The following is a 115343-nucleotide window of genomic DNA, read 5'->3' on the forward strand; positions in this document are numbered from 1 at the left end:
AAATGCTTTCCAATCAAAAGTGTACATGATGGCACGCCTCAGCTATAAAAATCTCGCTGGACTGTCCATCTATGATGAAAAATACAATCAGCGCCTAGAACAACACCAAAAGCAATTAGAAACTCGCTTAAAGCAACAAGGGAAATCCCGTTTATCCGAGCTTCGGGAAAAATCTCAGATCGAGCTGGATGAGGCAAGGCAAGAGCTTGCGCAACAAGAAACCATTCTTACTCATCAGGAAAACCAACTTACTGAACAAAAATTACAACTTGAGCAAGCACAAGCGAGGGGAGTGGTGATGAGTGCTACTCAAACGGCACAGCTCCAAGCGGCACAAAAACAATTGCAAGAGGGGAAAGATACCCTCAAAAAAGGACAAGAAAAGCTCAAAAGTCAACAAGAAAAAATAGATGCTTTGAGTGTGCCAAAGTATACGGTGAACAGCAGAAAAGAGGGTAACCCTGGTTATCAAAGTTTTATAGATGACTCTACGCGGATTGATACCCTCTCAAATATTTTCCCCGTAGTATTGTTTGCTATCGCGCTTTTAGTTAGTTTAACGACAATGACACGTTTTGTAGAAGAAGAGCGGAGTAATTTAGGGTTACTAAAAGCGTTAGGGTATAAAAATGCTGAGATACGTAAAAAATTCTTGATTTATGGTCTGGTATCAAGTGGTGCGGGGGCATTGGTGGGAACGATTTTAGGACACACCTTTTTACCTTTAGCAGTTTTTAACGCCTATACGTCTTCTTCAACTTTTTCCAATCTTCGGTTGAGTTTTTCACTTTTTTGGACGATTGTGGCTTTTCTTATTGCAATAGCTTGTAGTGTGTTACCTGCCTATTGGGTGGTGGCTCAAGAATTAAAAGAGGTTCCTGCTCGTCTATTTTTAGCAAAGGTTCCTAAAGCAGGCTCTCGGATCTTTTTGGAGCATATTACTTTTATTTGGGAACGGATGAGTTTTACTTATAAAGTAACGGCTCGTAATCTTTTTCGCTATAAAAAGCGCATGTTGATGACCATTTTTGGTGTTGCTGGATGCACTGCCTTGTTGGTTATGGGATTTGGTATTAGAGATTCAATCTCTGGCTTATCAACTCGTCAGTTTGATCAAATCTTACACTATGATATGATTGCAATTAAGCAGGATTCAACTAAAAAAGCAGCTCAAAAATCCTTAGATAAGCAATTAAATTCAACAGATATTCAGGAAAAGTTACCCATAGCTTTTGAAAATTTAACTAAAAAAACGGGTGCCGCAAATGAAGTCCAAACGTTGAATGTTATTGCTACATCTGATGAGACAGCTTTTTCTCGATTTGTAACCTTACGAGAGCGAAAAAGTCAGGATAAACTTCAACTTCAAAAGCAGGGGAGTGTGATTTCTGAGAAACTCGCAGAAGTCTTGAAAGTTAAAGTAGGAGATACTTTTACGGCTGAAGATGAAGACAAAAAACTGCATAAGATTCGTGTAGCAGGAATTACTGAGATGTATATGGGACATTACATTTTTATGAATCAAACCCAGTATCAGCAAACTTTTGGGCGTACTTTTCAAAGCAATGCTTACCTTATTACACTTAAAAATCCAAGCGCAAAACGAATTAAGGATCAGTCAGCGGCTTTCATGAAACTTCCAGCAGTCAAGGCAGTCTCACAAAATAGTGATTTGAAAACAACCATTAATTCCTTTATGCATGGGATTAATAGTGTGATGTTTGTCTTAATCACATGTGCCATCTTGCTTGCAATTGTTGTGATCTATAATCTTACAAATATTAACGTGTCAGAGCGGATTAGAGAGCTTTCAACAATAAAAGTCCTTGGTTTTTATGATTCTGAAGTGACTTTGTATATTTACCGAGAAACGATTCTACTGAGTTTCTTAGGAATTGGCGCCGGCTTTGGGCTGGGTGCTTTCTTCCACCACTTTATCATTAGCCAATTAGCACCAAATCAAATCATGTTTGCCCCTGGGTTATACTGGACAAATTTGGTAATATCGGCAGCCATTACTTTTGCAACGACGCTCGCACTCGCTTTAGTTGTGCACTTTAAACTAAGAAAAGTTGACATGCTCGGAGCGTTAAAATCAGTAGACTAAAAAAACTTACTGACCAACTGGTCAGTAAGTTTTTGTTTTATTTTTCAACTTTTCGTTTGATATCACCGACCTGTTGTCCTTTTTCTTCATCTGCTAGAATTGCTTCAAAAGGGGGAAGTTGTAGATCCTCACCATATTTTTGGTAAAGGGCTGTAGTGACTAAACGGTATGCAAGGCGAGCATTCCGAGAAAGAATTGGTCCATGAAAATAAGTTCCGAAAGTATTTTTGTAAATCAAACCTTCCGTATCGTCATCAGGGTTATTTCCTCCGCCGTAAACAACACGACCGAGTGGTTTTTCGTTTTCAGAGAGGTAAGTAATTCCTGAATGATTTTCAAACCCATAGTAAGTTTCCCCAAACTCATCGTTATGTGTTTCGATATCTCCGATGAACCGATCCGTCCGTAAGTTTTCAGTGTAGTGTCCTAGGATCCCTGTTCCTTTGATCTTCGTACCTGCTGAGTTGACATAGTACTGACCGAGCATTTGATAGCCTCCGCAGATGGCTAGCATGGGTTTTTGCGCTTCAATATAAGCTTTGAGAGGTGCTGATAGCGCCGTCAGTGATTGATCCGCGATGATTTCTTGCTCATAGTCTTGACCGCCTCCCCAAAAGACGAGGTCGTAATAGTCTTTATCAAACTTATCACCCAGCGAGACAATTTCAAAAGTCATTTCGGTGCCTAATTTTTCACCAACGTACTTAAGCATGAGAATATTGCCATTATCTCCGTAGGTATTCATTAAATCACCATAAAGATGAGCAATATTTAAAGAATATTGAGGAGCTTCTAAGTTAGATTTTAAAGAAATATAAGTCATAAATTTCCTTTCAATTTTTCGACGAGTGCTTCGAAATACAGCTGAACTTGTCGCTTGTTATAGCCATAGAATTGTGTTTTGAACTCGGCTGATGCAATTGTCTCAAGACTTGGCTGATGCTCTAAAAAAGTATCCACTTGCTCAATACAGTAGCCACGCAGACTTTTTGAAAAATTAGTCTGGGACAAGTCAATTTCTGCAAGAATTGCACGTCGAGCATCTTGAAATTCAGCCTGGTGATTCAAGCGATAACGATAAGAAGCAAATTGTTTCAGGTAAAAGCGAACGTCTTGCTTGTCATAACCAAATGCACTCGTGGAAAAGTTTTGCTCCGCAAGCGCTTTTGGACTTATATGATCGGGAGCATCTGCGAGTTTTCGCATGAATTGGTCCACTTCGACACGATTATAACCTAGGCTTGAGGTGATAAAGTGCTTTTTTTCAGGATGCTCATAAGCGGTATTTTTTTGAAATTGATCGCCCGTCTTTACCATATCAGTGCATTTCCTTTTTAAGGTAATGATTTTCTGCTAAAAGTTCCCGCATTTGAAGCATGGCTGTATAGGTAGCAAGGATATAAACGTGTTCTTGTGGACTTTCTTTGATTACGCTTAAGATTTCAGATAAGTTAGCGCGCTCAGAAATCTTTTGTGCGTCAAATCCTGTAACACGCATGCGGCGCGCCATTTCAGAAGAACGTGCTCCACCAGTTATAATCTGATCAATAGCCATTTCATTTAACAGCTCAAAATTGGCATCCCAAATCCAGCTCGTATCAATCCCATCTGCGTAGTTCGCATTAAGGAGACTGACTAAAGTGAAGGGATAGGGTGCTAATTTCATCATTTCCAAGGCTTGGTTGGCACCAACTGGATTTTTAATGAGAACAATCGTCACTTTTTTCCCATCAATTTCTAGTGTCTCTTGTCGACCGAAAACGGCCTTGGAAAGTTCGAATCCCGCAGCAATCGTTGCTTTTGGTACGTTAAAATATTCAGCAACAGAAACAGCAGCCAGGGCATTATAAATATTATAGAGCCCTCCCACATTAATCTTATAGTCCGTCCCATCAATGACAAACTTAGAAGAAGTATTCGTAATCTCTGACAGCTCTGTCAGTTGATAATCAAGCTCTGGACGCGTAAAGCCACAATTTTCACAGATATAATTTCCTAAGTTAGCATAGGTATTCATCTGATAAGCTAAGATATGATGACAAACGGGACAAACCACGCCTTCTGTGTTGTAATGCGCATGGGTTGGTTGATGATTTTCATGATTAAAACCATAATATTTGACGGGATTGACCAACGTTTTAGAATGAAAGAGGGGACTATCTCCATTGAGCAAGACAGTAGCTTCTGGTGCATTTGCAGCGCCTTTTACAATGAAATCATAGGTCGTGTAGATTTCGCCGTAGCGATCCATTTGATCTCGGAAAATATTCGTGAAAACAAATAAAGAAGGCTTGATGTATTCCGTAATTTTAGGTAAGCTGGCCTCATCAATCTCAAGGACCGCAAATTTTTTCTCACCAGCTTTTGCTTTTGGAGCCTTTAAAAACGTGGAGACAATCCCTGTAATCATGTTGGCACCAGTTGGATTAGTCACGACGGGTCCAAAGGCTTTCTCAAGAATACCCACAGTTAAGGCCGTGGTCAATGTCTTTCCGTTTGTTCCGGTGATGACAATAATTTCATAATTTTGTGTTAAATTTTTTAAAATATCAGGGTCCACTTTCAATGCCACTTTGCCGGGCAGAGTCGAACCACGATGCAGAAAAGTTCGTAAGAACCATCCACTTGAATTTCCTGCAAATTTTGCGAGAGATGTTTTCATAGTCATGAAACTATTTTACCACAACAGGACTTTTTTAGATACTTTGAATTTTGAAAAAAATACACTTGAAAAAGGCCCACTTTTCCTGCAAATTTTTCAAGCATTAGAGCGGCTATTTTCGACAGCCTGTGATACAATTTTATCTATCAAACAAAAAAGGTACAAGAAACGAAAAGATGGAAACTAGTAAAATATTTCAACATAACACATTTACAACGCTTTCAGGTGGTTTTTATAAGGGTACTATTCGCCTGAAAGAGGCTTTGCAACATGGTTCAGCAGGTATTGGGACACTAGATACCGCGGATGGCGAAGTGACAATTATTGATGGAATTGCTTATCATGGGGATGCTCATAATCAGGTTCGTTTGGTTAATGATGAAGAAACCATGCCCTACGTAGCGATGGTTGACCATCATCCACTTCAAACATTTACTGACCAGTCCGTCAGTAACTCTAAGGATTTTTTAGCTCATTTAATTGAAAAATTTCCTACAAAAAATACAGCTTACAGTCTCGTCATCCATGGAAAATTTAAGAAGGTAACGCTCTCTAGTAAGCCTGCCAATAATACCCGTTCTTATCCAGAAATCATGGCGGACCAACCCTATTTTACAAAAGAGGAAGTAGAAGGGACAATGCTAGGGATCTGGTCACCTGAACACCTCAAAGATCTCTTCGGTTCAGGTTTTCACTTGCATTTTGTAAGTGATGATCGTACCTTTAGTGCTCATGTACAACATTTTATTACTAAGGAAGTAACTGTCGAAATAGGACAAATTAGTCAAATCGAGCAAGAATTCCCAACTGATGATGAAACATTTACACATCACCCTTTTTAAATGCTCTGATCAGCCTGTCAGCCGTCATTAACTTGGGGGGAAGTCCTCTCTTTTTATCCTGCCGTCTCTTACAAAAGAGACGGTTTTTTAAGGTGAAATATGATATAATTAACTCAACTGACTTTTTAGTTAACTAAATTTCTAGCGCCTGCAGGCGAAAAAAGGAACACTATGAATCTACAAGAAATGAACGCGCGTAAGGAAAAAATTCGTAATTTTTCAATTATCGCCCATATTGACCACGGGAAATCAACACTTGCTGACCGTATCCTCGAGCAAACTGAAACAGTTTCAAAACGAGAAATGCAAGCACAGCTTCTTGACTCAATGGACCTTGAACGTGAACGCGGCATTACCATTAAATTAAATGCTATCGAGTTAAATTATAAAGCCAAAGATGGTGAAACTTATATTTTCCACCTCATTGACACGCCAGGTCACGTCGATTTCACTTATGAAGTTTCACGAAGCCTTGCTGCCTGTGAAGGAGCAATATTAGTTGTTGATGCCGCACAAGGAATCGAAGCCCAAACCCTTGCAAATGTTTATCTTGCTTTGGATAATGACCTTGAAATTTTACCCGTCATTAATAAGATTGATCTACCAGCTGCTGACCCAGAAATGGTCCGTCAAGAAATTGAAGATGTGATTGGTTTAGACGCCTCTGAAGCCGTTCTTGCTTCGGCCAAAGCTGGGATTGGGATTGAAGAAATTCTTGAACAAATTGTTGAGAAAGTTCCCGCTCCTCAAGGGGAAGTCGACGCTCCGCTCAAAGCTTTGATTTTTGACTCAGTTTATGATGCCTATCGAGGCGTTATCCTTCAAATTCGGGTCATTGACGGCTCGCTTAAAGTTGGGGACCGTATTCAATTGATGAGTAACGGTAAAGAATTTGATGTCACAGAAGTTGGGATTTTTACACCAAAAGCAGTCGCTCGTGATTTCTTAATGGCTGGAGATGTAGGTTATGTCGCAGCCTCTATTAAAACCGTTGCGGACACACGTGTCGGAGACACCGTGACCCTTTCATCAAATCCAGCAACCGAGGCTTTAGAGGGTTATAAAGAAATGAACCCCATGGTATTTGCGGGGATTTATCCAATTGAATCAAATAAATTCAATGACTTGCGTGAAGCCCTAGAAAAACTTCAATTAAACGATGCTAGTCTTCGTTTTGAACCTGAAACATCGCAAGCGCTTGGTTTCGGATTCCGGTGTGGTTTCCTCGGTCTCTTGCATATGGATGTCATTCAAGAGCGTTTAGAACGTGAATTTGGCATTGATTTGATTATGACCGCGCCATCCGTTGTTTATCATATCAATACAACGGACGGTGAAACCCTTGAAGTAGCCAACCCATCAGAATTCCCAGATCCTACGCGCATTGAAAACATCGAAGAACCCTTTGTTAAAGCTCAAATCATGGTACCAAATGATTTCGTTGGTCCGGTTATGGAATTAGCTCAACGAAAACGTGGAATTTTCCTAACAATGGATTATTTAGACGCAAATCGTGTCAATATCATTTATCATATTCCGTTGAGTGAAATTGTCTTTGATTTCTTTGATAAACTTAAATCATCAACTAAAGGTTATGCCAGCTTTGATTATGAAATTTCTGATTACCGTCCATCAAATCTTGTGAAAATGGACATTCTCTTAAATGCCGAAAAAGTGGATGCCTTAAGTTTCATTGTCCATAAAGATTTTGCTTATGAACGTGGTAAAATTATTGTTGAAAAACTTAAAAAACTCATTCCACGTCAACAATTTGAAGTACCAATCCAGGCAACGATAGGAAATAAAATCGTTGCCCGTTCAGACATTAAAGCACTCCGTAAAAACGTCTTGGCCAAATGTTATGGTGGCGATATTTCCCGTAAGCGAAAACTCCTTGAAAAACAAAAAGCCGGCAAAAAACGGATGAAAGCCATTGGTTCAGTAGAAGTCCCTCAAGAAGCCTTCTTATCTGTCCTCTCAATGGATGAAGAGTAAAGAAAAATTCTCAAAACCGCCAATAGGGTGGTTTTTTGTTACAATGAAAGAAGTAGAAAAGAGGTAGAAAATGAAAATATTTATCGTTGGAAGTACCGGACGTGTAGGTAAAAGTTTGCTCAAATCTCTCTCAACAACAGACCATCAAATCTATGCTGGAGCAAGAAAAGTTGAGCAAGTTCCTCAATATAATAATGTAAAAGCTGTTCATTTCGATCTTGATTGGACTCCGGAGGAAATGGCCAAGCAATTACATGGAATGGATGTTATTATTAATGTTTCAGGATCAGGCGGAAAAAGCTTGTTGAAAGTTGACTTATATGGGGCTGTCAAACTCATGCAGGCAGCTGAGAAAGCAGAAGTGAAACGATTTATCTTACTAAGCACGATTTTTGCTTTGCAACCTGAAAAATGGGTTGGTCCCGGTTTTGATAGTTTAAAAGATTACTACATTGCTAAATATTTTGCTGATTTGTACTTGACTAAAGAAACGCGTCTCGCTTATACCATTTTACAACCCGGTACCCTTACTGAAGAGAAAGGGACTGGTCTTATCGCAATCAATGATAATCAATCAGGAAAAAATACAATTGAAGATGTCGCACAAACACTCAAAGCACTGATTCATACAGATCAAGCCATTGGTAAAGTAATTACCATGCATAACGGCTCTCTACCAATCACCCAAGCTCTGGAAGAACTTTAAAATTAAAGGCTATAAAAAATGTACCCTGCACGTTACTGGAGCGGTGCATTTTTATATGCGGTAAAAAATTGACATCACCAACGCTTTCATTTATAATTTGTTGTAATCTTTTTCTAACGAGAGGGGATTAGAAAGACTTGTCACTGTCCGCAAGTTTTTCAAAAAATTATTTTAAGGAGTAGTATGGACACTAAAAAAATTAGATGGTTTACCGTCGCATTCATTGCCTTTAACATGGTTTGGGGAATGGGGAATGTTGTCAATAACTTTGCTCAACAAGGAATTACTGTTGTTACCTCATGGCTGTTAATTTTGGCTTTGTACTTTATTCCCTATGCATTGATTGTTGGTCAACTGGGTTCAACTTTTAAAGAGAGTAAAGGTGGGGTCAGTTCATGGGTCGAAAATACCAGTACGAAACGTTTGGCTTATTATGCAGCATGGACTTATTGGGTAGTGCACATCCCTTATCTGGCTCAAAAACCACAAGCGATTTTGATTGCTTTTGGTTGGGTGGGTCAAGGAAACGGAAATCTGGTTAATCAGATGTCAATGACCGCTGTTGCTTTGGCTTCCTTAGCAATTTTTCTAGCTTTCTTATGGTTGTCAACTAAAGGGTTAAATACGCTGAAAGTGATTGGTGGACTTGCGGGAACAGCAATGTTTGTTATGAGTTTACTTTTCATTGTCATGGCGATTGGAGCACCTTTTATCGCAAAAGATTTCCACATTGCAACGCCGGACATGGGAAATATTAAAACGTATCTCCCTAAATTTGACTTTAGTTATTTCACAACGATCTCAATGCTAGTTTTCGCTGTCGGTGGTGCTGAAAAAATTTCTCCTTATGTTAACCAAACAAAAAATCCAGCAAAAGAATTTCCAAGAGGGATGTTTTTACTAGCTGGAATGGTTGGGATCTGTGCCGTCTTAGGTTCGATTGCCATGGGAATGATTTTCTCAAGCGGTAATTTACCGAATGACTTGATGGCTAATGGTGCTTATGCAGCATTCCAAATTTTAGGTCAACACTTTGGTGTCGGAAACTTTTTGATGATTGTCTATGCTTTAACGAACGGTGTAGGACAAATTGCTGCCTTAGCTTTCTCTATTGACGCGCCATTACGCATTTTACTTGCTGATGCCGACCCAGAATTCGTTCCAGCATGGTTACGTAAAAAGACAAATAAAGGAACACTAAAAAACGGTTATACGCTTACCGGAATTTTGGTAAGTATTATCATTCTTTTACCAATTCTTGGAATTGGTGATATGAATGAATTAGTCAAATGGTTGACTAATTTAAATTCAGTTGTGATGCCAATGCGTTATCTTTGGGTCTTCTTTGCCTTTATGATGTTAAATCGGGCAGTGAAACATTTTCAATCTGAATATAAATTTATCAAACAAAAACGTCTTGCCATGATTGCTGGTGCTTGGTGTTTCCTCTTTACACTCATTGCCTGTGTGTTAGGAATGGTTCCAAAATTAGACTATGCCGCTAATCCATCTGCATGGTGGTTCCAACTGGCATCAAATATTTTGACACCAGTTGTGTTGCTCTTATTGGGAATGCTTTTACCCTATATCGCTCGACGTGAGCAACGGCAAACCAAGGATTTGGTTATAGATTCAAATTTAAAAGCGGAGTAAAGAAGACGTCCTAATTAAGTTAGGGCGTTTTTTATAAAAATATCTAGATAATTCACAAGCTAGGTGAAAGAAGCGGCTACAATTAGCTAGGATGTGTTCAATATAAAAATTAATAATTAAGTTACTGGAACGATAGTTTCAGTAACTTTTTCTTATTGAAATATCATTTAATGTTTTCATAAAGTTAAAATATTTTCGATGACAGTTCGATTTATTGAACGATTTCTTGTAAAGGATATTACGAGATACAAATAGAAGAGTCTTTTTTGTGTGATTTAAATTAAAAAAAAGGTATTTGTGTAGACAATTATAATAAAAAATATATTGATTTAATTTATTTTTCATTATAATATGAGTATCTAAGGAATAATAAAAAGGAAGCCCAATTCTAGATGGGGCAAAGTCCTTTCATCGTCTTTGCCTATAAATGGAACAAGGAGAAAAAATGAAAAAATATCAAATCTTACACAAAGCGCTATCTTTGAGAAGAATCATTATGGTTTCTTTCATAATAGCATTCTGTACGCTCTTAAATATATTACCTGTACGCGTATTTGCAGCAAATGGTGGAGCAATCACAACTGCGGATAAAACTTATACTTTCGATTATAAAACACATATTCCATGGGTAGGAGCGACCAATAGCTTGTTTAAAGCTTCCTTTAATATCCCCTCACCAGGTACCAATACAACAGATGGGGACCGTTATCAAGGAACGCTTACATTTACGAAATTGCCTAACAGTGATTATCGACTGATAAAGGTTATTCCTTACATGGAGGCCCCTACTTTTACTATTACCAATTCTGGTAATTCTACAGCTGCAGCTGGTTCTTATAACTGGGATGAAAGTCTACAAGCTTGGGTCCTTCCCAATCCCCTCATAGACAACACTTCTACTAGTGTTGATACAAGTCAAGCGGTTAATGGCAGTGCTGGGATTAAAATCTATATGACAGGAAAGTCAACAGGGTTCATGCCACTAAGTACGCTTAAAAATGATTCTACATTAACCGAGACTAGACCTGTGTTTTTATTGGGCGATGTCGCTGAACTTGAACCAAATCTCACGCAAAATGTTCCCTTTACTCTCTATCAAGAAAAGCATATAATGGTGATCCAAATAAATGGCATGCTTTCAACTTTGATGTCCCAGCTTTAGTTCAGTATGAATACGATGGACAGGTAACTGGAACGAATCCCTATGATCAGATGTCCTTAGTCCCAGGAGATACTGCGCATTTCGAATCAGAGATAAGCTTGGCTTCTCCTCAGAAAATGGCAGTGGACATGATCTGGCAGGTAAGTAGAGATAGCGGGGTGACCTATAACGATATAGAAAGTTTGACAAATTCAGGAGGAAATCAAAGTATTTCTAAGCCACTCGACTTTGTTTCTGATATTTCAGATGAAGGAAGCTTCTACCGCTTGAAAATCATACCGGTTAATTCAATAAATAATGACCCAATATACACTGAGCCTGCTGTTTTAACATTCAGGGCAGAGAGCTTAGAATTTAATATCAATTACGTTCTCAACGGTGGAACAAACCATCCTAATAATCCTTCAACATACAGCTATGGTCACGGAATAAATTATTTCGAAGCTCCAGAACGTGAAGGTTATACTTTCATGGGGTGGACAGATGAAAATGATAATCCTGTAATCAATATTGGAACAGATGCACAAGGCGATAAAACACTCCATGCGAAGTGGCAGGCTAATTCTTATAACATAATTTATCTTCTAAATGATGGAGTGAATTCCGATAAAAATCCAAAAACTTACATCTATGGACAAGGCGTAACTAGCTTTGAAAAGGCAAGGCGTGAAGGTTACACTTTCATGGGATGGACAGATGAAAATGGGAAAAAAATAGAAGTCATCTCTACGCAGGACCAAGGTGATAAAACCCTTTATGCTAACTGGAAAAAAGTAGCAGTAGTGCCGGAGAATGTTCAAGAACTTAAAGAGGATAAAAAAACTGAAGAAAATGAAGGTACACAAGAAAATATAAAAATTCAAAAAAGCCATGAATCATACAATATCAAGAACGTTCAAAACATCTCTATGCCTACTGAGGATGGCAAAGAAAGTGAAAAGCTTCCCTTGACAGGAGAGAAAACAAAATCTTATTTTTCTATCCTAGGTGTGATTATTCTCCTGTCCCTTTCCTTACTAGGAGTAAAAAGATACTTAACTAATAATAAAGATTAACAAAAGCAAAAGGAGAGGAAAAGACTAGCTAAGGGCTAGTCTTTTTTGGTGTGTTACAGCTACTACGTGCTTATTCTGTGAAAGAATCCGCTTCTTCAATTCTATATTTTTAATACTTTTGAACCAGCTCGTAAGCTGCATCAGCTTGTTGTGTGACACCTTGATTATGGATGACCAAAGTTACAGTTTGTCTTGCTATTTTTTGAAGTGCCTGTGTAAGGTAAAGCTTTTCTAGATTTAGGTTCACTCACTTTATCGCTATATTTGTGAGTACCATATTTTCCAGAAGTAGAAAAAGTAATTATTGTTGTCGGCCTTTATAAAAGCTGACTTTTTTCGCATTTTTTGATATAATTAAGTTAATCTGTTTGCCCCTGAGGCAAACTTTTCCGAAAGCAAGAAAGGAACGTAAATTCTCTATCGAAAGCGGATTTACAACACAAACATGCAAGACAAAAATGTGATTAATGTCAATTTGGTTGAGGAGATGAAAACGTCATTTCGTGACTATGCCATGTCAGTTATCGTGGCACGGGCACTTCCTGATGTACGAGATGGTCTAAAACCAGTTCATCGTCGGATTCTCTACGGTATGAATGAGTTGGGGAATACCCCAGATAAACCACACAAAAAATCAGCGCGTATCGTCGGTGAAGTTATGGGTAAATATCACCCACACGGTGACAGCTCGATCTACGAAGCCATGGTACGGATGGCGCAGTGGTGGTCATACCGTCACATGCTTGCAGACGGTCATGGGAACTTTGGTTCAATGGATGGTGACGGAGCCGCAGCGATGCGTTATACCGAAGCCCGTTTAAGTAAAATTGCCTTAGAAATGTTGCGTGATATCAATAAAAATACAGTTGATTTCACCGATAACTTTGATGGAACAGAGCGTGAACCACTGGTTTTACCAGCGCGTTTTCCTAACCTTTTAGTCAATGGGACCACTGGTATTGCTGTCGGAATGACCACAAATATTCCACCACATAATCTGGCTGAAACAATTGATGCAGTAGACCTCTTAATGGAAAATCCAGAAGCAACCACAATGGATTTGATGTCAGTGATACCTGGTCCAGACTTTCCTACTGGTGCTTTGGTCATGGGCAAATCAGGAATTCGCCGTGCTTATGAAACGGGGAAAGGTTCAATTACTTTGCGTGCGAAGACGCATATTGAAGAAATGCCCGGTGGTAAAGAACGCATCGTCGTGACTGAACTGCCTTATATGGTCAATAAAGCGCGTTTGGTTGAACACATTGTTCGCTTGAACCATGAAAAGCGCATTGAAGGTTTGACAGCTGTTCGTGATGAATCCAACCGTGAAGGAATTCGAGTAGTCATTGAAGTGCGTCGAGACCTCTCAGCTCATGTTATTTTGAACAACCTTTTCAAATTGACGAGCCTGCAAACCTCTTTCGGGTTCAATATGTTAGCCATTGAAAAAGGAATTCCAAAAGTCCTTTCGCTTAAAGAAATCCTTTTAGACTACATCGAGCATCAAATCGAAGTCGTTGAACGTCGAACTGCTTTTGATAAGGCGCGCGCAGAAGCACGTGCACATATCTTAGAAGGTTTGCGGATTGCCTTAGATAACATTGACCGCATCATCAGTATTATTCGCGAGTCTCAAACGGATGCCATTGCCCAAAAAGCAATGATGGATGAATTCCAACTTTCTGAAAAACAATCACAAGCAATTTTAGATATGCGCTTGCGTCGTTTGACTGGATTGGAACGTGATAAAATTGAAAATGAATATCAAGACTTAGTTGCCTTAATTGCGGATTTGGCTGATATTCTCGCAAAACCTGAACGTGTAAAGAAAATTATTCGCGAGGAACTTGAAGAAGTTAAACGTAAATTCTCTGATAAACGTCGTACAGAGCTTCTGGTGGGTGAAGTCCTCAATCTTGAAGATGAAGATCTGATTGAAGAAGAAGATGTTTTGATTACTTTGTCAAATAAAGGATATATTAAACGTCTGGCAAATGATGAATTCCGGGCGCAAAACCGTGGAGGTCGTGGTGTGCAAGGGATGGGGATGTCGGATGATGACTTTGTGCAACATCTCGTTTCCACATCAACTCATGATCAACTTTTATTCTTCACTAACCTTGGTCGCGTCTATCGAATGAAGGGGTATGAGATTCCTGAGTACGGACGAACTGCCAAGGGTCTTCCGATTGTAAATCTTTTGAAATTAGATGATGGAGAAAAGATAGCAACGATCATCAATGTCGACCGTGATCAAGCAGCGAAATACCTGTTCTTTACAACACGTAATGGGGTTGTTAAACGTACAGCTACCGCACAATTTGCTAATATCCGGACGAATGGTCTGAAGGCACTCAATTTGCGCGAAGGTGACGAGTTAATTAACGTCTTACGAACTTCAGGAGATGACGAAGTCATTATCGGAACTCACTTGGGCTATTCTGTACGCTTTAAGGGTGCAGTTGTTCGTGATATGGGACGTAGTGCAACTGGTGTTAAAGGGGTAAATCTCAGAGAAGGTGACTACGTCGTTGGAACTTCAACCATCAATAACGATCAGGAAGTTCTTGTAATTTCAGAAAATGGTTTGGGTAAACGGACTCAAGCTTCTGAATATCCTACTAAAGGACGTGGTGGTAAAGGGATCAAAGTCATGAATGTGACTGAACGTACAGGTAAGCTTGCTGGCTTAACGGCAATTAATGGTGATGAAGACATCATGGTCATTACGGATACGGGTGTCATTATCCGGACGAATGTCTCTAACATCTCACAAACTGGTCGAGCAGCCCAAGGTGTAAAAGTGATGCGACTTGATGACGAAGCGCAGATCGTAACCTTTGCGTTGGTTGAAGCTGAGCCTGAAGAAGAAACAACGATTCAAACTGCTGACGAAGCTGTCAGCAGTGCTGATGCAGATCAAGAATGAACATAAAATAAAAATGGAAAAGCCTGTCAGCTACTGGCAGGCTTTCTGAATTAAAAACTGGTGCTGACAGAGCTGTCAGTAAAAATAGGATGATGAAAAAAATATTAGGACTAGTTGCAGTAGGGGTGAGCCTGATTTCACTTAGTGCTTGTGGGAACAAAAGTGCTAAAGTAAAAGATACAAGAGATTTACTCAAAACGCCGCTTGAAAAAGACGTTACAACAATGGGAACTTTTGTTAAAGTCACTGTCTATGATAAAAATAAAGAAGCTGCTGTTGATCAAGCCTTGAAAATCCCTGTAACCTACAATAAATTAACAACAGTTAACCAGTCGGGATCTCAAATCGATCAAATTAATCAAAATGCTGGAGTTAAACCGGTCAAAGTTGATGCGGGTGTTTACGAGCTGATTAAAGCTGGCTATCGTTATTCTGCTAAAGATTTAGGCTATGATATCACCATTGGTTCTTTGACAAGTCTTTGGAACATCGGTATGGATAACGCCCGAAAACCCTCACAAAAGGAAATTGATCAAGTGCTTCCACTTATCAATTACAAGTATATTGAGTTTAATGATGAAGCGCATACTGTTTATCTGACAAAGCCATCAGTACGTTTAGACCTGGGTTCTATCGTTAAAGGATTTGTAGCGATGAAGATGGTGAACTCGCTCAAAGAAAACGGTGTGACAACTGGGATTGTCAACTTGGGTTCGAGTTCAATCTATGTGATTGGGCATTCTCCTCGGGGTGCTAGTGACCCTTGGAGTATCGGGATTAAAGATCCTAATGATCCAACGGGACAGCAAATGGGAATTCTAAAAGCAAGCAATCAACATGTGAATACATCAGGGATTTATGAACGTTATCTCGAGGTAGATGGCCATAAATACAGTCATATATTAAATCCAAAGACAGGTTATCCTTTTGAAAATGATATTGCTAGCATTACCTTACTTATCTCAGGTAAAGATCAGACCAATGGAGATGGCCTTTCTACCATGATTTATGCCATGGGTACGAAAAAGGGATATGAATACATTGAAAAAATGAAAAACGTTGAAGCTGTATTTGTTGATAAAGACAATAAAGTATATCTAACCTCAGGTATAAAAGATCAATTTGAATTAACAGAAACAAAGACCTTCAAGATTGGAAATATCAACGACTTAAAATAAAACACTTGTTTTAGCAAGTGTTTTTTTATTGCAATCATTTTGACTAGTTTCTCAAAGAATGCTACAATTGAGAAAAGAAGTCAAGAGACGAGGAAGTGCTAAATGAAGAAGAGAACAAGCGGTAAAAAGAAAAAAGGGAACTGGCTCATTAATTTACTGATTTTAGTACTTTTTGTTGTAGGTTTGGTCTTGGTATTTAACAAACCCATAAGAAATATGATGATTGCTACCAAAAGTAATCAGTATCAGTTAAGTCAAGTCACACCTGAAAAAATTGAAAAAAATAAAGAAGCTAAAGCCAGTTTCGATTTCGATGCGGTGCGTTCTGTAGATTTTCAAGCTGTTGTTTCTAGTCAATTTGATAAGCAACCTCTACCAGTAATAGGAGGGGTTGCTATTCCTGATTTAGGCATCAATCTTCCAATTTTTAAGGGTGTAGGGAACACTTCCTTACTCTATGGGGCAGGAACGATGAAGGAAGATCAAGTAATGGGTCAAGGAAATTATACATTAGCCGGACATAATATGACAGGTTTTACGTCTGATCTTTCAATTTTGTTTACTCCACTTGAAAAAGCAAAAAATGGGATGATGATTTATGTAACGGATAAAAATAACGTGTATACTTATAAAATTGATAAAATTAATGTGGTAACGCCAGAGCATGTGGAAGTTCTTGACGACACACCTAATCAAAAAGAAATTACACTAGTGACCTGTGCAGATGCAGAAGCAACCCATCGGATTATTGTGCATGGTACTTACGTCAGCACAACAGCTTTTTCAAAAGCTTCCAGTTCAGTCACTCAGGCCTTTGAAAAAAAATACAATCAAATCAAAAACTTTTAGTGCTGAAAGCAATCTATGAAAGATTGCTTTTTCTATTTTCTCAGTTATTTTTTGTCGTCCAAAATATGCTATAATTAAAAGTGATTTTCAGCTAGGAGAATAAAATGAATCCATTATTACAAGGAATGAACGAAAAACAAGCAGAAGCGGTCCAAACTACAGAAGGGCCTTTATTAATTATGGCAGGAGCTGGTTCGGGTAAGACTCGTGTCTTAACCCATCGAATTGCTTACTTAATTGATGAAAAAATGGTAAATCCTTGGAATATACTAGCGATTACCTTTACAAATAAAGCGGCAAAAGAAATGCGGGAGCGTGCTTTATCACTTACTCCAAGAGCACAAGATACATTAATTGCGACCTTTCACTCCATGTGTGTACGAATTTTGAGACGTGATGCTGACCATATTGGCTATAATCGTAATTTTACAATTATAGATCCAGGGGACCAAAAATCGTTGATGAAACGAATTTTGAAGGAAGCGAATTTAGATCCTAAAAAATGGGAACCCAAAGGACTTTTAAATGCGATTTCAAATGCTAAAAATGATTTGTTAGATGAGTCAGCTTATGAAGCTCAGACAAACGCTAGACATCCCTATGAAATGGTTGTTGCACGTGTTTATAAGATTTACCAAAAAGAATTACGAAAAGCAGAATCAATGGATTTTGATGATTTAATCATGCAGACATTGCGTCTTTTTGATGAAAATCCAGATGTTCTTGCCTACTATCAGGGGAAATTTCAATATATTCATGTGGATGAGTATCAAGATACCAACCATGCACAATATCAGTTGGTTAAACTTTTAGCCAGTCGTTTTCAAAATATCTGTGTTGTTGGGGATGCGGATCAATCAATCTATGGTTGGCGTGGCGCAGATATGCAAAATATTTTAGACTTTGAAAAAGATTATCCCAAAGCTAAAGTCGTTTTGCTTGAAGAAAATTACCGCTCAACAAAAACTATCCTTGATGCGGCAAACAACGTCATAAAAAATAATTTAAAACGTCGACCAAAAGAACTTTGGACGCAAAATGATGCTGGAGATAAGATTGTTTATTTCCGCGCTGGAAATGAACAAGAAGAAGCAAATAAGGTTTCTGAAATTATCACATCAGGCGTTCGGTCAGGCCGTTCTTATGCTGACTATGCTGTGCTTTATCGGACAAATGCTCAGTCTCGGACAATTGAAGATTCTTTTGTTAAATCTAATATTCCTTATACAATGGTTGCGGGAACTAAATTCTACTCACGTAAGGAAATTCGTGATGTTATTGCTTACTTAAATGTAGTAGCAAATCCAGCGGATAATATGAGTTTTGAACGAATTGTTAATGAACCTAAACGAGGAGTCGGTCCAGGGGCATTAGAAAAATTACGTCGATTTGCTGACAGTCGTGGACTTTCTTTAGCAGATTCAAGTTTTGATATTATGTTATCTGATATTCGTGGGAAGGCTGCTGGTGAAATTTATAATTTGGCAATGGCCTTTGATTTGTTGAGAACCCATAGTGAAAGTTCAACAATCACAGGATTAGTTGAAGAAATGTTAGAGCGTACTGGCTATGTCAAAGCTTTGCAAATGATGCCAAGTATCGAAAATCAAGCACGAATTGAAAATATTGAAGAATTCTTGTCAGTAACTAAAGGGTTTGATGAAAAATCAGAAATTCCTCTAGATGAAGAAACGGGAGAGCCAATTGTTGAAACTGGCTTAGATAAGTTGAGCCGTTTCCTTAACGAAGTTAGTTTGCTTTCTGAAACAGATGCTTATGAGGAAGAATCTGACCAAGTAACCATGATGACCCTGCATGCGGCAAAAGGTTTGGAATTTCCAATTGTTTTCTTAATTGGAATGGAAGAAAACATTTTTCCTTTATCACGGGTAAATGAAGATATTGATGAGTTGGAAGAAGAACGTCGTTTGGCTTATGTTGGAATTACACGGGCAGAAGAAACGCTCTACTTAATGAATGCCAATCAACGTGTGCTTTATGGTAAAACGAATTATAATCGTCCCAGCCGTTTTATTTCGGAAATTGATGATGAATTACTAGAATATGCTGGGATTGCTCGTAAAGCAAATTCAAGCTTCAATGCTTCTTATAAATCGGGTGGTTTTGCTACAGGACGCTCGATGTCAGATGCTTTGCACCAGCGTAAAGCAGTGATTAACCCTACAGCAGCTCAAACAACAATAGATCAATCTTCAACAGAAGATTGGCAAATCGGTGATACAGCAGTTCACCGCAAATGGGGCGAAGGTCTGGTATTGGCTGTCTCAGGAACTGGAAAAAATATGGAACTTAAAATTAATTTTCCTGAGGTTGGGATGAAGCGTTTATTAGCGGCAATGGCACCTATAGAAAAGAAATAATTTAAATTTGGGGTAGAGGAATAATGACTTATCACGAGCTCGAAAGAGTCGAGTTAACAAACATGTGCGCCATCATTGACGAAAAAAATAAAAAAGTTTTGGTACAGGAACGCAAAAAAACGTGGCCGGGTGTTGCTTTTCCAGGAGGACATGTCGAAAAGGGTGAGGCGATCGTTCCATCAACAATTCGTGAAATAAAAGAAGAAACTGGATTAGATATCAAAAATTTAAAACTCTGTGGGATTAAAGATTGGTTCGAGCCTGAAAAAGACAGAAGATATATGGTTTTTCTTTATGCAACTACAGAGTTTTCAGGGGAATTAATTGATGAAACATCTGAAGGAAAAGTATTTTGGCATGAAATCAATGGCTTGGAGCAACTTAACTTAGCGAGTAGTTTTTCAGAAATGGCCGAAATGATGCTCCGTTGTACCTATAATGAATTTATCTATGAAATTAAAGGAGCAGTGTGGGAGAAAAAATTCTTTTGAATTTGCATAATTTTAATTATGTTAAATGATGGAAAGGAGTTTGTATGACAACAAAAATAAGGTGCCAATGGTGTCTTTCATCTGATAGAATGGTTGATTATCACGATACTTATTGGGGAGTTCCTTTGCACGATGATCGGGAACTTTTTGCCAAACTGATTTTAGATATCAATCAAGCAGGTCTTTCTTGGTCAACAATCTTAAACAAGCAAGAAAATTTCTATAAAGCTTTTGATGACTTTGAGATAAGAAAAGTAGCTGCCTATGATGAGTTGAAAGAACAAGAACTTTTACAAAATTCCGGGATTATCCGTAATAAACTGAAAGTAAAAGCAGCTATTAATAATGCACAACGTGTACTGGAAGTGCAAAAGGAATTTGGATCATTTGATGCTTACATCTGGTCATTCACAAAAGGCATAGTCCAACAACATCATATTGAGGACGGAGAAGTGACGCCAGCCACAAATGAACTTTCTGATCGTATGAGCAAAGATATGAAAAAACGTGGATTTAAATTCACTGGTTCCACGGTAATTTATGCGTTTTTACAAGCAGTCGGGGTGATCAATGATCACGTAAAAACCTGTTTTAGATATGCCGAATTATCAGGCAAATAAAAAATTACTGACGAGTTGGTCAGTAATTTTTTTAAGCTTAATGAAAGCTAGATACTTTGAAAAAATGCTGAAATTTCAGTATAATGACACTATAAAGGATATATTTTTTGAAAAAGGGAGGCCCATATGGCTAAACATGTGAAGACAAAAGATCGCAAGAAAACAATAGGTATAGTCAGTTTGGCGGTCCTATTGGTCGTTGCACTTGGGATTATAGCTTATCAGGTATTTTATCCTCAACAAGTGGGACCGGATAAAACGAATTCCTTTGCCCAATCCAGTAAAAGTAGTGGCACTCAGTCAACAAGTAAGAGCACAAAGGCCTCAACTACGTCTAGCAAAGCTTCGTCTAGCAGTACTTCGGAGTCGACCGTTGCATCTTCCTCATCTTCCTCATCGTCCACTGCAACTGCTAAGACTTGGAGTGCGTTGAGCGATAAGGAACATGATGCAGTCTATGCCCAGTGGGTTAATAATGCGCAAGGTAAATATGAACTTTATACAGGGGAAGCCAATCTCATTTATTTAGTAAACGTAGGGGACAACGGCGTTTCAAGTTATAATGATCCTGTGAATGTGATTCAAAATACAGCACGGATCCAAATTAATGCTGATGGAACCTATTATTTGCAAGTCCCTAATCCTTCACAAACTGGATTACGTATGGCACAAAATCCTTGGCCAATGGTAGAGTGGCAAGTAAAAGAAACCCTAACTGGCGACCAGTTGTTTGCGAAATATGGTGCAGCGGATGCACTTAAAGGTGGAGCTGCGCAAATCAAATCAATCAATAATACAGGTGTTCCTCAAGGAGCAGCTTAATAAGCGGTAGTAAAGCTGATTAAATCAGCTTTTTATTTTGTAAAAATGGCTAATGGTGTGGTCAGGAGCTGACCAGTTTGTCAGCTGACCAAAATGTGCTTTTTCAAGCAAAAAATGCTATAATTTTCAAGATGAACGAAAATGTTAATGGAATTTTAAATGTTTACAAAGAGTCAGGCTGGACATCGTTTGACGTGGTGGCCAAACTTAGAGGTATTTTAAAAACAAAAAAAATCGGACATGGGGGAACGCTTGATCCTTCGGTAACAGGGGTTCTACCAGTAGCCGTAGGCAAAGCAACGCGCCTTTTGGAATATATGGAGAACGCTGGTAAAGTCTATGAAGGGGAAGTGACGATTGGCTTTTCTACCGAGACAGAAGATGCTGACGGCCACATTGTTAAAAAAACACCCGTGATCAAAGAAGGACATGCTTTACTAACACCTTCTGAGATTGATGAAACTATGAAGGAGTTTACAGGTAAAATCCAACAGATTCCACCGATGTACTCTGCTGTAAAAATTAATGGGAAAAGACTCTATGAATATGCTCGCGCTGGTCAGACCATAGAACGACCTGCGCGTGAGGTAACCATTTATTCTTTTGAACGGACGAGCCCGCTTACGCTTGATAAAGAGAACGATAGTTTACGTTTTTCCTTTAAAGTAGCTTGTAGTAAAGGAACCTATGTCCGGACGTTGGCTGTTAATCTTGCGGAACGTCTAGGGTATGCTGGTCACATGTCAAAATTACAACGCACAGCGAGCAATGGTTTAGAGATCCAGCAAGCTGTGACTTTAGCAGAGATTAAAGAAGCTCAAGAACAGGGCCAACTGATGGAGTTGCTTTATCCGATAGAATATGCAGTTACTGACTTACCTCGGATTGATTTGTCAAGGGAGCAGTTTGATAAAGTTAAAGTAGGGAAAAAACTTGATACGAATCAACTGACGGCTGATTTGTCTCTTCATCCACTTGATGAAAAGTTACTGACGACGTTGTCAGCAATTACTACAAGTAAGTGTGCTGCTTTCTATGAGGATCAGCTGGTCGCTGTTTACATGAAACACCCTGAAAAACAAGGAGTATGGAAGCCAAATAAAGTCTTGGTCTAAGGCCGTATTCAAGTCCAATTCCTCGAAAGTTAAAAGTGAGAACAATGGAAATATTAGAATTTAATGAAGAAATAAAGTTTGATGAAGAACTTATCCTAGTCCTTGGCTATTTTGATGGCCTTCATCTTGGACATCAAGCGCTTTTTGCTGAGGCAAGAAAAGTCGCTGCGGTCCTCAATCTCAAGATCGCTGTCCTGACTTTTCCGGAAAAGCCGACGTTAACCTTCGAAAAATTTAGCCCTGATATGCTTTTGAAGTTAACCTCTGACCAAAAAAGAGCCGATTTATTTGCGGAAAATGGCGTTGATTATCTCGTATTTAAAGATTTTACTTCCGATTTTGCCCACCAAACTTCTGAAGAATTTTCAAAAAACGTTGTCCTTAAATTTAATCCAAAAGTCGTCATTACAGGATTTGATTATACCACAGGTTCAGACATGCAAAATCTTAAATCGACCGAAGATTACCGCGTCATTATTATTCCAGAACAAGCCGATGATCAAGGAAAGATTTCGTCAACAAGGATTCGCAAGGCAGTAGAAGAGGGAGAAATCGCCCAAGCTAATGCGCTTTTAGGCTATGCTTACGAAACAACAGGTCTCGTTGTTCACGGCTTTGCACGTGGGCGACAACTTGGCTATCCGACGGCTAATCTGGTTATCAAGGATTTTATCCATCTGCCCGCTGTGGGTGTCTACACGTGTGATGTCCTATTTCATGGGGAGCGACATCGCGGTTTTGCCTCTATCGGTTATAACGATACTTTTAATGGTACGGAAAAGACAGTTGAGGTCCACATTTTTGACTTCAGCGGAGAAATTTATGGTGAAAAATTAACCGTTTTATGGCTCGATAAGATTCGCGATATGATTAAATTTGAAAACATGGAGCAATTGATTGCTCAAATGAAAGAAGATGAAAGAATTGCCCGACGTTACCGCCTGTAAAATTGGACATTTTAGATAAAAATTAGTTTGGAATGAGAAAGGAAGCAGGAGGCCTTAATGTCTCCTGAAAAATGAGAAACGGATGAAAGTTAACAATAAGAAAGTTGTCATTGTCGGAGCTGGTGCTGTAGGAAGTACCTACGCACATAACTTAGTAGTAGATGATTTAGCTGATGAGATTGCCATTATCAACACCAATAAGAGTAAAGCTTCAGCTAATAGCTTAGACCTTCTTCATGCGCTGCCTTATCTTAATTCTGCACCTAAAAATATTTATGCTGCTGATTACTGTGATGTGGCTGATGCCGACATTGTTGTACTTTCTGCGAATGCACCTTCTGCGACTTTCGGTGCGCAACCTGATCGTCTCCAACTTCTTGAGAACAATGTTGAGATGATTAGAGATATTACCAAACAGACAATGGCTGCAGGTTTCGATGGTATATTTCTCGTTGCATCAAATCCAGTAGATGTACTAGCTCAAGTTGTGGCCGAAGTTTCGGGTTTACCTAAAAATCGAGTGATTGGTACAGGAACGTTGTTAGAAACAAGCCGGATGCGACAAATTGTGGCTGAGAAGCTACAGATTAATCCCAAAAGTATTCATGGATATGTACTTGCTGAACATGGCAAATCTAGTTTTACCGCATGGTCAAATGTGACAGTAGGAGCTATTCCTCTTACAAGATGGTTAGAAAAGTATCCCAGCCCAGATTTTCCTTCTTTTGATGAAATTGACCAGGAAATACGAGAAGTGGGATTGGATATCTTCATGCAAAAAGGGAACACTTCTTACGGGATAGCCGCTTCTTTAGCGCGTCTTACTCGAGCTATTTTCCGAAATGAGAGTGTTATTTTACCGGTTTCAGCTTATCTGACAGGAGAGTATGGACAAGCCCATCTCTATACTGGAAGCCCAGCAATTATTGATCGTACAGGAGTGCGCGCAGTCCTTGAACTGGATTTGACTTCCGCAGAAGAAGACAAGTTTGCCCATTCAGCAGAACTTTTAAAGGAAAATTTTGATTCCGTAAAAGATAAGTGCATTGTGCAATAAGAGAAAACTTAAAAGTAGGTGACGCCTACTTTTTTTAGTAAAAATGACTGCTTTACTGGTAAAAAACTGATAAAATTAACTTAGGAAAATCTGCTGTATTAAAGATATCGAGTTGAACATTAAGGAGAAGTGAAATGTGTGGAAGATATACTTTGGAGCCTGAAGCTAATGAAACATTAAAACGTTTATTTGATAAGGCTAACTTACGCCTCGAAGAGTCTGCGGGAGTTTTTCCAATGCCTATGAAAAAAATAGCTACTGGTGAAATCTTTCCGTCCGATACCATTCTCACTCTACTTGGTGATAAAGCAACAGAAAATGTGGGTGCCTACGCTACGCGATGGGGAATTCGGAGTAAATCTCTAGTGATTAATGCACGTGCGGAAACTTTGCTAGAGAAAGTAACGTTTAGGCCTCTGTTTTCTCGTCAGCGCTGTGTTATTCCTACTAATGGCTTTTTTGAGTGGCAACATGGAAATAAAAAAAATGAAAAATCTACAAAATATTATTTTGGATTAGGAAGAAGTACGCCGCTTTATTTAGCAGGGCTTTATCGCGTTCATGAAGGAGAGCTAGAGAGTGTGATTATCACAACAGCTTCACACCCTTCAATAAGTGAAGTTCATGATCGCATGCCGCTTATCATTGCACAAGAAGACCTAAGAAGGTGGCTTTTTGATGATTCATTTGCGCAAAAACAATTACAGCGGGAGATGCCCTCACTCATGAAGGACTCTCTTTGTTGAGGGAAAACAGGATATGCTCAATATTTGAGATTAATAAGTACATACTAGATCTAAAAAAATGATGAGTTGATTTCTGCAATTTTTTTCACAATGTGATAAAATAGACCATGTAAAAGATGGACTGAAGTCCAAAATTTAAGAGGCATAAACGCCTTATAAGGAGAATTAGAATGTCACGTAAACCAATTATCGCTGGTAACTGGAAAATGAACAAAACTTTGTCAGAAGCACAAGCTTTTGTTGAAGCTGTAAAAAATAACTTGCCTTCATCTGATAAAGTTGAATCAGTTATCGGTGCACCTGCACTTTTCCTCGCTCCTATGGCTTACCTTCGTCAAGGTTCAGAATTGAAACTTGCTGCTGAAAATAGCTACTTTGAAAATGCTGGAGCATTCACTGGTGAAAATAGTCCAGCTGCTATCGTTGATTTAGGTGTTGAATACATCATCATCGGTCACAGCGAACGTCGTGAATATTTCCACGAAACTGACGAAGACATCAACAAAAAAGCAAAAGCAATCTTCGCTGCTGGAGCAACTCCAATCCTTTGTTGTGGTGAAACTTTGGAAACTTTTGAAGCTGGTAAAACAGCTGAATGGGTTTCAGGTCAAATCGAAGCTGGTCTTGCTGGTTTGAGCGCTGAACAAGTTTCTAAAATGGTTATTGCTTACGAACCAATCTGGGCAATCGGAACTGGTAAAACTGCAACAAACGAAATTGCTGACGAAACTTGTGGTGTTGTTCGTTCAACAGTTGAAAAACTTTATGGAAAAGAAGTTTCAGAAGCTGTACGTATCCAATACGGTGGTTCAGTTAAACCTGAAACAATCGAAGGATTGATGGCTAAAGAAAACATCGACGGTGCCCTCGTTGGTGGAGCATCACTCGAAGCTGATAGCTTCCTTGCATTGCTTGAAATGTACAAATAATTTTATAATTATGGGTTGAATAAAAGTACTGACAATTGTGTCAGTACTTTTTTCGAGCTTTTTTGAACTTTTGTCCTTTAATATTTTGTTAAAATAAAGAGATGATAGATTAGTTAGGGGAGAAAAATGTGTACTAGTTTTCAAATGCACTCACGTGATGGGGGATTAATGTTTGCTCGAACAATGGATTGGCGAGCCTTTGAGGCAAGTCCTATGAATCTACCAAGAGGTTATCAGTGGCAAAGCGTTTACAATGGTCAAACAATCGAGAATACCTATGCAGTATTAGGTGTTGGAGCACGCAAAGCACGTCCGCATGTGGATTTATCCGATGGGGTCAACGAGTTTGGTCTGGCAGCTCAAAAACTAACGTTTTCAAATCACTCAGAATATGCTGACGAAGCAGTCAGCGGAAAAATTCAGCTGGCTGGCTTTGAATTAGTGCTTTGGATTTTGGGAAATTGTCGTTCAGTGGCAGATTTACGGGAAAAGATTTCCAATGTTCAGCTCATGACAGATTTATTTTCCACCTATAAATTTGGCCGTAATGACTTACATTTCTCTGCAACCGATCCTACAGGTATGATGGTCAATGTTGAACCACGGGGAGGGCAACTGGTAATTATTGATAATCCAGTAGGTGTTGTGACCAATGCCCCAAGATTTGAGCGTGAAGTAGAAAAATTAGCGACTTATATGGATATAAAACCACTGACCAACCTGTCAGTAAATCCGTCAAACCCCAATCGTATTTCGAGTGGTAATTTTTCAGGAAAGCCTGTGTTTCCAGGAGGTTTTACTCCAACTTCACGTTTTATGCGGGCAGCGATTTTCAAAGAGCGAGCGATATTTCCAGCAGATGAGCAAGAAAATGTTATTGAAACATGGCACATATTAGATGGCGTAACTGTTCCTAAATCCGATGGTCGCTCGGATACCTATACCATTTATCGAAGCGCTGTTGCGGTGGACAGCCGTACCCTTTATTTCCAACGTTATGATGATTTAGGAGTGAGCACCTTTCAGTTTCCAGAAAAAATAGGTTAATGGAAAAACTTATTCTAAGGAAGTACATTAAATATATTTGAGTTTTTTTATAGATATGTTAAAATGAAATGATAACATTACTATAACATGTAAATAGGATAATAAAATTTAATGAACATTTTTAGAAAAAAGCCTTTTTCAATGGAAAATGAGAAATTGGAGAGGGTTCGTCGTTTAAAGAGCATGGACCTTGTCTTTTTAGGATTAGGCAGTATGGTAGGGACCGGAGTTTTCACGTTAACTGGGCGAGCTGCGGCAACAGTTGCAGGCCCCTCATTGATTGTCTCGATTATTGTTGCATCAGTTGCCATTGGGTTTTCTGCGCTAATCTTCTCGGAATTTGCCTCGCGCATCCCTGCACAAGGCGGACCATATGGCTATTTGTACACTCTTTTTGGTGAATTTCCTGCTTGGATTGCTGGAACACTCTTGATGATTGAATTTTTCACGGGGCTTTCTGTCACGGCTAGTGGATGGGGGTCCTACATCAAAGGGTTACTGGGGCTCCATTTGCCTGCTGTCATTAATGGTCCTCTAGGGACAGCGTCCCATTTTTCAATTGATCTTATCCCTGTGCTTATTATTATTGCGATTACGCTTTTGGGTTTTTTAGGAACGCATACTATGCTCCGTTTTAATCGTGTGTTAGTAGTACTAAAGCTCGTTGCTTTAGCAATTTTTATTATCGCAGGCTTATTTTTTCTTAATCCTGATAACTGGCAAAATTTTGCACCATTTGGCTGGACCTCGATTTTTAGTGGGAAAGGGATGCTCGCAGGCGCTTCTTTGATGTTCATGGCCTTTCTTGGGTTTGAAACCATTTCGGTATCTTCCGAAGAGACGAAAGATCCAGAACACGCCATCCCCTCAGGAATCATGGGCGCATTATTTATTACAGCAATCATTTATATTCTTGTGACATTAGTTTTAACAGGAATGGTCCACTATACTCAGCTCGATGTGTCTGATGTTCTGGCCTTTGCATTACGTTCTGTTGGATTAACGTGGCTTGGCAACATTATTTCAATAGTTGCGCTCTTCACCCTACTTACTGTCGGGATTACCATGTCTTATGCCCTCGTCCAAACCTTGTATGGCATCAGTCGGGATGGTCTACTCCCTAAAAAATTAAGTCGCTTATCCGGGAAATATCGTGTTCCCAAAAACGCCATTCTCTTGATGGGAATTCTTGCAATGCTAGTGACAGGGCTTTTCTCTATTGACCGTCTCTCAGGTTTTTTAAACCTGTGTACCCTTCTTTATCTGATGATGCTTGCAGTAGGAATTATAAAGTTACGGCATGATTATGGAGAACCAGAAGAAGGCGAATTCCGTACTCCATTTGTTCCTTTTTTACCAATCGTTTCATTGTTAATTAGCTTTGGGTTGTTACTGAATTATGATTGGATAACTTGGTTTGTCTTAATCATCTTGCTGCTGTTAGCCACTCTCTTTTATTTTGGCTATAGCTATCGCCATTCACATTTAAGAAATGAGGACTGAAAGGTCCTTTTTATCATCCTAAAACAGATACTCTTATAGCCTTTTTCTGATATAATGAAGCTATGCAATTTATGATTTTTGTAGGCGCAGCTGTTACGCTCGTCTTTAATATTCCCTATGCTTGGGCAACTGTGACGGGGCGTGTTCGTCCCAATAAAGTTTCTTGGTTACTCTGGTCGATTGCACCAGCAATCGGTTTTTTTGCTGCTCTTTCTAAAGGATGGACTTGGGGCCAGTTTCCTGTACTGATCTCCTTTTCTTCCACAGCACTCATTTTTCTATGTTCATTTATTAATCGCAAAGCCTATTGGGCTATAGGACGATTTGATTTCATTTGTGGCGTAGTTTCTCTATTAACACTAATTGTATGGGCCATGACAAAAAATCCAAATCTTGCAATAGCCCTAGCAATAGTCGCAGATATTTTAGCTTCGGTACCTACCCTTGTTAAATCTTGGCAGTATCCAGAAACAGAGTCGTGGGAGCCATTTGCTGCGGGTGTTTTTAATGCTGCAACAAGCTTTTTTGCAATGTCAATCTGGAATTTTACAAGTCTCGCCTTTCCAATTTATTTGATGGTGGTTAATGGTCTGCTTGCAATTATCGTATTACGAAAAAAATGGATGAAAGGGGCTAATCATGAGCTATCCCGTTGAATCAGCCTATGTGCACATACCTTTTTGTTCACATATTTGTTATTATTGTGATTTTGCTAAGGTGTTAATGCAAGGTCAACCCGTTGATGAGTACCTTGAGGCTTTGATTGAAGAATTTCGAGGCTACCAAATTAAAAGGTTAAAAACTCTTTATATCGGTGGCGGGACACCAACTGTTTTAAGTGCGCCTCAGCTTGAGCGCCTCCTAAGTGCCTTAGCAGCTGAAATAGATCTCGAAGAATTAGAGGAATTTACCGTCGAAGCTAACCCAGGAGATTTATCCGATGAAGTTGTAGAAGTTTTAGCGCGTTCTGCGGTCAATCGAATCTCTTTAGGTGTACAAACTTTTGACAATAAACTTTTAAAGAAAATTGGACGGACGCATACTGAAGCCCAAGTTTACGACTCTATTGAAAAGTTAAAAAAAGCAGGTTTTGAAAATATCACGATTGATCTGATTTATGCCTTGCCAGGCCAGACAATGGAGATGGTCCGAAGTGATGTTGAGAAATTCTTAAGTTTGAATTTACCCCATGTCGCGCTCTATAGTTTAATTTTAGAGGATCATACCGTGTTTATGAACCGGCAGCGACGAGGACTTTTACGTCTACCAAATGAAGACAAGAATGCGGATATGTATGAATATATCATGGCAGTTTTATCTGAGCATGGTTTTAACCATTATGAGGTTTCAAATTTTGGGAAACCGGGCTATGAAAGTAAACATAATTTAACTTACTGGAACAATGCAGAGTATTATGGTGTGGGAGCTGGGGCTTCTGGTTATTTAGAAGGGATCAGATATAAAAATCATGGTCCCGTCCATCATTATCTCAAGCAAGCTCCTACAAAAAAAAGAATCCATGAAGAAGTATTGAGTAAAAAATCGCAAATTGAAGAAGAAATGTTTTTGGGTCTACGTAAAAAATCTGGTGTCCTCGTCGAAAAATTCGAATCAAAATTTGGTCTTTCTTTTAACAAACTTTATGGACAAAAAGTTTCTGAGCTAATCAACCAAGGCTTGCTATTTGATGATAAATCTTGCATTCATATGACGGATAAAGGGTTTGAATTAGGAAACAATGTTTTTGAAGCATTTCTTTTAGATGAGGGACAAGTGGATTAATGCCAGCAAAGAAGATGCGCAAACTTAAAATTTTTGTTACAATATAGTTAATGAAACCTAAAATGAGACGTAAACTAAAGAAGTTAGGTGCGCTTGTATTTTTGGCAATCATGCTTTCTATGATTGCTTTGCTTGGGTTGGTCCGAATTCGACCTGTGGAGCTTGAAGAGTCGTCAGAACCAAAGATTGTGGTCAATCATGTCTTAGACCAAAAAGTGTTAGACTTGAATAAACCAGTAGTTGATTTGTCGGGTTGGCAGCCGCCGAAAGACATTGACTATAATACGCTTAGTCAACAAGTTATTGGCGCGGTCATTCGGGTAAATGGCTCATACGGTCATGCAGATAATTCGGCCAATAAAGATGGGGAAGACACAGCTTACAAAACCCATATTAAATCTTTCCAAGAACGGGGGATTCCAGTTGCCGTTTATGCTTTTGTAACTGGGGAAACAGAAGCAGAAATGCGTAAACAAGCAAGAGATTTTTACAAACGTGCCAGTCCTTTTCATCCTACTTATTATTGGTTGGATGTAGAAGTGACCAATATGAAAAATATGAACAGTGGGATTGAAGCTTTTCGTTCAGAATTAGAAAAGCAAGGGGCAGAAAATATTGGGATTTATGCTCAAGATTGGTTTATTAAAGAACATCAGATTAATGTCGATAAGTTTGAAGCCATTTGGATTGCGGCCTACGGTCGTAATACAGGGGTTTGGGACGCCTCGCCAGAGACTAGCTTAAGCTATGGGATGCAACAGTATACTGATCAGGGAAGCCTACCAGGTTTTGATGGAAATCTTGATTTGAATATGGTGCTTAATCAAGAAAACTACGACAAGCTGTTTAAAGATAAGTAAAAAAACACTTCTCTTTCGAAAGGAAAGGTGTTTTTTTCTTATAGGCTTGATGAAAAATTTTTGCTATAATAAAGCAAAAGTGTAAAGAAGGAGAAAGAATGTTAGATCAATATACCCGCCCAACGAAAGATGAATATTTTAAAGAAATTGTGCAAGTGGTTGCAAAGCGTTCAACTTGTACCCATGCTCAAGTAGGAGCCTTATTAGTAAGTCCTAATGGACAGCTCCTCTCAACGGGGTATAACGGTGCGGTTTCCGGCATGCCCCATTGTACAGATGTAGGCTGTACAGAAGATAAATATGGGCACTGTGTAGCGACGGTCCATGCAGAGCAAAATGCAATCGCACAAGCGGCAAAACATGGAGTTTCTCCTGAGGGCGCTATCCTTTATACGACACTTTTTCCTTGTCTTGCTTGCTTAAAATTAGTGGTTGCGGCTGGTGTTAAAGAAATTAAGTACATTGATGAATATCATGCAAAAGATCCATATGAGGAGTTGCTGATTAGCACATTGGGGATTGCCTGCCAACAAATATAAGAACTGGACTTTTATGAAATCTGTTCTTTCAAAAAGAGTGAGTTATGAAAATCACTCTTTTTTTTGCTAAAATAGAGGGCGAGGTTAATAAAATGGGTTTAAAATATCAACAAAAATACCGGGTACCTTTCTATGAAAGTGATGCCTTTCAAAAAATGAGACTTTCGAGCATTCTTGCAGTCGCGCTACAAATTTCGGGTGAGCAGTCTACGGAGCTTGGACGCTCAGATGTCTGGGTATCAGAACACTATGGCTTGTTTTGGGCAGTGATTGAGTATGATGTAAAAATCATTCGTTTTCCAATGTTTAACGAAGAAATTACAATTGAGACTGAAGCAACAAGTTATAATAAATTCTTTTGTTATCGTCGTTTTTCTTTTCTTGACTCCCAAGGTGAAGTAATGTTAGAGATTGCTTCCACCTGGGTTTTGATGGATAAAGAGACACGTAAGATTGATCGTGTCCTTGATGATATTGTCGATCCTTATGCATCGGAGAAAATATCAAAAATATTGCGCCCACACAAGTTTAAAAAAAGAGAAGCGTTTGAGAACCCTACCCTTATGACTTACCCTGTCCGTTTTTCAGCTTTGGACATGAATGGGCACGTCAACAATGCAAAATATTATGATTGGGCAGCGGATATGGTCGATTTTGAATTTAGAAAAAGTCACGTGCCGTCCCGTATTTTTATCAAATATAACCATGAAGTGCTGTATGGTGAAGAGATTCATGCTGCAATGAGTTGGGAGGGGGATGTGAGTCATCATAATTTCAATGAGGGGTCGACCCAAATTGAAATTCATTGGACAGAGCATACTGCTTCTCATCCGTTTTAATGACAGTTCTGTCAGTAAAAGTTTGAACTGTAAAGCTTACTGACAGACTGGTCAGTAAGCTCAATGAGTAGTTTAGAGAGAAAACAAAATGACAAATAAAAAATATAAAGGTTACTTGATTGATTTGGATGGTACGATTTACCTTGGAAATCAACGAATTCCTGCGGGTGAACGGTTCATTCATCGGCTGCAAGAACAAGAAATTCCCTATCTTCTATTAACAAATAACACGACAAAAACACCTGAAGTTGTTCAAAAAAGATTGCGTCGGCAATTCGATATTGAAACTCCTTTAGAAACAATTTACACGGCAAGTTTAGCGACTGTAGATTATATGAATGACTTGGGGCTTGAAAAAACTGTCTATATTATTGGGGAAGACGGCTTAAAAGAAGCGATTTATGAAGCAGGCTACAAAAAAGAGCGTGAAAATCCGGCTTATGTTGTTGTCGCTTTGGATACAGATCTGACTTACGAAATGCTTGTTTTAGCGACTTTAGCCATCCAAAAAGGGGCGAAGTTCATCGGAACAAATCCTGACTTGAATTTACCAAACGAGCGAGGATTAACGCCTGGGGCAGGCTCTTTAATCAAGATGCTCGAAGCTGCGACGCGGGTTGAAGCCACCATTATAGGAAAACCTGCGTCCATTATTGCTGATAAGGCAGTCGAAAAATTAGGGTTACCCAAATCGGACTTGGTGATGGTCGGGGATAATTATCTGACGGATATCCATACTGGGATTGATAATGGGATTGATAGTTTATTGGTTACTACTGGATTTACAAAAGCCGAAGAAGTACCTCATTTACCAATTGCACCAACTTATGTGGTTGCAAGCCTGGATGAATGGGACGTTTAAAATATCATAACAAATGAGTCTTCTTTAAGTTTACTGACAGCGTCGTCAGTAAATTCTGATGAATAAATAAGAACAAGGAGTCGATATTGCGCGATAGACTGATTTTTGGATTGACCATCTTGTGGGTGATCGCTCTCTCTGTGAGCCTTACAATTTTTATAGCGATACCCTTGTTTGGTGCGGAAATGTCATGGTATGCTTTAGCAGATGTCGCTAAAATGAGTGCCACTAAACTCTGGGAAAATTATTTAGCATTGATGAATTATCTCATTAATCCTTTTGTGGGACATCTCCATATGCCAGCCTTTTCCTCCTCTCCTTCTGGCTTGCAACATTTTGTAGAAGTCAAGCGCTTGTTCATGATTGCCTTTGGCTTGAGTCTTATTTTGATACCAGCCTTTGTGTATTTTTTAAAAGAGCATCTTTTATTGGTTTTTCATAATGGTTTACGCGTGGTAATGCTTTTTCCTTTGGCAATCGGGGGCGTTGCTTGGTTGATTGGTTTTGATCGTTTCTTTGTCGCTTTTCATGAATTGCTTTTTAGAAATGATGCTTGGCTTTTTGATCCTACGACAGATCCGATCATTAATGTTTTACCAGAACAATTTTTCATGCATACATTTTTAGTTTTTCTTCTGGTTTATGAACTTATCTTCTTCATGATGTATCATCGAGGAACATTATTTATGAAAAGAAAATACTGACCGTCTGGTCAGTATTTTTTTAGTGAAAGTTCTGCATTTACGAACAATGCGTGCGTATTTTTTTAAAAAAACCAGCTATTTCTCTGTAAAACCGTTTGTTTATTGTAAAATGATTAAGGAAGGTTGGGCAGACAGAGATTTTTTAAATCGCCTAACTAGTGAAACCTCAAGCGGTTTGGTCGGTCTTCTGTAAATCAAAAATGAATTGAGTGTGCGCGAAACCTGTCTAAATTAAGACTGACAGTGCGACACATCATAAGGAGAAATTTCATGAACAACCTCAACTCTGTATTTGACTACGAAGACATCCAACTGATTCCTAACAAATGTATCATCAACAGTCGCTCAGAAGCAGATACGCATGTGACATTAGGCAATTATACTTTCAAATTGCCCGTTGTTCCTGCTAATATGCAAACCATCATTGATGAAGATATCGCTGAAATGCTTGCAAAAGAAGGTTATTTCTATATCATGCACCGTTTTGAAGCAGAAAATAGAGCGGCATTTATTAAAAAAATGCACCAACAAGGTCTGATTGCCTCAATTTCTGTTGGTGTTAAAGCAGATGAACATGCCTTTATTCGTGAAATTTCAGCAGACGCACTCATTCCCGAATTTATTACCATTGATATTGCGCATGGACATGCAGATTCTGTTATTAAAACGATTCAATTGATTAAACGTTTGATGCCACAAACTTTTGTTATTGCTGGAAATGTTGGAACGCCAGAAGCTGTCCGTGAATTGGAAAACGCTGGAGCAGATGCGACTAAAGTCGGCATTGGCCCAGGGAAAGTATGTATCACAAAAGTTAAAACTGGATTTGGTACAGGTGGTTGGCAACTTGCAGCAGTAAAATGGTGTGCCAAAGCAGCAAGTAAACCCGTTATTGCTGACGGTGGTATTCGCACTCATGGCGATATTGCGAAATCAATCCGTATGGGAGCAACAATGGTCATGGTCGGTTCACTTTTTGCTGCACATGAAGAATCACCAGGACAAACTGTTGAACGTGACGGACAACTTTTCAAAGAATATTTTGGTTCGGCTTCAGAATATCAAAAAGGTGAACACAAAAATGTCGAAGGAAAGAAAATTCTCCTTCCTCACAAAGGCTCACTTAAAGATACATTGAAAGAAATGGAAGAAGATCTTCAAAGTTCAATTTCTTATGCTGGCGGTCGTGATTTGTCTGCGCTGACAAAAGTTGATTATGTTGTGGTTAAAAATTCAATTTGGAACGGTGATGCGATTTAAAAATAGGTCATTTTTTGAGTATGGCTTCTTTAACATTTTTATGATAGAATATAATTCTAGAAAAGTTCAGGAGAGATCCTAAACTTATTCTGGATCATCTTATTTATACCTAGAATATGGCTGGGCGTTTCTACCTCGTACCGTAAATGCGAGACAATAAGGAAATTCGATTTTTCACTAAATTTAATTTCTTTTTTTGCGTATTAGAAACGTCCTGTTAGTTTAATAACAGGGCGTTTTTCATCTGTGGGCAACAGCTGAACTAAAAACTGTTTCATCAATTTGTAATGAAAGTGAGCGAGATTCGCTCACCTTTTAATCCTTGTGATTAAAAGCAGTTGCCTCTCAGTAATTTTTCTGAGAGAAAAAATTATAACTAAGGAGAAACTATGAAATTATTAGAAGACCGCATTCATAAAGACGGTCAAGTATTAGGTCAAGACATTCTAAAAGTAGACCGTTTTTTAACTCACCAAGTTGACTATCAGTTGATGAAGGAAATCGGGAAACGCTTTGCTGAGGTTTATGCCAATGCAGGCGTTACAAAAGTCGTAACCATTGAGGCAAGTGGGATTGCACCCGCTTTGTATGCTGCCGAGTCACTCAATGTGCCCTTGATTTTTGCCAAAAAAGCAAAAAATGTAACCATGAATGATGATTTGTTGGTTACAGAAGTTTATTCTTTTACTAAAAAATTGACATCAACCGTTCAAATTTCAAGTAAGTTGCTTGAAGCTGGCGAAAAAGTACTCATTATTGATGATTTTTTAGCCAATGGACAAGCAGCACTTGGCTTGTTGGATTTAATGAAGCAAGCTAAAGCAGAAGTGGTTGGTCTAGGAATAGTAATTGAAAAATCTTTCCAAGACGGTCGTCAAAAACTCCTTGATGAAGGAATGAATCTCACAAGCCTTGCCCGCATTGAGAAATTTGAAAATGGTAAAGTTATTTTCGCCCCAGCTGATGATTCAGCATTTGATATAAATTAAGAAGTATCACTAAAAAGAAGAAATTAAGGAAAATCAGAACATGTTTCACAAAAATGAACAAAGCAACTCGAAGTCAGCCATTCTGGGGCTTCAACACCTTTTAGCAATGTACTCCGGTTCTATCTTAGTTCCCATTATGATCGCAGGAGCTTTAAATTATTCGGCAGCGCAACTGACCTATCTTATCTCAGCAGATATATTTATGTGTGGATTAGCGACGTTTTTACAACTTCAGCTACGCAAGCATTTTGGGATTGGTCTTCCAGTAGTATTAGGAGTAGCTTTTCAGTCTGTAGCTCCATTGATTATTATTGGACAAAGTCATGGTTCAGGTGCTATGTTTGGCTCCCTGATGGTCTCGGGTGTGTTCGTGATTTTAATTTCAGGAATTTTTTCAAAGATTAGAAAATTATTTCCACCTATTGTGACAGGTTCTGTGATTACAACTATTGGTCTAAGCTTGATTCCTGTTGCCATCGGGAATATGGGAGATAATGCGGCAAAACCAACACTTCAAAGTGTTATTTTAGCCCTCTCAACCATCTTAATTATTTTACTTATTAATATTTTTTCTAAAGGCTTTATTCGCTCTATTGCTATTTTGATTGGGCTTGTAGCAGGAACAGTCCTCGCTGCAAGTATGGGCTTAGTCGATTTCAACGTCGTTAGTCAAGCACCTTGGGCACATTTACCTCAACCTTTTTATTTTGCAGCTCCTAAATTCTATTTTATGGACTGTCTGATGATGATTATTATTGCTATTGTTTCCTTGGTTGAATCTACCGGAGTTTATCTGGCGCTGGCTGATATCACTGGTGAAGAGCTCGATGAAAAACGCTTGCGTAATGGGTATCGCGCAGAAGGCTTTGCAGTATTTCTCGGGGGTATCTTTAATACCTTTCCCTACACCGGTTTCTCACAAAATGTTGGTTTAGTCCAATTATCAGGGATTAAAACACGCAAACCTCTCTACTTTACTGCAGGTTTCTTGCTAATTCTTGGTTTGATTCCTAAATTTGCGGCTGTTGCTCAATTGATTCCTAACCCTGTCTTGGGTGGGGCAATGCTTGTCATGTTTGGAATGGTAGCAACCCAAGGGGTTCGCATGCTTGGTAGTGTTGAGTTTGAGGGGAACCAAAACTTACTTATTGCAGCCGTATCTGTAGCGATGGGAGTTGGTTTTAATTCCAGCAACTTATTTACAGCACTTCCTACTTTTATCCAACCTTTTGTTTCAAATGGGATTGTGATGAGTACCGTATCAGCGATTGCCTTAAATCTCATTTTCAATCATAAAAAGGCAAGCGTTGCGGAACATTCAGAAGCAACTCAGGCTGAACCAGTAAAATAAAAAAACTCTATCGTTTGATAGAGTTTTATTTTTACTGACAGAACGGTCAGTAAAAATTATTTCAATTTATCTTTTTCATAAGTATGGACACGCTCCAAACCAGCAAAATGTTGTTGTCTCAGAGCTTCATATACAATCATACAAGCGCAATTTGATAAGTTCAAAGAACGTACGTGCTCGTCATTCATTGGGATACGGATACATTCATCACGATGCTCATGCATGAATGTTTCGGGCAATCCCGTGTCTTCGCGGCCAAATAAGAAATAATGCTCTTGCTCATTATCTGAGTAATCTACGTCTGAATAGACATGCTCAGCAAATTTACTCACCAAATAGAGCTGGCCATCCGCTGGAATAGAGGTTACGAAGTCCTCCAAATTTTTATGATAAACAATATTAACTTTATCCCAGTAGTCTAAGCCAGCACGCTTGAGGTGCTTATCAGTAATTTCAAATCCAAAAGGTTCGATCAGATGCAAAACGGTGTTGGTTGCAGCACAAGTACGGGCAATATTTCCCGTATTAAAATGGATGCGAGGTTCAAAAAGGGCAATATGATTCATGTTTCACACTTTCTTCTCAAAATAATTAATGACAGCTCCATCAGCAGTTTGAACACAGCTTACAGAGCCATCATTAAGTTTTTAGGGTAAAAAACAAAAAAACTAGACCCCTCGGAGTCAATCTCAGCAAGAAGTCTAGTTGGGGGACTAATTTGCTTTAATCATAACAGGAAAGATTGAAACAAATTAATGTAATTATTATGATAACACTTATTTTTAAATTTGTAAAGAAAAATAATGATATTTTTAATAAAAAATCAACGTTTTTTTATTAATCCCTACAAAAGTTGAAAAATAACCGCTGTTCTGTACTAGACAGAGCGAAAATAGCAAATTTTTGCTATAATAGTAAAAGCAAAATTCAATAAGGGGGCATGATGATTATTGGAATATGGGCAGAAGATGAGCAAGGCCTGATTGGACAAAACGAAAAAATGCCTTGGCATTTACCCGCTGAACAACAACATTTTAAGAAAACCACTATGGGTCAAGCCATCCTTATGGGGCGTAAAACTTTTGACGGCATGCAAAAACGTGTGCTTCCTGGTCGGATCAGTATTGTTCTAACACGAGACCAAAATTACCGTTCTACAGATGAACATGTGCTTATCATGCACAGTCTAGAGGACGTCTTAAAGTGGTATCGCAATCAGGAAAAAGATTTATTCATTACGGGCGGTGCTGAAATTTTAGCACTTTTTGAAAAAGAACTTGAGATACTCTACCGTACTGTTGTACATGGTAAGTTTTCTGGAGATGCTTATTTCCCAGCCTCTTTTGATTTTAAGAATTTTGAGGAAGTTTCAGAAAACTTCCATCGTAAAGATGAAAAAAATCCTTACGACTTTACGATAAAAAAATATAAAAAAGTGAAATAACCATGACAAAATCAATTTTCGGGCTGTTTACAGCAATACTTTGCTGGATTTGCATTATTATTGCCATCCAGTGTTTTCGCAAAAAGCGTTGGGGACTAGGAATGCTTTTTCTCCTCAATGCCTTTACGAATATTGTCAATTCTATTCATGCTTTCCATGGGCTTCTTTTTTAAAAAGAACCTTACATAAAGCAATCAACCCTTTAAGGTTTTTTGTGGATTTCAATGAAGGAAATCCTAGAAATCTTAGAAGTATTTAGGAACAAATTATTATGTCAAATACACAAAATCAAAATATTCATTGCTCATTTTGCGGCAAAAGTCAAGATGATGTGAAAAAAATGATCGCTGGTTCAGATGTGTTTATCTGTAATGAGTGCATTGAGCTTTCAACACGAATTTTAGAAGAAGAACTCAGAGAAGAAAAAGCCTCAGAAATGCTTGAAGTTAAAACACCGCGCGAAATGCTTGAATTACTCAATGCTTATGTAATTGGGCAAGATAAAGCAAAACGTGCTCTAGCAGTCGCCGTCTATAACCATTATAAACGCATTAATTTTTCAGGTAGTGCAAATAAAGAAGAGATTGAACTTCAAAAGTCCAATATCTTACTCATTGGACCTACTGGTTCTGGGAAGACTTTTCTTGCTCAAACTTTGGCTAAATCACTTAACGTACCTTTTGCAATCGCAGATGCGACAAGTTTAACTGAGGCAGGATATGTGGGTGAAGACGTAGAAAATATCTTACTCAAACTTTTACAGGCAAGTGATTTTAATATTGAAAGAGCACAACGTGGGATCATTTATATCGATGAAATCGATAAAATAGCTAAAAAATCTGAAAATGTCTCAATTACACGTGATGTTTCAGGAGAGGGTGTCCAACAAGCTCTTTTGAAAATTATTGAAGGAACAGTAGCAAGTGTCCCTCCTCAAGGTGGTCGAAAACATCCTAATCAAGAAATGATTCAAATAGATACAAAAAATATCTTATTTATTGTTGGTGGTGCTTTTGATGGGATTGAGGAAATTGTCAAACAACGTTTGGGCGAAAAAGTAATTGGTTTTGGGGCGAATAATAAAGCAATCAGTGAGAATGATTCTTATATGCAAGAAATTATAGCAGAAGACATTCAACAATTTGGATTAATCCCAGAATTTATCGGTCGCCTCCCGATTGTTGCTGCGCTTGAACGTTTGACAGAAGAAGACTTGATTCGCATTTTGACAGAACCAAAGAATGCTCTAATCAAACAATACAAGCAATTACTCTCTTTTGATGACGTAGAACTTGACTTTGATAAAGGGGCTTTACATGCTATAGCCAGTAAAGCCATCGCCCGTAAAACAGGGGCTCGAGGCTTGCGCTCAATTATCGAAGAAGTTATGATGGATATCATGTTTGAGGTTCCTAGTGATAAAACAATTAAAAAAGTTGAGATTACTGAGGCGGTTGTCGAAGGAAAAGAAGAACCCAAATTGGTACGCGAGGTTGAGAAAAAATGACAATTAATACGAACAACCTGAAGCTAACCATTTCAGCTGCTTCAAAAAAACAGTATCCAGAAAATGACTGGCCTGAAATTGCACTTGCTGGACGTTCCAATGTCGGAAAATCAAGTTTTATCAATACATTGTTAAATAGAAAAAACTTTGCTCGGACATCTGGTCAACCAGGGAAAACCCAACTTTTAAATTTTTATAATATCGATGACCAAGTTCATTTCGTTGATGTCCCTGGTTATGGCTATGCTCGGGTTTCCAAAAAAGAACGTGAAAAGTGGGGGAAAATGATTGAAGAGTACCTCACTACTCGTGAAAATCTGCGGGCCGTGGTCAGTTTGGTTGACATTCGCCATGAACCCTCCGAAGATGATATCATGATGTATGAATTTTTGAAATATTATCATATTCCGGTAATTCTTGTCGCCACTAAAGCAGATAAAGTCTCTCGTGGTAAGTGGAATAAACACGAGTCAATCATCAAAAAGGCTGTGAAATTTGATAGTACAGATGATTTCATTATCTTTTCATCTGCAGACAAAACTGGTTTTGAAGAAGCTTGGCAAGCAATCATAAAATATCTCTGAAAATAGAGCTATGAAGAGATTCATAGCCTTTTCTACACCTAAAACGAGGCATTATGTATAAAATAAAGCTAAATAACATGAAGTTTAGAGCACATATTGGAGTACTTCCTGAAGAAAAGATACTTGGTCAAAATTTAGAAATTGATCTTATCGTTGAGACCAATTTTACTTATTCTGGTTTGGATGAACTCGAAGATACCCTTTCTTATGTTGATTTTTATGAGGCAACCCGAGGAGTAGTAGAAAACTCCAAGGCTGATTTAATTGAAAAGGTTGCCTATGATATTATTCAAAGGGTTAAAAAAACAACTCAGCGTATTGAAACTGTCGAGGTTCATCTTAGAAAACTTGCAGTCCCCATTGAGGGAATCTTTGATTCAGCAGAAATTGAAATGCGAGGCTAAGCAGTAACTCTAAAGTTACAAGTCATTTTTAGGAATAATGCATGTGGAGGAACTATGCAAACGATTTATTTAAGTTTGGGGAGTAATATTGGCGATCGTCAGTACTATATCCATGAAGCCATCCGTCTCTTAGGAGAACATCCGAAGATTATCGTTGAACAACAATCGCAATTTTATGAAACTTCTCCGGTAGGCGGTGTTAAACAAGACGATTTTATTAATATTGCTCTCAAAATTTCTAGCTTATTAGCTCCCCAAGCCTTATTGGATTTCATCCATGAAGTAGAGTTAAAGCTCAACCGCGAACGTAAAATTCACTGGGGCCCACGCACGATCGATATTGATATTTTATTCTATGGGGAAGAGGAAATCTTTGAGCAAAATCTAGTGATACCGCACCGAGAACTTCTTAATCGACTTTTTGTTATGCTTCCATTGTTGGAACTGATAGAACCCCCTTTCAAATATTATCAACTCATCCAAGAAGCGGTAACTAAACTGAATCAAAGTGAACAACACGTGCAAGTAGTTGCAGAGGAACCTACTCCCCGAGGCAGGATTGCTTCTGCGGTCAAGGAAATATTATTTGCTGTCGGGGAAGATCCACACCGTGAAGGACTTCTTGAAACGCCCCAACGTGTGGCTAAAATGTACGAAGAAATCTTGTCATCGCAGCGCTCTTTAAAATTTGAAGCGTATAAACTTTTTAAAATTGAACCCACAGAAGTTGATTCTCCCGTCCTTATCAAAGATATCCCCTTTTATTCGATGTGTGAACACCATATGCTCCCGTTTTTTGGAAAGGTGCATGTAGCCTATATCCCTGATCAGGGGAATATCATCGGCCTTTCGAAAATCCCAAGGCTCGTTGATTACGTTTCACATAAACTTTCTGTTCAGGAAAATATTACGAGTGAAATTGCAGAGACGCTTGATGAAATTTTGCAACCTAAAGGAGTGGCCGTTGTGGTGGAAGCGCGGCATATGTGCGTGGAGATGCGAGGAGTTAAAAAACTTAACTCAAAAACAAAAACCTCTTACTTCTCAGGAGCCTATGAGAAAGACTCCGTAAAACGAATGGAATTTTTAGAAAGTCTGCTATGAAAATTATAGAATTAAATCAGGAACAATTTTCTTTAAAAAACATCACAATTAAGTTTGAGCAGCTCAACCAAGATGAATATATTTTTCTTTCCCGAGTTTTAAAACGCGTGAGTAGTAAGGTTTTTCTTGATATCAAATCACTCTTAGTATTCCTTGATATTGATGAACTTAGAAATCTACTCCCCTTTTTTAAAATCGAAGAGCAACGAAGACAACTGGAGCTGATTATCCAACGGCATCAATTAATCTGGTCCTCAGAGCGTTTTCGCTTTGATTTAATCTCCTCTGCGATTGTCTATTCGATTGTCAATGTAACGCCAGACTCTTTCTATGATGGGTCGGTAGATCATCTTCAAGTGGATTATATTTTAAAACGTGTTGAATCAGACTTGGAAAATGGAGCAGCGGTGATTGAGTTGGGCGGCAAATCTTCTCGACCAGGTTATGCAGACATCAGTCCTGAAGAGGAATGGTTAAGGCTTGAAAAACCATTAAAAGCAATTAAACAACATTTCCCTCAGGCAATAGTGGCTATTGATACGGATGAGGCGCTAGTGATGGAGCGTACATTAGATTTAGGCGCCGATATTATCAACGATATTGACGGCTTTGATACTCATGAAAAACTTGAGGTTATTAAAAACTATCGTCCGGCTGTGGTTGCTATGAATAATGGACGAGCAGGTTTTAACTTTGCAGATAATGTTTTTGATGAATTGCCACTGTTTTTCGAAGAAAAAGCAAAAGAATTACGAGCTATAGGCTTGAAAAATGAGCAAATTTGTATTGATCCTGGGGTAGGTTTTTTTAAGGGAGATTCTGGATTAGATAGCGTTCAGCGCTTGAAAGCAACAGAACGCTTAACGCATCTAGGACTTCCTGTCATGGTTGCGATTTCGCGCAAGTCCTTTATGGAAAGTATCTTTAATGTTGTTTCTAAAGATCGCTTATTTTCAACATTGATGCTTGAAGCTCAGATGATTCTGGATGGTGGTCGGATCTTGCGTGTGCATGATGTGAAAGAGACCAAAGTATTAATTGATGCGGTAAAACGTTACAAGGAGATATGATGGCACATGATCAACTCATTAGGCAGATCCAATCACTAGCTGGAAAAGTGGAGCAGCAAAAAATTAATCAGCTTTGCATGCTTTTGAAGGCGACAGATGAAGAACTAAGGGGAAAGCAAAATCCGAAACTTCAGCTTTCTGCAAGTGCTCTTGTTTTTGAAAACAAACGTCTGTTTTTTATCTTGCATCCTTATCAAAAAGAACTGCTCCTACCAGCAGGACATGTAGAGTTAAATGAAACACCGCTACAAGCCGCTGTTCGAGAATTTCATGAAGAAACTGGCTTCTCTGCAAAAGAAACAGGGGATCTGATAGATGTCAATCTCATCAACATTCCTGAAAATCGGGTAAAAAATGAACCTGCTCATCAACATCTTGATTTTCGTTACCGCTTGTTTAAAACAGATAAGAAGCCTGCTCGTGCTGAATTGCCCGTGTCATTATTAAAAAAGGAAGATGCGCCTGTCGAATTTCAAGGATATTATGAATTAGAAAAGGGTTAACATGACAATTGAAGAAGCATTAGAATGGATACATTCTCGTTTAAAATTTAATATTCGTCCGGGTCTTAGTCGGGTAGAAGCGCTATTAGATCTTTTGGGTCATCCTGAGGAAAAATTATCAATGATTCATGTGGCGGGTACTAATGGTAAAGGTTCTACCGTCGCCTTTACGCGCTCAATATTTATGGAAGCTGGCTTGAAAGTAGCCTCTTTTACAAGTCCTTTTATTGAAACTTTTGGGGAGCGCATGAGTATTAATGCACAGCCCATTGCTGATGAAAAGTTGATTCAATATGTGCAATTACTTCAGCCGTTGGTTGAGAAACTTGATGCTCAAGAAGAATTATCTGGAATTACAGAGTTTGAAATCATCACAGCGATGGCTTTTAAATATTTTGCTGATGAAGCAGTAGACATCGCGGTTATTGAAGTCGGGCTTGGTGGACTTTTAGATAGTACAAACGTTATTACACCAGTTGTTTCTGGAATTACTACGATTGGATTGGATCATATTGATATTTTAGGTTCCACAATTGAGGAAATTGCCGCACAAAAGGCGGGAATTATTAAACCAGGTATACCTGTTGTCACAGGTAATATTGGCCTTGACGCTTTACGTGTTATCTGGGAAACAGCAAAACAAAAAACAGCACGTGTTTACCAGTACCTTTATGACTACCGTATTGAAATTGAAGCTGATGAAAAGTTTAGTTTCAAAACAGAAGCAGGGGAAATTGAGCATTTAGAGAAATCTTTAAAAGGACTTCATCAAATTGAAAATGCAGCCATGGCTATCGAGCTGGCTTTAGTTTACGCTCATAAGATTGGTTTACCACTCAGTGAACAAGCAATCCGTTTGGGGATTAAGAAAGCTTACTGGCCGGCTCGTATGGAAAAATTAAGTGATCACCCCCTCATTATTTTGGATGGGGCACATAATGTCCATGCGATGACCCGCTTACTGGAAAATTTAAAAGTTGAATTTCCTAAGAAAAGGTTTAAAATCTTATTCTCAGCAATCACGACTAAAGATATTCGTCAGATGATTGAAATGTTGCAAACAGTTGATCACGCAGAATTAATTTTGACAACTTTTGATTATCCTAAAGCTTTAGCTTTAAATAATTTTACAGACTTAGAGGAAAAAGGTGTTACATTGGCTCCCGATTGGGAAGTAGCCTTGGATGAATTACGCCAAGGTTTAAAAGCTGATGAGGTGTTGGTCATTACCGGTTCACTTTATTTTTCTGCTCAAGTGCGTGATTACGTATTGAATTTAGAGGATGAAAGTTAAAAAGATAGTCGAAAATTTGTAATTTTATATTTTTAGTCTATAATAAAAGAAGTTGAAAATTTCGGAACTCAAGATTTCTAGGGTGTCGATTGGGAGGAAAATAGAATTTTGATCGTATTAGCAGGTACCATTGGTGCGGGAAAGTCAAGTTTAGCAAAGGCATTAGGTGCACATCTGAATACAGAGGTGTTTTATGAAGCAGTGGATAATAATCCCGTGCTTGATCTTTACTATCAGGATCCGAAAAAATATGCTTTTTTATTGCAAATTTATTTTTTAAATAAACGATTTGAATCGATTAAATTAGCTTATCAGCAGGACAACAATGTTTTGGATCGGTCAATTTTTGAAGATGAGCTCTTTTTAACTTTAAATTATAAAAATGGGAATGTAACAAAGACAGAGCTGGATATCTATAAAGAATTGCTAGCAAATATGCTGGAAGAGCTAGAAGGGATGCCTAAAAAGCGACCAGATTTGCTCGTGTATATCGATGTTTCTTTTGAAACGATGCTGGCTCGTATTGAACAAAGAGGCCGTTCTTTCGAGCAGATTGATGCACAAGAGGGGCTAAAAGCTTATTACCATCAGGTTCATGGAGAATATCCTTCTTGGTACGACGCTTATGATATTTCGCCTAAACTACGTATAGATGGAGATAAGATTGACTTTGTTAATAACCCTGAAGATTTAGAAGTAGTCTTATCACAAATCGATCAAGAATTGAAGGCATTAGATTTATTAAAGTAAAAAGGGAATTGGTCAAAGCTGACTGGTTCTTTTTTAGCAAAAAAAGTTACTGACAGGTTGGTCAGTAAAGAATTTTACTAATCATGTTATAATGTTAAGCAATAATAAAAATTTTAGAGTTTGGGGAAAAGATGAAAATTGCACTTTTAGGCTTTGGAACCGTAGGTTCTGGACTGCCCGCCTTGATCGCAGATAATCAGGAAAAATTAGCAGCACTATTAGATGAAACGATAAGTATTTCAAAAGTTCTCGTTCGTAGTGAAGAAAAAGCAGCACAATTACGGCAAGCAGGTCATCCTTGGGATTTTGTAACTTCAATCGAGGCTATTTTAAATGATGATACTATTTCAATTGTTGTTGAGCTAATGGGGCGCATTGAGCCTGCAAAAACTTATATTTCACAAGCTCTTGCTGCTGGAAAGAGTGTTGTGACGGCGAATAAAGATTTACTCGCACTCCATGGCGCTGAACTACAAAAGTTAGCCCAAAAAAATAAAGTTGCCCTTTATTATGAGGCTGCTGTAGCTGGTGGGATACCTATTTTACGCACGTTAGCGAATTCGTTTGCTTCAGATAAAGTCACACGCCTCTTGGGAATCATTAATGGGACAAGCAATTTCATGCTGACCAAGATGATGGAAGAAGGTTGGACATATAAAAAAGCGCTTGAAACCGCACAATTACTTGGTTATGCAGAGTCTGATCCGACAAATGACGTAGAGGGAATTGATGCGGTTTATAAATTAGCTTTGCTTAGTGAATTTGCTTTTGGCATGACAATTTCGCCTTCTCAAATCAAGCATCAAGGCATCCCAACCATTCAGCAAGCAGACGTGGAAATCGCTAATCAGTTGGGCTATGTGATCAAACTTGTCGGAGAAATCGTTGAAGTTTCTTCTGGAATTTTTGCTGAAGTCAGTCCGACATTTCTACCAGCTTCTCATCCGTTAGCAAGCGTTAAGGGCGTGATGAATGCAGTCTATCTTGATTCGATTGGTATGGGTGCTTCAATGTTTTATGGGGCTGGTGCCGGACAAAATCCTACCGCTACAAGTGTTTTAGCAGACATCGTACGGATTGTTAAACGGTTTAAAGAGCAAACTCTTGGTAAATCTTTTAATGAATACAAGCGAGCTACCCGTTTGGCAGAAAGCTCAGAAGTTCTGAATAAATACTATTTTTCAGTTGAAACACCTGATTCCACTGGACAGTTTTTGCGTTTAGTGCAGCTTTTTACAGCCGTGAATGTTTCTTTTGAACAAGTCTTACAACAAAAAGGCGATGGGCAACGTGCTGTTGTAGGCATCATCTGCCATAAAATAAGTCAAACACAACTCGCATCTCTTGAGACGAAGTTAGCAAAAGAAGATGATTTTAACTTACTCAATTATTTCAAGGTCGTGGAGGAAAATTAAAATGAAAATTATTGTGCCCGCAACATCAGCCAACTTAGGAGCGGGGTTTGACTCGATTGGGCTTGCTGTTAACCTCTATTTAACAATAGAAGTGCTTGAAAAAGCAGAGGCATGGCGGATTGATCATGATTTAGGTGTCAATATTCCCACTGACGAAAAGAATTTATTACTGACGACGCTGTCAGCAGTCTTAGCTCAGAAAAAGCAGCACTTGTCAGCAAAATACCATTTGAAAATGAGCTCTGATATCCCCTTGGCACGAGGATTGGGTTCTTCAAGCTCGGTGATTGTTGCAGGCATTGAGTTAGCCAACCAACTTGCCCAATTAGGCTTAAGTGATGAAGAAAAATTAGCTTTGGCTTGTCAGATTGAGGGGCATCCTGATAATGTAGCGCCAGCACTCTATGGTAATTTAGTCATTGCAAGTAGTGCAACCAAAGAAGTACGGGCAATCAAAGCTAAACTGCCCCAATGCAAACTTTTAGCTTTTGTTCCAGACAAAGAGCTTAAGACCGTAGCAAGTCGCCAAGTCTTACCAGAAACCCTCTCCTATGCTCAAGCTGTTGCAGCAAGTGCCGTGGCAAATGTTCTGGTGGCAAGCTTGCTTTCAGGAGACTTGGTTACAGCAGGTCAGATGATGAAAGAAGATCTTTTTCATGAAAAATACCGCTCAGCTTTAGTACCCGAATTAGCTGCGTTTCGTGAAATTGGTCAAACCTATGGCGCTTATGGCACTTATCTTAGTGGAGCAGGTCCAACGCTCATGATGCTAGCTCCTGAAGAAAAAATTACTTTACTTTTGCAACATTTGTCGGAAAAAAATTGGCAAGGTTGCTTTTATGAACTCGAAATCGATAGTAAAGGGTTACAAGTCGAAAAAAGTCTGTTATAACATACAGATTTTTTTGATTATTTAACAAAAAATTGTTATAATCATCACAAGGAAAAAGTTGATCGATGAATAACCTTTTCCTAAAGGTTCTATTGCTTATTTTTTCGTCGAAAAAATGAACCAATGGAAACTTTGTCGCCCTTATTGTCCGCTTTTTAAAAGCAAGAGTTCTAAAAAGGAAACGCAAATGACTCAAACCAAAAATGCAAAAGTCAGAAACCTGATTATTGCTGCAATGCTCACTGCACTTGGGATCTTGATTCCGGCTATAATGCCGGCTAAAATCATCATTGGTCCTGCCTCATTTACGCTCGCCTCACATGTTCCTGTAATGGCAGCAATGTTTTTTAGCCCCGTAATGACAGCTTTTGTCGCTATTGGGACGACACTTGGCTTCATGATTAGTACCCCCGTTCCTACGATTTGGCTCCGGGCCTTGATGCATCTTTTTGTCATGACCGCAGGTGCTTATTTCTTGAAAAAACATCCTGAAATCGTGCACCAAAAAGTTAAAATCCAAATTTTTAACCTTGTTCTAGGGATATTCCATGCTGGCTTGGAAGCACTCATCGTCTATGTTTTTTATGCCTTTGGCTTTGCGACAATGGACCAAGCTGCCCTCCTTAATCTTCTCTTATTGATTGGTTTTGGTGGATTGGTTCACAGTATGATCGACTTCAACCTCTCACTAGGTCTTTGTAATGTTTTAAGTAAAGCATTTAATATTGAAATTTTTGAACGTGCAAAAACTTTTTTGAGTAAAGATAAAATCAAAGTAAAAACGAACTGAGCGTCTGGTCAGTTGGAAATGAGGATAACCTATATTTTTCAAACATATTTACTTGAAAAGAACCTCAATATGCTATACTAAAAATATTGTTGATCAAAACCTGATTTTGATACAACATGATGTCTATATAAAAGTACTGGAACTATTCCAGTACTTTTTAAAAAACCAGCATTCAGATCAGATTGAAACCAATTGATAGAGTGTGGTATAATTAACCTATGTTAAAACAAAATGAACTTGAAAAAATTTCTCATCTGATTGTTAAGTACAATGAGCCACTTTCTCATTATACTTATACTAAAGTTGGAGGCCCTGCAGATATTTTAGCTTTTCCTGAAACAACTGAAGCACTGACAGAGCTGTCAGTACTTGCACAAGCAACAAACACACCTGTCACGGTGCTCGGCAATGCCTCAAATCTTATTGTCCGAGACGGAGGCATCCGCGGTCTTGTGATTTTACTTGAAAAACTTGATCAGGTAAATGTTGCAGGCTATACCATTGAAGCTCAAGCGGGTGCAAAACTCAAAGCAGTAACCCAAATCGCACAAGAACATGCATTGACGGGGTTTGAGTTTGCCTGTGGTATTCCTGGCTCTATTGGAGGGGCTGTTTTCATGAATGCAGGCGCTTATGGTGGCGAGATTTCACAAGTTTTAGTGAGCTGTAAAGTGATGAATGAAAGTGGTGAGCTTTTTGTTCTCACAGCGGATGAAATGAGATTTGGCTATAGACATTCAGTGATTCGTGATGAAAATCTTGTTGTCATCTCCGCAAAATTTGAACTTACCCCTGGAGATCCTGAGCAAATTCAAAATGAAATGAATCGCCTCAATTTTCTCCGGGAGAGCAAACAACCACTTGAATATCCAAGTTGTGGTTCCGTTTTTAAACGACCTGAAGGACATTTTGCGGGACAACTTATCCAAGAAGCACAATTACAAGGTACTCGAATTGGTGGTGTGGAAGTCAGTAAAAAACACGCTGGTTTCATGGTCAATGTTGATCATGGGACAGCCACGGATTATGAAGCCCTCATCGCCCATGTAATCCAACGTGTCGAAGAAAATGCTGGACTCACTTTAGAGCCCGAAGTCCGTATTATTGGTGAAAAATAAAGACAGGCTTATCCTGTCTTTTTTAAATTTTCAGCTTGAAAATCCCAACAATTTAAGCTATAATTAATAAAGTTCTGTTGTACGCAGAAGATTTGACCGCTCGATAAGTTACTGACCAATCTGTCAGTAACGTTTAGCTATTTACTAACGGTATTATCGAGCCAAGGCCAGACGGACAGCCGGGTCAAAAGCCGAAATTGGCGACTTTCGTTGCCTTATTGATTAGCTCGTCAATGACGAGTTATGGGGATTCTTTTTTGAACCACCCCACCCAAGAAAAACACGCTTTGGCGCATCAATAAGAGTATTAAAAGTTCTTCTGCTGTATAGACTCTGCACTAGATTTTTCTGTTTGCTACTATTTGAAACAGAGGCTAAGATTGATGATGAGACCAAGCGTTTGCTTGGTTTTTTGTATCGTAAAAGAGAAATATCATGTTATGCGCATCATCTATAACATGCTAGAAAAGGATGGCAAAGAAATGGCAAAAACGATTATTGAATTCAAAAATGTCAGCAAAACATACGCAGATACTGATACCACTGTTCTTAAAGACATTTCATTTGAGTTAGAAGAAGGAAAGTTCTACACGCTCTTAGGAGCTTCAGGTTCTGGTAAATCAACGATTTTAAATATTATTGCTGGACTTTTGGATGCCACTACTGGAGACGTAATTCTGGATAATAAAAGAATCAATGACTTACCAGCCAATAAGCGAGATGTTCACACCATCTTCCAATCTTATGCGCTTTTTCCAAATATGAATGTTTTTGACAATGTCGCATTTGCCCTCAAAATCAAAGGGGTTGATAAGAAAGAGATTGAAAAACGCGTTTCAGAGAGTTTGAAGATGGTTCAACTTGCTGGCTATGAAAAACGTTCTATTGCAAAACTTTCGGGTGGACAAAAGCAGCGGGTCGCCATTGCTCGTGCCATTATTGATCGGCCAAAAGTCTTATTGCTTGATGAATCGCTATCGGCTTTAGATATGAAATTGCGTAAAGACATGCAGTATGAACTGCGTGAACTTCAACAACGTTTAGGAATTACTTTCATTTTTGTCACACATGATCAAGAAGAAGCATTAGCGATGTCTGACTGGATATTTATTATGAATGAAGGGGAAATTGTCCAATCAGGTACTCCAACAGACATTTACGATGAACCTATCAACCACTTTGTCGCCGATTTTATTGGGGAATCAAACATTTTGAATGGTCGAATGATTCAAGACTACCTCGTAGAATTTAACGGTCAACAATTTGAGGCGGTAGATGGGGGGATGCGCAAAAATGAACCCATTGAAGTCGTCATTCGCCCCGAAGACATTTGGTTCACCATGCCTAATGAAGGAAAATTCAATGTTATTGTAGACACACAACTTTTCCGTGGTGTGCATTATGAAATTGTAGCCTACGATGAATTTAAAAACGAATGGCTTATCCATTCAACACATAAAGCCATTGTAGGTGAAAAAGTTGGTCTTGATTTTGATCCAGAAGCCATTCATATCATGCGTCTCAATGAAACCGAAGAAGAATTTGATGCTCGTATTGAAGAATATGTTGAAGAAGAAGAACAAACCATTGGTTTGGCTAAGGCAGTAGAAGAAGAAAATGCTGAAGAAGAGGCAGCTATTCAAGAAGCAGTCAAAGAAGCCCTTGAAAATACAATGGAATTGACCGAATTAGCTGAGACAGTCAACGAAATCCTTCATAAGCAAGAGGCTGATGCCCTTTTAGAAAGTGAGGCAGAAAAGTGACCAAACGTATTTATTCTGTTCCCTATTTTCTTTGGATTTTATTTTTTGTTGTAATCCCCTTGGTCATGCTCTTTTGGAAATCGCTATTTGACCTCAATGGTCATTTTACCCTTGACAATTATATCCAGTATTTTTCAAGTGGCACCTACCTCATGATGACTTGGAATTCGGTTCTTTATGCATTGATTATTACGGTTGTCACCTTACTTATTTCTTACCCTGTAGCCTTTGTTTTGACCAAGCTTAAGATGAAACAGTTTTGGCTGATGCTGATTATTTTACCTACTTGGGTAAACTTATTATTAAAAGCCTATGCTTTTATTGGGATTTTCGGAAAATATGGCTCTGTCAATAATTTTCTCAATTTTTTAGGCTTGGGACGAACTCAAATTCTCTTTACCGATATGAGTTTCATCTTAGTGGCCAGCTATATTTCGATTCCTTTTATGGTTCTGCCAATTTTTAACGCACTTAACGATTTAGATGACAACTTAGTACATGCGAGTAGTGATTTAGGGGCTTCTCGTTTTCAAACCTTCAGTAAAGTGATTTGGCCTTTATCTTTAAACGGTGTTCGCGCAGGCGTTCAAGCTGTTTTTATTCCGAGCTTGTCGCTCTTCATGCTGACACGTTTGATTGGGGGAAATAAGGTCATTACATTAGGGACTGCTGTAGAAGAACATTTCCTCACTACCCAAAACTGGGGAATGGGCTCCACCATTGCTGTTGTCTTGGTTGTTGCCATGCTCGTGGTCATGCGTCTCACTAAAGAAAGGAGAAACTAGCGATGCAAACAAAAAGTTCTAAGTTAGGTAAAGTCTACCTTGCGGTTGTCCTCATTCTATTGTATGCTCCGATTTTTTACTTAATCTTTTATTCCTTCAATGCAGGAGGAGATATGAGTAAATTCACTGGATTTACCTTGGAAAATTTTAAAACTCTTTTTGCTGACCAACGCCTTATTTTGATTGTTGTTCAAACTTTCTTTCTCGCTTTTTTAAGTTCTTTAGTTGCAACGATTATTGGGACAGTCGGAGCCATTTATCTGGTAAAAGTCAAAGGGCGTAAAAAAGATACGTTACTGGGATTAAATAATGTCCTCATGGTCTCTCCCGACGTGGTGATTGGAGCTTCGTTTTTGATTCTTTTTACGATGATTGGGATGCAGCTGGGCTTTTTATCCGTATTGTTAAGTCACATTGCCTTTTCCATACCAATTGTAGTGCTTATGGTCATGCCCCTTTATCAAGAAATGGATGGAGCTTTGGTTGATGCCGCTAACGATTTAGGAGCCACTCCAGCACAGATCATGCGGGAAATCATTTTACCTTATCTCACACCCGGAATTATTGCAGGATTCTTTATGGCCTTCACCTATTCGTTAGATGATTTTGCAGTGACCTTCTTTGTAACAGGGAATGATTTCACAACACTTTCAGTAGAAATCTATTCTCGAGCTCGTGCGGGGATTTCTTTAGAAATTAATGCTTTATCGGCGCTTGTATTTCTCTTTTCAATCGTCCTTGTTTTAGGGTATTATTATATTATGAAAGATTCCGATACAGTTGGAAAATCTTCCAATTTGACGTAGCTCGCTCTAATAACCTAGACTCAGTAGTAAAAAGTTTATTTTTAAAAATAAGAAAGGAGCAATTTGAAAAAACTAATCTATTTCTTTGTGGCACTCTTAGCAATCACCGCTTCCTTGGGTTTACTCTCTCATCAGATGAAGGCAGCAGATGGTGTCAAAACAGCAAATAATAGCTTGACTATTTTCAACTGGGGTGAGTACATTGATCCAGAGCTCATCACAAAATTTGAAAAAGAAACGGGTTATAAAGTTAACTATATGACTTTTGACTCAAATGAAGCCATGTACTCTAAAGTCAAACAGGGTGGAACATCTTATGATATCGTTGTTCCTTCTGATTATATGATAGAAAAAATGGCCCAAGAACATCTCCTTCAAAAGCTCGATCATTCTAAAATTAAAGGCTTAGAAGATGATGATCCAAAATTGCTTAATCCTGCTTTTGATAAAGGAAATCAATACTCTATCCCTTACTTTTGGGGGACTTTAGGGATTGTTTACAACGATAAAACGGTTAAAAATCCTCCCAAAACTTGGCAAGATCTCTGGTCTCCCACTTATAAAAATTCCATCTTATTGACAGATAGTGTGCGTGACGTCATGGCAATGGTTTTGAGTAAACATGGTTACTCTCTCAACACCACTAATCGAGGAGAATTAGAGACAGCTTACAATGATCTGCTCCAGCTCACCCCCAACGTCAAAGCAATCCTTGGGGATGAGATTATGAATTATATGATTAATAATGAAACTCCCCTAGCGGTGGTCTATAGTGGACAAGCGGCTGAAATGACGGCAGAAAATAAAAATCTTCATTATGTTATTCCTGAACGGACCAACATTTGGTATGATAATCTCGCCATTCCTAAAGGGGCTAAAAATGTGAAGGCTGCTTATGCTTTTATTAACTTCATGCAACAACCAACCAATGCCGCACAAAATGCTGAATGGATTGGTTATGCGACACCAAACTTAAAAGCCAAGGCCTTGCTCCCAAAGAGTTTACGTGAAAACAAAGCCTTCTATCCCGATCAGACCCTCATTCAAGATGATGAAGCCTATAAAAACCTTACCCCATATTGGACAGGGGTTTATAACGATCTTTATCTTGAATTTAAGATGAACAAATAAAAATGATATTCAAAAAGCAGAGTTAATCCTCTACTTTTTTATTTTTGAACGAGAGGATTTTTTTAAGAAAAAAGGAAAGAGTTTGGTATAATAAATCAAAGTGCTCATAAGGAGAGAATTAATGATTCAACTAAAAAAATCAAAAATCCCCCAAATTGAAGAAAACCTTATTCCCATCTACTTAAGCGATGAGACAATGCAAGAACGAAAAGCAAAACTTCTTTCAATAATGAAGAAGTCCTCTTATGAGGCTTTGATTATTTATGCTGATTTAGAGCATGGTTCAAATTTTGAATATTTGACAGGCTTCTTACCTCGTTTTGAAGAGGCTTTACTTGTTATCAAAGTTTCAGGGGAAAGTCATCTTGTTTTAGGAAATGAAAATTTAAATAAAGCAGACAAGGCACGACTTCCTGCCAAAGCTGTTCATCTCCCGCATTTTTCTTTGCCTAATCAACCGATGGATCCTGAGAAGAACCTTAACGAAGCTTTCCTTGCATGTGATTTGCCTTCTCATGGAAGAGTTGGGTTAGTGGGCTGGAAAAACTTTACGAATCAAACAGAAGATAATAGGAGCTTATTTGATCTTCCTTATTTTATCGTAGAGACTTTATTCAAAATGTTTCCAAGCGTTTCATTTTCGAATGCCACAGCACTTTTTATTGGTGAAGAGGGGGTGCGCACGACAAACAATGCTAATGAATTTGCGCATTATGAGTTTGGGGCTGCTTTAGCTGGAAATTGTATGTTGGAAACAATGAACCGAATTGAAATAGGCAAAACTGAGATGGAACTGGCTACAAGCTTATCTGCTTTGGGACAGGCTCATAATGTTGTGACCATTTTAGCTAGTGGAGAACGCTTTGTGAAAGCAAATCTTTATCCCACGCATAAACAAATACAATTAGGGGAACGCTTAGCTTTAACCACAGGCTATAAAGGCGGGCTGCAAAGTCGTTCAGGCTATGCCGTAGCAAGACAAGAAGAACTTCCAAAAGGCGAACAAGATTATCTGGAACGCCTCGCGATTCCTTACTTTAAGGCGGTTAAAACCTGGTTGGAAACCATCAAAATAGGAATGAAAGGTCAAGAACTGTATCAAGCCATAGAGAGTGTCTTGCCTAAAAAGACTTATGGTTGGCATTTAAATCCTGGACATTTAACCGCTGATGAAGAATGGCTAAGCTCGCCCGTATACCCTGAATCAACAGAGCTGTTGCGAAGTGGTATGCTGTTTCAGATTGATATTATCCCCTCAGTTGCTGGTTACAATGGCGTAAGTTGTGAAAGTGGGATTTTCTTAGCTGACGAAGCCTTACGAAAGGAAATTGAGCAGGAGTATCCTGCCCTGTGGCAAAGAATAAAAAATCGACGGGCTTATCTCATTGAGGAGTTAGGGATTCAGATTTCTGAGGAAATCTTGCCTACAAGTAATATCACAGCTTATCTGCGTCCATTTTTATTGGATAAAGACTCGGTTTTAACGGCACGATAAATGAAAAAAGTTACTGACAGAGCTGTCAGTAACTTTTTATTCTCCTTCAAGCTCAGCCAGAGGATTAATTTTTGAAAGTAAGTCTTGGTCTATCCAGACAGAGATACTCGCATCATCCACGTGAAATTCTGCGCCGCCTTTTTCGTCAAGGGTTATAGGGATAGCGTGTCTGCCCAAGAGATCCACATACACTTTTCCAGCTTGAGATTCATTAACGATCATGTATTTTGTTCCGCCTTTGCGGTTGGTTAAGAGTGTGGCTAGTCCAGTTTTTTCACCCTCAATTTCGATTTCATTTGTCCACCCAATTCGATCCGCGTCATCAAAATAATCATACTCACTTACAAAGTCTGCATGACCGCATAAAGCAAGCATACGGCGCAGGTTGACACCGACAGGTTCTACATTTTGCTCTGGAATACCATATAAATCTCCCCAAAATACACAAGGAGTTCCTCTTTTACGGAGTAAAATTAAGCCATAAGCTTGTTCCTTAAACCAAGGTTGAATCCATGATTCAAGCGCTTGACCTTCTTGCGTATCATGATTGTCTACAAAAGATACCGCTAGTTCTGGATGACGCTCAATCATTGTATTGGCATAAATCCCTCGCATATCAAAGTCGCCGTTAGTAGAAGCAGCTTGATCCAAATTAAAGTGAAGTGGCACATCAAAAAGTTGGATTTGACCGCCAGATTGGCTAAGATAGTATTCTAACTTTTCGATGTCGTCTGACCAATACTCTCCAACAACAAAAGGCTCTTTTTCCATTTGTTCTTGGCGTTTATCAAGCCAGGTTTTGAAATATTCAAAGTCAATATGCTTAATCGCATCAAGTCGGAAGCCATCAATCTGCGTCGTATCCACAAACCATTTTCCCCATTTTTCAAGTTGGGCTACCGTTTCTGGGACACTAAAATCAAGGTCTGCTCCCATCAAAAAGTCAAAGTTATTATTCTCATTGTCGACGTTATCATCCCACTCATGACCTTCAAATTCCAGTATTTCATTTTCCTCTGTTCGTTCATCATAATCTACGCCTGTAAAATTATGAGAGGTCCAGATATAATCATCATACTTTCCTTTTCGTCCTGGAAATGTAAACTTGGTCCATACTTCAACTGTTTTGTCAGATTCAACTTCATTGAGGCGATCGTCTTCTGCCTTGACATCCGCTTCAATCACTTCGGTATCATCAGCTCCCATCATGTGATTAAAAACAATATCTGCATAAGCTTCGATACCATCTTCATGGAGTTGTTTAATCAGCTCAAGATAATCCTCTTTTGTTCCATATTTCGTCGCAACAGATCCTTTTTGATCAAACTCACCCAAATCGAACAAATCATAAGTTCCATAGCCGACGTCTTCCATACCTGAAGCAGCTTTAGAAGCTGGTGGAAGCCATATTCCTGATAGACCCAGTTTCTTAAAATCAGGTATCGTTTGAGCTAATCTTTTCCAATGTTTTCCGTCTGCTGGTAAATACCACTCAAAAGCTTGTAAAATGACCTTCATCGATTATCTCCTTTACTGTAAGCGATCAGCTTAACTTATGTTATATTTTTTGTAACTATTTCTAGTATACACAAAAAGATGAGAAAGCCATAAAAAAAGATACCACTTATTCAAAATTAAGATTATAAAGGTATTTTCAGTTAATTTAATAAAAATCGACGGATTCGCAAACGAATTAGTTGTGGGATCCACTGAACATGTTCTATAATGAAAGTAATTGCAAGATTCGTTAAGAAGATAGAAAGTTGGTTAATATGAAAGAGAAAGAAAATCTCAAAGAAAAATTAAGCCCAATCGCTTACAAAGTAACACAAGAAAATGGGACGGAAGCACCTTTTACTAATGAATTTGATGATTTCTTTGAGCCAGGATTATATGTCGATGTTGTCAGCGGCGAACCTTTATTCACCAGCCTTGATAAATACCAATCAGGCTGTGGCTGGCCTGCTTTTACTCAACCTATCGAACGCCAAGCCATCAAAGAAAAACGAGATCGTAGTTACCTCATGGAACGCACAGAAGTACGTTCTAGCCAAGCTGATAGTCACCTTGGTCACGTCTTCACTGACGGACCTTTGGATAAAGGAGGGTTAAGATACTGTATCAATTCGGCTGCCTTGCGCTTTATCCCCGTAGCAGAATTAGAAGCAGCAGGTTATGGAGATTATCGCCATTATTTCGAGTGACTTCATCTTGAAGTTTTGAAGTCAGGAAAATACCCCCAACTGTAAAGAAGAAAGAGTATCAAAAATTAGGGATACTCTTTTTTTATAGGAGTGTCCATGAGCAAGCAAAACTTTTTCTGGTGTTGTAAGTGACGAAGCCTAAAAAATACATCGAAAGTCTGAGTTTTCTGTTTTGGTTTTACGTTATAATAAACTTTAAGAGCGAAAGGAGTCTGAAAATGATTAAAATTTACCAAAAATCAAATTCAAATCAGTCTGCTGAACGTGTTGTAGACTGGTTTAAAGCTCGCGAAATTCCCTATCAAACAATTTCGAAAACCTCTTTATCTAAAGAAGATTTAATGCGTGTTTTGTCATTATCCAATGAAGGTTTTGAGGAAATCATTGTTTCTGAATCTAAGGCCCCGAAACTTTATTCTGAACTGCGCAATGCCTGTGATTTGGATCAAATTTCTACAAATGAGATGATCCAGTTTATCTTACAAAATCAGCAATTATTACGCTCACCTATTACTTTTGATGATCGTCGCCTTTTAGTAGGTTATAATAATGACGACATCCGAACTTTTTTACCTTGGCGTGTTCGTTCATGATAAATAAGAGGACTGACCAAGCGGTCAGCTCCTTTTTTGCTTAGAAAATTTACTGACAGAGCTGTCAGTGATTTAAGTCAGTGCTGATCCTATTTAGGACAGTATTTATGGTATAATATGGTCATGACAAATTTCAAGAAAAATGACACATTTGAAGCGGAAGTGATAGACCTCACCCATGAAGGACAAGGGGTGGTCAAAATTGATCAGTTTCCTTTTTTTGTTGATAATGCGCTTCCTGGCGAGCAAATCAAGATGCGGGTTTTAAAAGTAGGTAAATCCTATGGTTTTGGACGAGTAGATGAATTTTTAAAGCAGAGTCCTTCACGGGTGACATCGCTCAATTTAGATTATCTCCGTACAGGTATTGCGGATTTTGGTCATTTGATCTACCCCGAACAGCTTAAATTTAAGCACCAGCAAGTCGTAGAACTTTTGTATAAAACAGCCCATAAGCCCAATTATCCTGTCTTACCCGTCCTCGGAGCAACTGAAACATTACGTTATCGCAATAAAGCACAGGTTCCTGTGCAAATGGTAGAGGGACAACTCACGACAGGCTTTTACCGTAAACATTCCCATCAACTCGTTTCTGTAGAAGATTTTTATATCCAGCATCCAGAAATAGATGCCGTCATTCTTTCTCTTCGAAATGCTTTGAGAACTGTTCATGTAAAAGCTTATGATGAGCAAACAAGGCGAGGTTGGTTACGCCATATCGTAGTTCGTAGAGGTTATCATACTGGTGAAATGATGGTAACGTTAGTGGCGACGAGTGCACAGCTTCCCCAAGGCGTAGATACAGTACTTGAACAGCTGAAAGAAAACTTCCCAAACATCAAATCTATTCAACTCAATATAAATAAGAGCACAGGTTCTTTTATTCTTGGTAAAACCTTCAAAGTTCTTTATGGAAAAAACTATATTCAAGACACGATGTTAGGTAAAACTTTCCAAATCTCAGCTCCTGCTTTTTATCAAGTTAACACAGCACAAGCTGAGCGCCTTTACCAGACAGCCTATGATTTTGCCAACCTTTCTCAAGAGGATATTATTGTGGATGCTTATTCAGGGATTGGAACAATTGGATTAGACTTGGCAGATCGGGTCGCACAAGTCTACGGAATGGAAGTAATCCCTCAAGCAGTAGAAGATGCACAACATAATGCAAAACTCAACCATATTGAGAACGCTCATTATGAAGTGGGGACCGCAGAAGCAATCATGCCTCAATGGCTCCAAAAAGGAATCAAACCAGATGTGATTTTCGTCGATCCCCCTCGGAAAGGCCTAGATGAGCAATTTATTAAAGCTGCAACAGCGACAAATCCTAGAACTATTGTTTATGTATCTTGTAATCCAGCAACTTTCGCACGAGATGTCCTTCGCTTTGAAGCTGAAAATTATACACTGGATAAAGTTCAACCTGTTGATCTTTTCCCACAAACCCACCATATAGAACTTGTCGCAAGTTTTATAAGGAATTAACTTCGCCTTACTGTTTAGAAAGAACATCATGATTCGTATTACACAACTCAAACTTTCCATTGATGAACCTGTCGATAAAATTAAAAGTCTTCTCTTAAAAAAACTCAAAATCCAAGAATCCGATTTAATAGATTATCGGATTTATAAAGAATCAATAGACGCTCGGCAGCGGGGTGAGATCAATTTTATCTATACTGTAGATGCTACAGTCAAACACGAAGGTAAAATCCTTGGAAAAAAACTCAAAAATGTTGCGCTTGCGCCCAAATTAGATTATAAAAATCCTCCTATTGGTCAAAAACCTTTAAATCATCGTCCACTTGTGATTGGCTTCGGTCCTGCAGGGATGTTTGCCGCCTTACTCCTTGCTCAAAATGGATATCGTCCCATCGTATTAGAACGGGGACAAGCAGTAGATGAACGTGTAAAATCAATTGATGAATTTTGGTCTAAAGGTCAACTCAATCCTAAATCCAATGTCCAATTTGGTGAAGGTGGTGCAGGGACCTTCTCTGATGGTAAACTCACTAGTCGTGTACGGGACTTAAGAGGGCGCAAAGTGCTCGAAGAGTTTGTGCAAGCTGGTGCACCAGAAGATATTTTATATAAAGCCCATCCTCATGTGGGGACAGACCTTCTTCGAGATATTGTAAAAAATATTCGTAAACAAATTATTGCGCTAGGTGGTGAGGTCTACTTTGATTCTCAGGTTGAGCAATTCATGATTGAGAAGGATGCACTCACGGGCGTTAAACTTGTAGATGGGCGAATTTTTAAGGCAACACAGGCAGTCTTGGCCATCGGCCACTCTGCTCGAGATACATTTAATGAGCTGTACGACAAGGGAATCAATATAACCGCAAAACCATTTGCAGTTGGAGTCCGTATTGAACATCCACAGCGTTTAATTGATAAAGCTCAGTATAAAGAATTCGCTGGTCACCCTAGGTTAGGTGCAGCTGAGTATCGTTTGACTTACAAAGCTTCATCAGGGCGTGGGGTCTACACATTTTGTATGTGCCCTGGTGGACTTGTTGTACCTGCTGCCTCTGAGGAGGGACGTTTGGTAACCAATGGAATGTCCGAACACGCCAGAAATCAAGAGAATGCTAACTCTGGCCTACTTGTCCAAGTTTTTCCAGAGGATTTTCCAACAGAACATCCGCTTGCAGGGGTTGAATTTCAAAGAATACTTGAACGTAAAGCATACGAGCTTGGAGGTTCTAACTATCAGGCTCCTGCTCAACGTGTTGGGGATTTTCTTGACCACAAAGCTTCAACGACAATGGGGACGGTCACGCCAAGCTATGCCTTAGGTGTTACACCTTCTAACCTTGACGAACTTTTCCCTGAGTACATCACACAATCGATGCGTGAAGCCATCATTGGTTTGGATAAGAAACTGCATGGCTTTGCACTTTCGGATGCTGTAATGACTGGAGTGGAATCTCGGTCGTCTTCTCCGGTTCGTATTAATAGGGATGAGGAAAGTTTCCAATCCATTTCTACCAAAGGAATCTATCCTTCAGGTGAAGGAGCAGGCTTTGCTGGTGGTATCGTGTCAGCTGCTATTGATGGCCTGAAGTGTGCCGAAGCATTGATTTCAACCTATAATCGACCTGTTGAGGAGAGCTAATATGGTTAGGCGCGCTCACAACTATGAAAAAGAATCTGAAGCTTTTTATGATCGCCTTGCGGACCACTTTGATGATAGTTTTGATGGGTTTTTAGCGAGTTTTTTTAAAAAATTTATCTTAAAACAACTTGAATATCCTCAAAATAGTCGCCTACTTGATGTTGGTTGTGCAAACGGGAGATTACTGGAAATGCTCAACCATAAGCAACAAATCGAAGGCACTGGCTTGGACATTTCTTCTAATATGATAAAAATAGCCCGGATCAAGCACCCCGACCATAAGTTCATTCAAGGAAATGCTCAATCCCTTCCTTTTGAAAATGCTTCCTACGATGTCATCACCTGCTCGGCAAGTTTCCATCATTTTCCAGACCCTGACCGCTTTTTAGAGGAAGTGCGACGTGTGCTTGCTTCTGGTGGAAAGCTCGTCATCGCAGAGATTCATCTCCCAGTGATAACGCGGTTATATAACTGGCGGCTTAATCGTTTTTCAACTGAAGGAGATGTAAAAGTTTACACTTCAAGGGAATTGCGACAAAAATTTGAAAAACAAGGCTGGCAGTTGCTACGTAAAAAAATTTTCTTTCAAATCCAATATTATGAAATTACCCCAAAAGCTAAGGAAGAATGAAGCGTTTAGAGTATAGTTATAATGTTCATTCTGATAATTAAAAAAATAAGAACTAGGAATTAATATGGAACAAGAACAACATCGAACTTTCAAAGCCTCTTGGTTTTTCAAGTGGTTCATCAACAATAAAATAGTTGCTGGCTTAGCCATTATCCTTCTTTTTTTACTTAATATTTACTTACTTAATAAAGTAGGCTTTGTCTTTAAACCTGTCGGAGATTTTATTACAGTAATCTCATTACCTGTGGTTTTGGCAGCTATTTTCTATTATTTGCTCAATCCAATTGTCGATATGCTTGAAAAGCGGCGTGTCCCACGAATTGCAACGATTATTTTTTTATTCGTTATAATCATTGCGCTCATTGTTTGGGGACTTGTTGTTGCGATCCCAAATATCATCAGTGGAGTTGAAAAATTTACAGCTGCAATGCCACATTATGTTGATGTAGCGCAAGATCAAGTTAATGCCATTGCGAGTAATCCTCATTTTGAGCAGTTCCGTCCTCAAGTGGATCAATTTGCCAATTCTATTGGAGACCAACTGATTGGTTGGTCGAAGTCTTTCTCAGTCAGTGCCGTCTCTAGCTTGACAAATCTAATCAGTAAAACAACAAGTGTTTTGATTTCTTTGATTGTTTTCCCATTTGTACTCTTTTACCTTTTGCGTGATGGTAAAAACCTGAATGGATTTGTGACAGGACTCTTACCAAATAGTTGGCGTAAGGATACTTCAAAAGTTCTTCATGAGATTAATAGCCAACTCTCTAACTATGTGCGTGGGCAAGTTTTAGTCGCAATAGCTGTTGCTGTAATGTTTATGATTGGTCTACCAATTATTGGAATGCGTTATGCTGCTGCCTTGGCAATTACTGCTGGTTTTCTAAATCTTGTTCCTTTCCTCGGCTCATTTTTAGCAGCGATTCCTATGATTATTGTAGGGCTTGCAATTGGTGGCCCCTTCATGTTAGTTAAAGTTCTGATCGTTATTGTGATTGAGCAAACTCTCGAAGGAAGATTTATTTCTCCACTCGTGCTCGGGAAACAACTATCCATACATCCCATCACAATCTTGTTTGTTTTATTAACAGCAGGGCAAATTTTTGGAATCTGGGGTGTGTTACTTGGTATTCCATTCTATGCAACAGTTAAAGTCGTTGTGGTACATTTTTACGAATGGTATAGAGAAATTTCTGTACTTTATCGGGATGAAGGTAAACAAAAAATAGAATAAATAATAAAGGAGAAAAATGTCTTATTCAGAAGATACAATTGATTTTTTACACCAAGGCGATTTAATCGGAATGAAAAATTCATTGGCCAAAGCATTAAAAAATGATAATGAAGAAATGCTGGCTGATTTAGCCGAATATTTGCAAATGATGGGTTTTATTGATGAGAGCCAGATGGTATATGATAAAATCATGGCAGAACATCCCGAATCTACTGACTATCTGATCAACCTGTCAGAGATTGCAGAGGATAATGGAAATTTGGAGGAAGCTCTGGGCTATCTCTATCAGATTCCTGAAGATGATGAAAACTATGTAGCGGCATTGGTTAAAATTGCTGATTTATACCAGTTAGATGGCGACTTTGAAACAGCAATTTCAAAGTTAGAAGAAGCACGTGAGTTATCAGACTCACCGCTTATAACATTTGCACTGGCTGAATCTTACTATGAGCAAGGTGATTATACGAAAGCCATAGCAGAATATGCTAAGTTATCAGAGCGCAAGATCCTCCATGATACAAAAGTTTCTATTTATCAACGGATTGGGGATAGTTATGCTCAGCTAGGAAACTTTGAGAATGCTATTTCCTTTTTAGAAAAATCACTTGAATTTGATAAAAAAGCAGAAACCTTATTTGAAATTGCTTTACTTTATAGCGAAATTCATAATGAAACCAGAGCTATCGCAAGTTTCAAACGTTTAGAAAAAATGGATGTCGACTTTTTAAATTATGAATTAGCTTATGCCCAAACCTTGGAAGCTAATCAGGAATTTGAAGCAGCACTAGAGATCGCTAAACAAGGTTTAAGAAAGAATCCAAATGCTGTATCGCTTTTACACTTTGCTTCAAAGATAAGCTATAAGTTAAAAGACACGCAAGCAGCAGAACGCTATCTGATGGATGCCCTGAATTTGCCAGAATTACATGATGAAACCGTCTTTCTCTTAGCCAACATGTTTTTCAATGAAGAAGATTACGAAGCAATCGTGAACTTGCAACCTTTACTCGAAGAGGAACACCTCTTAGCTAAATGGATTTTTGCTGAAGCACATAAGGCTTTAGAAAATGATTCTGAAGCTGAGGCACTCTATGAAGAACTCATGGAAAGTTCACTGACGGAAAATCCAGAATTCTTATCAGATTATATTGATTTTTTACGAGAAATCGGTCGACTAGATAAGGCAAAAGACTTAATTCAACAGTATTTAGTCCTCGTGCCTGATGATGAAGCAATGCGTGCTTTACTGCTCGAAGAATAAAAAACTACTGACAGGTCTGTCAGTAGTTTTTTAAATATTAAGTTTAACTTATCACATGTCAACGTCAAAATTTTTTTATGAAAAATACTTCATAACATCATAAATCGTAATAATTGTAAATGAGGTTGAGTTCTGATAAAATTATTTTGAAGTAATCCGAAAATTTCGTTGATTACGGCTTAGAACAGATGAGGTAATTAAACTATGTCAGATAAAAAATTTGGCGCAAATTTGGTGGTTGATAGCTTAATCAATCATAAAGTAAAATATGTTTTTGGGATTCCAGGTGCAAAGATTGACCGGATTTTTGATTTATTAGAAAACGAAGAGGGACCACAAATGGTGGTGACACGTCACGAGCAAGGTGCAGCATTTATGGCACAGGCTGTAGGACGTCTCACAGGAGAACCTGGCGTGGTTGTGGTAACAAGTGGACCTGGTGTATCAAATCTTGCCACTCCGCTTTTGACGGCTACCTCTGAAGGTGATGCGATTTTAGCAATTGGTGGTCAAGTTAAACGTAGTGATCGTCTTAAGCGTGCCCATCAATCCATGGATAATGCGGCCATGATGCAAGCAGCAACTAAATATTCTGCGGAAGTACTAGATCCTACCACACTATCTGAAAGTATTGCTAACGCTTATCGAATTGCGAAAACAGGTCGTCCTGGAGCAACTTTCTTATCAATCCCTCAAGATGTTACAGATTCAGAAGTATCAGTCAAGGCAATTAAGCCACTTTCTGATCCGAAAATGGGGAATGCCTCAATCGATGATATTAATTATCTAGCCCAAGCGATTAAAAATGCAGTTTTACCTGTGATTCTAGTTGGTGCTGGTGCCTCAGATGCTAAAGTAGCTGCCTCATTGCGTAACTTATTGACACACGTTAATATTCCCGTAGTTGAGACCTTCCAAGGCGCTGGAGTTATTTCACACGACCTTGAGCATACCTTCTACGGCCGTATTGGCCTTTTCCGTAACCAACCAGGGGATATGTTACTAAAACGTTCAGATTTAGTAATTGCTGTTGGTTACGACCCAATTGAATATGAAGCTCGTAACTGGAATGCAGAAATTGATAGTCGAATTATTGTTATTGATAATGCCATTGCTGAAATTGATACTTACTACCAACCAGAACGTGAGCTCATCGGTGATATTGCAGCAACGCTTGATAATCTGTTACCTGCTGTAAGAGGGTATAAAGTCCCTGCAGGTACGAAAGAGTACCTTGACGGACTTCATGAAGTAGCTGAGCAACACGAATTTGATACTGAAAATACTGCTGAAGGTCGCATGCATCCATTAGATCTTGTAAGTGTATTCCAAGATATTGTGAAAGACGATGAAACAGTAACTGTCGACGTAGGTTCACTCTATATTTGGATGGCGCGTTATTTCAAATCTTATGAACCACGTCACCTCCTCTTCTCAAACGGCATGCAAACACTCGGAGTTGCTCTTCCTTGGGCAATTACAGCCGCTTTATTACGTCCTGGCAAAAAGGTGTACTCTCACTCAGGTGATGGAGGTTTCCTCTTTACAGGACAAGAATTAGAAACTGCGGTCCGCTTGGATCTTCCAATTGTCCATATCATTTGGAACGATGGCCATTATGATATGGTTAAATTCCAAGAAGAAATGAAATATGGACGTTCAGCAGCGGTCGATTTCGGTTATGTTGATTTTGTTAAATATGCCGAATCTATGGGTGCTAAAGGTTATCGAGCGCATTCTAAAGAAGAATTGGCTGAAATCCTGAAATCTATTCCTGATACCACAGGTCCTGTATTAATAGATGTACCTTTAGATTACACAGATAATATCAAACTTGCTGAAAAATTATTGCCTGAAGAATTTTATTGATTACAATCAAGCAATTTGTGAAATAACAAAAATAAAAGAAGAAGCCCTTGAATACCTAAGCGTTCAGGGGCTTTTTTTGTGAAATAAAACAGATGAAATTTACAATGATAGTTGTGAAACTACCTCCTAGTTTGTGAAAAATTGCCTATGATTGCCGAATAAAATACCCTTTTTAGAGGATGTACAAAAACAACAAAAGAGAATGAGTATAGAGAGATAAAATTTTTATGATAGATTGGGAAAATGGAACTTAACATAGACAAAAAGTTAAATACTGTGGTAGAATGTGACTCATCATTTAAAATGAATGGGAGATGAATATGTGTCTAGAGCTTTAATATTCAATCAGTTTGGTAATCCTACTGATGTTTTAAAATTAGGAGAAGTAGAGAAAACCCAACTTGAAACTAATGAAGTGCTTGTAAAAATGGATTACTCTCCCATTAATCCATCAGATATTTTGCCAATTAGGGGTGCATATTCCCACCAAACGCTTTTGCCTGCAATTCCTGAATATGAAGGGGTAGGGAAAATCATTGAAGTTGGGTCATCCGTTTCAAAATCTAGAGTTGGGCAACGTGTTCTTCCTCTGAGAGGCGAAGGCCTTTGGCAAGAAGATGTAAAGTGCAATGCTGATTTTGCTATTCCTGTACGTGAGCGTATCAATAGTCTTGCTACTTCCCAACTTTATATTAATCCTTTAACTGCGTGGGTCTTATGTAAGGAAATATTAAAGGTTAAAAAAGGACAAATCATCGCAATCAATGCCGCTAATACTTCCTTTGGGCGAATCATGATTCAACTTTCTAAGTTATTAGGTTTTCATTTGATTGCAGTAGTCAGAAAGGAAAAATATATTGATGAGTTGCGCGATCTTGGAGCGATTCAGGTCGTAAAACTTGAGTCAAAAGAATCATTTTCGAAACTTTCAGATTGGGAGATTGATGCTGCTGTTGATTTAATCGGAGGAACTTCAGGAACAAATTTAGCAAGGACTGTGAAAATTGGTGGAATATTTCGGAGTATAGGTTTACTTTCTGGCAAACAAGCGGATTAGAATAAAATTTCTACCCTTCCCATCAACTCAGGACTCTTTCATTTGAGATATTGGAACGAGAAACAATCTGTTGAAAGTTGGCAAAGAAGTTTGTATGAAATTCTTGATTTAGTATCCAGTAAAAAAATAGCGTTAAATTCTGATTTTCAAATCTTTAGTTTTGAAGAAGTAAAAAATGCTTTAACCGAGTATGAAAAGGGAAGTCAAGGTAAAATTATATTAAGCTTTTAAAGCAAAAATATTACCGATAGAATTTATAAAAGGAGTATTTAACTTCTTTTGACAAACTAAAAGGACCAATAGGTCCTTTTTTATTTACGCTTGAGTTATTTAGAACGGTAATTAAAGACGGTAAGAGCTTCCAATGTATTCATTAGGAGGTAATACAACAAGTTTTAGGAATTTTGTTTTGAAAATTTCCGGAGGAAGTGGAAAGGGCTGACTCAGCCAGGATACAAAGAGATAAAAATATAACCTACAAGCAGACGAAGTAAAACATTCCGATAGTGTTTTTGATAAATTGCTTGACGAGATAAATTTGCCTCAGAAGCAATTTCTGTTAGGGTAAAGCTTGTTCTTTCAGGAGATCGTTGGGCTAATCTAAACAAGGCATCGATAATGACTTGACGTGTATCTTTGGGACAAAAGAATTAAAACTGATAAAAGGATTCTAACCAATTTTAACAGTTATAAAAGAATACTCTGGGTATCCTTTTTTTTATAGAAAAAACCAAGATTATATAAATTTTGCGATCTAGTAAACAATTTAATACTCAAATAAATTACAAGTATTTAATATATTACGAATATTAAAAATTGCCATATTCTTATTGATTTTAATTATTCACCGTGTTATAATATTTTCGTGAAAGCTTAAATATAGCTTAAGCTATTCTTAAGCTAACCTTTAGGAGGAGAAATGGAAAAGAAGAAATGGTTTCTTTATTTAGGAATAATTTTAGCAGTCTTAGTTGTATGCATTGGAGGGGATTATTTTATAAGTCATCCAAATGAGTCCGCTCAAACCAAAGCAACTAAAGTAAGCTCTAGAGTTCAAAAGAGTTCTAATGATGTTATAAAAAAAGAAAACAGTCCAAAAAGTACTAATAAAAGAATAGAAACATCTTATTCAAATACTTCAAGTACGTTATTAGAATCAAAGAAAGCTGCTCAAAACATAACAACTGAGAGATCTACTACGCAAACAGAGAAGAATAACTTGGGCGAAGATTTGAAAGTAATTAATCAAACTGCTACAGCTGAAGAAGTTTATGTGAAGTATCCATATGGAAGACAAATGAACTTTGAGAGGGCTACATCTGAAAAGTTAGAAGCCCTCGAAAATCAATATACGCTTAAAGGAATGACGAATCTTAAAGATGACTATGATGGTCAGATTAAATCAGTCATTATTTTTGAATAATAATTTAGGAGATTTTTATGAAAGTTAAATGGAAACCAATTCAATGTTTGGTCAGCTTCGGTATACTTTTACTACTTTTTTCAAGCATTGCCCCTTCTGCAGCTGCCTTCACTTTGCAGCAGTCGGAAAGTAATGAGGATGGTGTCTCTGTTAATATAAAACAAATTGATAATTTTCAAAATTTATTTTCGAGTGTTCATGCTAAGCCCTCTGACTCATTAGCGCAAACCCTAGTTAGTGTACTTTCTCATGACAAGGTAGGTGAAAATGGGAATCTAACGGTCTTTGCAACTGTTCGTGATGTGTTAAAATATACCTATCCTAATGCGACTGAAGAACAGTTGAATGGGCTCACTATTAACGCAGAACAAGGAGTAAATTGGCTTCACCATGTGGGATATACTGCAACACTAGTCAATCGTCCTTTGACAACCGATGAAATTAAAAAAGAATTGGATAATTCTAACCCAATTATTCCAATACTCACTAATCAAAATGAAGATAATTGGTTAGATGAGAGCGTTGCTGGTGTTCTTTATGCTCATGATGATGTAGAAGCAGGAACAGAGACACTCCATAAATCTTTTATTGAAACTATTGGATTAGGTGAAGCCATGGTTGAAGATGGGCAGGAGACACAGCCGATTACTTTTATGGATCAAGAAAATGTTATTGACCCAATCCAATCAGCTGATACCTATTTATGGGCTCAAAGCATCACAAATATCAAACAAGATCCATCAGCAACGAATGTAAAAACACTTAATTCAGATACTAAAGATGGAATTTTCGCTTCAAAAGTGTCAACTTCTGGAACAGCTTCCACAGTAGAGTTTACTGATCCCCTTCTAGGTGGGTTGAAAAATAAAGCTGCAGATAGTCCTACACTAACGTTTTCTGCAAGTGCTCAAACTTATGGATGGCTACCAGAATCTAAATATGGTGCCCCAGTAGATATTTCAGGACAAAGTAAGAGACTTGAAGCAATGAAGGCGAGCATCTCACATCTACCAAAAGGTGAGACAGGCGGAGTGAGCTATAGTGCTTACGTTCAAGGAACGGGTTGGCAAGCTGAAAAGAGTAACGGTGCCGTAGCTGGAACAACTGGTAAGGCTCTAAGGATGGAAGCAATAAAGATGCGACTGACCGGGTCTTTAGCTCAAAAATATTCCATAACTTATGCTGTTTATGTCCAAGGAAAAGGGTGGACAGCTTACTCTAAAGATAATGCTATAGCGGGAACTACAGGTAAAAATTTAAGAATTGAAGCAATAAGCATCTATTTTCAGAAAAAGAAACTTCCCAAAAATCCTTCCGATGAAACCAAACGTTCAGCTGTAGCTCTTATTAATCTTTATGAAGATGCATCTCACCAAAAAACTGTAGCTGATCTAGAATCATTTGCTGGCATTAGTCCGACAGATGTCATTAGTTCAAAACAGATTATGGATTGGTACCACTCCCTAGGTCTAGAATTTGATACTCAGACAGGAAGATTCCCTAAAACAAAATCAATGGCAGTTAATAAAACAGGCCGACTCTACTATACTTTCTTAAAAGCTAAAACAGCGCCAGATAACATTCAAAATTGGGGTACTATTGGTATGGGTTATACTGATAATTCCTTCAGTTATTCCCCTGAATTATCCTATCTGAATGAGGATTTTGCTCCATCCATGTATTGGTATCAAAGAGGTAAAGAAACAACTAACCAAACCAACGATCGCATGAAGACCTATGATTATGACCATATTTACACACAGGATGAACAAGGGAAGCAAGCTTCAGAATATGAAGAGGAAGTCACTCTTTATAATATCCGAGCAAAAGAATCAACAGATACAGTAAATGTTGATACACCTGAAGACTCTCCCTCAAGTCCAGCAACACCAGTAAATAATATTAATGCGAGTTACCACTCACTGAGTACCTTCAAAATTAGTGAAACCCAAGGACAAGAACCATGGTGCTCAGAGTATGTAGCAGCTTCAGCCATCAACAACATGAATCGAAATACTGAAGTAACCGCACAATCCATCATGGAAGCCTATCTACCTAATGTTAGCCTTGATGCCCTTAAAACTATGACTGGTGGATCGATCGAGGATTCATTGAAAGCTCTTCAAGATAAGTATCAAGTAACCGCAGATGTGGAAAATCGTTCATTAAGTTTTGATGAAGTTAAAAAGGAATTGGATGCGGGAGAAATTATTCAAATGGATGCTTTCGACCAAAATGAAACTGCACCACAAGGATCCGAAGATAATACTGGTCATTCTTTAGCTATTGTGGGATATATCATGCCAGCAGATGGTGATACAACAAAGCATGCCCCTTACTATGAAGTATGGAATCCATGGTGGGGCAATACTGTCTACATTTCTTCTAAGTCACAATACTTTAATTTGGCAGGCGTACAGTACAAGTGGGGGCGCACATGGCATAATTGGCGCAAAGTCACTTCAGGGGCTGAAACACAAACTACTCCGACTGTTGCTCAACAGAAAGTTGCAAGTGCTATCAACCAGAATGCTATGAAAGAAGGAATACTTCCAAACACTAATAAATCAATTGGAGAACAACGAGTATCAAGTTATGGAGCGCCGATATCATATCTAGATATGTTTTATAGCGGTATTACTTTTTGGTATTCTTATAGAAATGATAATGCTATGATAGCTATTGGTTTGAACAATTCCATGACAAAAGGCCTAAACCGTTCAAACAATCCATTTGGTGATTATATTTCTTTATGGAATAAAGTAGCTGCAGAAGGATTAGTACTTTCAAAACAAGGTTTTTTGGGAATATCACTTTCATACTTGTCTGCTATTTTTGCTGTTGCATCCCTTGGGGCAACAACAGCGGCACTTAAAGTAGTGAGAGGTATGCTTGCTGTAGTGGGTATCAAAGTATCGGATATTGTTTCCGTTGTAGATACAATGAGTTCATATAAGCAGAATATCAACAGTTTAAAGAAAACCTTTGTTCTAGCCTTAAACGATTCTGATAGAAGACCCTAATTAAATTTATGAAGGAAAAACATGAAGAAAAGTAGAAAAAAACTACGAATTATGAATCTGAAGAATATGTTATTAATTCTTTCTCTCCTGGCTACTTTAGTAAATTATTTTTATCTATTTTACTTTAATAGTTTTGAACTATCGCCAGGATTTTGGGCATTAATTATTTGGATAATAGTTGTAATTATTGGTGGGATCATATACACTTTGGGAAGAAAAAGTGTGATTAAGCATGATGATTTAACTAGTGAGTTTAAAGAGCAGATAAGAAAAGTTGACGAGAGCAACGGTTATACTACTTATTTGACCTATGCCATAATTTTGGGAAACTTACCATGTTGGTATTTTCAACAATCTTCTGCAATTATGTATCTGCCATTAGTAATTCTAGCTTTAGCATTTTTACCCTGGAAAAAATTCCTGTAGCCAATTTAGTTACCTCTATTATACTTCGTGTCGTCGAACCGTTCATAGGTGTTGCGGCTGCACAAGATTTAATCACGTCGTGTATTGATTATAGAACAGACTTTAATCAAATTAGAGATAGCTTTAATAAAATTTAAGGAGGTTACATTGTGAGAAAGAATTTATATTTTGGTCTCGGTTTCTTAATAGTGATATTTTGTTTTTGGATTTTCCTAATTGGGAAATTTCTAGGATTGTCAATTGGTATTTCAATATTTGTTGGTTTTGTCTTTTCAATATTTGTATATTACGCTAGTATTTTAATAAATGCGTTGCGTTTATCTAGCAAAGGAGGGGATGAGTTGGTTAAAAAATTCTTTTCAGATTTGAAGGATTTTCAGACTAAATATTTTAAATGAAATACTCACTTATTAGCCCAATAACTGGGGCAGTAATTTTCGGTATTATAATTTCCCTAATCCTGTTACTTTTGGTCCTCTATGAGAAAGTTTTTACAAAAAAATATATCATTGGTAATAGCATTGATGAAACGATAGTAGAAGTCACAACTCTAGAGAATTTGATACGAGATATTCTTTTATCTTGGGATCAGGAAAAAATAATTAGCACAGCGTATAGTGATAATTTACTTGAAGTCCACAACAAAATGATGTTATCTCGTTACCGAAAGGGAGAAATAAAAGTTTTGGATAGTGTTTTAATTGAGGGAATGTATGATTTGAAGAAAAAAATATAGGATTTTCTGTGATAGTTTGTTCCCAGTTAACATATACTACCGAACTCAAAGCAGACTGGCCTCAATTAAACACGCGAATAGTTGATGACTATTATGATCAAATGCTTAGATCCAACAATATTCATAAAGAGGTAAAACCTACTGTACAGAAATGGTTCTTTATTTTTGAAGGAAAAGAATTGAAAGTAGAAAAATTTAAAGATATCAGCTGGAGAAAATAAAACTACCACAATCTTTCAAAAAGCCGAGAGTCGCGATATTACTCTCGGTTTTTAATATTGTATTAATAAAAAAGGAATAAAAAAGAAGGTTAACTTATTTTGTGTTATATTAGGAAGTTTGGATTATTTATAAATAATATGACGCCAGAGGAAAAATTTTGAGTGACTTGGAGATTCGGAATGCTGTTACAGCGCGCTCTATGCGACCTACTATATCTTTTGGTTTTTAGTAACTCATTAACGAAAGACGAGTAGGAGGTTTTAAAATTTGCTGCGTATATAATATTTGGTTTCTAAGAAATGGTTTGGTTCTGGTACTGTTAAAATTTATAAATACTGAGTACACAAAACAGTAAATAACATAATGGCTTAACCAAACTGTTTGCTACATATTAAAATATAGGGAGAGCATGATTTGGTTAAAGTACGAAAGTAGCTTGCCTATACTTGTCAAAACCCAATGCTCATAGTGCGCTCATAATATGAAAAGATACGAGAATAGTGGTGACAAACGTTGAACTACGGGGGATTTACAAGCACATTAACCGTACCTGAAGAATTTTATTGATAAATAAATAGTCTAGACTCATTTTTTAATAAAAACCTTGAACGCTATTTTTGTCCAAGGTTTTTTATTTTTTTAAGATTATATCCTTAGGAAACTTACAAAGTTTATGAAGGATTAGAATTCGTCAGAACCATCTTGCCTATTGTTCTATTGTTTTCAATTTGTAAGTGGGCTTTTTTAAGATTTTCTGCATTAATTTCCCCAACGTTTGCAGTCATTGTTGATTTTAATATTCCTTCATCTAGCCATTTTGAAATTTTATTAAGGGCATCATGTTGAGAGATCAAGTCCGAGGTATTAGATACAACCTTTGTATACATCCACTCAAAACTAAAAGAAGCTGATTTATGAGCAAGTTTTTCTAAGTTTAATGGACCTTTAGGTTGTACAATATTAGCAATATGACCTTGAGGGGCGATCAACTCACTTACTGCAGCAATATGTTGATCCACCGCATTTAAAATCAAGATATAATCAACATTTTGAAAGCCTAGATCTCGCACTTGTTTAATCAAATCCTCATGGTGATTTACAGTAAAATCTGCTCCTAAGTCTTTTACCCAATGAATAGCTTGTGGATTAGAAGCAGTAGCAATGACAGTTAAACCAGCATTTCTAGCCATTTGAGTGGCTACAGAACCAACTCCTCCAGCACCATTGATAATAAGGAGAGATTTATTATTATCTTTCTCAGAGATTTGTAATTTTTCAAACAGCAGTTCGTAAGCTGTAAGGCTGGTTAGAGGCATTGCAGCGGCATGCTCTAAAGAAATATTTTTAGGTGCAAATCCTACTACTCGTTCATCAACAGCCTCATACTCAGCATTAGAACCATCCCTAGTCACATCTCCGGCCCAGAAAACAGCATCTCCCACCTTAAATAACGACACTTCTGAGCCCGTCTCTACAACTTTTCCTACCCCATCCCAACCTAAAATTTGAGGAGAAGATAAGTTACCCTTAATACCTTGTCTTATCTTAGTATCTATTGGGTTGACGGAAATACCCTCTACTTTTACCAATAAATCATGTGGTCTTAAAGCTGGGAGTTCAGCCTCAAATTCAATAAATGTATCTCTATTTTTTGATAGTGGTCCGTATGCTTTCATTTAATTCTCCCTCAAACTTTTTTTAGTTATTTTATAATTTCGACAATTTCTTCAATGGCTTGTCTTTTTTTGACGGGTACATCCATTGCACGATGTCCAAAACCAACCATATATGCCACACCAACTTCTTTTAAGTTAATCAGGCCCTTTTCAGAAAGGTATTTCTCAACCAGATCAATGTTAAAACCTTCGATAGGACAGCTATCAACTCCAAGAAAAGAAGCGGTCGTCATCATATTAGCGAGTGGAATATAAGTTTGTTTAACCGCCCAATTGAATAAAGAACTTTTATCCGTGAGTTTGAAGTCAGATTCTTGAAATTTTTTAAAGAACTGGCTTTGAGGTGAAGTTTCAGAGTAAGGCAATCCTAAAACATCTTCCACAATATGTTGCACGTGAGGGCTGTTATAGACAATATCTTTTTTGGCTAAAGCGATAACGAATTTATCAGCTCCTTCCAGACTGTTAACAGCTCCCCAAGCAATTGATTTCAAGTCGTTTTTCATTTCTTTATTTTCAATCACCAAAAATTTCCATGGTTCATACCCAAAAGAGCTGGGAGATAATCTTGCACTTTCGAGTATAGCAGTCCAATCTTTCTCATCAATTGGTTGAGTGGGGTCGAATTTCTTTGTTGCAAAGCGGTTTTTATGAGCCTGAAGGATCATTGTTCTTAATTGTTCTTGTTCCATTTTTATTTTATTTCCTTTTTTAGAATGTTTGTTCTAAAATAATCAAAATAATAATATCCATTTAAAATAACTATGGATACACATTAATTAATTATGATTAACTTTTAGAACAGATAATGTAGTGCTTATAATGTTGGTTAGTTCTTTCTCAGCGGGAGAGCATCTGACCAGTACACGTATTCCTATTAAAGCATTATTTAGATAACTTGCCAAAGTATAAATATCAGTTTCTGGGGCAAGCTCTTTTTTTTCTTGAGCCATAGACAGTAAATGTACAAAAAAGCGTTTCGTGTCTTCAAAGAATTGTTCCACTAAAATTGAAATTTCTTTATCCCGCATGGCCAACTCGGTAGCAGAATTAACAAATAGACATCCTTTAGGACAATCTTTTTTAGGAAAAGCAGAGTAATTAAAAATCGTCTCGAACTTTTCTGTAATGGTCATGCTATCTTTAAGAAGTGAAAAGTAATTTTGATTGACAAAACGCGCGTACTTTTTTAATGATTTTAAGTACAGTTCTTTTTTGTCACCATAGGTATCGTAGATGCTTCGGCGATGTATCCCTAAGTGATCAACCAAATCTTGAAAAGAAGTATTATCGTAACCCTTTTCTAAGAATAAGGTAGTTGCTTTATCTAGGATTTCCTCGTAGTCAAATGTTTTCGCTCTAGCCAAAATATTGTCTCCTTTCTTTATTTATTAGAACGTTCATTCTAATAATAGCAAAAACGATGATATATTGCAATAGTTTTTATTTATAATTCCTTATTCCTCTGAAAATGTATTTGAACTCTGATTATTTATTTGAAAAATTTAGGTGGTTCAAAATAACTTACTTAGGAGTCGATTATTGTTTATAGATTATGTTATGATAGAATGAAACAGTTGGAGGAAAAGAATAGATATGGTTCAGCTATCAGAATTAGCATCAGCACTTAATCAGACAGAAAGTAAGGGGATATTTTCCAAGCATCCTAAGGGATTCGGTTTTGTACATCCAGATGGAGAAACGGATAAATCAAACGACATCTATATCGGTAAAAACGACACTAAATTTGCGATGGACGGAGATCATGTTACTGTTAAGGTCATCCACCCTAAGTCGGATAAGCGTGGCGCGAGTGGCCAAATTACAAAAATCAATGAGCGAGCAGTCGTTGAGACGGTAGGAACATATCGTGCTTTATCAAATCGACAAGTCAAAACCTTAGGTTATAAAGGAAGAATTGAGCTCTTCAATGATCGAATTTCTGATACACTTTACATCAAACAACCCTTGGTAGGTGTATTAGAAGAAGATGTAGTCGGCGTTAAGATTACTCAATATCCTACTGATCTTAAAGCTTTTGAAGGTAAAATCACTCAAATTATAGGACACAAAGGTGAGGTAGGACTCGATATCTTAGAAGTACTTTGTGCTATGAAGATTCCACAAGAATTTTCTGAAGAAGCGTTAGCAGAAGCAGAGGCATTTTCTGAGCAATTAACCGCTGATGATTTAGTGGGACGTGAGGACTATCGTGCTGAGATTACTTATACCATTGATGGGGAAGACTCAAAAGATTTGGATGATGCAATTCACGTCAAAAAATTAATAAATGGCCATTTTGAATTAGGGGTGCATATTGCCGATGTCAGTCATTATGTAAAAGATGGCTCTCCGCTAGATAAGGAAGCTTATTCACGCGCCACCTCTGTCTACGTGACCGATAGAGTTGTTCCAATGCTACCCGTTAAACTTTCTAACGATTTGTGTTCACTTAATGAAGCGCAAGAACGCTTAACGTTGTCTTGTGTGATGGAAATTGATGAAAAAGGGAAAGTTGTTAATTATAAAATATCACCATCTTATATAAAAACGACGTATCGCATGACTTATTCTAACGTGAATAAGATGATTCACCAAGGGCGTGAAGGACACCGAGAAGCCCTAGAAAGTTACTCAAAAATTGCTGATTCAATAAACGCAGCTGTCGAACTTCACGATATTCTTGAAGGTATGAGAAAAGATAGAGGAATGATCGAGTTTGATGAGAGTGAAGCAAAAATCATTTTAGATGAAAAAGGGCACCCGATAGAAATTATCAAACGCGATCGAGATACAGCTGAGCGTATGATCGAATCTTTCATGTTAATGGCTAATGAGACCGTCGCTCTTGATTTTCAAAAGAAAAAATTACCTTCCCTGTATCGTGTTCATGATAAACCTAAAGAAAAAGCTTTTGCGAAACTTATGGAAACAGCAGCAGAAGCAGGGTTTTCACTTTCCTCTAATTCTCATGAAGCCGTCAATTATTTTGCAGACGAAATTCAAGGAACTAACTTTGAAAAAGCCTTGACCTATCAGCTTCGTCATACAATGTCCACTGCGGTGTATTCTGAAAAAAATACCAAGCACTATGGACTTGCTGCCGCAAATTACACGCATTTTACGAGTCCTATTCGACGTTATCCTGACTTGGTTGTACATCGTCTTTTGCATTTATATCCTTCCGATCATTCTAATCGTACCAAAGAAGAATGGAAAGAACGCTTACCAGAAATAGCAAAACATGCTTCAGACATGGAGCATCGTGCAGTGGTCACTGAAAGACTTGTTGATGCGATGAAGAAAGCAGAATACATGACGGATCATATTGGTGAAGTCTACACAGGAATTATCACAAGTGTTCAGAAATTTGGTGTTTTTGTAGCCTTAGATAATACGATTGAAGGACTAATTCGTGTACTCAATCTCCACACAGGAACTACAGAAGACTTAGAATTCGATGAAGAAACGAATACTTTTACTGGAAAAAAATCAGGTAAAGTGTATCAAGCGGGACAAGAAGTCAAAATTCGCGTTCTTGCGGCGAACAAGCGTAAAGGAACTGTTGATTTTGAACAAATTATTTCTGAGTAAATCTAACAAATTGTTAGATTTTTTTATTTTTAAACATAAGCTCCTAAGTCCTCCCACGCTTCAAAACTGGTAACTTTAACGGATTTATTAACTTCCGACCCAATTGGATTTGTACAAAGTAATATTGTGTGAAGAGGTTCCATCAGGCAAATTAAAAGTTTTGATGGAATTAATCCTGATACAGCTATGAAAAATGGTAGTCCCCAAAATCTCGTTCATGATAAAGATAAATAATATTTTTTTACTGACAATAATTCTATCAAACGTTCAGGAATAGGCACCTACATATCATCAGCTAAACATTCTTATGGAATTACTGACAGAAAGAACTATTGCAATTGAAATTGAAGATATAGGCCATCAGCAAATACTTTAGCAGAAATTCCATATAAAATTGAAAATGGTGAAGTTTTTTTAAGACGAGTCAATCATTATGGAGGTCATACTGATCTTTGTTCATTCATAGAAGATACAAGAGCAAAATTATAATATAAGTTACAAAAAAAGTAACTGAATGGGAGAATATAGAGTTTATTTTCTGTTTGAGTAAATAACAAAAATTAATATTTTTCCTGTTCAAGAAATTAAATTAATATTTTTGAAATAAATGTTGACTTTTAAAAATATAAGTATTATAATTCAGATAATTAAGAATTAACAAATAAGAGATGAAAGAGTAGTCTTGCGTATCAGTTGAGAGAGCCTTGTTGCTGAGAAAAGGTCTGATAATGGGATGAACCACACTCATCGCTATCTTACTCACATTATTATGTGAGCGTTAGCTGCGTTAATGCTAAGTTGTTATAACTTACCGAGGTCACTTTTGTGAAAAAGTGATAAATTAAGGTGGAACCACGATTAAACCGTCCTTTAAGCCAAGTGCTTTTAGGCGTTTTTTTATATTATCTTTCTATTCTCGAAAGGAGAAATCTATGAGTTGGCAAAATAACCTTCGGTCAGTAAGTCCCTATATTGCAGGTGAACAACCTGAACTTACTGACATGATCAAATTAAACACTAACGAAAATCCATATCCGCCCACTAGTGTAGCTAAATTATTTATTGAACGTTTTAAGACAAAAACTTTGCGTCTATACCCAAGTACTGACGCGAAAAGTTTAAGAAAAAAATTGGCCGAATATCATCATTTAGAAGTTGAACAGGTTTTTATTGGAAATGGCTCTGACGAAGTTTTGTCGCTTAGTTTTCTAACTTTTTTTAATAGTCAAAGCCCTTTATTAATGCCTGACATTACTTATTCTTTTTACCCTATTTATTGCGAACTCTATCGAATTCCCTTTCAAAAAGTCCCTGTGGATGATGATTTTAAAGTTTCAATAAAAGATTATTATATTGAAAATGGCGGAATTGTGATCGCAAATCCTAATGCTCCAACGGCTTTGGCACTAAATCTTAAAGATATAGAAGAAATTCTGAAAAAAAATCAAAACTCAATTGTCTTGATTGATGAAGCCTATATTGATTTTGGCGGTGAAACATGTCTTCCTTTGCTTAAAAAATACGATAATTTAGTAGTGGTTCAAACTTTTTCTAAATCACGGAGTTTAGCAGGAATTCGTTTGGGTGTAGCTTATGGCTCTGCTGAAGCAATTTCTCATTTGTATGATGTGAAAAATTCATTTAATTCCTATCCAATTGATAGTTTGGCACAAATTATTGGAGAAGCAAGTTTAATGGATGAACATTATTTTCAAAAAAACATCCAGAAAATTATTAAGACAAGAGAAGTTTTTAAAGAAAGTCTGGTTAATTTAGGATTTGAAGTGACTGATTCAAAGGCTAACTTTGTTTTTGTTCATCATCCAAAAGTAAGAGCAGAAGAACTTTTTAAGGCGCTTTATGAGGCAAAAATTATTGTCAGGCATTGGAATCAACCACGGATTGATGATTGGTTACGGATAACTATTGGGACTAATAAAGAAATGAACAAAGTGATTGAATTTTTAAAAGGCTATTTAAAAAAGAATGAGGAAATTGACGAATGGAAAAAATAAATTATCTGCTTCCTGAAGAATCGGCAGAAATGACCTTGAATCAAGTTAAAAGTCTACGGCAGATAGAGGGTCGTTTAAGGAAATTATTTGGCTTGAAGAATTATCAGGAAGTCATGCCCCCAAGCTTTGAATATACGCAACTCTATACAGCACTTGAAAGTAATGGAAAAACTTTTAATCAAGAAAAAATGTTTCAGTTTATCAATCATGAGGGACAATCAATTACCCTCCGTTATGATTTTACACTTCCTTTAGTTAGACTTTATTCGCAAATTAAGGATTCTACTAGTGCTCGTTATTCATATTTTGGAAAAATATTTAGAAAAGAAAAACGGCATAAAGGTCGTTCAACGGAAAATTATCAGATTGGTATTGAACTTTTTGGTGAATCAGCCGATAAGTCAGAATTAGAAATTCTTAGTTTAGCCCTTCAAGTGATTGAACAGTTAGGTTTGAATAAAACGGTCTTTGAAATAGGCTCAGCAAAATTTTTTCAACGTTTATGTCATTTAGCTGACGGTTCAACAGAGATACTTACAGAACTTTTACTCAAGAAAGATTTAAGTGGCCTTAATACTTTTATCGAAAAAAATAATTTTTCTAAGGAATTAAGAGAACTTTTGAAAGAAATATTTATTACTAATGAGTTATCAAGGTTGGAAAATTTAGTGACAAATACAAAAGATGATGTGCTCATTTCTTCCTTTGATCAGCTCAAAGAGTTTTCAGAGAAACTTTCAATGATTAAACCGATTATCATTGATTTGGGAATGGTTCCTAAAATGGATTATTATACTGATTTAATGTTCAAGGCTTACAGTTCAGCAGCTAATCAACCTGTTTTATCAGGAGGAAGATATGACCAGCTATTAAGTAATTTTCAAAAAGAGGCGGTTGCCATTGGTTTTTGTTGTCATATGGATACCATTCTAAAGGCTCTGGAAAGACAAGAATTGGAGGAAGACAATGATTAAAATTGCTATAACTAAAGGACGAATCCAAAAACAAGTCACCAATTTATTGGAAAATGCGAACTATGATGTTGAACCAATTCTAAATCTAGGACGTGAATTACAAATTAAAACGAAAGATGATTTACAAATCATTTTTGGAAAAGCTAATGATGTCATTACTTTTTTAGAACATGGAATTGTTGATATTGGCTTTGTTGGTAAAGATACGCTTGATGAAAATGATTTTGATGACTACTATGAATTATTGGATTTAAAAATTGGACAGTGTATTTTTGCCCTTGCTTCTTATCCTGACTTTTCAAATAAAAATTTTCAAAGACGTAAACGAATTGCTTCAAAATATCCAAGAGTGACAAAAAAATATTTTGCTCAAAAGCAAGAAGATATTGAAATTATCAAGTTGGAAGGTTCTGTTGAGCTTGGACCAGTTGTCGGTTTAGCTGATGCAATTGTTGACATTGTCGAAACAGGAAATACTTTATCTGCAAATGGTTTAGAGATCATTGAAAAAATCAGTGATATTTCAACACGCATGATTGTCAATAAATCTAGTTTCAAATTTAAAAAAGATAAAATTATAGAAATGGTGAAGAGGTTAGAAGATGCTCAAACAAATTGATTATCAAGGAAAGCTTGAAGAAATTGCTGAAAAATTTCAAGGTCGAAAAACAGAAGTATCAAAAGAAGTTAATAAAACTGTTCAACAGATTGTAGAAGATATTCAAAAAAGTGGAGATACTGCCTTATTTAACTATGCTAAAAAGTTCGACGGTTATGATGTGAATACTAGTAATTTACTCGTCACGCGCATGGAACGTGAAACAGGACTAGAACAAATTGAAGAGGATTATTTTAAAATTCTTAGGCGTACCAAATCACAGATTGAAGAATTTCATAAACACCAACTAGGAAATTCATGGAATATTTTTAAGGAAAATGGTGTTATCATGGGACAAATTGCGCGTCCTCTGGAACGTGTTGCTCTCTATGTTCCCGGAGGAACGGCTGCATATCCCTCAACAGTCATTATGAATGCTGTTCCAGCGCTTTTAGCAGGCGTCAAAGAAATTATTATGATTACTCCAGTTAAAGCTGATGGAAAAGTAAATCCAAATATTTTAGCAGCTGCTGAAGTTTGTGGAATAGAAACAATCTATAAGGTGGGTGGAGCACAAGGCGTTGCTGCCGTTGCGTATGGGACAGAATCTATTCCTAAAGTTGATAAGATTGTCGGACCCGGAAATATTTTTGTGGCTACAGCTAAGAAAATCTGTTATGGGGTGGTAGATATTGATATGATAGCCGGTCCGTCAGAAGTTCTAGTTATTGCTGACAAAACTGCCAATCCAAAATATATCGCTGCTGATTTAATGGCGCAAGCAGAACATGATAAACTTGCGTCAGCGATTCTAGTGACGATTTCTGAAAAACTTGTTCAACAAGTAGATGAGGAATTAAATAGACAAGTTCAAAATTTGGAACGTCGTGAAATCATTGAAAGTTCCATCAGTAATTACGGTGGAGCCATTGTTGTAAAAAATATTGATGAAGCCTTTGATGTTTCCAATCAGCTTGCTCCAGAACATTTAGAAGTTTTGACTAGTGAACCCTTAGTCCAGCTTCCAAAAATCAAAAATGCTGGCTCAATTTTTATTGGAGAGTATACGCCAGAACCGTTAGGCGACTATATGTCAGGAAGCAATCATGTCTTACCAACTGGAGGAACAGCCAAATTTTACTCTGGTTTGGGTGTCTATAATTTCATAAAATATTCAACTTATAGCTATTATCCTAAAGAAGTTTTGGCTGACTTTAAAGAGGACGTTGAGACATTTGCAAAATCAGAAGGATTGACGGCTCATGCTAACTCAATTTCTGTGAGATTTGAAGGTGAAGAAAAGGAGAGATGAATGAGAACAGCCACATTAACTCGAGATACAAGGGAAACGCAAATTAGTCTGACCATAAACTTAGATGGGACTGGGAAAAGTAATATTTCTACTAATATTGGTTTCCTAGACCATATGTTAATACTTCTAGCCTTTCATAGCGACTTTGACCTAATTCTTACTGCACATGGGGACCATGAAATAGTAGGGATGGATCCCCACCATCTCATTGAAGATGTTGCTATTGCTCTTGGCAAATGTATCAGTGAAGCATTAGGTAATAAACTCGGTATTCGACGTTATGGAAGTTTTACCATTCCAATGGATGAAGCTTTGGTTACTTGTGATTTAGATATTAGTGGACGACCTTATTTGGTATTTAATGCTGATTTATCAGGGAATCAAAAACTTGGTGGGTATGATACAGAAATGACCGAAGAATTTTTTCGTGCCCTTGCTTTTAATGCTGGGATTACTTTACACCTGAACGAACATTATGGGCATAATACGCATCATATTATTGAAGGCATGTTTAAAGCTACAGCGAGAGCGCTAAAATATGCTGTAAGTATTGATGAATCGAAAGCTAATTCAATTCCGTCATCGAAAGGATTACTATAAATGATTATTATCATCGACTACAATATCGGAAATCTTCAAAGTGTGCAGGCCGCATTTTTACGATTGGGACAAGAAACAGTGATTTCAAGAGATTTAGAGGAAATTCGTAAAGCAGATGCAATTATTCTTCCAGGAGTTGGGGCCTTTCCTACAGCAATGAATAATCTAAAAACGTTTAATTTGATTGAACTTTTAAAAGAACGAGCTGCTGCTGGAATACCGATATTGGGAATTTGCTTAGGAATGCAAGTACTTTTTGAAAAAGGATACGAGATGGAAGAAAGACAAGGCCTTGGACTTTTAAAGGGAGAAGTAATTCCAATCAAAACTAATGAAAAAATTCCGCATATGGGATGGAATCAATTAAACCTGGCTAAAACCAGTCCAATAACTCATTATTTGATTGATAATGATGAGGTTTATTTTGTCCATTCTTATCAGGCGACTTGTCCTGATGATGAACTCATTGCCTACACCATTTACGGTGAAGTAAAAATTCCGGCAATTGTTGGAAAAAATAATGTAATAGGTTGTCAATTTCACCCTGAAAAGAGTGGAGAAATTGGCAGAAAGATACTAAAAGCATTCTTGGAGGAAATTAAATGAAGATTATTCCTGCAATTGATTTGCAAAATGGAGAAGCCGTGCGTCTCTACAAAGGAGATTATGATAAAAAAACGGTCTATTCAAAAAATCCACTTGAAATTGCTCAAAAATTTGAAAGAATGGGAGCGACTGACCTGCATTTGGTTGATTTAGATGGTGCTAAGATAGGACAAACTCGCAATTTAGAGCTTGTGCGAAAAATAAAAGATAAAACAAGATTGAAAATCGAAATTGGTGGTGGAATTAGAGATTTAGATACAGTTAGACTTTATCTTGAACAAATTGGTGTGGAACGAGTGATTTTAGGAACTGCAGCGGTAGAAAACCCTGATTTTTTTAGGGAGGTATTAATTAAATACGGCCCAAGCAAAATCATTGTTGGGGTAGATATTAGAGAGGGTTTTGTATCAACAAGTGGTTGGTTAGAAAAAACGAGTCTTCCTTATCTGTCATTTTTAAAAAAATTAGAGAGAATAGGGGTTAAAACAACTATTATTACTGATATCTCCAAAGACGGAACACTGACAGGTCCAAATTTTAAACTTTATGATGAAATTTCAAAGGAAAATTCCCTAAACGTGATTATTTCTGGAGGTGTAAAGGATAGTTCTGATATTCAACGTGCAACTCGTTCTGACTTTTATGGGATTATTGTTGGGAAAGCTTACTATGAGGGAAAAATTAATCTTGAAAAGGAGTTCAGGAATGCTAACTAAAAGAATTATCCCTTGTCTTGATATTAAAAATGGTAAGGTTGTTAAAGGAATCAATTTTGTGGGTTTAAGAGAAATAGGTGATCCAGTGGAATTGGCCAAAATATATGAAGAACAGTGTGCAGATGAAATTGTTTTTCTTGATATTACGGCATCTTTTGAAGAACGTGAAATTATTGGTGAATTAATTGGTCGGGCGGCGCGTGAACTTTCAATTCCATTAACCGTTGGTGGAGGAATTCGTTCAATTGACGATTTTAGAAGAATTCTTGCTAGAGGAGCTGATAAAGTATCCGTCAACTCAGCTGCAATTGAAAATCCTGAACTTATTCGTCAAGCGGCTAACGAATTTGGCGTTCAATGTGTTGTTGTTGCTATTGATGCTAAAAAACGAGCAGACTCTAGGGGATATGATGTCTATATCAAAGGTGGGCGTGAAAATGCAGGTCTTGACTTAGTTGATTGGGCTAAAAACTGTGAAAGATTAGGAGCAGGTGAAATTTTACTAACCTCAATGGATAAGGATGGAACAAAGACAGGCTACGATTTGGAAATGCTGAATGTCGTTTGTACTGCTGTTAATATTCCTGTTGTAGCAAGTGGCGGTTGTGGGAAGATTTCGGACATTGTTGAAGTTTTTCAAAAAACAAGAAGCGATGCTGCCCTTGTTGCTTCATTATTTCATTATGGCGAAGCAACAGTTGATGAAGTTAAAGACGAACTTATAAAAAATAATATTTCAGCAAGAATTATTAAGAAGGAGATTTTATGAAACCAGATTTTCATAAGCAGAAACTTATTCCTGTTGTTGTTCAAGATTATCAAACAAATCAAGTATTAATGCTTGCCTATACAAATGAAGTGGCTTTTGAGAAAATGCTTGAAACTGGTGAAACTTGGTTTTGGTCACGTTCACGACAAAAACTTTGGCACAAAGGAGAAGAATCAGGGCATTTTCAGAAAATAAAAGGAATGCGTTTGGATTGCGACCAAGATACTTTACTGGTTTTTGTTGAACAAATTGGTAATGCTTGTCATACTGGTGCTTACTCTTGTTTTTATGATGAACTTATTCCTTTTGATGACTCTGATATTTTCAGAGAGTTGGAGAAGCAAATCATCGACCGAAAGTTACATCCAGTCGAAAAATCTTATACGAATTATTTGCTTGAAGAGGGCATCGATAAAGTATTAAAAAAAGTTGGTGAAGAAGCAAGTGAAGTGATTATTGCTAGTAAAAATTCAGATAAAGGAGAACTTTTAGGAGAAATTGATGATTTACTTTATCATTTGTTTGTATTAATGAATCAGCAAGGTATTTCTCTAGAAGAAGTACGGCAAAAAGCAAAAAAACGGCATCAGCTAGAAGGAAATAAGAAGGAATTTCATACAAGGACGGCAGATTAAATGAAAAAATTAGATTATCATTTCCACTCTCATTTTTCGGCTGATAGCGAGGAGCTTCCTAGAAAGCATGTGACAGAAGCTATAGCACATGGTTTAGAAGAAATTTGTTTTACAGAGCATCGAGATTTTTATTTTCCAGGAATGGATTTTTCACTAAATCTACCTGAGTATTTTCAAGAAATCAATCGATTACAAGCAGAATTTAAAGATAAAATTAAAATAAAAATCGGTTTGGAAATGGGAATTGATTTACGTTTTAAATCAGAAATTAATCAGTTTATTGATTCGGCTCCTTTTGACTTTGTGATTGCCTCTGTTCATGAAATTGGAGATATTGAAGTTTATGACGGAACAGAATTTTATCTACAGAAAATAAAAGAAGAAGCACAAAGAGAATATCTTTTAGCTTGTTTAGATGTTGTTCAAAAATTTGAGAATTATAATTCATTTGGTCATTTAGATTATGTTGCTAGATATGGGCCTTACACGGATAAATCAATAAAGTTTGCAGAGAATCGGGAGATTTTATTTGAAATCTTGCGGGCTTTAGCTTCAAAAGAAAAAGCATTAGAAATAAATACTAGATTGTTTGATGATCCGAAAACTGAACAATTTTATAGTGATTTATTGATTAATTTTAAAAGATTAGGTGGAAAATTTATAACTTTAGGAACGGATAGTCATATAGCAAAGCGTGATTGGCTTTCAATTCATAAAGCAAGAACTTTAATTAAAAAAGCTGGTTTTCACGAACTAGCAACTTTTAGTGGGATGAAAATTGATAAAAATAAAAAGTCTATTAAAAAATAATAGACTTTTTATATTATGATGCTAAATCTTTCTCAAGTAGCGCAAGACGTTCTTGAACTTCTTGATTTGATAGTTGGTGGGCTTTGATGTAACGGTTATTGGGATGAACTCGACATTCATGTGAACAAGCACCAAGATATTTTGCTTCGTTTTCCTCTGAAGCTAACATTTGTCTGTTACATTCTGGATTTCCGCAATTGATGTAACGTTCACATGGGCTTCCATCAAACCAATCACGTCCGACAATGACATGTTCTTTTTGGTTGATTGGAACTGCGATTCGGCTATCAAAAACATACATTTGTCCGTCCCAGAGATCGCCTTGAACTTCTGGGTCTTTTCCGTATGTGGCAATTCCTCCGTGAAGTTGACCAACGTCTTTGAAGCCTTCCCGAACGAGCCATCCTGAAAATTTTTCACAACGTATTCCACCGGTACAGTAGGTTAAAACACGTTTTTCCATGAATTGTTCTTTGTTATCTCGAATCCATTGAGGAAGTTCTCTAAAACTTCTTATTTCTGGACGAATGGCGCCACGAAAATGTCCTAAATCAAATTCATAATCATTTCGTGCATCAATCACTACTGTATTTTCGTCAAGCATGGCCTCCCGAAACTCTTTTGGATCAAGATAAGCCCCAGTAAGTTCCAAGGGATTGATGTCATCTTCTAAACTTAAATTGACTAATTCAGGGCGATAACGGACATGCATTTTCTTAAAAGCATTTTGCTCGGCTTCATCAATTTTGAAAATTGTTGAGCTAAAGCGAGGGTCATTTTTCATCAGTTCCATGTAGGCATTTGTTTGCTCGACAGTACCAGAAACAGTTCCGTTAATACCTTCGTCAGCAACTAAAATACGTCCTTTTAAACCTAATGCTTTACAGTCTGAGAGGTGTTTTTGGGCAAAATTTTCTCCATCTTCAATGGGAACATATTGATAATATAGTAAAACTCGATAATCCTGAGTCATAGAGGGCTCCTTAAATTTATTGATTACATTATAATCCAATATAATTTAACCATTTAATAAGCTATAAAAGCAAAAAACTTGCTTGTGTCTTATTTAACAAATCCTTCCTACTTGCTTAATAAAACTTTGTGATAAAATAGATAAAGAAACGGATAGAAACTTCTGTCAGCTACTGACACGAAGATAGGGAGAAAAAATTTGATAGATAAAACTACAAAAATGTTTCATCATAGTAGTTTAGCTGCTTTAATGTCTGGACTCTATGAAGGAAGTATTACTATTTCAGAATTACTAGAACACGGTGATTTTGGGATTGGCACGCTCGCTGGCATTACAGGAGAAGTAATCATTTTAGACGGTGAAGCTTATCAAGCGCGTGCTGACAACACGGTCAGTAAACTAACTGGATCGGAAACAGCACCATATGGTGCTGTGACGCCTTTTGCTAAGGTTTTGTCATTTGAAGTGGAAAATGCGATTAATTCAGAATTACTGACTGCAATTGAAACCCAGTTCTCAAGCAAAAATTTGTTCCATGCTATAAAATTGGAAGGAAGCTTTGATAGCATGCATGTACGGATGTCCCCAGGGGGTAAAGAAGGTGAACCTTTTGTCGAAATTGCTGCTCGACAACCCGAATATATGGAAAAGAAAATTACCGGCACAATCGTAGGTTTTTGGACACCCGAACTCTTCCATGGAGTTAGTGTAGCTGGTTATCATCTCCATTTTCTTAGCCAGGATAAACATTTTGGAGGACATATCATCGATTTTGAAGGATTTTCTGGTAATGTTGCAATTGGTAAGATCGACCAACTCCTCCAAAGTTTCCCAACCGAAAATCGAAACTTTCTTGAGGCACAACTTGATCTTGATAAACTTAGAGCAGATATTACTGAGGCAGAATAATCTATGAAAGTACTGACAACTCTGTCAGTACTTTTTAGTGACATTTTTCTATTTATTTCGTATATAACTCTTAAGAAGCTTTAATGGAGGTATCTATGATTACAAATTTTGATTTATTTCGCTGGAAGACTGCAGGCATGACTAATCTCGGGGTAAATAAGTTGCTGAAATTTTATCAGCAAAATTCTGACAAGTTAAGCTTACGGCGCATGGCTCAGGTTTCACAGGTAAGATCTGTTGCTGATTTTATCGAACGATACAAATCTCAAGATACAAAAGTTTTAAGAGAGAAATATAAGCAATTCAATTCTCTTTCAATTCTTGACAAAGATTATCCAGAGCGATTACGAGAAATCTATAACCCACCAGTACTTTTATTCTATCAAGGGGATCTTTCTCTTCTGAGGAACCCTAAGCTGGCATTCGTTGGCAGCCGAACTTCAAGTTCTCAGGGCTTAAAAACAGTTCAAAAACTTATTGGGGAGCTTCATCAAACTTTTACAATTGTCAGTGGCCTTGCTCGCGGTGTTGATACCATAAGCCATCTTTCAGCCATTCAAACACATACCCCAACTATCGCTGTAATAGGAACTGGTTTAGATGTATTCTATCCTAGTGAAAATCGCAAAATACAAACCTATCTCGCACATCATCAACTTGTAATTTCAGAGTATGCTCCAGGCGAAAAACCACTTAAATATCATTTCCCAGAGCGCAATCGTATTATTGCTGGACTTGCACGTGGCGTGGTCGTTATTGAAGCTAAGTTGCGCAGTGGCAGTTTAATTACATGTGAAAGAGCAATGGAAGAAGGGAGGGATGTTTTCTCAGTACCAGGTAACATCTTAGATGGACAATCTGATGGTTGCCACCATCTTATTCAACAAGGAGCAAAATTAGTCTATCAGGCACAAGATATTTTAGAAGAATATATTTACCAATAAAAGCAATAAAACCCATTATATTATAAGGATTAAAAGGCTTACTATTTAAACACATAAATATCGGCTTTTCCTATAAGAAAATGAAATAGCTTGACATATTGCTTAAAAGCATTTATTATTGGAGGGTATCATTAAAATGAAAATTTAATGTTTTAAGAGAACATTCTAATGAAAGAAGCACAGGAATGTTCACCTCTCATATAATTAGCTAGGAATAAATATGCCAACAGCGACTAAAACAAAAACAAAGAAAAAAACAACAAGAAAAAAAGTAACCCCAGGCAAAAATTTAGTTATTGTAGAATCACCTGCAAAAGCTAAAACAATTGAAAAGTATTTAGGACGTAATTACAAAGTTGTGGCCAGTGTAGGACATATCAGAGATTTGAAAAAATCTACGATGTCCGTTGACATCGAAAATAACTATGAACCCCAGTATATCAACATCCGCGGAAAAGCTCCTTTAATTAATTCGCTAAAAAAAGAAGCTAAAGCTGCGAAAGCAGTTTATCTTGCAAGTGACCCGGACCGTGAAGGAGAAGCAATTTCATGGCACTTAGCACATATTTTAAATCTTCCACTTGAAGAGAAAAATCGTGTAGTTTTTAATGAAATTACAAAAGATGCAGTTAAAAATGCTTTTAAAGAACCGCGTAAAATTGATGTTGATTTAGTTGATGCACAGCAAGCACGCCGTGTGCTAGACCGTTTGGTCGGTTATTCAATTAGCCCTATCCTTTGGAAAAAAGTTAAAAAAGGCCTATCTGCTGGTCGTGTACAATCTATTGCCTTAAAACTAATAGTAGATAGAGAAAATGAAATTAACGCTTTTATTCCAGAAGAGTATTGGTCAATCGATGGTGAATTCAAAAAGGGAACAAAGAAATTTAAAGCTTCTTTTTGGGGAATTGATGGTAAAAAGCATCCTTTAAAAAACAATGATGACGTTGTCCAAATAATGGAACGACTTGATGGTCCTGACTTTAATGTTGATAAAGTTGAAAAAAAGGAACGTCGTAGAAATGCTCCACTTCCATATACCACGAGTTCCATGCAACAAGATGCTGCTAATAAAATTAATTTCCGAACTCGTAAAACTATGATGGTTGCCCAACAACTTTATGAAGGTCTAACTCTTGGAAGTCAAGGACACCAAGGGCTAATTACCTATATGAGGACAGATTCAACGCGTATTTCACCCGTTGCTCAAGCAGCTGCTCATAACTATGTTGTTGATAGATTCGGAGAAAAATACAGTAAACATGGTTCAAAAATTAAAAACGCTGCTGGCGCACAGGATGCCCATGAGGCTATACGACCATCAAATGTATTTAATACTCCAGAATCAATTGCCAAATATCTAGATAAAGATCAATTGAAGCTCTATACGCTTATTTGGAATCGCTTTGTAGCCAGTCAAATGGTTGCAGCTGTTTTTGACACAGTAAAAGTTAATCTCTCACAAAACGGAGTCATTTTTGTAGCTAATGGTTCCCAAGTAAAATTCGATGGTTACCTTGCAATATACAACGACTCTGACAAATCAAAAATGTTGCCTGAAATGTCAGAGAACGATACCGTGAAAAAAACAAGCGTTAAACCTGAACAGCACTTTACCCAACCCCCAGCGCGCTATTCCGAAGCAACGCTTATCAAAACTTTGGAAGAAAATGGGGTAGGGCGCCCCTCCACATATGCCCCAACGCTAGAGACAATTCAAAAACGCTATTACGTGCGCTTAGTCGCTAAGCGTTTTGAACCTACAGAGCTTGGAGAAATTGTCAATAAGCTTATTGTTGAGTTCTTCCCTAATATTGTAAATACTGAATTTACAGCCGAAATGGAAAAAGACTTAGACGAAGTTGAAGAGGGAAAACGGCAATGGATAGAGGTAGTTGACCAATTTTATAAACCTTTTGCTAAAGAATTAGAAAATGCTGAATCCGGCATGGAAAAAATTCAGATCAAGGATGAACCAGCTGGTTTTGATTGTGACGTTTGCGGAAGTCCGATGGTTATCAAACTTGGACGTTTTGGTAAATTTTATGCATGCAGTAACTTTCCTGACTGTCGAAACACAAAGGCTATTGTGAAAGAAATAGGAGTTAAATGTCCACTTTGTCATGAGGGAAATATCATTGAACGTAAGACAAAGAAAAACCGTGTATTTTATGGATGTGATCGTTACCCAGACTGTGAATTTACTAGTTGGGACAAACCAATTGGACGTGAGTGCCCTAAATCTGGAGATTTCTTAGTAGAGAAAAAAGTCCGTGGTGGAGGTAAACAAGTTGTTTGTTCAAATGAGAAGTGCGATTACCAAGAAGAAAAACAAAAATAGGAAAAGATAATAGTAGGACTTACTATCTCTTATTAATCTGATAAAACGATCCATTTATATAAGATATGGTATAATTGTATAATGAAAAAAACACATATTAATGTTATTGGAGCTGGTCTTGCAGGATCTGAAGCTGCCTACCAAATTGCAAAACGTGGAGTCCCTGTTAAGCTTTACGAAATGCGTGGTGTAAAATCTACCCCACAGCATAAAACAGATAAATTTGCTGAACTTGTTTGTTCAAACTCACTTAGAGGAGCTGCAATTACTAATGCTGTTGGTCTTTTAAAAGAAGAAATGAGACGCTTAGATTCAGTCATTATGAAGGCTGCGCAAGAGACCCAAGTTCCTGCTGGTGGAGCTTTAGCTGTAGATAGAGAAGCTTTCTCAAATTATATCACGGAACAAGTCTCACAACATCCACTAGTTGAAGTAATTCGTGGAGAAATCACAGAACTTCCAAGCGATGAAATCACAATTATTGCTACTGGACCATTGACTTCAGATAAGTTGGCTGCTAAAATTCATGATTTAAATGGTGGGGATGGTTTTTATTTCTATGATGCTGCAGCTCCAATAATTGACGCTAATTCAATTGATTATAATAAGGTTTATAAAAAATCTCGCTATGATAAGGGTGAGGCCGATTACATTAATTGTCCAATGACAAAAGAAGAATTTTTGGCTTTTCAAGAAGCTTTAATCTCTGCAGAAGAAGCTCCACTTAATTCCTTTGAAGATATGAAAGTATTTGAAGGATGCATGCCCATTGAAGAAATGGCCAAGAGGGGCTATAAAACCATGTTATTTGGACCTATGAAACCTGTAGGCCTAGAGTACCCTGACTCTTACAATGGTCCTCGTGATGGTGATTTTAAAACTCCTTACGCAGTTGTTCAACTACGTCAGGACAACGCTTCTGCATCGCTCTACAATATTGTTGGTTTTCAAACTCACCTAAAATGGGGAGAACAGAAACGGGTGTTTCAAATGATACCAGGTTTAGAGAATGCTGAGTTTGTCCGCTATGGAGTGATGCATCGTAATTCTTATATGGATTCCCCCAACCTCCTTGAACAAACTTTTCAATCTAAAAAACAAGCCAATCTTTTCTTCGCTGGTCAAATGACAGGAGTAGAAGGCTACGTTGAGTCTGCTGCTTCCGGTTTAGTGGCTGGGATTAATGCTGTACGCTTATTAAAAGAGGAAGAAGAAGTCATTTTTCCTAGAACGACCGCTATCGGTAGTCTTCCTTACTATATCACACATACTGACAGTAAACATTTTCAACCGATGAACGTTACATTTGGCATCGTACAAGAATTAGATGGACCTCGAATTCGTGATAAAAAGGAGAGATATAGTCAGGTTGCTGAGCGTTCTCTGTCCACTCTAACAGCAATCATCAAAAATAATAATTTATAAAAAAAGCCAGTTTATCCTGGCTTTTTTTATAAATTATCTAAAGCATTTTTCTGTTCTTCGTTAATAATGTGGGTATAAAGATCAGTTACCTGTGTAGAGGCATGCCCTAACTGATTACTCACCAAAACTTGAGAATTTGTTTGGGCATATAGGCGAGTTGCTAAAGTATGACGAAGTTTATGAGGTGTTACTCTTACTTTAAAGGCTTGAGAATACTTAGCAACCAACTTTTCAACACTAGATGGGTCAATTCTACTCGGAGTATCACGATACAACGTTACAAATAAAGCATAATCTTTCTTAGTCGTTTTATAACGCTTTTCTCTAATAGCTAGATAGCGTTCAAAGTAAACTTTAGCAAATGGAGCAATGGGTACAGCATCCCTTTTCCCGCCTTTACGTGTAACTTCAACAACCATCGTATTAGTATTTAAATCTTTTAAATCTACATTTACAGCCTCTGAAAGACGTATGCCAGAAGCTAATATTAGAGCTATAATCGCTAAATCTCGTTCCTTATTTTTAAAAAAGCTAGCTTTAGCACGATTTGAAAGGATGCTTTCGTATTCATTATCAATATAGTCTAAAAAACCCTGTGTTTCATCACCTAAAAACAGCTTCCCTTTTATATTTTCAGCACGTGCTGCTAAGGTTTCCGATTTCTTTTTAGTTTGAACTTTTTTCATTACATTTCGATAGAAGTAGGGTTCTCCCTCCTCATTCTCAACCTCCTCCGTCAAATACTTATATAGACTAGACAAAGCAGATAAGGTGCGATTGATAGTTGTTTGACTAACTCCATACTGAGTGGAATGAGTATTGAGTCTTGGACGTTCTCGTAAGTAAAGAATGAAAGATTCCATATCCTTTTTCGTCAGATTTTCAAGAACCGATAAAGAAATATCAGAAATATATTGAACATCAGCAATCCCCGAATCAACTAACCAACTGAAAAATCTTTCGTATTCTTTTAAATATTCATAAAGAGTATTCAAACTATAAGGAATTGCAAGTTTTGATTGGTAATATTCCAAAACATAAGAAGGCATTATTTTTTTTAGTTTTTCAACATTTTGTATTAATTGCTCACGTTTCATAAATTCCAGTATACCAGAAGCACTTATAATTGTCAAGAAAATTACAGTTTTTCGGAAAGTTGTTAGGGAATTTTTGAGAGGAGAGCTGTGTTACCTCTTATTCATGGTTTTGAGAAACCTTGATATAATTGGCTTTTATAACACTATCCTCTCCTACTTTTAATTCCTTAATGTCTTTATTTATTGAGCTTCTGGTGGGTACTTGACTTCCTTTGTTTTTCTGTCAAAGAATGCCAAAACTTCCTGTTGAACTTCAAATTTGTGCCAGATATCGCCATTTTTCCAATATAAAAAGCCATCTTTTGAGGTAACCACCGCCACAATTTTGACTCGCTGTGGGCCATTTGCTGTCTCTACAGCGGCTTCGTCGCCCTTTCGTAATCTTATCGGTTGTAAGTGATCTGGTACCTTCCAATAGCGTTTATGTTTGTCAGATCCGTTAATATGGACAGCCTGAATGATTTTCATGTTAACTCCTTTGTCTTTTATTGAATTAACATGATTATAGCAAAAATAGCAACTAAATAAATTTATGATAGTTTGTGAATTTTATAACTTGCTCAATGCATCTTTAGCTTCAGCATTGATTGCTGACAAGGACCTGAGAATGACTGACTTTGTAAAGGCGTGAAGCAAAGGTATGTCTGAGGGTATGTGGCGTTACTCGTACCTTGTATGCTGCGGAATATTTCGCAACTAACTTGTTGATGGAGGCGTTAGAAATCCGTCTAATTCTGCCATTATAGTCCGTTACAAACAACGCATGAGTTTCAGATAGCGATTTTCTTCTGCTTTCAACATAGTCTTGGATGTATTGATGAGAAAATTTAGCTATTTGGACCACATCATACTTGGCTTCTTTCCGAAAAACTAGTACTTTATTTTCATTGGTATTTAAGTGTTCGAAATTTATGCCTACTAGTTCTGAACAACGTATTCCAGACGATAAAAAAGGCTTAATATAGCGAGATCTCTTAGTTTATTTTTTTGGAAAGATACCTGGGCCCGTTTGCTAAGCATGGTTTCATATTCGGTATCCACAAAATTCAAAAAATCTTGTGTTTCTCCGTCGAGAAATAACTTTCCTTCCAGTTGAGCAGCACGATAATGCAGCGTTTCACTTTTCTTACGGATATGAATTAATCTACTAACGTTTCTCGTCATATAGGTCTTACCATGCTCATCCTCAGTTTGCTCACAAAGATAGTTATATAGACTTTTGAGTGCGGCAATAGTACGATTGATTGCTGAGGTATGCGTAGCTGATCCACATTTTTCTTCCAAACGCAGTCTTTCATTGAGAACAAATTCTTCTAATTCACGCTTCTTTACACTTTCCAACTCTTTCAACGTGATTTCTTTGATATTATCGTGATATGTTATATGACTAGCATTTAGCCATAACAAATACTTTCTAAACTCTAGACAGTAAGCATAAATCGAAGCTATACTCAGCGGTATGGTACGTTTAGACTCGATATACTCATTCACGTAGAAGGGAAATTCTTCCATCAATTTGTTGACATTATGCTGATAACCATGATGCTCTGACATCTCTTTTTATTTCTCCTTAACAATTCTTAGTCAAATTAGAATATATTGTAGTGAAATATTAAACTAATGTCAATCATCTATTCCAAGCGGTCTTTTTATCTTTGGCTGCTTTTTTCCTCGAATTTTCTTCTCTCTCTATTGTCTTTCTTCCTCCTCAATCCTTCAATAATTTTTTTATAATTCTTGTTAGTTTGTAGGTTATTTTTGATGTGTTAAGAGTGGTTAATTTGTAGTATCTGATTCAACGAAGTCTGGATTTAATTTTTTAGTAAATATAAATTATTTTGAAAATGAATGTACTTCATCATCTTCCTAATACCTATACTGATACTATTACCAATACTAATACTAATACTAATACTGATAGTAATTTCTACAAAAAGAGCTACCCAATATAGGTAGCTCTTTTTGTACTCTCATTTACTTAAGATGTGGTAGAATTGAGCAATCATAAATCGAATTTTTTTAAACCAAGTGTCTCAGCGTAAAGTTCAAAGTAAAACTCGACCTATTTACAAATTTTCTTTGAAGAAATTGACAAGCTTATCAAATGGGATTTTATCTTTTTTGTCATAGAGATCCACATGATCCGCATTTGGTACGACAACAAGCTGTTTAGGTTCATTGGCTAGTGCATAGGCTTCTTCCGAGTGGTAGAGCGAGTGGGCATTTTCTCCAGCTATAAACATAACAGGACGTGGAGATATATCTTTGATATTTTTGTAGAGGTCGAATTCATAAAAAGACATAGGTGTTGTAGCTGTCCACCCTGTGGTTGAATTTATAGAACGTTCATGGTAACCACGAGGAGTACGATAATAATTGTAGAAGGCTGTTGTCACTGGATCTGCATCAGTGGGTAATTCTTTAGGGAAAAGGGTGGTACCGCTTATTACATTACCCTCCTCATCAAATCCCAGTTCATGCCAGCCTTTTTCATAGTTACCAGAGTCAACATTACCATTGTCAACATCGTCCCAACGTTTTTTACTCACATAATCTCTTAATTTTGCACGTTGCTCTACACTATAACTATTTTTATAACCTAGATACATAGAATTTGACATATCGTACATCGACGCTGTTGCTACGGCTTTGATTCGTGTATCAGCGCCTGCTGCTGTTAATGCCATCCCTGACAATCCGCAGATTGCTTGAGCGCCAATACGTTCACGATCAATATAAGGAAGAGTACCAAGAAAATCAACTGCTGCACTAAAGTCTTCGGCAAAAATAGCTGGTTCAGCAACATTACGAACTTCTCCCCCTGATTCTCCTGTAAATGAGGGATCAAATGCTACCGCCACAAAACCATATTTAGCAAATTCCTGTGCATAGAGACCTGATGATTGCTCTTTCACTGCGCCAAATGGCCCTGAAATTACAATTCCTGGGTTTTTCTTATTCGCATAATCTTCAGGCAAATAAAGATCTCCTGCAATCTCAATTCCAAATCTGTTTTTAAAGCGTACGGTTTTATTTTCAATGTTCTTGTAGATTTCAAATGTTTTTGTCATGTTTTTCTTCTTTCTAAATATCTTATCTTTTTTATGCTAGACTGATCATTAATTCAACTGTTCCCTTGATTTGGGATACTTTGGTTATGTCTTCATTATGTGCAATCTGCCCTAAAAAAAGTTCTTTGAGGTGTGGTTTAGCATTATCCCCTCCTGTAAATACGGCTAACCAGTCGCCATTTGGATCGTAACAAATGTCTCCAGCAAACCATCCTCCCTGAACTTCATCTTCATGGTAAGGTAACCCTGAGAATTTTCCGCAGAAATCTACTGAGCCTGCTGATACTTGGGTTTTAAAAGGAAGTTGTTCATATAAAGCTTTTGCCGCCGTACTATTACCTAGATATGCCGCTACAGTTGTATTACCTATGGTTAGATTAACTTTAGTAGGGTTAGTAATTTCTGTAATCCGATTATCTTTTGGACTTATTTTTTTATTCTTTCTCATATTTCACCTTTATGGAATTTGATGTGTTGGACGAATGTGAATTTCACTTACCGAAACATCATCTGGTGTATCAATGGCATATACGACAGCTTTTGCAACGTCATCTGGTGCAAGTGCTGCACTTTCATGAACTGCTAGTTCATCTTCTTGATCAGATTGTGATGGAATCGTTTTGTAGAGATTAGTACTAGTCGTTCCTGGAGTAATCAAGGTAGATTTGATATTTTTATCATTTTCTTCTTGGCGGAGCCCTTCCATAATAGCTCTAATAGCATATTTTGTAGCACTATATACAGCAAATTTTGGAAAAGTTTTATGTCCAGCTGTTGAATCTGTGGTTAGGATATGCCCCTGTCCTTGTGCTTCCATTATTGGTAATACTGCTGAGATACCATTTAATACGCCCATAATATTAATATTAAGCATGTCTTGCCAATCTTGTCGACGTCCTTCTCTCAAATGACTCACTGGCATGATAGCAGCGTTGTTAAAAAGGACATCTATGCGACCAAATGCTTTTAAAGTTAATTGAATTAGTTTGTCAACTTGATCTGAAACAGCCACATCTACAGCTTGAACAATCACTTGCTCAGGATATTCTTTTGATAAATCTCGAAGATTATCAACATGTCGTGCAGCTAATGCTAATCTTGCACCTCTTGCTAATAAGAGTTTAGCTGTTGCAAGACCTATTCCACTAGATGCTCCTGTAATAACAACAACTTTTTGACTTATTTCCATTGATACTACCTCTCTTTCATTTGATAACTTTATTATAGTTCTGCAGCCGCTAAATAGCAAATACCTATTTCAAATGATATAATATGCCTATAAAGCATATTTAAAGGAGAGATATGGAAATTCGAGTACTTCGTTATTTTTTAGCTATTATTAAAGAAGGTGGGATTACCCAAGCCGCAACAAGCTTGTATGTTTCACAACCTACAATCTCACGACAAATAAAGGACTTGGAAAAAGAACTTGGTAAGCAGCTGTTCATTCGTCACAAAAAAGGACAAATTGAGCTGACTCAAGAAGGACTTCTGCTTCAAAATCGTGCGGAGGAAATCATCTCTATGGTAGATAAGACGGAGAACGATTTCCGTTATCTTACTGATATTATAGAAGGCGATATTTATATTGGAGGTGGAGAAACCCAAGCTTTTTCTAAAATTGCAAATGTAGCAAAATCGCTTAATCTTAAATACCCAAAGTTACGCTATCATCTTTCCTCGGGGAATGCAGAAGATATTATGGCTCAAATTGATAAGGGATTATTGGACTTTGCAATAGTTGCACATCCTAAACAATCGCCACGTTATCATTATCTTAAGCTCCCCTATCAAGATGTTTGGGGGGTAATTTTACCTAGAACAGATAACTTATCGGATAAAAAAAATATTAGTCTTAGAGACCTACAAGACAAGCCCTTAATTTTATCACGTCAAGCATTACAAAAAACGCACTCCGATAATCAATTATTAGATTGGTTGGGAGAAACAAAAAATTTAGATATAGTCGCAACCTTTAATCTGGTATTCAATGCACTTTTTCTCGTGGAGGAGGGCTTAGGCTATATGATTGCCTTCAATGAACTTACACATAAAGAGGATTTGACATTCCGTCCACTTGATCCCTTGCTTACTTCTGAACATTATCTTGTCTGGAAGAAAGATAAGGTCTTTTCAGCAGCGGCACAAGTATTTGTAGAGAGTTTAACTAATTTTAATTAGGAAAAAAACACCCTGCAAGCCATTACTTGTAGGGTGTTCTAGTAGTTAAAATGGTAGGTTCTGTTGCAAAGTTCCCCATAACACCTGATTTATTGTAAAATGTAATAAAAAAGAATGCGAGGACAACAGATGAATCATTTTAAGGGCAAACAATTCCAAAAAGACGTGATTATTATCTCTGTTGGGTATTATCTTCGCTATAATTTGAGTTATCGTGATGTTCAAGAGATGTTATATGATTGTGGCATTAACGTTTCTCACACAACAATTTACCGTTGGATTCAAGAATATGGTAAGCTGATCTATCAAATCTGGAAAAAGAAAAATAGACAGTCCTTTTATTCGTGGAAAATGGATGAAACTTATATTAAAATTAAAGGGAAGTGGCATTATCTCTATCGTGCAATCGACTCAGAAGGCATGACACTGGATATTTGGCTAAGACTAAATAAGAAATACTCAGTCTGCTTATGCTTTCTTTAAACGACTATACAAGCAGTTTGTGGAACCGAAAGTTATCGTGACAGATAAAGCACCATCAATTGCTAGTGCTTTTAGGAAGTTACAAAAGCAGGGGCTATACAGCGAAACTGAGCACCGGACAGTCAAGTATCTCAATAACTTAATTGAGCAAGATCATAGACCTGTTAAACGTCGAAATAAACTTTATCAAAGTCTTCGTACTGCATCAACTACGATTAAGGGCATAGAAGCATTGAGAGGCATATACAAAAAGAAACGAAGAAATGGAACGCTCTTCGGCTTTTCGGCATCTACTGAAATTAAAGTTTTGATGGGTATACCAGCATAGTCAAAGTATCAGAACGGGACTTTTGTACTCAGTATTGAAACTTTGCAACAGAACCCCTCCTTCAATATATTGCAACTGATTCGAAGTACTCTGATTATTAGTCTGTTGTTCGTATACTTTTGAATCAGTCTAGTAACTACCAACAAAGAGAATTAGCTTTCTCTTAATAAAACCATTATTAAATACTGGTGTTAAAGATTGATCGGCTCGCCACCCGTTACACCATAAATTTGAGCAGTAACATAGCTTGCATCATTTGAAGCTAAGAAGACATATACTGGTGCCAGTTCAACTGGTTGTCCAGCTCTTTCTAATAATGATTGTTGTCCAAAATCTGGTAATTTTTCTTCAGGCTGTCCTTGATCCAACTGAAGCGGTGTCCAGATTGGTCCTGGTGCTACTCCATTGACACGGATACCTTTTTTAGCTAATTGGGTGGCTAAGCTAACCGTAAAGTTTGCAATAGCTGCTTTTGTAGCTGCATAATCCATTAAATTATCACTAGGATTAAATGCTTGTACCGAAGTCGTCGTAATAATACTGCTACCGGCAGGCAGATGACTGACTGCTTCTTGGACAATCGCAAACATCGAAATAATATTTATGGTAAATGTATCTTTTACTTGTTGAATAGGTAAAGTTTCAATCGATTCTTGGGAAATTTGTTGTGCTGAGTTAAGAACTAATGTATCTAATCCATTTAATTCTGCGACTGCTTTTGCAACGATTTCTTTTGGTGCCTGTTCATCCCTCAAATCATAGGGAAGTAATACGGCTTTTCTTCCAGCTGCTTCTATCAGTTCAGCAACTTCCTTTGCATCTTTTTCTTCACCTGGTAAGTATTGGAAAGCCACATCTGCACCTTCACGAGCAAATGCGATGGCAGCTGCACGTCCAATTCCTGAGTCTGCTCCAGTAATCAATACTCTGCGATTCTCCATTTTTTTACTTCCAACATAACTTTCTTCGCCGCAATCTGGTCGTGATGGCATGTTTGTTTGGAGAGCAGGAGTATCTTGATCTTGTTTTTCAAAACGATCATTATAAAATAATTTTCTCGGATCTCTTAAAACGGGTTCTGTCATTTATTTCTCCTCACTTTCTATATTTATTTTAACGTACTTTAAAATTTTTTAAAAATGATACGCCTTTTTGCACCAATATTCACAATGTTTTTACTGAAAAATCGATAAAAATAGGCCTTTTATCGATAAACGGTTATAAATAGAACTTCTATTACTTGAAACTTCTAATATTTATTAAAAAATAAAAATAACATAAAACAAAGTGGCGGTACTCTTTTTATGTCAATCTCCATTTCTTGTTCCTTTTTTAATATTTAGAATGGCTGGATATTTAATCAATATATCTCCATAGTGAACGCTTTTAATATCGCCTTCATCATAATTTAACAATGCTCTAGATGGTTCTGTTGCAAAGTTCCCCATAACACCTGATTTATTGTAAAATTGTAATAAAAAAGAATGCGAGGACAACAGATGAATCATTTTAAGGGCAAACAATTCCAAAAAGACGTGATTATTATCTCTGTTGGGTATTATCTTCGCTATAATTTGAGTTATCGTGATGTTCAAGAGATGTTATATGATTGTGGCATTAACGTTTCTCACACAACAATTTACCGTTGGATTCAAGAATATGGTAAGCTGATCTATCAAATCTGGAAAAAGAAAAATAGACAGTCCTTTTATTCGTGGAAAATGGATGAAACGTACATCAACATTAAAGGAAAATGGCATTATTTGTATCGAGCCATCGATGCAGATGGTTTAACCTTAGATATTTGGTTACGTAAAAAACGGGACACACAAGCAGCCTATGCTTTTCTTAAGCGGTTAGTGAAGCAGTTTGATGAACCGAAGGTTGTAGTCACAGATAAAGCCCCCTCTATTACAAGTGCCTTTAAGAAACTAAAAGAATACGGCTTTTATCAAGGGGCAGAACATCGTACCATTAAATACCTGAATAATTTGATTGAACAAGACCATCGTCCAGTAAAGAGACGCAATAAATTCTATCGAAGTTTACGCACTGCCTCTACCACGATTAAAGGCATGGAAGCCATCCGAGGATTATATAAGAAAACCCGAAAAGAAGGCACTCTCTTCGGGTTTTCGGTCTGTACTGAAATCAAGGTATTATTGGGAATCCCAGCTTAAATCATAGATACCGTAAGGGATTTTATTCTTTATTTAAAACTTTGCAACAGAACCGTTTTTGTCATTGTTACGCTCCGTTTCAAAGTTAATCATCAGCTGATAGAACTATTTTATCAGTTATCCTACCGACATGAAAGGAACAAAATGGTAAAAACAAGGTGTTTTTTCAGACATTTGGTGTTTAAATAACGACAATTATGTGGTATAATGGTTGTAAAGAAAAAGGACTTACTCGATACAAGTCCTAATGTAGCCGATTAAAAGTCGGTGGCAGAATTATGTTCTAAGAACCGTTCACTCAGCCAAAGTTAGACGGTTCTTATTTTTTTGCGATTTTTTCAATCAACAAAACGATAAATGTAAGCAGAGTAATTAGAAAACCGCAAGCTGCGATGACTAACATGGCTACATCCATCAATAAGAAGGCTCCTTTCTATTGGATTTTGAACTTACATACATAAGCCTCACCACCTTTCAGAGCCACCGTCTATTTAAACTTCTACTCTACTATTATAACAAAAAAGCACCCTGCAAGCCATTACTTGTGGGGTTTTCTAGTAGTTAAAATGGTAAATCATCATCATTAATATTCAATGATTCATTACCTGCGAATGGATCGTGTGAATCTATGTAAATTTTTTCTTAATTACCTTTAATGACTCCTAATTCCAACATAGTTTGAGCTGTTTGAATGATAGCTACTTCTCCTGAACGTGGTTTCCAGCCTAAAAGTTTAACTGATTTTTCATTTGAACAAGCTGTGTTTTGCCCCAAAAATGTAGCTGGCATCGCCAAACTTTTATCAAATCGAGCTAAAATTTTGACTAAAAAGTCGGGAATTACATGAGTAGATACTTTTTTAGCTTTTGTACCAAATTCCTTTTTCAAAAACTCAGCTTGCTTTTTGTAAGTAATATTTTGGCCTGAAGTTGCAATGAAACGCTGACCAATCGCTTCATTTTTTTCAAGAGCTAGCAAATGTAAATCAGCAACATCACGAACGTCAACATAATCAAATGCTAAATTTAAAAGTCTGGGCATTTTACCTTCAAACATATTTTTTATAGCCGCACTAGAATGTGAAAAATCATTTCCAAGAATTGGACCCATAACAGCTGTAGGTAAAACCGATGCTCCTTCAATACCATAAGCTTCTGCAAGTTTCCAAAACTCCATTTCCGCCATCGTTTTAGAACGTTGGTAGGCATTAATTGGAGCGTCAAGATTTGTCCAATCTTTCTCTGTGAAGATTTCTGGATGATGCTTATGCCCCGCTATAACAGTTCCCGATGCTGAGGTCAAAACCACTCGTTTAACTCCTGCTTCCTTGGCTGCTTTCATCACAAACTTCACTCCATTTACAGCCATTTTCACCATTAAATCATCAGCGTCAGGACGTTGCAAAGGTGTTGGTGAAGCCACATGAATCACAGAATCAACACCAGTCATGGCTTGACTCCATCCTTCTTCTTTTGTCAAATCAGTTTGGACAAAATCTAAATCTGTAAAATCTGAAATTCCGCCTTGTGCCATCATTTTTTTCACTTCTTCTTGTCGAGACATCGTCCGCAATGTCGCCCGTACTCGATAGCCTTTTTTCAATAAAGCAATCATGATAAACATAGCAATATATCCAGAACCTCCGGTTACCAAAATTGTTTTCTTATTTTTATTCATTTACGTACTTTCCTTTCTTCATTACAATCTACATATGTTACACTTAAAACTGATGTAAAGGTATTGTACAATAGAATTACTAAGAATACAACTTATTAAAGTACTTGTGTGACACAATAAGGAGAAGTGTAATGGCAGCGACGAACTATTCTCAAATAGCTAAAAATGATACAAAAAATTTTATTACAACCGCAACTTTACAGCTTTTAGGCATTCGAAAGACCACTGAAAAACCTAAAAGAGTCGATCAACTCACAATTTCTAGCGTTTGTAAGAGAGCTGGTGTCAGTCGCATGGCATTTTATCGTAATTATGATTCCATTGATGAAGTTATTTATCAATACTATCAACCCAAAATTGCGAAAAGTTTCGAAATTATTCGCAAAGATGTTTCTGCCAAATCTAAAATAGAAAATCAGTTAAAATTTTTTGAAGAATTCAAAACGGATCTATTTCTTTCTGAGGGCCAAGGTTACGAGCCAATAATCCGTCAAATATATATTGAAGAAATCGAGAATTTTTATAAAGATACAAATGATGAGTATTTCATTACCTTTGTTGCAACGGGTGTATATGCAGTATGGCGTAGATGGTTGATGAACGGCCAAGACAAACCTATTGAAGAAATACATGAACACATTAGAAAAATTGTCACAATATAAAAAAGCCCCCTGCAAGCCATCACTTGTAGGGTTTTCTAGTAGTTAAAATGGTAAATCATCATCATTAATATTCAATGGTTCACTACCTACGAATGGATCGTGTGAATCGCCAGGTACGTTGCTTTTATTATTGGGTTGAGTTGCTGCAGGAGCTTGATTATTTTCAGAATTTTGACGACTTTCAAGGAGTTGGAAGGTATCAACTACCACTTCAGTGACGCACACACGTTGACCTTGTTGGCTTTTATAGCTTTGAGGCCGTCCAATAAAATTATGGGAGCAGTTATGAGGATATTAAGAATAAACCATTTTTTAACGAGGATAATATAAAATAGAGCAAAAAGTTTGAATTTTTTCAACTTAATGCTATAATTAGATTAAAATAAAATAATAAAAGGATTAAAAGGAGAGGTAAGATGATTAAATTTTATTACACTGGTTCTTCTTCAACATGTCGAAAGGCTAAAGCATGGTTATTAAATAATCAACTTCCTTTTGAGGAAATCCATTTAAAAAAGGATCATATTACAAGGATGGATTTTTTACATATCCTTTCTTTGACAGAAAATGGAGTTGATGATCTTATTGCTAAACAAGGAAAAACTTATAAAGCTCTATAAATTGACTTCAACACACTTACCCTCCAAGAAACTTTTGATCTTTTTGATATCTATCCTACTTTAATGCGTAAACCTGTAGTAGTAGATGAAAAAAGGTTGATTATCGGCTATAAGGATGATGAAATAAGAAAGTTTATTCCAAGAGGAATTCGCCAAGCTCAAAGAAGTCTAATTCTCGATAACATAAAAAATGCCTAGATTTTATAGAATAAGGAAAAAATCTATTTTTTCATATATTTAAAGCAGTATCTGTCCTAAGTTTAAACCAGTTTTCATTTATGAATAAGCGAAATCCGCAAAAAATGCTTTCTGTGAGAGATGGATTGTTAAATCATAAAAATTGTGTTATTTTAGTTTTAGCTTCAAACCGAAAGCAAAAAATACACCCTGATTTCACACACGATTCGACAGGTTTTTTTTATTTATCATATTTTTTTATTTCACAACAACTGCATATTTTCGTGCATTATAGATTGTTTCAAACGTTGAGCGACTTAACCAATATGAGCCACTAATTGGATCAGAGACATGGACTTGGTTATTAGTTTTATCAAAACCGTCTAATGTCACAGCGTGATTGTTGTTTACGGCTGCACCAAAAGGCCAATCACCCCAGCGTACGGGCTGAAAGTTAATGGTAACCCAGGCAACTACGGGATTGCCTTCTGCTACTTCGTTGATTAAATCATTCATGGAGCTTCCAGAAATATTTTGAACATTACCATATCTCTGTCCCCAAGTTGTTAATGGATCAGGATAAATTGCTGAATAGACATTAGGATCTTCTACAAAGGGACTTCCACCAAAACCAGTATTAGGATTTTCATCAGGGGATTTAATGATTGTATTTAAAAACTGAACTAAGCCCCAATCCTTTAATTTCCCCTTATATTGAAGAGCTTGAAGAAGCGATGCTCCTTCGCAACCGCTAGGTGCCCCCTCTGCATACTGATCATAATTTGTAACGCCAAGGAGCACATATTCATCGTCACTCACTTGTGAACTATATGAGCTGCCATTTTCATATGAATTCACTGTATAAAAGCCTTTTCCTTTATTCTGATAAGAATCATTGTCTATGGGAGAAAGAGTACTCTCAGCTTCAGATTTACCAGCTTTTTGAGGAGCTACTAAGTCAACTTTACGTCCAGATTGGTTAATCGCATTATCAGTTTGATCAGCCCCTACACTTATGCTTCCAACTGTCACAGAGGCAAGAATTGTTCCTAGAAATAACATACTTTTCTTTTTCAAATGAGACTCCTTTTCTATAATTAGATTGATGAGGACTTTTTTCTCCGATAGTAAAATGTGCTAAATAGAGTAGAAGGTAGTTTAGAGTAGACTAGCATAAACTTAAAAAAAACATAACGTTATATCACTCATTCTATCAAAGAAATATATGAACTCAAAATAATACAACTGAACCAATAAATGAATTATTTATTTCTAAAGAAAAAATAGCACCTGCTAGGCAGATGCTAAGGAGTATTTTATGAAAAATTTTAGGTAAGTACAGTATATTTCTTCTCCCTTAAACATAACAAAACTCTATGAAGCTTTTGGATTCATGAAATTATGGTTATTAATGATAAGATGGATAGCCACTATATCTTGGGAAGTAATTGTTTTTTACTATTAATAATATAGAAGCTGTTAGAGAAAAGCAGACTCTCAATGATAAGTTATAGTAAATGAAAAACCAAGTAGTTTTAAATACTTAGTCTTTTTTCTTCTAGATATGTGTTATCCATCAACAACATCCGTTAGTAGTCCATAACATTATAAAAAGAATTAGATATTCTTTATAAATTTTGCAGGAACTCCTCCAACAATAGAGTTAGCTGGCACATCTTTTGTTACAACTGCCCCTGCAGCAATCACTGAGTTTTCGCCCACGGTAACTCCCTGAAGAACAGTTGCGTTAGAACCAATCCAGACATTTTTCCCAATATGAATAGGAGCGGGTATTAAATTCTGACGTCTACTCGGTTCAAGTTCATGATTTAAAGTTGCAAGAACAACATTATGTCCAACAAGCGCCCCTTCATCTATCCATACCCCTCCAGTGTCCTGAATTCTTACACCAGCATTTATGAATACATCCTTGGCTATATGTAAATTCCTTCCAAAATCAGAAGAAAATGGAGGAAAAACTCTTACTGATTGATCAATTTCTTGTCCTGTGAGTTCGGAAAGTAAAGAGATAAGTTCACCATGTTCATAATATTTACTATTAATCTCTGCACAAATACGTTGAGCTTGGGTAGAAATATTAGACATATAAGTGAATACCTCGGTTCCCGATTCAAGCGTTTTTCCAGCTTGTACGTGTTCTAAGAAAGTCCTATAATCCATATCTTGTCCTCTCTTCTCTCTATACACTTTGATTAGAAGGACGAATTAGTACTTCAGATATGGTTACATGCTTTGGTTGATTAATAGCATAAAGTACTGCATTCGCAACATCAATAGGTAAAAGAGTCAAACCACTTTCTGTAGAACCATCGAATAGATCTGTCAACCCTTTTTCGATGTCATTGTTACCTACAGTACTAATAAGCTCTGTTGATACGGCACCTGGACTAACAATAGTGGAGCGAATACCAGATTCTCTTTCCTCTTGTCGTAATCCTTCCATAATTGCTCTTACCATAAATTTCGTTCCATTGTAAACGGCTGAAGCTGGGTAAACAACGTGCCCAGCTACTGAGTCAGTTGAGATAATTAATCCATCTTTTTGTTCACGCATAATGGGTAAAACAGCAGTTATTCCGTTAAGAACGCCCATAACATTGATATCAATCATTTCTTGATAGCTTTTTAAATTACCTTCACGAAGATAACCTTGTGGCATAATCCCAGCATTATTATACAGCACATCTATACGTCCATGGGTGTCCAATGCATAATCAACTAGTGCTTTTACCTCATCAAACTTCGAAACATCTGTTTTTTTATAGGAAACATTGTTACCCAGCTTATCAGCAAGTACTTTCAATCGTTCTTCCCGACGTGCCCCTAATACAACTTTTGCCCCTTGTTCGACGAGTAGCTTAGCTGTTGCTTCTCCTATCCCAGAAGAAGCTCCTGTAATAATAACAACTTTGTCTTTTATCATGTCTATTTTCCTCCTATTGTTTGTTTATCAAATACTATTCCTTAGAAAGGTTATTAGAATAATATTTTTCTGATTATATAAAGCTGTAGATGTATAAATCTATTATAATACTTGAAGTTAACTTTAAGTCAAGTAATAAAATTTTTGTGCTCATCAAAATACCTTTCTTTACAATATTAAATTAATAACTATTTTTGTATATTTCATCTTCTTGCACTCGGCCTATCATATATAAAAAACTGTATATTCTTGTATATACAGTTTTTTTATTTGAAATTATTCTCATCATTTTGCTAGTCTAAAACCCTATCAATTAGAAGAATAATCATATCACTAAACTTTTATTCTGGTCGATTAATACCGATACTTTCATTTACGTATAGATTTGGATTATCGATCATCTGATGAATTAGCTTCGCAATCGCTCCACGAGAGACATCATGCCCACCAAATTCCTCTCCCTTATACGTAATTTCATAATTATTTGTCCCGTTGTCAAACCAACCCGGACGTATAATCGTGTAGTCAAGTTGTGATTTTTCTATAATATCTGCTGCTTTCCGATAATCTTTCAGGGCAGGATTATTTCTTAAATTGCCTTCAACTCCAACAGAAGCTGGTATTTCATCATAAATACCCATCGAGCTGATAAAAATCAAACGTCTAACACTAGATTCTTCCATTGCTGCAGTCAAATCTTCAGCCATTTTTGTTAAATTACCAGATAGTGCCGCAAAAACAATATCTTGTCCATCTAAAATATTTACTAAGTCAATCGGATTCATCACTGAGCCTTCTATAGCTAGCTCATTGGAGGTCAAGTTTTGCAAACGTCCAACAGACCGAGAAAAGAGTGTTAGTTTATGATTCGTCGTTTTTAATTCTTTTCGAAGTTCGCGTCCAAGTGAACCAGTTGCTCCAATAATTAAGACATTTGCCATTTTATCCTCCAATCTTTAATAGTGATTTAATTGCTGTACGTTTGTCCATCGCTTCGTATGCAGCTTGAATCTCATCTAAACTAAATTCTGCTGTAAAAACTTTACCTGGATTGATACTACCATCCAACACCTTATCCAATAATAAAGCTTTGTCATGTGTAGTAACAGAAGCAACACCCCCTCCAAGTGTGATATTTTTCCAGAAGAGTGAATCAATCCATTCATTATAAACTACATCATGAGGGACACCAACACGACCAATATGACCTCCCGCACGAACAACTTGAAAGGCAGACTCAATTGATTCTTTTGTCCCAACACACTCAAGAGCTACATCGACCCCGACACCACCTGTTAGTTCTAAGAGCTTCTCAATAGCTTCCTTCCCCCGTTCTGCTAAAACAGCTGTTGCTCCAAATTCACGAGCAAGTGTCGCATTTTTCTCATGACGTGACATAGCAATAATTTGTGAAGCTCCACGTAATTTTGCTGCAATTATAGCACAAAGTCCAACTGCTCCATCACCAAATACAACAACGATATCTCCCTCTTTTACATTCGCACTAAATGCAGCATGATATCCTGTTGGCATCACATCTGCAAGAGTTGTAAGAGAATCTAATTGTTCATCAGTATAGTCTGAAGGTTGTCCTGGAATTTTAACAAGAGCACCATCTGCATTAATTGCACGATAAATTTCACCTTGATATCCACCATTAACTCCTTCCGTTGCATTTGGGCAATTTGCTTCAAATCCTGCAAGACAAACTTTGCACGTTCCACAACCATGAGTGAAAGGTACAATGACAAAATCACCAGTTTTGAAGTTTTTAACCTCCGCTCCAACTTCTTCTATCACACCAATCGCCTCATGTCCGACAACGCCTGATGGACGTGCAGAAATCCCCCGATACCACCAAAGATCAGAACCACAAACACAAGCACGAACAATTCGAATAATTGCGTCCGTTGTCTTTTCAATAGTGGGAGATTCAAATTCGCGAACTTCCATTTTCCCAGGTTTAACAAAATAAGCTGCTTTCATAATTTTTTCTCTTCTTTCTTTTTTTAATAACTACTGGCTTCTGAACCTGTAATTCTCCAAACATCATTTATTTTTACGAAGTGATAAATTTGTTGAAGTCCACCCGACCACATACTTCCCCAAACTTGAGCTTTTACCTGGTTTTTACCAAGTAACTTTGCTGAGTGATTATTTATTTCCAATACTTTAACATTTTCTTCTGTTGATTCAAAATACTTTATCTCACCAGAATCAATCTGCTCCAACCACTCTGTAATTGGTTGGATGTAACCTGTCATATGTTTCAAATAGGCCTCTTCTGTAAAAAGTCGACCTAATCGTGCTGTCTGTTTACTGACCATCCAATCATTTAAATCCTTATAAAGGATAATAATTTTTTTTGCATCTTCCATTTTATTTTTTCCTTCCTAAATTAGTAAACAATAATACTCCTAAGCCCAAAGCATTAAATGCAACAACAAACCCCATTACCATGTGGTAATAAGATAACCAGTTCCCTAATACATTTGATGTGAAGAGAACAACAATTGAAAGTCCTACAGGCCCGCCAATTTGATGTACCGTATTTGTCATACCACTTGCTGCTCCCGACAGTTCTGACGGCACCCCCTCAACACCTGCAGACGTCAAAGGTGCCAACAACCAACCTTGTCCAATTCCCACAAGAATCATAGGTAAACCGATTGTAAGTAAATAACCATTTCTTGGATCAATAATTGCCGAAAGCAACATCCCTGCAAGTAAAATCCCTTGTCCAAGAACCATAACTTTGTTATTACCAAGTTTCACAGTCAGACGTGGTAGATAAAGAGCCGCAATAAAATTAACAATTGTCAGTGGTAAGAAGCCCATACCTGCTTGCAAAGGGGTAAAACCATAATGATTTTGCATGATTTGCGGGAGAATGAACCAATAAGTTAACATTGCCATCATAAACGTAAACCGTGCAATATAGGCTCCCGAACGAATACGATTTGTAAATAAAGCCAAGGGCATAATTGGAGAGGTTTGAGAATGTTCCCAAACAATAAAGAGTACAAGGATTAAAGCAGATAAAATAATCAATAACATGTTACTTACTGTTATACCGTAAACGAAAAGCAAAGCGAATATGACTGAGAAAAACGCACCTAGAAAATCAATTTTAGTAGTTTGTGGCTCATTTTTATCGAAAATTTTAAATACAGTCAGGATAATTAAGAATATCGTAAAAGGTACATTAATTAAAAAACCCATACGCCAACTGAAAGTACTTGTTAACCATCCACCAAGGAGAAGACCAACTGATGAACCAATCCCAGCTGTTGCCCCATAATAGGAAATTGCCTTCATGCGCATATCTCCTTGATAATTATCCATCAAAATTGCTAAAGAAGTTGGAGCAAGGATTGCTGATCCTACTCCTTGAATTGCACGAAAACTAATAATTTGCATTGGATTTTGTGACAGACCTACTGCAAGAGAACTCAAACCAAAAATAACTAAACCAGCAAGGAAAATTCTCTTTCTACCAATAAAATCTCCCAAGCGCCCCGCCAATAGTAGGAAGCCACCAAAAGTGATTGTATAGGCATTAGAGACCCAAGAGAGTTCTGATTCATTTAAATGCAACTCTGAAGCAATTTTTACCGTTCCGGTAAAGATAATACTATTATCCATCAAAATTAAGAAATAGCTAAAGAGAATAATAAAGAGTACAATACCAAATTTTTTTATCTTTCATTCTTTCCTCGTTTCATTTTTTATTTATAAAATTATTATAAAAAAAAAGCATTTCTCTGTGAAATGCCTTTTAAAATAGTGTATATGCTTTTTAAGCATAAGAGCTACTCTTCTTTTAAATATTCCTTGATAAAAGCTTTTGTGGCTGGAGTTAATGGTATGTTCTTTTTCCATACTAATAACGAGTGTGTATATACTTCTGGTCTTAGTGGAATAGTTTTTAAATCAGGATAATTACGAATGAGCGCTCCTTCAGTTACGACTACTTCACCTATGCCTGCACGAGACATTTCAAAAATATGAAAGCCAAGATTAAAACCACCTACAATATTCAAGTCAGTCACCTTACACCCCATCCAATCTGCAAAGTATTCTCTCACTTCTGAACGTTCTGAGATAATTAGACGCTGTTTTCTCAGAATTTCAGGAGTAATATACTCTAACTCTGCGAGTTCTGAGTCTTCATGCGTGAGTAAAACCCATTGTTCCACAACATCAAGGCGTTCCACATTGTACTTTTCTGTTGAAGCGGGCTCTATTAAAAATGCAATGTCAACAAGACCATTGTCTAGTTTATACTTGATATCATCAGCGTTACCCGAAAGAATGGTAAAAGTAAAGTTAGGGTAAATATTAGTCAAATTTTGCAGAGTTTGAGCAATTTTTACTGTGGTTAGC

The 115343-nt window shown here is 37.4% G+C and carries 111 protein-coding genes, 3 pseudogenes and 1 riboswitch (2 of these 115 cut by a window edge); of the genes and pseudogenes, 84 read left to right on the top strand and 30 right to left on the bottom strand.

Features of this window, described 5'->3' with window-relative positions; genetic code table 11:
- Positions 1-2107, top strand: the 3' portion of a protein-coding gene (locus tag JW886_RS05455) for an ABC transporter permease (protein ID WP_205871499.1). Its footprint begins 593 nt before the window's first position; only the last 2107 of its 2700 coding nucleotides appear in the window; the start codon falls outside the window, past its left edge; it ends in the stop codon at positions 2105-2107.
- Between the two features lie 37 nt (positions 2108-2144).
- Here JW886_RS05455 and gatD read toward each other — a convergent pair whose 3' ends face one another.
- The 3 genes from gatD to murT are packed head-to-tail and all read right to left on the bottom strand — an operon-like array spanning position 2145 to position 4775.
- Positions 2145-2930, bottom strand: a complete 786-nt coding sequence (gene gatD, locus JW886_RS05460) for a lipid II isoglutaminyl synthase subunit GatD (RefSeq protein WP_205871500.1) — start codon at positions 2928-2930, stop codon at positions 2145-2147.
- Positions 2927-3424 carry a hypothetical protein gene (locus JW886_RS05465; RefSeq protein ID WP_205871501.1) on the bottom strand — a complete coding sequence of 166 codons (498 nt, stop codon included), beginning with the start codon at positions 3422-3424 and terminating at the stop codon, positions 2927-2929. The genes gatD and JW886_RS05465 overlap by 4 nt, the downstream gene beginning before the upstream one ends.
- A 1-nt stretch (position 3425) precedes the next feature.
- Positions 3426-4775 carry a lipid II isoglutaminyl synthase subunit MurT gene (gene murT / locus JW886_RS05470; protein WP_205871502.1) on the bottom strand — a complete coding sequence of 450 codons (1350 nt, stop codon included), beginning with the start codon at positions 4773-4775 and terminating at the stop codon, positions 3426-3428.
- 170 nt (positions 4776-4945) lie between these two features.
- Between murT and JW886_RS05475 the strand changes: the two genes are divergently transcribed.
- The 6 genes from JW886_RS05475 (at position 4946) to JW886_RS09870 (ending at position 12182) form a co-directional block, all read left to right on the top strand.
- On the top strand, positions 4946-5611 hold the full coding sequence (locus JW886_RS05475) for an acetolactate decarboxylase (RefSeq protein WP_205871503.1): 666 nt from the start codon (positions 4946-4948) through the stop codon (positions 5609-5611).
- Between the two features lie 171 nt (positions 5612-5782).
- Positions 5783-7606 (top strand): translation elongation factor 4, encoded by a 1824-nt coding sequence (gene lepA / locus JW886_RS05480; protein ID WP_205871504.1) that lies wholly within the window; start codon positions 5783-5785, stop codon positions 7604-7606.
- Positions 7607-7676: 70 nt separating this feature from the next.
- On the top strand, positions 7677-8312 hold the full coding sequence (locus tag JW886_RS05485; protein WP_200406802.1) for an SDR family oxidoreductase: 636 nt from the start codon (positions 7677-7679) through the stop codon (positions 8310-8312).
- Positions 8313-8495: 183 nt separating this feature from the next.
- The gene (locus JW886_RS05490; protein ID WP_075524667.1) at positions 8496-9965 is read left to right on the top strand and encodes an APC family permease; all 1470 of its coding nucleotides are present in this window, start codon (positions 8496-8498) and stop codon (positions 9963-9965) included.
- A 445-nt stretch (positions 9966-10410) separates the two neighbouring features.
- The gene (locus JW886_RS09865) at positions 10411-11127 is read left to right on the top strand and encodes a hypothetical protein (protein WP_241003737.1); all 717 of its coding nucleotides are present in this window, start codon (positions 10411-10413) and stop codon (positions 11125-11127) included.
- Between the two features lie 50 nt (positions 11128-11177).
- Entirely contained in the window at positions 11178-12182 is a 1005-nt protein-coding gene (locus JW886_RS09870) for an InlB B-repeat-containing protein (protein WP_241003738.1), read from the top strand.
- 109 nt (positions 12183-12291) lie between these two features.
- On the opposite strand, the gene JW886_RS05500 is transcribed toward JW886_RS09870, so the two are convergent.
- Positions 12292-12429 carry a hypothetical protein gene (locus JW886_RS05500; protein WP_205871505.1) on the bottom strand — a complete coding sequence of 46 codons (138 nt, stop codon included), beginning with the start codon at positions 12427-12429 and terminating at the stop codon, positions 12292-12294.
- Positions 12430-12627: 198 nt separating this feature from the next.
- Here JW886_RS05500 and gyrA point away from each other — a divergent pair, with 198 nt between their 5' ends.
- The 24 genes from gyrA to JW886_RS05620 all read left to right on the top strand — a co-directional run bounded on the left by gyrA (position 12628) and on the right by JW886_RS05620 (position 37985).
- Positions 12628-15114, top strand: coding sequence for a DNA gyrase subunit A (gene gyrA / locus JW886_RS05505; RefSeq protein ID WP_205871506.1), 2487 nt, complete (start codon positions 12628-12630; stop codon positions 15112-15114).
- A gap of 92 nt (positions 15115-15206) precedes the next feature.
- On the top strand, positions 15207-16292 hold the full coding sequence (locus tag JW886_RS05510; RefSeq protein ID WP_205872486.1) for an FAD:protein FMN transferase: 1086 nt from the start codon (positions 15207-15209) through the stop codon (positions 16290-16292).
- 102 nt (positions 16293-16394) lie between these two features.
- Complete coding sequence (locus JW886_RS05515; RefSeq protein ID WP_205871507.1) at positions 16395-17141, top strand: class A sortase; 747 nt, start codon at positions 16395-16397, stop codon at positions 17139-17141.
- Between the two features lie 104 nt (positions 17142-17245).
- On the top strand, positions 17246-19522 hold the full coding sequence (gene pcrA / locus JW886_RS05520; protein ID WP_205871508.1) for a DNA helicase PcrA: 2277 nt from the start codon (positions 17246-17248) through the stop codon (positions 19520-19522).
- Positions 19523-19545: 23 nt separating this feature from the next.
- The gene (locus tag JW886_RS05525) at positions 19546-20013 is read left to right on the top strand and encodes an 8-oxo-dGTP diphosphatase (RefSeq protein ID WP_205871509.1); all 468 of its coding nucleotides are present in this window, start codon (positions 19546-19548) and stop codon (positions 20011-20013) included.
- A 44-nt stretch (positions 20014-20057) separates the two neighbouring features.
- Positions 20058-20633, top strand: a complete 576-nt coding sequence (locus JW886_RS05530; RefSeq protein ID WP_205871510.1) for a DNA-3-methyladenine glycosylase I — start codon at positions 20058-20060, stop codon at positions 20631-20633.
- A gap of 126 nt (positions 20634-20759) precedes the next feature.
- Positions 20760-21455 (top strand): hypothetical protein, encoded by a 696-nt coding sequence (locus JW886_RS05535; RefSeq protein WP_205871511.1) that lies wholly within the window; start codon positions 20760-20762, stop codon positions 21453-21455.
- A gap of 131 nt (positions 21456-21586) precedes the next feature.
- Positions 21587-22570 (top strand): tRNA pseudouridine(55) synthase TruB, encoded by a 984-nt coding sequence (gene truB, locus JW886_RS05540; RefSeq protein WP_205871512.1) that lies wholly within the window; start codon positions 21587-21589, stop codon positions 22568-22570.
- A 44-nt stretch (positions 22571-22614) separates the two neighbouring features.
- Positions 22615-23517 carry a bifunctional riboflavin kinase/FAD synthetase gene (locus tag JW886_RS05545; protein ID WP_205871513.1) on the top strand — a complete coding sequence of 301 codons (903 nt, stop codon included), beginning with the start codon at positions 22615-22617 and terminating at the stop codon, positions 23515-23517.
- A gap of 82 nt (positions 23518-23599) precedes the next feature.
- The gene (locus JW886_RS05550) at positions 23600-24574 is read left to right on the top strand and encodes an L-lactate dehydrogenase (protein WP_205871514.1); all 975 of its coding nucleotides are present in this window, start codon (positions 23600-23602) and stop codon (positions 24572-24574) included.
- Between the two features lie 134 nt (positions 24575-24708).
- Positions 24709-25320: an SOS response-associated peptidase gene (locus JW886_RS05555; RefSeq protein ID WP_205871515.1), complete on the top strand. Its 612-nt coding sequence runs from the start codon at positions 24709-24711 to the stop codon at positions 25318-25320.
- Positions 25321-25490: 170 nt separating this feature from the next.
- Positions 25491-26249, top strand: coding sequence for a triose-phosphate isomerase (tpiA, locus tag JW886_RS05560; protein ID WP_075525782.1), 759 nt, complete (start codon positions 25491-25493; stop codon positions 26247-26249).
- Positions 26250-26375: 126 nt separating this feature from the next.
- Entirely contained in the window at positions 26376-27296 is a 921-nt protein-coding gene (locus JW886_RS05565) for a choloylglycine hydrolase family protein (RefSeq protein WP_205871516.1), read from the top strand.
- Positions 27297-27407: 111 nt separating this feature from the next.
- The gene (locus tag JW886_RS05570) at positions 27408-28799 is read left to right on the top strand and encodes an APC family permease (protein ID WP_205871517.1); all 1392 of its coding nucleotides are present in this window, start codon (positions 27408-27410) and stop codon (positions 28797-28799) included.
- Positions 28800-28861: 62 nt separating this feature from the next.
- A complete protein-coding gene (locus JW886_RS05575) occupies positions 28862-29455 on the top strand; it encodes a hypothetical protein (protein ID WP_205272452.1) in 594 nt (197 codons plus the stop codon).
- Complete coding sequence (gene hemW / locus JW886_RS05580) at positions 29439-30581, top strand: radical SAM family heme chaperone HemW (protein ID WP_205871518.1); 1143 nt, start codon at positions 29439-29441, stop codon at positions 30579-30581. Before JW886_RS05575 ends, hemW begins: the two co-directional genes overlap by 17 nt.
- Positions 30582-30643: 62 nt before the next feature.
- A complete protein-coding gene (locus JW886_RS05585; RefSeq protein ID WP_312680757.1) occupies positions 30644-31441 on the top strand; it encodes a glycoside hydrolase family 25 protein in 798 nt (265 codons plus the stop codon).
- 98 nt (positions 31442-31539) lie between these two features.
- Entirely contained in the window at positions 31540-31980 is a 441-nt protein-coding gene (locus JW886_RS05590; RefSeq protein WP_075525788.1) for a deoxycytidylate deaminase, read from the top strand.
- A 92-nt stretch (positions 31981-32072) separates the two neighbouring features.
- Positions 32073-32819 carry an acyl-ACP thioesterase domain-containing protein gene (locus tag JW886_RS05595; protein ID WP_205872487.1) on the top strand — a complete coding sequence of 249 codons (747 nt, stop codon included), beginning with the start codon at positions 32073-32075 and terminating at the stop codon, positions 32817-32819.
- Positions 32820-32907: 88 nt separating this feature from the next.
- Positions 32908-33681: a TIGR01457 family HAD-type hydrolase gene (locus tag JW886_RS05600; RefSeq protein ID WP_075525789.1), complete on the top strand. Its 774-nt coding sequence runs from the start codon at positions 32908-32910 to the stop codon at positions 33679-33681.
- Positions 33682-33767: 86 nt separating this feature from the next.
- The gene (locus JW886_RS05605; RefSeq protein ID WP_205871519.1) at positions 33768-34385 is read left to right on the top strand and encodes a TIGR01906 family membrane protein; all 618 of its coding nucleotides are present in this window, start codon (positions 33768-33770) and stop codon (positions 34383-34385) included.
- A 270-nt stretch (positions 34386-34655) separates the two neighbouring features.
- Entirely contained in the window at positions 34656-35645 is a 990-nt protein-coding gene (guaC, locus tag JW886_RS05610) for a GMP reductase (protein ID WP_200406828.1), read from the top strand.
- A 79-nt stretch (positions 35646-35724) separates the two neighbouring features.
- Positions 35725-35822: riboswitch (purine riboswitch) on the top strand.
- A 212-nt stretch (positions 35823-36034) separates the two neighbouring features.
- Entirely contained in the window at positions 36035-36634 is a 600-nt protein-coding gene (locus tag JW886_RS05615; RefSeq protein WP_205871520.1) for a xanthine phosphoribosyltransferase, read from the top strand.
- Positions 36635-36674: 40 nt separating this feature from the next.
- Positions 36675-37985 carry a nucleobase:cation symporter-2 family protein gene (locus JW886_RS05620; protein WP_205871521.1) on the top strand — a complete coding sequence of 437 codons (1311 nt, stop codon included), beginning with the start codon at positions 36675-36677 and terminating at the stop codon, positions 37983-37985.
- 56 nt (positions 37986-38041) lie between these two features.
- On the opposite strand, the gene JW886_RS05625 is transcribed toward JW886_RS05620, so the two are convergent.
- The gene (locus JW886_RS05625) at positions 38042-38551 is read right to left on the bottom strand and encodes a tRNA (cytidine(34)-2'-O)-methyltransferase (protein ID WP_200406831.1); all 510 of its coding nucleotides are present in this window, start codon (positions 38549-38551) and stop codon (positions 38042-38044) included.
- 377 nt (positions 38552-38928) lie between these two features.
- Between JW886_RS05625 and JW886_RS05630 the strand changes: the two genes are divergently transcribed.
- From JW886_RS05630 to JW886_RS05715, 18 genes are all read left to right on the top strand, one after another.
- A complete protein-coding gene (locus JW886_RS05630; protein ID WP_075525795.1) occupies positions 38929-39429 on the top strand; it encodes a dihydrofolate reductase in 501 nt (166 codons plus the stop codon).
- 271 nt (positions 39430-39700) lie between these two features.
- A complete protein-coding gene (gene clpX / locus JW886_RS05635; protein WP_200406832.1) occupies positions 39701-40936 on the top strand; it encodes an ATP-dependent Clp protease ATP-binding subunit ClpX in 1236 nt (411 codons plus the stop codon).
- The gene (gene yihA, locus JW886_RS05640; RefSeq protein ID WP_205871522.1) at positions 40933-41520 is read left to right on the top strand and encodes a ribosome biogenesis GTP-binding protein YihA/YsxC; all 588 of its coding nucleotides are present in this window, start codon (positions 40933-40935) and stop codon (positions 41518-41520) included. The genes clpX and yihA overlap by 4 nt, the downstream gene beginning before the upstream one ends.
- A 53-nt stretch (positions 41521-41573) precedes the next feature.
- Positions 41574-41924, top strand: a complete 351-nt coding sequence (gene folB / locus JW886_RS05645; RefSeq protein ID WP_205871523.1) for a dihydroneopterin aldolase — start codon at positions 41574-41576, stop codon at positions 41922-41924.
- Between the two features lie 54 nt (positions 41925-41978).
- Positions 41979-43028: a GTP cyclohydrolase I FolE gene (folE, locus tag JW886_RS05650; protein WP_205871524.1), complete on the top strand. Its 1050-nt coding sequence runs from the start codon at positions 41979-41981 to the stop codon at positions 43026-43028.
- Positions 43025-44098: a dihydropteroate synthase gene (gene folP / locus JW886_RS05655; protein ID WP_205871525.1), complete on the top strand. Its 1074-nt coding sequence runs from the start codon at positions 43025-43027 to the stop codon at positions 44096-44098. The genes folE and folP overlap by 4 nt, the downstream gene beginning before the upstream one ends.
- Positions 44095-44601 (top strand): NUDIX domain-containing protein, encoded by a 507-nt coding sequence (locus JW886_RS05660; protein ID WP_241003741.1) that lies wholly within the window; start codon positions 44095-44097, stop codon positions 44599-44601. The genes folP and JW886_RS05660 overlap by 4 nt, the downstream gene beginning before the upstream one ends.
- 1 nt (position 44602) lies before the next feature.
- The gene (locus JW886_RS05665; protein WP_205871526.1) at positions 44603-45895 is read left to right on the top strand and encodes a bifunctional folylpolyglutamate synthase/dihydrofolate synthase; all 1293 of its coding nucleotides are present in this window, start codon (positions 44603-44605) and stop codon (positions 45893-45895) included.
- Between the two features lie 105 nt (positions 45896-46000).
- Positions 46001-46645: a deoxynucleoside kinase gene (locus JW886_RS05670; RefSeq protein ID WP_240188662.1), complete on the top strand. Its 645-nt coding sequence runs from the start codon at positions 46001-46003 to the stop codon at positions 46643-46645.
- 131 nt (positions 46646-46776) lie between these two features.
- The gene (locus tag JW886_RS05675) at positions 46777-48060 is read left to right on the top strand and encodes a homoserine dehydrogenase (RefSeq protein WP_205871527.1); all 1284 of its coding nucleotides are present in this window, start codon (positions 46777-46779) and stop codon (positions 48058-48060) included.
- Position 48061: 1 nt separating this feature from the next.
- Positions 48062-48952 carry a homoserine kinase gene (gene thrB / locus JW886_RS05680; protein WP_205871528.1) on the top strand — a complete coding sequence of 297 codons (891 nt, stop codon included), beginning with the start codon at positions 48062-48064 and terminating at the stop codon, positions 48950-48952.
- Between the two features lie 187 nt (positions 48953-49139).
- On the top strand, positions 49140-49742 hold the full coding sequence (locus JW886_RS05685) for a hypothetical protein (protein ID WP_075525807.1): 603 nt from the start codon (positions 49140-49142) through the stop codon (positions 49740-49742).
- Positions 49743-49960: 218 nt separating this feature from the next.
- Positions 49961-50860: a UDP-N-acetylmuramate dehydrogenase gene (gene murB, locus JW886_RS05690; protein WP_205871529.1), complete on the top strand. Its 900-nt coding sequence runs from the start codon at positions 49961-49963 to the stop codon at positions 50858-50860.
- A 482-nt stretch (positions 50861-51342) separates the two neighbouring features.
- A complete protein-coding gene (locus JW886_RS05695; RefSeq protein WP_205872489.1) occupies positions 51343-52623 on the top strand; it encodes an ABC transporter ATP-binding protein in 1281 nt (426 codons plus the stop codon).
- Positions 52620-53408 carry an ABC transporter permease gene (locus JW886_RS05700; protein WP_205272435.1) on the top strand — a complete coding sequence of 263 codons (789 nt, stop codon included), beginning with the start codon at positions 52620-52622 and terminating at the stop codon, positions 53406-53408. The genes JW886_RS05695 and JW886_RS05700 overlap by 4 nt, the downstream gene beginning before the upstream one ends.
- A gap of 2 nt (positions 53409-53410) precedes the next feature.
- Positions 53411-54214: an ABC transporter permease gene (locus JW886_RS05705; RefSeq protein WP_075525812.1), complete on the top strand. Its 804-nt coding sequence runs from the start codon at positions 53411-53413 to the stop codon at positions 54212-54214.
- A 63-nt stretch (positions 54215-54277) separates the two neighbouring features.
- Positions 54278-55345 (top strand): ABC transporter substrate-binding protein, encoded by a 1068-nt coding sequence (locus tag JW886_RS05710; protein ID WP_205871530.1) that lies wholly within the window; start codon positions 54278-54280, stop codon positions 55343-55345.
- A 121-nt stretch (positions 55346-55466) separates the two neighbouring features.
- A complete protein-coding gene (locus JW886_RS05715; RefSeq protein WP_205871531.1) occupies positions 55467-56840 on the top strand; it encodes an aminopeptidase P family protein in 1374 nt (457 codons plus the stop codon).
- A gap of 36 nt (positions 56841-56876) precedes the next feature.
- Here the strand turns inward: JW886_RS05715 and JW886_RS05720 are convergent, their stop codons facing one another.
- Positions 56877-58358 carry an alpha-amylase gene (locus tag JW886_RS05720; protein WP_205871532.1) on the bottom strand — a complete coding sequence of 494 codons (1482 nt, stop codon included), beginning with the start codon at positions 58356-58358 and terminating at the stop codon, positions 56877-56879.
- Between the two features lie 254 nt (positions 58359-58612).
- Between JW886_RS05720 and msrB the strand changes: the two genes are divergently transcribed.
- The 10 genes from msrB to JW886_RS09875 all read left to right on the top strand — a co-directional run bounded on the left by msrB (position 58613) and on the right by JW886_RS09875 (position 69041).
- Positions 58613-59044, top strand: a complete 432-nt coding sequence (msrB, locus tag JW886_RS05725) for a peptide-methionine (R)-S-oxide reductase MsrB (RefSeq protein ID WP_205871533.1) — start codon at positions 58613-58615, stop codon at positions 59042-59044.
- 218 nt (positions 59045-59262) lie between these two features.
- The gene (locus tag JW886_RS05730) at positions 59263-59637 is read left to right on the top strand and encodes an ArsC/Spx/MgsR family protein (RefSeq protein WP_205871534.1); all 375 of its coding nucleotides are present in this window, start codon (positions 59263-59265) and stop codon (positions 59635-59637) included.
- Positions 59638-59754: 117 nt separating this feature from the next.
- Positions 59755-61125, top strand: coding sequence for a 23S rRNA (uracil(1939)-C(5))-methyltransferase RlmD (rlmD, locus tag JW886_RS05735; protein ID WP_205871535.1), 1371 nt, complete (start codon positions 59755-59757; stop codon positions 61123-61125).
- A gap of 28 nt (positions 61126-61153) precedes the next feature.
- Complete coding sequence (locus JW886_RS05740; protein ID WP_205871536.1) at positions 61154-62761, top strand: NAD(P)/FAD-dependent oxidoreductase; 1608 nt, start codon at positions 61154-61156, stop codon at positions 62759-62761.
- Between the two features lies 1 nt (position 62762).
- Positions 62763-63392, top strand: a complete 630-nt coding sequence (locus tag JW886_RS05745) for a class I SAM-dependent methyltransferase (protein WP_205871537.1) — start codon at positions 62763-62765, stop codon at positions 63390-63392.
- Between the two features lie 64 nt (positions 63393-63456).
- Complete coding sequence (locus JW886_RS05750) at positions 63457-64623, top strand: AI-2E family transporter (RefSeq protein WP_075525821.1); 1167 nt, start codon at positions 63457-63459, stop codon at positions 64621-64623.
- Between the two features lie 16 nt (positions 64624-64639).
- Complete coding sequence (locus JW886_RS05755; protein ID WP_205871538.1) at positions 64640-65884, top strand: tetratricopeptide repeat protein; 1245 nt, start codon at positions 64640-64642, stop codon at positions 65882-65884.
- Positions 65885-66088: 204 nt separating this feature from the next.
- Complete coding sequence (gene alsS / locus JW886_RS05760) at positions 66089-67753, top strand: acetolactate synthase AlsS (protein WP_205871539.1); 1665 nt, start codon at positions 66089-66091, stop codon at positions 67751-67753.
- Between the two features lie 322 nt (positions 67754-68075).
- Positions 68076-68810, top strand: coding sequence for a zinc-dependent alcohol dehydrogenase family protein (locus JW886_RS05765; RefSeq protein WP_241003742.1), 735 nt, complete (start codon positions 68076-68078; stop codon positions 68808-68810).
- A 42-nt stretch (positions 68811-68852) separates the two neighbouring features.
- Positions 68853-69041, top strand: coding sequence for a hypothetical protein (locus JW886_RS09875; protein WP_241003743.1), 189 nt, complete (start codon positions 68853-68855; stop codon positions 69039-69041).
- 266 nt (positions 69042-69307) lie between these two features.
- Here the strand turns inward: JW886_RS09875 and JW886_RS09935 are convergent.
- Positions 69308-69430: pseudogene (locus tag JW886_RS09935) on the bottom strand (TetR/AcrR family transcriptional regulator); the annotation flags it as partial.
- Between the two features lie 299 nt (positions 69431-69729).
- Here JW886_RS09935 and JW886_RS05770 point away from each other — a divergent pair.
- The 5 genes from JW886_RS05770 to JW886_RS05790 all read left to right on the top strand — a co-directional run bounded on the left by JW886_RS05770 (position 69730) and on the right by JW886_RS05790 (position 74418).
- Complete coding sequence (locus tag JW886_RS05770; RefSeq protein ID WP_205871540.1) at positions 69730-70233, top strand: hypothetical protein; 504 nt, start codon at positions 69730-69732, stop codon at positions 70231-70233.
- 17 nt (positions 70234-70250) lie between these two features.
- Complete coding sequence (locus tag JW886_RS05775) at positions 70251-73256, top strand: C47 family peptidase (protein ID WP_241003744.1); 3006 nt, start codon at positions 70251-70253, stop codon at positions 73254-73256.
- Positions 73257-73277: 21 nt separating this feature from the next.
- Positions 73278-73682: a hypothetical protein gene (locus JW886_RS05780; RefSeq protein WP_205871541.1), complete on the top strand. Its 405-nt coding sequence runs from the start codon at positions 73278-73280 to the stop codon at positions 73680-73682.
- A gap of 149 nt (positions 73683-73831) precedes the next feature.
- Entirely contained in the window at positions 73832-74080 is a 249-nt protein-coding gene (locus tag JW886_RS05785; protein ID WP_205871542.1) for a hypothetical protein, read from the top strand.
- Positions 74077-74418 (top strand): hypothetical protein, encoded by a 342-nt coding sequence (locus JW886_RS05790; protein ID WP_205871543.1) that lies wholly within the window; start codon positions 74077-74079, stop codon positions 74416-74418. Before JW886_RS05785 ends, JW886_RS05790 begins: the two co-directional genes overlap by 4 nt.
- A gap of 893 nt (positions 74419-75311) precedes the next feature.
- Here JW886_RS05790 and JW886_RS05795 read toward each other — a convergent pair.
- The 3 genes from JW886_RS05795 to JW886_RS05805 all read right to left on the bottom strand — a co-directional run bounded on the left by JW886_RS05795 (position 75312) and on the right by JW886_RS05805 (position 77683).
- On the bottom strand, positions 75312-76316 hold the full coding sequence (locus JW886_RS05795; RefSeq protein ID WP_205871544.1) for a zinc-binding alcohol dehydrogenase family protein: 1005 nt from the start codon (positions 76314-76316) through the stop codon (positions 75312-75314).
- A gap of 26 nt (positions 76317-76342) precedes the next feature.
- Positions 76343-77008, bottom strand: a complete 666-nt coding sequence (locus JW886_RS05800) for an NAD(P)H-dependent oxidoreductase (RefSeq protein ID WP_205871545.1) — start codon at positions 77006-77008, stop codon at positions 76343-76345.
- A gap of 87 nt (positions 77009-77095) precedes the next feature.
- Positions 77096-77683, bottom strand: a complete 588-nt coding sequence (locus tag JW886_RS05805) for a TetR/AcrR family transcriptional regulator (RefSeq protein ID WP_205871546.1) — start codon at positions 77681-77683, stop codon at positions 77096-77098.
- 229 nt (positions 77684-77912) lie between these two features.
- Between JW886_RS05805 and rnr the strand changes: the two genes are divergently transcribed.
- From rnr to JW886_RS05860, 11 genes are all read left to right on the top strand, one after another.
- Positions 77913-79910: a ribonuclease R gene (rnr, locus tag JW886_RS05810; RefSeq protein ID WP_205871547.1), complete on the top strand. Its 1998-nt coding sequence runs from the start codon at positions 77913-77915 to the stop codon at positions 79908-79910.
- 932 nt (positions 79911-80842) lie between these two features.
- On the top strand, positions 80843-81925 hold the full coding sequence (gene hisC, locus JW886_RS05815; RefSeq protein WP_205272423.1) for a histidinol-phosphate transaminase: 1083 nt from the start codon (positions 80843-80845) through the stop codon (positions 81923-81925).
- On the top strand, positions 81913-82899 hold the full coding sequence (locus JW886_RS05820; RefSeq protein ID WP_205272422.1) for an ATP phosphoribosyltransferase regulatory subunit: 987 nt from the start codon (positions 81913-81915) through the stop codon (positions 82897-82899). The genes hisC and JW886_RS05820 overlap by 13 nt, the downstream gene beginning before the upstream one ends.
- Positions 82892-83518, top strand: a complete 627-nt coding sequence (hisG, locus tag JW886_RS05825; RefSeq protein WP_205272421.1) for an ATP phosphoribosyltransferase — start codon at positions 82892-82894, stop codon at positions 83516-83518. Before JW886_RS05820 ends, hisG begins: the two co-directional genes overlap by 8 nt.
- On the top strand, positions 83502-84809 hold the full coding sequence (gene hisD / locus JW886_RS05830) for a histidinol dehydrogenase (protein WP_205871548.1): 1308 nt from the start codon (positions 83502-83504) through the stop codon (positions 84807-84809). The genes hisG and hisD overlap by 17 nt, the downstream gene beginning before the upstream one ends.
- Positions 84810-85409, top strand: a complete 600-nt coding sequence (hisB, locus tag JW886_RS05835) for an imidazoleglycerol-phosphate dehydratase HisB (protein WP_205871549.1) — start codon at positions 84810-84812, stop codon at positions 85407-85409.
- On the top strand, positions 85410-86015 hold the full coding sequence (hisH, locus tag JW886_RS05840) for an imidazole glycerol phosphate synthase subunit HisH (RefSeq protein WP_205272418.1): 606 nt from the start codon (positions 85410-85412) through the stop codon (positions 86013-86015).
- Entirely contained in the window at positions 86012-86731 is a 720-nt protein-coding gene (gene hisA, locus JW886_RS05845; RefSeq protein WP_205272417.1) for a 1-(5-phosphoribosyl)-5-[(5-phosphoribosylamino)methylideneamino]imidazole-4-carboxamide isomerase, read from the top strand. Before hisH ends, hisA begins: the two co-directional genes overlap by 4 nt.
- Entirely contained in the window at positions 86721-87500 is a 780-nt protein-coding gene (gene hisF / locus JW886_RS05850) for an imidazole glycerol phosphate synthase subunit HisF (protein ID WP_205871550.1), read from the top strand. Before hisA ends, hisF begins: the two co-directional genes overlap by 11 nt.
- Entirely contained in the window at positions 87497-88135 is a 639-nt protein-coding gene (hisIE, locus tag JW886_RS05855) for a bifunctional phosphoribosyl-AMP cyclohydrolase/phosphoribosyl-ATP diphosphatase HisIE (RefSeq protein WP_205272416.1), read from the top strand. The genes hisF and hisIE overlap by 4 nt, the downstream gene beginning before the upstream one ends.
- On the top strand, positions 88136-88945 hold the full coding sequence (locus tag JW886_RS05860; RefSeq protein ID WP_205871551.1) for a histidinol-phosphatase: 810 nt from the start codon (positions 88136-88138) through the stop codon (positions 88943-88945).
- Positions 88946-88958: 13 nt separating this feature from the next.
- Here JW886_RS05860 and trhO read toward each other — a convergent pair whose 3' ends face one another.
- Positions 88959-89918, bottom strand: a complete 960-nt coding sequence (gene trhO, locus JW886_RS05865) for an oxygen-dependent tRNA uridine(34) hydroxylase TrhO (RefSeq protein WP_205272414.1) — start codon at positions 89916-89918, stop codon at positions 88959-88961.
- 201 nt (positions 89919-90119) lie between these two features.
- Here trhO and budA point away from each other — a divergent pair, with 201 nt between their 5' ends.
- The 4 genes from budA (at position 90120) to trmFO (ending at position 95537) form a co-directional block, all read left to right on the top strand.
- Positions 90120-90827, top strand: a complete 708-nt coding sequence (gene budA / locus JW886_RS05870; RefSeq protein ID WP_420844225.1) for an acetolactate decarboxylase — start codon at positions 90120-90122, stop codon at positions 90825-90827.
- 98 nt (positions 90828-90925) lie between these two features.
- Complete coding sequence (gene dprA / locus JW886_RS05875; RefSeq protein ID WP_205872491.1) at positions 90926-91771, top strand: DNA-processing protein DprA; 846 nt, start codon at positions 90926-90928, stop codon at positions 91769-91771.
- 220 nt (positions 91772-91991) lie between these two features.
- Positions 91992-94112 (top strand): type I DNA topoisomerase, encoded by a 2121-nt coding sequence (topA, locus tag JW886_RS05880; protein ID WP_075525829.1) that lies wholly within the window; start codon positions 91992-91994, stop codon positions 94110-94112.
- An 81-nt stretch (positions 94113-94193) separates the two neighbouring features.
- Positions 94194-95537 (top strand): methylenetetrahydrofolate--tRNA-(uracil(54)-C(5))-methyltransferase (FADH(2)-oxidizing) TrmFO, encoded by a 1344-nt coding sequence (gene trmFO / locus JW886_RS05885; protein WP_205871552.1) that lies wholly within the window; start codon positions 94194-94196, stop codon positions 95535-95537.
- 26 nt (positions 95538-95563) lie between these two features.
- Here the strand turns inward: trmFO and xerS are convergent, their stop codons facing one another.
- From xerS to JW886_RS05915, 7 genes are all read right to left on the bottom strand, one after another.
- Entirely contained in the window at positions 95564-96634 is a 1071-nt protein-coding gene (gene xerS / locus JW886_RS05890) for a tyrosine recombinase XerS (RefSeq protein ID WP_205871553.1), read from the bottom strand.
- A gap of 180 nt (positions 96635-96814) precedes the next feature.
- Positions 96815-97102, bottom strand: a complete 288-nt coding sequence (locus tag JW886_RS05895) for a hypothetical protein (RefSeq protein WP_205871554.1) — start codon at positions 97100-97102, stop codon at positions 96815-96817.
- A gap of 109 nt (positions 97103-97211) precedes the next feature.
- Entirely contained in the window at positions 97212-97595 is a 384-nt protein-coding gene (locus JW886_RS09880) for a tyrosine-type recombinase/integrase (RefSeq protein WP_338092714.1), read from the bottom strand.
- Positions 97553-98188 (bottom strand): site-specific integrase, encoded by a 636-nt coding sequence (locus tag JW886_RS05900; RefSeq protein WP_241003745.1) that lies wholly within the window; start codon positions 98186-98188, stop codon positions 97553-97555. Before JW886_RS05900 ends, JW886_RS09880 begins: the two co-directional genes overlap by 43 nt.
- A 512-nt stretch (positions 98189-98700) precedes the next feature.
- Entirely contained in the window at positions 98701-99705 is a 1005-nt protein-coding gene (locus tag JW886_RS05905; protein ID WP_205871555.1) for an alpha/beta hydrolase, read from the bottom strand.
- 31 nt (positions 99706-99736) lie between these two features.
- The gene (locus JW886_RS05910) at positions 99737-100153 is read right to left on the bottom strand and encodes a cyclophilin-like fold protein (RefSeq protein ID WP_205871556.1); all 417 of its coding nucleotides are present in this window, start codon (positions 100151-100153) and stop codon (positions 99737-99739) included.
- Positions 100154-100162: 9 nt separating this feature from the next.
- The gene (locus JW886_RS05915; protein WP_205871557.1) at positions 100163-100894 is read right to left on the bottom strand and encodes an SDR family oxidoreductase; all 732 of its coding nucleotides are present in this window, start codon (positions 100892-100894) and stop codon (positions 100163-100165) included.
- Positions 100895-101007: 113 nt separating this feature from the next.
- On the opposite strand from JW886_RS05915, the gene JW886_RS05920 reads away from it, so the two are divergent.
- Together JW886_RS05920 and JW886_RS05925 are read left to right on the top strand one after the other, a co-directional pair.
- On the top strand, positions 101008-101886 hold the full coding sequence (locus tag JW886_RS05920) for a LysR family transcriptional regulator (RefSeq protein WP_205871558.1): 879 nt from the start codon (positions 101008-101010) through the stop codon (positions 101884-101886).
- Between the two features lie 129 nt (positions 101887-102015).
- A protein-coding gene (locus JW886_RS05925; protein WP_205871559.1) for an IS6 family transposase occupies positions 102016-102697 on the top strand; the annotation gives its coding sequence in 2 pieces (ribosomal slippage) (positions 102016-102336 and positions 102338-102697; 681 coding nt in all).
- 191 nt (positions 102698-102888) lie between these two features.
- Here the strand turns inward: JW886_RS05925 and JW886_RS05930 are convergent.
- Positions 102889-103782, bottom strand: a complete 894-nt coding sequence (locus JW886_RS05930; protein ID WP_200407807.1) for an SDR family oxidoreductase — start codon at positions 103780-103782, stop codon at positions 102889-102891.
- Positions 103783-104196: 414 nt separating this feature from the next.
- On the opposite strand from JW886_RS05930, the gene JW886_RS05935 reads away from it, so the two are divergent.
- Complete coding sequence (locus JW886_RS05935; RefSeq protein ID WP_205871560.1) at positions 104197-104877, top strand: IS6 family transposase; 681 nt, start codon at positions 104197-104199, stop codon at positions 104875-104877.
- 319 nt (positions 104878-105196) lie between these two features.
- On the opposite strand, the gene JW886_RS09950 is transcribed toward JW886_RS05935, so the two are convergent.
- Complete coding sequence (locus JW886_RS09950) at positions 105197-105292, bottom strand: putative holin-like toxin (RefSeq protein ID WP_420844218.1); 96 nt, start codon at positions 105290-105292, stop codon at positions 105197-105199.
- 227 nt (positions 105293-105519) lie between these two features.
- On the bottom strand, positions 105520-106554 hold the full coding sequence (locus tag JW886_RS05940) for an NAD-dependent epimerase/dehydratase family protein (RefSeq protein WP_205871561.1): 1035 nt from the start codon (positions 106552-106554) through the stop codon (positions 105520-105522).
- Between the two features lie 131 nt (positions 106555-106685).
- On the opposite strand from JW886_RS05940, the gene JW886_RS05945 reads away from it, so the two are divergent.
- Entirely contained in the window at positions 106686-107216 is a 531-nt protein-coding gene (locus tag JW886_RS05945) for a TetR/AcrR family transcriptional regulator (protein ID WP_205871562.1), read from the top strand.
- Positions 107217-107258: 42 nt separating this feature from the next.
- On the opposite strand, the gene JW886_RS05950 is transcribed toward JW886_RS05945, so the two are convergent.
- Positions 107259-107441 (bottom strand): single stranded DNA-binding domain-containing protein, encoded by a 183-nt coding sequence (locus JW886_RS05950; RefSeq protein ID WP_205871563.1) that lies wholly within the window; start codon positions 107439-107441, stop codon positions 107259-107261.
- A gap of 191 nt (positions 107442-107632) precedes the next feature.
- Here JW886_RS05950 and JW886_RS09940 point away from each other — a divergent pair.
- Positions 107633-108034, top strand: a pseudogene (locus JW886_RS09940) (Spx/MgsR family RNA polymerase-binding regulatory protein).
- A gap of 237 nt (positions 108035-108271) precedes the next feature.
- Here the strand turns inward: JW886_RS09940 and JW886_RS05965 are convergent.
- From JW886_RS05965 to JW886_RS06000, 8 genes and pseudogenes are all read right to left on the bottom strand, one after another.
- A pseudogene (locus tag JW886_RS05965) lies at positions 108272-108823 on the bottom strand (C39 family peptidase); the annotation flags it as partial.
- Positions 108824-109630: 807 nt separating this feature from the next.
- Positions 109631-110194 (bottom strand): DapH/DapD/GlmU-related protein, encoded by a 564-nt coding sequence (locus JW886_RS05970; protein ID WP_075525670.1) that lies wholly within the window; start codon positions 110192-110194, stop codon positions 109631-109633.
- Between the two features lie 19 nt (positions 110195-110213).
- Positions 110214-110963, bottom strand: a complete 750-nt coding sequence (locus JW886_RS05975; RefSeq protein WP_196756724.1) for an SDR family oxidoreductase — start codon at positions 110961-110963, stop codon at positions 110214-110216.
- A gap of 335 nt (positions 110964-111298) precedes the next feature.
- On the bottom strand, positions 111299-111898 hold the full coding sequence (locus JW886_RS05980) for an NAD(P)H-binding protein (RefSeq protein WP_205871565.1): 600 nt from the start codon (positions 111896-111898) through the stop codon (positions 111299-111301).
- Position 111899: 1 nt separating this feature from the next.
- A complete protein-coding gene (locus JW886_RS05985) occupies positions 111900-112943 on the bottom strand; it encodes a zinc-dependent alcohol dehydrogenase family protein (RefSeq protein WP_205871566.1) in 1044 nt (347 codons plus the stop codon).
- Positions 112944-112966: 23 nt separating this feature from the next.
- Positions 112967-113335: a nuclear transport factor 2 family protein gene (locus tag JW886_RS05990; RefSeq protein WP_205871567.1), complete on the bottom strand. Its 369-nt coding sequence runs from the start codon at positions 113333-113335 to the stop codon at positions 112967-112969.
- Between the two features lies 1 nt (position 113336).
- Positions 113337-114602, bottom strand: a complete 1266-nt coding sequence (locus JW886_RS05995) for an MFS transporter (RefSeq protein WP_205871568.1) — start codon at positions 114600-114602, stop codon at positions 113337-113339.
- Positions 114603-114769: 167 nt separating this feature from the next.
- Positions 114770-115343, bottom strand: the 3' portion of a protein-coding gene (locus tag JW886_RS06000) for a LysR family transcriptional regulator (RefSeq protein WP_205871569.1). 302 nt of this gene lie beyond the right edge of the window; 574 of the gene's 876 nt are visible here — the last part of the coding sequence; the start codon falls outside the window, past its right edge; it ends in the stop codon at positions 114770-114772.

Origin of the sequence: Lactococcus taiwanensis, assembly GCF_017068355.1 — a bacterium.
GTDB classification, from domain to species: Bacteria; Bacillota; Bacilli; order Lactobacillales; family Streptococcaceae; genus Lactococcus; species Lactococcus taiwanensis.

Excerpts from the sequence above, each read along its gene's own strand:
- JW886_RS05820 (WP_205272422.1), top strand. The coding sequence starts at position 81,913 with ATGGAAAAAATAAATTATCTGCTTCCTGAAGAATCGGCAGAAATGACC.
- JW886_RS05685 (WP_075525807.1), top strand. The coding sequence starts at position 49,140 with ATGACTCAAACCAAAAATGCAAAAGTCAGAAACCTGATTATTGCTGCA.
- JW886_RS05985 (WP_205871566.1), bottom strand. The coding sequence starts at position 112,943 with ATGAAAGCAGCTTATTTTGTTAAACCTGGGAAAATGGAAGTTCGCGAA.
- JW886_RS05790 (WP_205871543.1), top strand. The coding sequence starts at position 74,077 with ATGAAATACTCACTTATTAGCCCAATAACTGGGGCAGTAATTTTCGGT.
- JW886_RS09950 (WP_420844218.1), bottom strand. The coding sequence starts at position 105,292 with ATGGATGTAGCCATGTTAGTCATCGCAGCTTGCGGTTTTCTAATTACT.
- rlmD (WP_205871535.1), top strand. The coding sequence starts at position 59,755 with ATGGTCATGACAAATTTCAAGAAAAATGACACATTTGAAGCGGAAGTG.
- hisG (WP_205272421.1), top strand. The coding sequence starts at position 82,892 with ATGATTAAAATTGCTATAACTAAAGGACGAATCCAAAAACAAGTCACC.
- JW886_RS05750 (WP_075525821.1), top strand. The coding sequence starts at position 63,457 with ATGGAACAAGAACAACATCGAACTTTCAAAGCCTCTTGGTTTTTCAAG.
- JW886_RS05565 (WP_205871516.1), top strand. The coding sequence starts at position 26,376 with ATGTGTACTAGTTTTCAAATGCACTCACGTGATGGGGGATTAATGTTT.
- rnr (WP_205871547.1), top strand. The coding sequence starts at position 77,913 with ATGGTTCAGCTATCAGAATTAGCATCAGCACTTAATCAGACAGAAAGT.
- JW886_RS05600 (WP_075525789.1), top strand. The coding sequence starts at position 32,908 with ATGACAAATAAAAAATATAAAGGTTACTTGATTGATTTGGATGGTACG.
- JW886_RS05860 (WP_205871551.1), top strand. The coding sequence starts at position 88,136 with ATGAAAAAATTAGATTATCATTTCCACTCTCATTTTTCGGCTGATAGC.
- JW886_RS05465 (WP_205871501.1), bottom strand. The coding sequence starts at position 3,424 with ATGGTAAAGACGGGCGATCAATTTCAAAAAAATACCGCTTATGAGCAT.
- JW886_RS05695 (WP_205872489.1), top strand. The coding sequence starts at position 51,343 with ATGGCAAAAACGATTATTGAATTCAAAAATGTCAGCAAAACATACGCA.
- JW886_RS05895 (WP_205871554.1), bottom strand. The coding sequence starts at position 97,102 with ATGAAAATCATTCAGGCTGTCCATATTAACGGATCTGACAAACATAAA.
- JW886_RS05935 (WP_205871560.1), top strand. The coding sequence starts at position 104,197 with ATGAATCATTTTAAGGGCAAACAATTCCAAAAAGACGTGATTATTATC.
- JW886_RS05575 (WP_205272452.1), top strand. The coding sequence starts at position 28,862 with ATGCAATTTATGATTTTTGTAGGCGCAGCTGTTACGCTCGTCTTTAAT.
- JW886_RS05755 (WP_205871538.1), top strand. The coding sequence starts at position 64,640 with ATGTCTTATTCAGAAGATACAATTGATTTTTTACACCAAGGCGATTTA.
- JW886_RS05615 (WP_205871520.1), top strand. The coding sequence starts at position 36,035 with ATGAAATTATTAGAAGACCGCATTCATAAAGACGGTCAAGTATTAGGT.
- trmFO (WP_205871552.1), top strand. The coding sequence starts at position 94,194 with ATGAAAAAAACACATATTAATGTTATTGGAGCTGGTCTTGCAGGATCT.
- JW886_RS05770 (WP_205871540.1), top strand. The coding sequence starts at position 69,730 with ATGGAAAAGAAGAAATGGTTTCTTTATTTAGGAATAATTTTAGCAGTC.
- JW886_RS05745 (WP_205871537.1), top strand. The coding sequence starts at position 62,763 with ATGGTTAGGCGCGCTCACAACTATGAAAAAGAATCTGAAGCTTTTTAT.
- murT (WP_205871502.1), bottom strand. The coding sequence starts at position 4,775 with ATGACTATGAAAACATCTCTCGCAAAATTTGCAGGAAATTCAAGTGGA.
- JW886_RS05590 (WP_075525788.1), top strand. The coding sequence starts at position 31,540 with ATGTTAGATCAATATACCCGCCCAACGAAAGATGAATATTTTAAAGAA.
- hisF (WP_205871550.1), top strand. The coding sequence starts at position 86,721 with ATGCTAACTAAAAGAATTATCCCTTGTCTTGATATTAAAAATGGTAAG.
- JW886_RS05620 (WP_205871521.1), top strand. The coding sequence starts at position 36,675 with ATGTTTCACAAAAATGAACAAAGCAACTCGAAGTCAGCCATTCTGGGG.
- JW886_RS05930 (WP_200407807.1), bottom strand. The coding sequence starts at position 103,782 with ATGACAGAACCCGTTTTAAGAGATCCGAGAAAATTATTTTATAATGAT.
- JW886_RS05970 (WP_075525670.1), bottom strand. The coding sequence starts at position 110,194 with ATGGATTATAGGACTTTCTTAGAACACGTACAAGCTGGAAAAACGCTT.
- hisC (WP_205272423.1), top strand. The coding sequence starts at position 80,843 with ATGAGTTGGCAAAATAACCTTCGGTCAGTAAGTCCCTATATTGCAGGT.
- JW886_RS05705 (WP_075525812.1), top strand. The coding sequence starts at position 53,411 with ATGCAAACAAAAAGTTCTAAGTTAGGTAAAGTCTACCTTGCGGTTGTC.
- JW886_RS05570 (WP_205871517.1), top strand. The coding sequence starts at position 27,408 with ATGAACATTTTTAGAAAAAAGCCTTTTTCAATGGAAAATGAGAAATTG.
- JW886_RS05795 (WP_205871544.1), bottom strand. The coding sequence starts at position 76,316 with ATGAAAGCATACGGACCACTATCAAAAAATAGAGATACATTTATTGAA.
- JW886_RS05780 (WP_205871541.1), top strand. The coding sequence starts at position 73,278 with ATGAAGAAAAGTAGAAAAAAACTACGAATTATGAATCTGAAGAATATG.
- folE (WP_205871524.1), top strand. The coding sequence starts at position 41,979 with ATGCAAACGATTTATTTAAGTTTGGGGAGTAATATTGGCGATCGTCAG.
- xerS (WP_205871553.1), bottom strand. The coding sequence starts at position 96,634 with ATGAAACGTGAGCAATTAATACAAAATGTTGAAAAACTAAAAAAAATA.
- JW886_RS05545 (WP_205871513.1), top strand. The coding sequence starts at position 22,615 with ATGGAAATATTAGAATTTAATGAAGAAATAAAGTTTGATGAAGAACTT.
- folP (WP_205871525.1), top strand. The coding sequence starts at position 43,025 with ATGAAAATTATAGAATTAAATCAGGAACAATTTTCTTTAAAAAACATC.
- JW886_RS09870 (WP_241003738.1), top strand. The coding sequence starts at position 11,178 with ATGTCCTTAGTCCCAGGAGATACTGCGCATTTCGAATCAGAGATAAGC.
- gatD (WP_205871500.1), bottom strand. The coding sequence starts at position 2,930 with ATGACTTATATTTCTTTAAAATCTAACTTAGAAGCTCCTCAATATTCT.
- JW886_RS05510 (WP_205872486.1), top strand. The coding sequence starts at position 15,207 with ATGAAAAAAATATTAGGACTAGTTGCAGTAGGGGTGAGCCTGATTTCA.
- JW886_RS05980 (WP_205871565.1), bottom strand. The coding sequence starts at position 111,898 with ATGGCAAATGTCTTAATTATTGGAGCAACTGGTTCACTTGGACGCGAA.
- JW886_RS05715 (WP_205871531.1), top strand. The coding sequence starts at position 55,467 with ATGATTCAACTAAAAAAATCAAAAATCCCCCAAATTGAAGAAAACCTT.
- folB (WP_205871523.1), top strand. The coding sequence starts at position 41,574 with ATGTATAAAATAAAGCTAAATAACATGAAGTTTAGAGCACATATTGGA.
- JW886_RS05515 (WP_205871507.1), top strand. The coding sequence starts at position 16,395 with ATGAAGAAGAGAACAAGCGGTAAAAAGAAAAAAGGGAACTGGCTCATT.
- JW886_RS05550 (WP_205871514.1), top strand. The coding sequence starts at position 23,600 with ATGAAAGTTAACAATAAGAAAGTTGTCATTGTCGGAGCTGGTGCTGTA.
- JW886_RS05630 (WP_075525795.1), top strand. The coding sequence starts at position 38,929 with ATGATTATTGGAATATGGGCAGAAGATGAGCAAGGCCTGATTGGACAA.
- hisD (WP_205871548.1), top strand. The coding sequence starts at position 83,502 with ATGCTCAAACAAATTGATTATCAAGGAAAGCTTGAAGAAATTGCTGAA.
- lepA (WP_205871504.1), top strand. The coding sequence starts at position 5,783 with ATGAATCTACAAGAAATGAACGCGCGTAAGGAAAAAATTCGTAATTTT.
- thrB (WP_205871528.1), top strand. The coding sequence starts at position 48,062 with ATGAAAATTATTGTGCCCGCAACATCAGCCAACTTAGGAGCGGGGTTT.
- JW886_RS05475 (WP_205871503.1), top strand. The coding sequence starts at position 4,946 with ATGGAAACTAGTAAAATATTTCAACATAACACATTTACAACGCTTTCA.
- JW886_RS05485 (WP_200406802.1), top strand. The coding sequence starts at position 7,677 with ATGAAAATATTTATCGTTGGAAGTACCGGACGTGTAGGTAAAAGTTTG.
- msrB (WP_205871533.1), top strand. The coding sequence starts at position 58,613 with ATGAAAGAGAAAGAAAATCTCAAAGAAAAATTAAGCCCAATCGCTTAC.
- hisIE (WP_205272416.1), top strand. The coding sequence starts at position 87,497 with ATGAAACCAGATTTTCATAAGCAGAAACTTATTCCTGTTGTTGTTCAA.
- yihA (WP_205871522.1), top strand. The coding sequence starts at position 40,933 with ATGACAATTAATACGAACAACCTGAAGCTAACCATTTCAGCTGCTTCA.
- JW886_RS05585 (WP_312680757.1), top strand. The coding sequence starts at position 30,644 with ATGAGACGTAAACTAAAGAAGTTAGGTGCGCTTGTATTTTTGGCAATC.
- trhO (WP_205272414.1), bottom strand. The coding sequence starts at position 89,918 with ATGACTCAGGATTATCGAGTTTTACTATATTATCAATATGTTCCCATT.
- JW886_RS05595 (WP_205872487.1), top strand. The coding sequence starts at position 32,073 with ATGGGTTTAAAATATCAACAAAAATACCGGGTACCTTTCTATGAAAGT.
- JW886_RS05920 (WP_205871558.1), top strand. The coding sequence starts at position 101,008 with ATGGAAATTCGAGTACTTCGTTATTTTTTAGCTATTATTAAAGAAGGT.
- JW886_RS05800 (WP_205871545.1), bottom strand. The coding sequence starts at position 77,008 with ATGGAACAAGAACAATTAAGAACAATGATCCTTCAGGCTCATAAAAAC.
- JW886_RS05775 (WP_241003744.1), top strand. The coding sequence starts at position 70,251 with ATGAAAGTTAAATGGAAACCAATTCAATGTTTGGTCAGCTTCGGTATA.
- topA (WP_075525829.1), top strand. The coding sequence starts at position 91,992 with ATGCCAACAGCGACTAAAACAAAAACAAAGAAAAAAACAACAAGAAAA.
- JW886_RS05530 (WP_205871510.1), top strand. The coding sequence starts at position 20,058 with ATGACAACAAAAATAAGGTGCCAATGGTGTCTTTCATCTGATAGAATG.
- tpiA (WP_075525782.1), top strand. The coding sequence starts at position 25,491 with ATGTCACGTAAACCAATTATCGCTGGTAACTGGAAAATGAACAAAACT.
- JW886_RS05525 (WP_205871509.1), top strand. The coding sequence starts at position 19,546 with ATGACTTATCACGAGCTCGAAAGAGTCGAGTTAACAAACATGTGCGCC.
- clpX (WP_200406832.1), top strand. The coding sequence starts at position 39,701 with ATGTCAAATACACAAAATCAAAATATTCATTGCTCATTTTGCGGCAAA.
- JW886_RS05910 (WP_205871556.1), bottom strand. The coding sequence starts at position 100,153 with ATGAGAAAGAATAAAAAAATAAGTCCAAAAGATAATCGGATTACAGAA.
- JW886_RS05535 (WP_205871511.1), top strand. The coding sequence starts at position 20,760 with ATGGCTAAACATGTGAAGACAAAAGATCGCAAGAAAACAATAGGTATA.
- truB (WP_205871512.1), top strand. The coding sequence starts at position 21,587 with ATGAACGAAAATGTTAATGGAATTTTAAATGTTTACAAAGAGTCAGGC.
- JW886_RS05665 (WP_205871526.1), top strand. The coding sequence starts at position 44,603 with ATGACAATTGAAGAAGCATTAGAATGGATACATTCTCGTTTAAAATTT.
- hisH (WP_205272418.1), top strand. The coding sequence starts at position 85,410 with ATGATTATTATCATCGACTACAATATCGGAAATCTTCAAAGTGTGCAG.
- JW886_RS05730 (WP_205871534.1), top strand. The coding sequence starts at position 59,263 with ATGATTAAAATTTACCAAAAATCAAATTCAAATCAGTCTGCTGAACGT.
- JW886_RS05490 (WP_075524667.1), top strand. The coding sequence starts at position 8,496 with ATGGACACTAAAAAAATTAGATGGTTTACCGTCGCATTCATTGCCTTT.
- JW886_RS05720 (WP_205871532.1), bottom strand. The coding sequence starts at position 58,358 with ATGAAGGTCATTTTACAAGCTTTTGAGTGGTATTTACCAGCAGACGGA.
- JW886_RS05915 (WP_205871557.1), bottom strand. The coding sequence starts at position 100,894 with ATGGAAATAAGTCAAAAAGTTGTTGTTATTACAGGAGCATCTAGTGGA.
- hisB (WP_205871549.1), top strand. The coding sequence starts at position 84,810 with ATGAGAACAGCCACATTAACTCGAGATACAAGGGAAACGCAAATTAGT.
- JW886_RS05995 (WP_205871568.1), bottom strand. The coding sequence starts at position 114,602 with ATGGATAATAGTATTATCTTTACCGGAACGGTAAAAATTGCTTCAGAG.
- alsS (WP_205871539.1), top strand. The coding sequence starts at position 66,089 with ATGTCAGATAAAAAATTTGGCGCAAATTTGGTGGTTGATAGCTTAATC.
- JW886_RS05990 (WP_205871567.1), bottom strand. The coding sequence starts at position 113,335 with ATGGAAGATGCAAAAAAAATTATTATCCTTTATAAGGATTTAAATGAT.
- hisA (WP_205272417.1), top strand. The coding sequence starts at position 86,012 with ATGAAGATTATTCCTGCAATTGATTTGCAAAATGGAGAAGCCGTGCGT.
- gyrA (WP_205871506.1), top strand. The coding sequence starts at position 12,628 with ATGCAAGACAAAAATGTGATTAATGTCAATTTGGTTGAGGAGATGAAA.
- pcrA (WP_205871508.1), top strand. The coding sequence starts at position 17,246 with ATGAATCCATTATTACAAGGAATGAACGAAAAACAAGCAGAAGCGGTC.
- JW886_RS09865 (WP_241003737.1), top strand. The coding sequence starts at position 10,411 with ATGAAAAAATATCAAATCTTACACAAAGCGCTATCTTTGAGAAGAATC.
- murB (WP_205871529.1), top strand. The coding sequence starts at position 49,961 with ATGTTAAAACAAAATGAACTTGAAAAAATTTCTCATCTGATTGTTAAG.
- JW886_RS05625 (WP_200406831.1), bottom strand. The coding sequence starts at position 38,551 with ATGAATCATATTGCCCTTTTTGAACCTCGCATCCATTTTAATACGGGA.
- JW886_RS05945 (WP_205871562.1), top strand. The coding sequence starts at position 106,686 with ATGGCAGCGACGAACTATTCTCAAATAGCTAAAAATGATACAAAAAAT.
- JW886_RS05660 (WP_241003741.1), top strand. The coding sequence starts at position 44,095 with ATGATGGCACATGATCAACTCATTAGGCAGATCCAATCACTAGCTGGA.
- JW886_RS05900 (WP_241003745.1), bottom strand. The coding sequence starts at position 98,188 with ATGTCAGAGCATCATGGTTATCAGCATAATGTCAACAAATTGATGGAA.
- JW886_RS05905 (WP_205871555.1), bottom strand. The coding sequence starts at position 99,705 with ATGACAAAAACATTTGAAATCTACAAGAACATTGAAAATAAAACCGTA.
- JW886_RS05675 (WP_205871527.1), top strand. The coding sequence starts at position 46,777 with ATGAAAATTGCACTTTTAGGCTTTGGAACCGTAGGTTCTGGACTGCCC.
- JW886_RS05740 (WP_205871536.1), top strand. The coding sequence starts at position 61,154 with ATGATTCGTATTACACAACTCAAACTTTCCATTGATGAACCTGTCGAT.
- hemW (WP_205871518.1), top strand. The coding sequence starts at position 29,439 with ATGAGCTATCCCGTTGAATCAGCCTATGTGCACATACCTTTTTGTTCA.
- JW886_RS05555 (WP_205871515.1), top strand. The coding sequence starts at position 24,709 with ATGTGTGGAAGATATACTTTGGAGCCTGAAGCTAATGAAACATTAAAA.
- JW886_RS05940 (WP_205871561.1), bottom strand. The coding sequence starts at position 106,554 with ATGAATAAAAATAAGAAAACAATTTTGGTAACCGGAGGTTCTGGATAT.
- guaC (WP_200406828.1), top strand. The coding sequence starts at position 34,656 with ATGAACAACCTCAACTCTGTATTTGACTACGAAGACATCCAACTGATT.